Origin of the sequence: Paenibacillus amylolyticus (assembly GCF_050990605.1) — a bacterium.
Lineage (GTDB): Bacteria > Bacillota > Bacilli > Paenibacillales > Paenibacillaceae > Paenibacillus > Paenibacillus amylolyticus_H.
The window spans coordinates 1,153,431-1,268,773 of sequence record NZ_CP158832.1 but is presented as its reverse complement, the minus strand read 5'-3'; the positions used below and the strand labels follow the sequence as shown (position 1 = coordinate 1,268,773).

At 47.2% G+C, this 115,343-nt stretch carries 96 protein-coding genes (2 of these 96 cut by a window edge); 38 read left to right on the top strand and 58 right to left on the bottom strand.

The annotated features are described in order from the left end of the window. The 9 genes from ABTV53_RS05645 to ABTV53_RS05605 all read right to left on the bottom strand — a co-directional run. On the bottom strand, nt 1–237 hold the start of the coding sequence (locus ABTV53_RS05645) for an XkdQ/YqbQ family protein (RefSeq protein WP_433751522.1). 750 nt of this gene lie to the left of the window's left edge; 237 of the gene's 987 nt are visible here — the first part of the coding sequence; its start codon is at nt 235–237; its stop codon lies beyond the left edge, outside the window. Further along, nucleotides 234–866, bottom strand: coding sequence for a LysM peptidoglycan-binding domain-containing protein (locus ABTV53_RS05640; RefSeq protein WP_433754080.1), 633 nt, complete (start codon nt 864–866; stop codon nt 234–236). The genes ABTV53_RS05645 and ABTV53_RS05640 overlap by 4 nt, the downstream gene beginning before the upstream one ends. Nucleotides 867–922: 56 nt before the next feature. Then, nucleotides 923–2,602 (bottom strand): hypothetical protein, encoded by a 1,680-nt coding sequence (locus tag ABTV53_RS05635; protein ID WP_433751520.1) that lies wholly within the window; start codon nt 2,600–2,602, stop codon nt 923–925. A gap of 182 nt (nt 2,603–2,784) precedes the next feature. Then, nucleotides 2,785–3,219: a phage tail assembly chaperone gene (locus ABTV53_RS05630; RefSeq protein WP_017690174.1), complete on the bottom strand. Its 435-nt coding sequence runs from the start codon at nt 3,217–3,219 to the stop codon at nt 2,785–2,787. A gap of 293 nt (nt 3,220–3,512) precedes the next feature. After that, nucleotides 3,513–3,920 carry a phage tail tube protein gene (locus ABTV53_RS05625; RefSeq protein ID WP_105600731.1) on the bottom strand — a complete coding sequence of 136 codons (408 nt, stop codon included), beginning with the start codon at nt 3,918–3,920 and terminating at the stop codon, nt 3,513–3,515. A gap of 222 nt (nt 3,921–4,142) precedes the next feature. After that, nucleotides 4,143–5,606, bottom strand: a complete 1,464-nt coding sequence (locus ABTV53_RS05620; RefSeq protein ID WP_433751519.1) for a phage tail sheath subtilisin-like domain-containing protein — start codon at nt 5,604–5,606, stop codon at nt 4,143–4,145. Continuing rightward, nucleotides 5,606–5,806, bottom strand: a complete 201-nt coding sequence (locus tag ABTV53_RS05615; protein ID WP_433751517.1) for a hypothetical protein — start codon at nt 5,804–5,806, stop codon at nt 5,606–5,608. Before ABTV53_RS05615 ends, ABTV53_RS05620 begins: the two co-directional genes overlap by 1 nt. A 189-nt stretch (nt 5,807–5,995) precedes the next feature. Then, nucleotides 5,996–6,913, bottom strand: a complete 918-nt coding sequence (locus ABTV53_RS05610; protein ID WP_433751516.1) for a hypothetical protein — start codon at nt 6,911–6,913, stop codon at nt 5,996–5,998. Nucleotides 6,914–7,246: 333 nt separating this feature from the next. Then, nucleotides 7,247–9,097 (bottom strand): DUF4127 family protein, encoded by a 1,851-nt coding sequence (locus tag ABTV53_RS05605; protein ID WP_433751514.1) that lies wholly within the window; start codon nt 9,095–9,097, stop codon nt 7,247–7,249. Between the two features lie 345 nt (nt 9,098–9,442). Here ABTV53_RS05605 and ABTV53_RS05600 point away from each other — a divergent pair, with 345 nt between their 5' ends. After that, nucleotides 9,443–9,925, top strand: a complete 483-nt coding sequence (locus ABTV53_RS05600) for a hypothetical protein (RefSeq protein WP_433751513.1) — start codon at nt 9,443–9,445, stop codon at nt 9,923–9,925. 95 nt (nt 9,926–10,020) lie between these two features. Here the strand turns inward: ABTV53_RS05600 and ABTV53_RS05595 are convergent, their stop codons facing one another. From ABTV53_RS05595 to ABTV53_RS05565, 7 genes are all read right to left on the bottom strand, one after another. Further along, nucleotides 10,021–10,980, bottom strand: coding sequence for a hypothetical protein (locus ABTV53_RS05595; RefSeq protein ID WP_433751512.1), 960 nt, complete (start codon nt 10,978–10,980; stop codon nt 10,021–10,023). A 120-nt stretch (nt 10,981–11,100) separates the two neighbouring features. Continuing rightward, the gene (locus ABTV53_RS05590; protein ID WP_433751510.1) at nt 11,101–11,736 is read right to left on the bottom strand and encodes a VOC family protein; all 636 of its coding nucleotides are present in this window, start codon (nt 11,734–11,736) and stop codon (nt 11,101–11,103) included. Further along, entirely contained in the window at nt 11,733–12,194 is a 462-nt protein-coding gene (locus ABTV53_RS05585; RefSeq protein ID WP_433751508.1) for a VOC family protein, read from the bottom strand. The genes ABTV53_RS05590 and ABTV53_RS05585 overlap by 4 nt, the downstream gene beginning before the upstream one ends. A gap of 41 nt (nt 12,195–12,235) precedes the next feature. Continuing rightward, nucleotides 12,236–12,811 carry an NADPH-dependent FMN reductase gene (locus ABTV53_RS05580; protein ID WP_433751506.1) on the bottom strand — a complete coding sequence of 192 codons (576 nt, stop codon included), beginning with the start codon at nt 12,809–12,811 and terminating at the stop codon, nt 12,236–12,238. Between the two features lie 188 nt (nt 12,812–12,999). Next, entirely contained in the window at nt 13,000–13,734 is a 735-nt protein-coding gene (locus tag ABTV53_RS05575; protein WP_433751504.1) for a response regulator, read from the bottom strand. Between the two features lie 18 nt (nt 13,735–13,752). After that, on the bottom strand, nt 13,753–15,420 hold the full coding sequence (locus ABTV53_RS05570) for a GAF domain-containing sensor histidine kinase (protein WP_433751503.1): 1,668 nt from the start codon (nt 15,418–15,420) through the stop codon (nt 13,753–13,755). Between the two features lie 99 nt (nt 15,421–15,519). Next, nucleotides 15,520–16,002 carry an ArpU family phage packaging/lysis transcriptional regulator gene (locus ABTV53_RS05565; RefSeq protein ID WP_145320686.1) on the bottom strand — a complete coding sequence of 161 codons (483 nt, stop codon included), beginning with the start codon at nt 16,000–16,002 and terminating at the stop codon, nt 15,520–15,522. A 700-nt stretch (nt 16,003–16,702) separates the two neighbouring features. On the opposite strand from ABTV53_RS05565, the gene ABTV53_RS05560 reads away from it, so the two are divergent. The 3 genes from ABTV53_RS05560 (at nt 16,703) to ABTV53_RS05550 (ending at nt 19,586) form a co-directional block, all read left to right on the top strand. Continuing rightward, a complete protein-coding gene (locus ABTV53_RS05560) occupies nt 16,703–17,146 on the top strand; it encodes a helix-turn-helix domain-containing protein (RefSeq protein ID WP_076209867.1) in 444 nt (147 codons plus the stop codon). A 42-nt stretch (nt 17,147–17,188) separates the two neighbouring features. Next, nucleotides 17,189–17,605, top strand: a complete 417-nt coding sequence (locus ABTV53_RS05555) for an ImmA/IrrE family metallo-endopeptidase (RefSeq protein ID WP_076209561.1) — start codon at nt 17,189–17,191, stop codon at nt 17,603–17,605. Between the two features lie 181 nt (nt 17,606–17,786). Then, the gene (locus ABTV53_RS05550) at nt 17,787–19,586 is read left to right on the top strand and encodes a 5'-nucleotidase C-terminal domain-containing protein (protein ID WP_433751501.1); all 1,800 of its coding nucleotides are present in this window, start codon (nt 17,787–17,789) and stop codon (nt 19,584–19,586) included. A gap of 600 nt (nt 19,587–20,186) precedes the next feature. Here the strand turns inward: ABTV53_RS05550 and ABTV53_RS05545 are convergent. Both ABTV53_RS05545 and ABTV53_RS05540 read right to left on the bottom strand, forming a co-directional pair. Next, a complete protein-coding gene (locus ABTV53_RS05545) occupies nt 20,187–21,971 on the bottom strand; it encodes a proline--tRNA ligase (protein WP_433751499.1) in 1,785 nt (594 codons plus the stop codon). 366 nt (nt 21,972–22,337) lie between these two features. Continuing rightward, complete coding sequence (locus ABTV53_RS05540) at nt 22,338–24,284, bottom strand: FAD-dependent oxidoreductase (protein ID WP_433751497.1); 1,947 nt, start codon at nt 24,282–24,284, stop codon at nt 22,338–22,340. A 392-nt stretch (nt 24,285–24,676) separates the two neighbouring features. Between ABTV53_RS05540 and ABTV53_RS05535 the strand changes: the two genes are divergently transcribed. Beyond that, nucleotides 24,677–25,348: an exonuclease domain-containing protein gene (locus ABTV53_RS05535; RefSeq protein WP_433751495.1), complete on the top strand. Its 672-nt coding sequence runs from the start codon at nt 24,677–24,679 to the stop codon at nt 25,346–25,348. Between the two features lie 57 nt (nt 25,349–25,405). On the opposite strand, the gene ABTV53_RS05530 is transcribed toward ABTV53_RS05535, so the two are convergent. From ABTV53_RS05530 to ABTV53_RS05520, 3 genes are all read right to left on the bottom strand, one after another. After that, entirely contained in the window at nt 25,406–26,377 is a 972-nt protein-coding gene (locus tag ABTV53_RS05530) for a helix-turn-helix transcriptional regulator (protein ID WP_433751493.1), read from the bottom strand. Between the two features lie 151 nt (nt 26,378–26,528). After that, complete coding sequence (locus ABTV53_RS05525) at nt 26,529–27,233, bottom strand: hypothetical protein (RefSeq protein WP_315938376.1); 705 nt, start codon at nt 27,231–27,233, stop codon at nt 26,529–26,531. 207 nt (nt 27,234–27,440) lie between these two features. After that, nucleotides 27,441–27,608, bottom strand: coding sequence for a hypothetical protein (locus ABTV53_RS05520; protein WP_433751491.1), 168 nt, complete (start codon nt 27,606–27,608; stop codon nt 27,441–27,443). Between the two features lie 328 nt (nt 27,609–27,936). Here ABTV53_RS05520 and ABTV53_RS05515 point away from each other — a divergent pair, with 328 nt between their 5' ends. The 6 genes from ABTV53_RS05515 to queF all read left to right on the top strand — a co-directional run bounded on the left by ABTV53_RS05515 (nt 27,937) and on the right by queF (nt 32,027). Continuing rightward, the gene (locus ABTV53_RS05515) at nt 27,937–28,392 is read left to right on the top strand and encodes a hypothetical protein (RefSeq protein WP_433751490.1); all 456 of its coding nucleotides are present in this window, start codon (nt 27,937–27,939) and stop codon (nt 28,390–28,392) included. Nucleotides 28,393–28,410: 18 nt separating this feature from the next. Continuing rightward, nucleotides 28,411–29,115 carry an AIM24 family protein gene (locus ABTV53_RS05510; RefSeq protein WP_433751489.1) on the top strand — a complete coding sequence of 235 codons (705 nt, stop codon included), beginning with the start codon at nt 28,411–28,413 and terminating at the stop codon, nt 29,113–29,115. Nucleotides 29,116–29,492: 377 nt separating this feature from the next. Next, complete coding sequence (gene queC, locus ABTV53_RS05505; RefSeq protein ID WP_433754078.1) at nt 29,493–30,173, top strand: 7-cyano-7-deazaguanine synthase QueC; 681 nt, start codon at nt 29,493–29,495, stop codon at nt 30,171–30,173. After that, entirely contained in the window at nt 30,170–30,661 is a 492-nt protein-coding gene (gene queD / locus ABTV53_RS05500) for a 6-carboxytetrahydropterin synthase QueD (RefSeq protein WP_036611465.1), read from the top strand. Before queC ends, queD begins: the two co-directional genes overlap by 4 nt. Beyond that, a complete protein-coding gene (gene queE / locus ABTV53_RS05495) occupies nt 30,654–31,427 on the top strand; it encodes a 7-carboxy-7-deazaguanine synthase QueE (protein ID WP_433751488.1) in 774 nt (257 codons plus the stop codon). The genes queD and queE overlap by 8 nt, the downstream gene beginning before the upstream one ends. 108 nt (nt 31,428–31,535) lie before the next feature. After that, nucleotides 31,536–32,027: a preQ(1) synthase gene (queF, locus tag ABTV53_RS05490; protein WP_076319044.1), complete on the top strand. Its 492-nt coding sequence runs from the start codon at nt 31,536–31,538 to the stop codon at nt 32,025–32,027. A 376-nt stretch (nt 32,028–32,403) separates the two neighbouring features. Here queF and ABTV53_RS05485 read toward each other — a convergent pair whose 3' ends face one another. After that, complete coding sequence (locus tag ABTV53_RS05485; RefSeq protein ID WP_433751486.1) at nt 32,404–32,607, bottom strand: hypothetical protein; 204 nt, start codon at nt 32,605–32,607, stop codon at nt 32,404–32,406. A gap of 276 nt (nt 32,608–32,883) precedes the next feature. Here ABTV53_RS05485 and ABTV53_RS05480 point away from each other — a divergent pair, with 276 nt between their 5' ends. After that, complete coding sequence (locus ABTV53_RS05480) at nt 32,884–34,158, top strand: MFS transporter (protein ID WP_421887471.1); 1,275 nt, start codon at nt 32,884–32,886, stop codon at nt 34,156–34,158. A gap of 495 nt (nt 34,159–34,653) precedes the next feature. On the opposite strand, the gene ABTV53_RS05475 is transcribed toward ABTV53_RS05480, so the two are convergent. From ABTV53_RS05475 to ABTV53_RS05445, 7 genes are all read right to left on the bottom strand, one after another. Further along, nucleotides 34,654–35,499 (bottom strand): EcsC family protein, encoded by an 846-nt coding sequence (locus ABTV53_RS05475; protein WP_433751484.1) that lies wholly within the window; start codon nt 35,497–35,499, stop codon nt 34,654–34,656. Nucleotides 35,500–35,695: 196 nt separating this feature from the next. After that, on the bottom strand, nt 35,696–36,676 hold the full coding sequence (locus ABTV53_RS05470) for a glycoside hydrolase family 43 protein (RefSeq protein ID WP_433751482.1): 981 nt from the start codon (nt 36,674–36,676) through the stop codon (nt 35,696–35,698). A 400-nt stretch (nt 36,677–37,076) separates the two neighbouring features. Continuing rightward, nucleotides 37,077–38,498, bottom strand: a complete 1,422-nt coding sequence (locus ABTV53_RS05465; RefSeq protein WP_433754076.1) for an arabinan endo-1,5-alpha-L-arabinosidase — start codon at nt 38,496–38,498, stop codon at nt 37,077–37,079. Between the two features lie 56 nt (nt 38,499–38,554). Continuing rightward, complete coding sequence (locus tag ABTV53_RS05460; RefSeq protein ID WP_278296469.1) at nt 38,555–39,397, bottom strand: carbohydrate ABC transporter permease; 843 nt, start codon at nt 39,395–39,397, stop codon at nt 38,555–38,557. Nucleotides 39,398–39,423: 26 nt separating this feature from the next. Further along, nucleotides 39,424–40,314: a carbohydrate ABC transporter permease gene (locus ABTV53_RS05455; protein ID WP_036611613.1), complete on the bottom strand. Its 891-nt coding sequence runs from the start codon at nt 40,312–40,314 to the stop codon at nt 39,424–39,426. 157 nt (nt 40,315–40,471) lie between these two features. Then, complete coding sequence (locus tag ABTV53_RS05450; protein ID WP_433751480.1) at nt 40,472–41,815, bottom strand: ABC transporter substrate-binding protein; 1,344 nt, start codon at nt 41,813–41,815, stop codon at nt 40,472–40,474. A 132-nt stretch (nt 41,816–41,947) separates the two neighbouring features. Continuing rightward, the gene (locus ABTV53_RS05445) at nt 41,948–42,859 is read right to left on the bottom strand and encodes a glycoside hydrolase family 43 protein (RefSeq protein ID WP_433754074.1); all 912 of its coding nucleotides are present in this window, start codon (nt 42,857–42,859) and stop codon (nt 41,948–41,950) included. A gap of 397 nt (nt 42,860–43,256) precedes the next feature. Here ABTV53_RS05445 and ABTV53_RS05440 point away from each other — a divergent pair, with 397 nt between their 5' ends. The 3 genes from ABTV53_RS05440 (at nt 43,257) to ABTV53_RS05430 (ending at nt 45,887) form a co-directional block, all read left to right on the top strand. Then, complete coding sequence (locus ABTV53_RS05440) at nt 43,257–44,174, top strand: ArsR/SmtB family transcription factor (protein WP_433751479.1); 918 nt, start codon at nt 43,257–43,259, stop codon at nt 44,172–44,174. 203 nt (nt 44,175–44,377) lie between these two features. After that, a complete protein-coding gene (locus ABTV53_RS05435; protein WP_433751478.1) occupies nt 44,378–45,295 on the top strand; it encodes a helix-turn-helix transcriptional regulator in 918 nt (305 codons plus the stop codon). 82 nt (nt 45,296–45,377) lie between these two features. Continuing rightward, a complete protein-coding gene (locus ABTV53_RS05430; RefSeq protein WP_433751476.1) occupies nt 45,378–45,887 on the top strand; it encodes a DinB family protein in 510 nt (169 codons plus the stop codon). 157 nt (nt 45,888–46,044) lie between these two features. Here the strand turns inward: ABTV53_RS05430 and ABTV53_RS05425 are convergent, their stop codons facing one another. Further along, entirely contained in the window at nt 46,045–46,908 is an 864-nt protein-coding gene (locus ABTV53_RS05425) for a helix-turn-helix domain-containing protein (RefSeq protein WP_421887499.1), read from the bottom strand. A gap of 173 nt (nt 46,909–47,081) precedes the next feature. Here ABTV53_RS05425 and ABTV53_RS05420 point away from each other — a divergent pair, with 173 nt between their 5' ends. Continuing rightward, on the top strand, nt 47,082–48,593 hold the full coding sequence (locus tag ABTV53_RS05420; RefSeq protein ID WP_433754072.1) for a glycoside hydrolase family 43 protein: 1,512 nt from the start codon (nt 47,082–47,084) through the stop codon (nt 48,591–48,593). A gap of 305 nt (nt 48,594–48,898) precedes the next feature. Next, nucleotides 48,899–51,196 carry a helix-turn-helix domain-containing protein gene (locus ABTV53_RS05415; RefSeq protein WP_433751474.1) on the top strand — a complete coding sequence of 766 codons (2,298 nt, stop codon included), beginning with the start codon at nt 48,899–48,901 and terminating at the stop codon, nt 51,194–51,196. Between the two features lie 151 nt (nt 51,197–51,347). Here the strand turns inward: ABTV53_RS05415 and ABTV53_RS05410 are convergent, their stop codons facing one another. The 10 genes from ABTV53_RS05410 to ABTV53_RS05365 all read right to left on the bottom strand — a co-directional run bounded on the left by ABTV53_RS05410 (nt 51,348) and on the right by ABTV53_RS05365 (nt 66,121). Further along, nucleotides 51,348–52,400 carry a glycoside hydrolase family 18 protein gene (locus ABTV53_RS05410; protein ID WP_433751472.1) on the bottom strand — a complete coding sequence of 351 codons (1,053 nt, stop codon included), beginning with the start codon at nt 52,398–52,400 and terminating at the stop codon, nt 51,348–51,350. 5 nt (nt 52,401–52,405) lie between these two features. Next, on the bottom strand, nt 52,406–55,039 hold the full coding sequence (locus tag ABTV53_RS05405; RefSeq protein ID WP_433751471.1) for a transglutaminase domain-containing protein: 2,634 nt from the start codon (nt 55,037–55,039) through the stop codon (nt 52,406–52,408). Nucleotides 55,040–55,046: 7 nt separating this feature from the next. Further along, complete coding sequence (locus tag ABTV53_RS05400) at nt 55,047–56,069, bottom strand: sugar-binding protein (RefSeq protein ID WP_433751470.1); 1,023 nt, start codon at nt 56,067–56,069, stop codon at nt 55,047–55,049. A gap of 63 nt (nt 56,070–56,132) precedes the next feature. Continuing rightward, on the bottom strand, nt 56,133–57,419 hold the full coding sequence (locus tag ABTV53_RS05395) for an alpha-L-fucosidase (protein ID WP_433751468.1): 1,287 nt from the start codon (nt 57,417–57,419) through the stop codon (nt 56,133–56,135). Nucleotides 57,420–57,512: 93 nt separating this feature from the next. Then, nucleotides 57,513–59,108, bottom strand: a complete 1,596-nt coding sequence (locus ABTV53_RS05390) for an extracellular solute-binding protein (RefSeq protein ID WP_433751466.1) — start codon at nt 59,106–59,108, stop codon at nt 57,513–57,515. A 41-nt stretch (nt 59,109–59,149) separates the two neighbouring features. Further along, the gene (locus tag ABTV53_RS05385; protein ID WP_433751464.1) at nt 59,150–60,058 is read right to left on the bottom strand and encodes a carbohydrate ABC transporter permease; all 909 of its coding nucleotides are present in this window, start codon (nt 60,056–60,058) and stop codon (nt 59,150–59,152) included. Between the two features lie 14 nt (nt 60,059–60,072). Further along, entirely contained in the window at nt 60,073–61,044 is a 972-nt protein-coding gene (locus ABTV53_RS05380; protein WP_433751462.1) for an ABC transporter permease, read from the bottom strand. Nucleotides 61,045–61,976: 932 nt separating this feature from the next. Next, a complete protein-coding gene (pgmB, locus tag ABTV53_RS05375; RefSeq protein ID WP_433751459.1) occupies nt 61,977–62,651 on the bottom strand; it encodes a beta-phosphoglucomutase in 675 nt (224 codons plus the stop codon). Between the two features lie 25 nt (nt 62,652–62,676). Continuing rightward, nucleotides 62,677–64,959 carry a glycoside hydrolase family 65 protein gene (locus tag ABTV53_RS05370; RefSeq protein ID WP_433751458.1) on the bottom strand — a complete coding sequence of 761 codons (2,283 nt, stop codon included), beginning with the start codon at nt 64,957–64,959 and terminating at the stop codon, nt 62,677–62,679. Nucleotides 64,960–65,098: 139 nt separating this feature from the next. Continuing rightward, nucleotides 65,099–66,121 (bottom strand): LacI family DNA-binding transcriptional regulator, encoded by a 1,023-nt coding sequence (locus ABTV53_RS05365; protein WP_433751456.1) that lies wholly within the window; start codon nt 66,119–66,121, stop codon nt 65,099–65,101. A gap of 243 nt (nt 66,122–66,364) precedes the next feature. On the opposite strand from ABTV53_RS05365, the gene ABTV53_RS05360 reads away from it, so the two are divergent. Both ABTV53_RS05360 and ABTV53_RS05355 read left to right on the top strand, forming a co-directional pair. Beyond that, on the top strand, nt 66,365–68,035 hold the full coding sequence (locus tag ABTV53_RS05360; protein ID WP_433751454.1) for a PTS transporter subunit IIBC: 1,671 nt from the start codon (nt 66,365–66,367) through the stop codon (nt 68,033–68,035). A gap of 5 nt (nt 68,036–68,040) precedes the next feature. After that, nucleotides 68,041–68,880, top strand: coding sequence for an endonuclease/exonuclease/phosphatase family protein (locus tag ABTV53_RS05355; RefSeq protein WP_433751452.1), 840 nt, complete (start codon nt 68,041–68,043; stop codon nt 68,878–68,880). 248 nt (nt 68,881–69,128) lie between these two features. Here ABTV53_RS05355 and ABTV53_RS05350 read toward each other — a convergent pair whose 3' ends face one another. Then, a complete protein-coding gene (locus tag ABTV53_RS05350) occupies nt 69,129–70,052 on the bottom strand; it encodes an S-layer homology domain-containing protein (RefSeq protein ID WP_433751451.1) in 924 nt (307 codons plus the stop codon). 362 nt (nt 70,053–70,414) lie between these two features. Here ABTV53_RS05350 and ABTV53_RS05345 point away from each other — a divergent pair, with 362 nt between their 5' ends. From ABTV53_RS05345 to ABTV53_RS05335, 3 genes are all read left to right on the top strand, one after another. Next, nucleotides 70,415–72,157, top strand: coding sequence for an ABC transporter ATP-binding protein (locus ABTV53_RS05345; RefSeq protein WP_433751449.1), 1,743 nt, complete (start codon nt 70,415–70,417; stop codon nt 72,155–72,157). After that, nucleotides 72,150–73,967, top strand: a complete 1,818-nt coding sequence (locus ABTV53_RS05340) for an ABC transporter ATP-binding protein (RefSeq protein ID WP_433751448.1) — start codon at nt 72,150–72,152, stop codon at nt 73,965–73,967. Before ABTV53_RS05345 ends, ABTV53_RS05340 begins: the two co-directional genes overlap by 8 nt. 104 nt (nt 73,968–74,071) lie before the next feature. Next, complete coding sequence (locus tag ABTV53_RS05335; protein WP_433751447.1) at nt 74,072–74,572, top strand: hypothetical protein; 501 nt, start codon at nt 74,072–74,074, stop codon at nt 74,570–74,572. A 34-nt stretch (nt 74,573–74,606) separates the two neighbouring features. Here ABTV53_RS05335 and ABTV53_RS05330 read toward each other — a convergent pair whose 3' ends face one another. Then, complete coding sequence (locus tag ABTV53_RS05330; RefSeq protein ID WP_433751445.1) at nt 74,607–75,038, bottom strand: Lrp/AsnC family transcriptional regulator; 432 nt, start codon at nt 75,036–75,038, stop codon at nt 74,607–74,609. A 131-nt stretch (nt 75,039–75,169) separates the two neighbouring features. On the opposite strand from ABTV53_RS05330, the gene ABTV53_RS05325 reads away from it, so the two are divergent. Continuing rightward, entirely contained in the window at nt 75,170–75,922 is a 753-nt protein-coding gene (locus ABTV53_RS05325) for an MBL fold metallo-hydrolase (protein ID WP_433751443.1), read from the top strand. Nucleotides 75,923–76,063: 141 nt separating this feature from the next. On the opposite strand, the gene ABTV53_RS05320 is transcribed toward ABTV53_RS05325, so the two are convergent. Then, on the bottom strand, nt 76,064–77,569 hold the full coding sequence (locus ABTV53_RS05320) for an alpha-N-arabinofuranosidase (protein WP_433751441.1): 1,506 nt from the start codon (nt 77,567–77,569) through the stop codon (nt 76,064–76,066). A gap of 182 nt (nt 77,570–77,751) precedes the next feature. Between ABTV53_RS05320 and ABTV53_RS05315 the strand changes: the two genes are divergently transcribed. Beyond that, complete coding sequence (locus ABTV53_RS05315; protein WP_026081248.1) at nt 77,752–78,657, top strand: ArsR/SmtB family transcription factor; 906 nt, start codon at nt 77,752–77,754, stop codon at nt 78,655–78,657. Nucleotides 78,658–78,777: 120 nt separating this feature from the next. Here the strand turns inward: ABTV53_RS05315 and ABTV53_RS05310 are convergent, their stop codons facing one another. From ABTV53_RS05310 to ABTV53_RS05295, 4 genes are all read right to left on the bottom strand, one after another. Then, complete coding sequence (locus ABTV53_RS05310; RefSeq protein ID WP_433751440.1) at nt 78,778–79,572, bottom strand: C40 family peptidase; 795 nt, start codon at nt 79,570–79,572, stop codon at nt 78,778–78,780. 454 nt (nt 79,573–80,026) lie between these two features. Continuing rightward, on the bottom strand, nt 80,027–83,302 hold the full coding sequence (locus tag ABTV53_RS05305) for a glycoside hydrolase family 48 protein (RefSeq protein ID WP_433751438.1): 3,276 nt from the start codon (nt 83,300–83,302) through the stop codon (nt 80,027–80,029). Nucleotides 83,303–83,345: 43 nt separating this feature from the next. Next, the gene (locus ABTV53_RS05300) at nt 83,346–86,339 is read right to left on the bottom strand and encodes a glycoside hydrolase family 9 protein (protein ID WP_433754070.1); all 2,994 of its coding nucleotides are present in this window, start codon (nt 86,337–86,339) and stop codon (nt 83,346–83,348) included. 255 nt (nt 86,340–86,594) lie between these two features. Further along, complete coding sequence (locus ABTV53_RS05295; RefSeq protein ID WP_433751436.1) at nt 86,595–88,334, bottom strand: methyl-accepting chemotaxis protein; 1,740 nt, start codon at nt 88,332–88,334, stop codon at nt 86,595–86,597. 357 nt (nt 88,335–88,691) lie between these two features. Between ABTV53_RS05295 and ABTV53_RS05290 the strand changes: the two genes are divergently transcribed. Both ABTV53_RS05290 and ABTV53_RS05285 read left to right on the top strand, forming a co-directional pair. Beyond that, nucleotides 88,692–89,687, top strand: coding sequence for an LCP family protein (locus ABTV53_RS05290; protein ID WP_433751434.1), 996 nt, complete (start codon nt 88,692–88,694; stop codon nt 89,685–89,687). Between the two features lie 174 nt (nt 89,688–89,861). Continuing rightward, nucleotides 89,862–91,115 (top strand): acyltransferase, encoded by a 1,254-nt coding sequence (locus ABTV53_RS05285; protein WP_433751432.1) that lies wholly within the window; start codon nt 89,862–89,864, stop codon nt 91,113–91,115. Nucleotides 91,116–91,152: 37 nt separating this feature from the next. Here ABTV53_RS05285 and ABTV53_RS05280 read toward each other — a convergent pair whose 3' ends face one another. Beyond that, complete coding sequence (locus tag ABTV53_RS05280; RefSeq protein ID WP_433751431.1) at nt 91,153–91,890, bottom strand: hypothetical protein; 738 nt, start codon at nt 91,888–91,890, stop codon at nt 91,153–91,155. A gap of 219 nt (nt 91,891–92,109) precedes the next feature. On the opposite strand from ABTV53_RS05280, the gene ABTV53_RS05275 reads away from it, so the two are divergent. Beyond that, nucleotides 92,110–93,057 carry a hypothetical protein gene (locus ABTV53_RS05275; RefSeq protein ID WP_433751429.1) on the top strand — a complete coding sequence of 316 codons (948 nt, stop codon included), beginning with the start codon at nt 92,110–92,112 and terminating at the stop codon, nt 93,055–93,057. A gap of 54 nt (nt 93,058–93,111) precedes the next feature. After that, on the top strand, nt 93,112–93,354 hold the full coding sequence (locus ABTV53_RS05270; RefSeq protein WP_017690236.1) for an NHLP leader peptide family RiPP precursor: 243 nt from the start codon (nt 93,112–93,114) through the stop codon (nt 93,352–93,354). Between the two features lie 75 nt (nt 93,355–93,429). Here ABTV53_RS05270 and ABTV53_RS05265 read toward each other — a convergent pair whose 3' ends face one another. Both ABTV53_RS05265 and ABTV53_RS05260 read right to left on the bottom strand, forming a co-directional pair. Further along, nucleotides 93,430–95,328, bottom strand: a complete 1,899-nt coding sequence (locus tag ABTV53_RS05265) for an ATP-binding protein (protein ID WP_433751427.1) — start codon at nt 95,326–95,328, stop codon at nt 93,430–93,432. A 153-nt stretch (nt 95,329–95,481) separates the two neighbouring features. Further along, the gene (locus ABTV53_RS05260; RefSeq protein WP_017690238.1) at nt 95,482–95,763 is read right to left on the bottom strand and encodes a hypothetical protein; all 282 of its coding nucleotides are present in this window, start codon (nt 95,761–95,763) and stop codon (nt 95,482–95,484) included. Between the two features lie 145 nt (nt 95,764–95,908). Here ABTV53_RS05260 and ABTV53_RS05255 point away from each other — a divergent pair, with 145 nt between their 5' ends. The 3 genes from ABTV53_RS05255 to ABTV53_RS05245 all read left to right on the top strand — a co-directional run bounded on the left by ABTV53_RS05255 (nt 95,909) and on the right by ABTV53_RS05245 (nt 96,795). Next, nucleotides 95,909–96,070: a hypothetical protein gene (locus ABTV53_RS05255; protein WP_017690239.1), complete on the top strand. Its 162-nt coding sequence runs from the start codon at nt 95,909–95,911 to the stop codon at nt 96,068–96,070. Between the two features lie 122 nt (nt 96,071–96,192). Further along, on the top strand, nt 96,193–96,564 hold the full coding sequence (locus ABTV53_RS05250; RefSeq protein ID WP_433751425.1) for a hypothetical protein: 372 nt from the start codon (nt 96,193–96,195) through the stop codon (nt 96,562–96,564). A 39-nt stretch (nt 96,565–96,603) separates the two neighbouring features. Then, entirely contained in the window at nt 96,604–96,795 is a 192-nt protein-coding gene (locus ABTV53_RS05245; protein ID WP_036611535.1) for a hypothetical protein, read from the top strand. A 102-nt stretch (nt 96,796–96,897) separates the two neighbouring features. Here the strand turns inward: ABTV53_RS05245 and ABTV53_RS05240 are convergent, their stop codons facing one another. After that, nucleotides 96,898–98,112, bottom strand: coding sequence for an MFS transporter (locus ABTV53_RS05240; RefSeq protein WP_433754068.1), 1,215 nt, complete (start codon nt 98,110–98,112; stop codon nt 96,898–96,900). Nucleotides 98,113–98,367: 255 nt separating this feature from the next. Between ABTV53_RS05240 and ABTV53_RS05235 the strand changes: the two genes are divergently transcribed. The 3 genes from ABTV53_RS05235 to ABTV53_RS05225 all read left to right on the top strand — a co-directional run bounded on the left by ABTV53_RS05235 (nt 98,368) and on the right by ABTV53_RS05225 (nt 100,712). Continuing rightward, entirely contained in the window at nt 98,368–99,018 is a 651-nt protein-coding gene (locus ABTV53_RS05235) for a peptidylprolyl isomerase (protein WP_433751422.1), read from the top strand. A gap of 429 nt (nt 99,019–99,447) precedes the next feature. Then, entirely contained in the window at nt 99,448–99,711 is a 264-nt protein-coding gene (locus ABTV53_RS05230; protein ID WP_433751420.1) for a YqkE family protein, read from the top strand. Between the two features lie 206 nt (nt 99,712–99,917). Then, a complete protein-coding gene (locus tag ABTV53_RS05225) occupies nt 99,918–100,712 on the top strand; it encodes an SDR family oxidoreductase (protein WP_433751418.1) in 795 nt (264 codons plus the stop codon). A gap of 193 nt (nt 100,713–100,905) precedes the next feature. Here ABTV53_RS05225 and ABTV53_RS05220 read toward each other — a convergent pair whose 3' ends face one another. Further along, nucleotides 100,906–101,667, bottom strand: a complete 762-nt coding sequence (locus tag ABTV53_RS05220) for a YwaF family protein (RefSeq protein ID WP_433751416.1) — start codon at nt 101,665–101,667, stop codon at nt 100,906–100,908. 231 nt (nt 101,668–101,898) lie between these two features. Between ABTV53_RS05220 and ABTV53_RS05215 the strand changes: the two genes are divergently transcribed. Continuing rightward, nucleotides 101,899–102,873, top strand: coding sequence for a ring-cleaving dioxygenase (locus ABTV53_RS05215; RefSeq protein ID WP_433751414.1), 975 nt, complete (start codon nt 101,899–101,901; stop codon nt 102,871–102,873). A gap of 98 nt (nt 102,874–102,971) precedes the next feature. Here the strand turns inward: ABTV53_RS05215 and ABTV53_RS05210 are convergent, their stop codons facing one another. The 3 genes from ABTV53_RS05210 to ABTV53_RS05200 form a co-directional block, all read right to left on the bottom strand. Then, nucleotides 102,972–103,211 (bottom strand): hypothetical protein, encoded by a 240-nt coding sequence (locus ABTV53_RS05210; RefSeq protein ID WP_433751413.1) that lies wholly within the window; start codon nt 103,209–103,211, stop codon nt 102,972–102,974. Between the two features lie 202 nt (nt 103,212–103,413). Then, the gene (locus tag ABTV53_RS05205; protein ID WP_433751412.1) at nt 103,414–104,259 is read right to left on the bottom strand and encodes a hypothetical protein; all 846 of its coding nucleotides are present in this window, start codon (nt 104,257–104,259) and stop codon (nt 103,414–103,416) included. A gap of 199 nt (nt 104,260–104,458) precedes the next feature. Continuing rightward, nucleotides 104,459–105,736: a methyl-accepting chemotaxis protein gene (locus ABTV53_RS05200; RefSeq protein WP_433751410.1), complete on the bottom strand. Its 1,278-nt coding sequence runs from the start codon at nt 105,734–105,736 to the stop codon at nt 104,459–104,461. Nucleotides 105,737–106,069: 333 nt separating this feature from the next. On the opposite strand from ABTV53_RS05200, the gene ABTV53_RS05195 reads away from it, so the two are divergent. Further along, a complete protein-coding gene (locus tag ABTV53_RS05195) occupies nt 106,070–107,503 on the top strand; it encodes an aspartate ammonia-lyase (RefSeq protein WP_433751408.1) in 1,434 nt (477 codons plus the stop codon). A gap of 120 nt (nt 107,504–107,623) precedes the next feature. Here ABTV53_RS05195 and rpoN read toward each other — a convergent pair whose 3' ends face one another. Then, the gene (rpoN, locus tag ABTV53_RS05190) at nt 107,624–108,928 is read right to left on the bottom strand and encodes an RNA polymerase factor sigma-54 (RefSeq protein ID WP_433751407.1); all 1,305 of its coding nucleotides are present in this window, start codon (nt 108,926–108,928) and stop codon (nt 107,624–107,626) included. An 86-nt stretch (nt 108,929–109,014) separates the two neighbouring features. Next, complete coding sequence (gene pruA / locus ABTV53_RS05185; protein WP_433751406.1) at nt 109,015–110,562, bottom strand: L-glutamate gamma-semialdehyde dehydrogenase; 1,548 nt, start codon at nt 110,560–110,562, stop codon at nt 109,015–109,017. Nucleotides 110,563–110,854: 292 nt separating this feature from the next. Between pruA and ABTV53_RS05180 the strand changes: the two genes are divergently transcribed. After that, a complete protein-coding gene (locus ABTV53_RS05180) occupies nt 110,855–111,778 on the top strand; it encodes a proline dehydrogenase family protein (RefSeq protein WP_433751404.1) in 924 nt (307 codons plus the stop codon). Nucleotides 111,779–112,195: 417 nt separating this feature from the next. Beyond that, nucleotides 112,196–114,043, top strand: a complete 1,848-nt coding sequence (locus ABTV53_RS05175) for a sigma-54 interaction domain-containing protein (RefSeq protein ID WP_433751403.1) — start codon at nt 112,196–112,198, stop codon at nt 114,041–114,043. 47 nt (nt 114,044–114,090) lie between these two features. Here the strand turns inward: ABTV53_RS05175 and ABTV53_RS05170 are convergent, their stop codons facing one another. After that, nucleotides 114,091–115,343: the 3' portion of a hypothetical protein gene (locus ABTV53_RS05170; RefSeq protein WP_433751402.1), read on the bottom strand. It continues 817 nt past the right edge of the window; the window shows 1,253 of its 2,070 coding nt (coding positions 818–2,070); the start codon falls outside the window, past its right edge; it ends in the stop codon at nt 114,091–114,093.

Sequence of the window (115,343 nt, the reverse complement as noted above, 5' to 3'; positions counted from 1 at the left end):
TTCCACCTCCCAAATTACCGCAGGATGCAGCAAGTGAACCATGGATTTTTCGCCAAAAGGAACCCCGCTAATCCGCACCGCCATACCCGGTGAGATCGAAGGCAGACCCGAAGATGCAGACACCGCCAGCCGGATGTTGGCCTGATACGCAATCTGGTCGAGTGAGTCCTTCAGCGTAATCGTCTCCACCAGCTTGGTGATGTCATATTTGTCGTCGACAATGACCTTGTAGGTCATGGCATCACCAGCTTTTGCCCCGGCTTGATCCGGTTCGGATCAGTGCCGATGATCTTCTTGTTGAGCTTGTAAATCTCGTTCCATTTGGAACTGCTACCGAGCTCAAGCTTTGCTATTTTGGACAGGGAATCGCCGGATTTGACGGTGTAGGTCTTGCTAGACTTTTTCAAATCCGTACGAGAACCTGACTTGCTCCCGGATGCTGCTGAGCCCACCTTCTCCACCTTGGAATCCCGCCATGTGCGCAGGGTCAGGTCGAAATAAATATCCCCTGTCTCCCCCCCACGAAAGCTCGAATTCAGCGAAACAATAAAAATAGGCACGTTCACTCCAGTTTCAGAGATGATGAAACGTAGCGGCTTTTTGGAGATCAGAAACGTGTTCAGCACATTCATCGCCACACGTGGATCTAGAAAAGATTTTTCATCCATGCAATAGGACGGATCAAATCTTTTGGGAAAAAAAGAAGAGAAGGTGATCTCCTTCACCTTCTCCCCCTGCGCAAAATCAAACTCGCCATGCTCCAACATATTGACCGTTTCATATCCCTTAGACCTGGAAATATTAACTTCTTCAGGGTTCACTGGGAATTGAAATCGAGTATTGCCGTCCTTCAATGTAAATGACATTTTGTTAGGACCAACTTTATCTTCAAGTACAGACATAGCTGCGGCCTCCTTTCTGCTTAGGCCATAATCGTTTTGCGATTTTGCATCGCGCGGCGGAACTCATCAGAGATCCGTTGCCCCACCTGATGAGAAACTGCGTCATAATCAATAGCGTTCTCCCGAACGGTCACTTGTACCGTACCCGGTGCAATATTCACAGCAATCTGGTTCGTCGTTTCCGTTTTGAAATCCTTAAGGTAACCTGCCAGACTGCTCATCTGTTCTTCGGAAATACGCACTGTGAGCGGCGAAGCTTTCACATTGGGTTGACTCGCGTTATTCATTGCTACCGCTTGGGATTGCATCACACTTGTTCCCATAAGAGCCGCAGCCGTCGGTGAACCAAATCGATTGTTCATGTAGGCTTCTGGACCGGTGATCGATAGAACTGCCGGCCTGTATGGAGGCGGCATCTGAGGTGCTATCGGTGGAGGGGGTGGCGTCTGCGTTGCTACAGGTGTTGAGGGTGACGTTATGACCGCTGCGGCTGGGGCGGTCTGCTCTTCCTTTTTAGAACCGAAACCAAAAAAACCTGCAACCCCATTGAACAAATTCGTCGTTTTCTCCGCCACGTAACTCGCTCCCTCAGAAGCAAATTTTGCTACTTTTGAGATGTCTTCCGCGTTGTTTTTTAGGAATCCGCCTACCTTGTCACCCAGCCAACCGCCTGCCTTTTCACCCAGCCAACCGCCTATTGAACCGCCCAGCATGTTCCCAACTACCGGAATCGGAATCACACTGCCAAGAATACCACCAATCGTAGTCCCTACTGCATTACCAGCAACAGAACCGATCGCACGAGCACGATCCTCAGGTGGGGCGCTTGCAAGTTCTTTAATATTGTTATACATACGGAGTGGTGCGAACAATTTTCCCGCTCCTTTAACGAGGTTGCCACCAAGCTTGCTTATGATGCCAGACCCACCACTGCCTCCTGCCCCACTTCCGCTTCCACCTCCACCAAAGAGACCTTTTACATCGCCCCACAATCCGTCGAATCCACCGATCAAATCGGACCCTGCGGACGAGAAATCATTCACAAACTTTGCCCCACGTTTTGTGACCTTGAACGCCTTTTTCAATTTATTCCCCGGTGTGGCAGGTGTTGTGATTTCTTTCCATAGCTTCTTCCCACTATTTCTTGCATCAAAGACTTTCCCCACACCAGATGAGATTGATTTCCCACGATCAAACATACCTTTCATCTTCTGCAAAAAAGTTTTCGGTTTCTCCTCTTTTCCTCCTGCTGCCGTTCCAATATTAATGGAGTCTAGCTTGGTACTAAGCATATGAATCGATTGGGTATTTGTATTCAGAGCATCGATTAGTGGCTGTGAATTCACATTAACGGATACACCTGAAATCTGGTGACTGACTTTGAGTTGTACACTAGCTGTGGCATTCAACATCTTGGAACGGAGTTGTTTCATTTTTCTCAACAAACCATTTAATACTGGAGTAGCACGGTCAACCAAATCAACCGCCGGTGTGATTCTCAATCGACTCAAGCGTACAGCGGTACTATATATACTTTCCAATCTGCGTCCAGTGGTTCTCAGCTCATTGTTCACCTTGATCAGACTCTGATAACGAACTCTGCCCAGACGTTCGGTTGAGCGTTGGATCTGATCCAGGTATCGAAGGGTTGTCCGCATTTCCGTATTGGATTTAGACAAACCTACAATCATTTCTGCCATTTTTTCACCTCCTGCCCTATTTCGTTATCGATTCATTTGCGAGGTTATCGCTGACATTTCCTCTTCCGAGAACGCAATCAACAGCGAGCGTTCCCCGCGTGGCAAAGACCAGAACTCTCCGGGCCGGAGATGATGACGTACCCACATGTGATACAGGAACGTGGTCATCCCGCCGGAGTGAATCAGTTTTTTAGGTCTTCAATCTCCACACCAAAGCCGGACAGTTCCAGCACTTTATCACCTACGGCATCCAATTCACCAGCCAGCAGCATACGACGTACTGCCTGTTCGCCACCGGACAACTTCATGCGGCCGGTAATGCGTGTGTCACCCCAGCCTGACAATTCCAGGCTGCGGACTTTTAATTTCACGGTTGCTTCAGAAATGAGCAGCGCGTTAAATGTTTCGGTGTCCACCTTTTCCTCGGTGCGGCCTTTGGTCGTTTTACGAATCGTACAGCGTTCGCGAATGTGATCCACTTTGGAGGACGTCAGTCCACGCAAGGTCAACAGCAGATCCAGACGCTGAATGCGCACATTCTCCTCTGGCAAACGTTCTGCTGCCTCAAACAACTGATCCAAAATCTGTTCTTCGGACATATTTTCATTCATACTCATTGGGCGTTATCTCCTTCTTGTTCACATTTGGCAATCATAATGTTACACTAGCCACTCCGATGACAGAATAACCTTCCGATCGCTGTTATCCCCAGATTTTTTGATTCCCCTCTTCAAGGGAAAATCCGGGGATAGCCTATGCTTCCGATGCAGCTTTCTTTCAGAAAGCTTTTAGGCGAACGCTCCGCTTCTTCACGTTATTTCTGTCCTTTCCGTTATCGTGTAGATACTAAATTTGCTTTAAGTAGACAACAAAGAGACCGAGATCATCTCGGCCTCCATTAATGTCCTTTTTAGTTCGCCACAATCGGATTCAGCAACTCAAATCCTTCAAACGTAAAGCCCGTTTCCTCCGGTACTTCCTCCCCCGCTGTCCAGTTGGCAAGCTGGATTTTGTCCACCATGCAACCTTTCAGCAATACACTCTCATGTCCATAAGATTCAGGGTCGTTCAGCTTCGAGATAATTTCGAATTTCGTGAAGCCGCGCAGGATCATATCGGAAGTGACCTTGTAGCCCGTCATGGTACCTGTTCCTTTTTTCGCGCCATTTTTATGCACTTTCCAGTCGTTACCGACCAGATTCAGCTCACGCTTTTCAATCTCCACACTCGCTTCCAGCTTGTTAATGTTTGTCTGCCACACACCATCGATATGCAGCTGACCATGGGTACCGAGAATTACTCTTGACGCATCCAACATATATTTTCCTCCTTGGGTTGGTTGAACTAATCAATATTACACGGTATAACTCCGCAGTCAGAACAATCTTCCGATCGCTGTTATCCCCAGATTTTTTTGATTCCTTTTCAAAAAGGGAAAATCCGGTGATAAAGGCGAGCGCTTCGCTTCTTCAGATTTTTTCTGCCCTCTCCGTTATCGTGTAAACCATCAGTTCAACATATAGTAATTATTCTAGAAACCTTATTGCACGTAAAATGTACCAAACAACTGCTCCATCACATCCGTCAGCTTCACATTCCATTGCAGGAACACTTGATCCGCTTCCGGTTTGAGAACTGGTGCAGTGCCATAATACGCCGGATCAAGAATGACATCATAACCGTCAGCTTCAATCACATTGCTCTGTGCAAGCAGCGCCAAATAGGCCTTCATGGCACTAATCAGTGCCTGACGACCCTCTTCGGTATTGTTCACTTTACCGATATACGTATCTTCCGCGGAACGTTGCAGATCCGTATTAATCGCATCCAACACACGAATGGAACGGATTTTTTTCCACGCATTATTCTGTCCAGCCGCTGGCGTTACCAGTGTGTTTACACCGCGAAGGGCTTTCACCTGACGTCCATCATGGAAGAAAATAAATACGCCATTCTGCACTGCCTGCTCCTGTTCAGTACGCGTCCAGCGACGTGTCACATCATCAAACGGCGTAGCTGCATAGGTTGTGGATTGGTTCAAACGTTGTCCAGCGATTAGTCCGGCGACATAAGCAGACGTTTCTGCCGAACTGTAGAATGCATCTCCAAGGCGAACGCCTGTACCGACGTTAATCACACCTTCATGGTTGAGCGCAAGCGAACGTGCTGCTGCTTTTTGTGCTGCTGTAGCAGAAGTATCGTCTGCTGCGGAACCGCCAAACACAGCCACCACCGGGTTACCTTCACTACGCACACGTTTCACCCATGCCGCAAAACTCGCAAGCAGAGGTGCATCCGCCGCCTGATCCAAAGCCAAAACGTCGAATTGCTCCCCTTCCAGCGCACCTTGAACAGCAATGTATTCTGCATTAGTCAGGTCATCGTTGCCACTTACGCCGCCTTTGAATGCCGCACCCGCAACAGATGTAACCACACCTGCACCATCGCCAATCGCCTGCGCCGTCACCCAGACGTTTCGTTCATCCGCGTTAATCTCTTTGGCCAGAGAAGCTGCTGAAATGTCCGCTGTCAGGAGTGCATACAACATCCGGTTACCTTCAAAAAGGCGTACTTCATGTTTCGTATTATCAATCACACCTGGCTGGATAGTGACGTAGAATCCATTCGCACGATCCCCCGGATATTTCGCATCCAGTTGCAGCACATTGGCATCACTGCTGTCCTTCAAGGTAAGCGTAGCTGCTTTGGCCGCAGCACTTGCTACCCGATAAGCGAGCAACTTCTTCGGCCCACCCAACAGGGCGAGCTTCAAGGACGTATACGCCGTACCGTTATCCAGCACATTCGCCGCATAGATACGTTCAATCGCCGCTTCGCCCCCTACTTCAACAAAAGTCCCTACAGGACCCCAGTTGGCCTTGATCGGCACAACGACTGTTCCCCGTGTACCCGCTTGAATGGCTGAGGATGCTGCCGCCTGAAAATTCATATATAAGCCCGGAAGGACCGGACGATTTGTTTGCTCCCAAGTTCCACCTGCCATTATCCCTTCACCTTCGCTTTCATAAATTGGTTAATTCGTTCTTGCGTTTCTTCAATGGAAAACGTCTCTTGCGCCGTTTCGTACAGCGCACCGTACAGCACCTCTGCCTTAACGGCAAAGAGGGCTTCTGCATGATTCATCAGTTCTGCCCGTGTATACCGCGGAGCTGTCTGTTTGCTTTTCTTCACTGAGCTCGCCATTGCCATCTCACCTCATTTGTTGGAATACTAATTTCGTGAACATGAACATTAATCTTTAAGCTTGACCTATGAATTTTCGATCCTATGAATCTATGAATTTGAAGCTAAGATCTTGAACCTATATGAATCTACTCCAAGCTATAATCTGGAACCACTCTTATAATAGTGAATGTTCCTCTCGACTAACGTTTACTCCATGCCTTTGCTATGGTGAATCTCACGAATGTAAGGTACATTCGTACCTGGACGACGAATCCGCTGTTGCAACGTCAGTCGAATCTGACCATTTAGATACGCATCCGTCTGCAAATCTGCCGTGACCTCATCCACCGTCACATACCGTGTGTTACCTTGGTGCTCTGCGCTCTCCGTTTCTTTGACGGCAAGGCGAGCTTGCACCGCAAGTTGCCGGACCAAGCTAGTAACCGTATTCCGTGTTAGCACCGAATGATCGGTGAGCACATGTCCAATCCACTGTTGTCGAACCTCCAATGCTGAAGTGCCCGCCACAGACGTGCTGCATCCGGCCATTCTCCATAACACAGACGGCTTCTCGTATCCACCGGGCCATACATCCCCATATACCGACCAGTTCGAGCCAAGCTCCTGCTGTGTCCAGCCTTGAAGCGCAGCTAACCACGCGTCCACTGTTTCAGCAAGGACAGCTCCTTCGGGAACATACACCCCGAACCGCAGACTGCGTGTAAACATGCCAGACCCGCCATCCACCCGATCACTATCTGAAGAACCCAGATAGATGCAGGTGAATGCCCCACCTGATTCGTCCAAAAGCCTTGCCTGGTGCAACCTTTCAATTAGAAGGGCTGACCATGCTTCCACTTGTTCAGCGCCACCATCTTCCAGACGAGCATATGGTGAGATTTTGATAATCCTTCGATATCCCGCCCAAGCAGACTTCGGCACCTCTTCGGCAAACGCAACCACGGCACAAGGCCCGATTAACACTTCGCCTGACGCAGGTACATCCAGCACACGACCGGCCCAATCTGGAACAAGTACCGCGAGCTTCTGTTTCAGCGTTTTTTTAATGAGCGTACTCATTTTACTGGTGCTCATGGCAGTGCTAATTTCATTTCTCATAGACACATTCATTTCGCCCCCTTTGGCTGCAAGTTTGAGATCTGCCCACACCGCGCAGCAACAATGCAGCAGCAGTAGACTCCCCCTTTGAACTCAGAGTCTGTATTGCTATCGAATCCGTACCGGGACTACATTCACCGCATCAAAAAGACCGGCCACCTGGCCGGTCTTTGTACATTAGCGTATGTGCTTTCGGTGTGTCCCTTGTTATTGATCCGATAATACAATCTTACACCCTTTCATCCCTAGCGCGGATGGTGTTCCGTACGACTTCGGTGCGATTAAGGGCGTTGTTCGGGTGGAAAAAAGACGACATAACGCGTCCTACTCTTTCGAGCCTTAGTTCAGCGTAACCTTCGGGTTCAATGTAATCTCAAATGCACGCCCCCAGATGAAATCAGGATTTGCATATTCCAACAGCGCACTGCCATACGTGGCATAGGACAATTCGTCATTACAAATCTGCTTGATCGCGACATTGCCTGTCTGGAAGGCTGTTTTATTCGCAAGCGCCGTCGTGTACGTCTGCATCAGATCACGGAGCAATGTTTGCAAATGGGCATAGTCTTCCTCGGAGTTGAACAGAAACATATTTTGATCCGATAGGGTAGCCACGTTGGTATACAGCGCATGAGCTCGGGAATACGTGCGGATCTCTGCAATTGCAACCGCTTTATAGTAATAATCCTTCAGGAAACGCTTAAACAACAACGATCCATGTGCATTTAGTGCATCCCGCAACTTATGTTCATGCTTCTCTGTGGTGATCAACGCGTACCTGGACTGGCCCATACCTACGGCAATACCGATCTTGTTGCCCGGTGTATTCCACGCACTGTATCCCAACACCCGTCCGGTATATGGACTGCTCAGCAACGCTTCAGCAACGTCGACATTCGCTGGACCTTTTCCCACAAAATCAATCAACACCGAAGGCAGACCTTGCTCCCCATTCAGCGTCAACTGCTCCAACGCAGCCTGCACCTGATCCAGAGCGGTAATCGCAATAATCTCGATGTCGATGCTTGTGTTCTCTCCGGAATTTCCCGGGTGACCCTTGGTCATACGATCCAGTTCGGAAGCCATATCAAATGGAACAACTTGCTCGACCGATACAGCCACCAGCTGTTCATTATCCACACTAGTCATCGGATCCGTCACCACCTCCGGTTCAGGATATGCCGAATCCGCCACAAGCACACCGCCCACAATATCCACATGACGAACCACATTCTCGTGTACGTCCATGTATTCATATGTGTTAATGATCGTATTGCCGTGAGGACCAAAATATTTCACGGCGTAACGTGTCTTCGCCCCGCCTCGGAACAACTGGTTAGCCATGCGAGCAACCAAAGCGTGCCCCAGACCATCCGCATCCGGCAAGATGATGGCACGATCCGGATTTTGTCCATTGGTTCCACTGAGCCATTCATTGATCCGTGCTTCTACATAGTTGATTTCATTAATCTGAACACCCTGCGTGTTGGCATCGTCTACACCCACGGCGAGGAAATCGATATAACCTGAGCGAGCCAGCTGATCCAAAATGTACAGATTTGTTTTGAATTTATGCTGTCTTGTATTGTAATACTGTTCTTTATCAAAATAGGTCGTTGTCCCATATTCCACTCCATCCGGGGACAGGTTATAACCTTGAATAATATCTTCAAATTCGGTGTATGTCTGACGCGGCTGCTGCATCAACGCACGGGACTCATTATATGCATCAAGCGCCAAGCCATCTGCAAACGAGGTTGTAGCCAAACGCATGATGGTATCCATTACGAAGACAGGTTTGCGTGGATATTTCTGCTTGATTACGCGGATCACATCCAGCAAACGCGTGGTTTCCTCATCGTATTCAGGATAGGAACCTCCCCCATCTTCGCGGAGCTGACGACTACCAATCAGACCGCCATAAGCGAGCATATCGGATGAGATAATGAATCCGTCGACTTTGGCAGCATGTTTCAGAATAAAGTCATGAATATTGGATGGTTTTCCATAAACCGGCGTGGAGGTACCGAGCAACGTTGTGCCATCTACGGTTTTCTCCGAGTCCAGTCGATTCTTAAGATCACTCAGGTGCGGTGTTACGATATGGATACCGGCTGCTTTCCCTTGCACAATCACATCATCCAGATTCGCTGGACGATCATCCAGTGGAACATACAATACTGTTTTCATATCACGTAGCCTCCTGTTATCTGTTTAGTCTTTAATACCCGATCAGGGCAAGGATGCAATCACCGAATTAAAAAACCGGCCCCATGGCCGGTCTGTACGTTAGCGTATGAGCTGTCGGTGTATCTTCCTTGCTGCTGATCCGATAATACCATCTTACCGCCTTTTCCCGCTCGCGCTGATGGTAATCGGGATGAATTACGCATGAATGTTGTCGTCTCTATGGCGGTTAAATGCCGATTTCTCGCTAGAAACTCCTATCTATAGTCCAACCAAACCCATTCTGATGATGTTTATATGACATAAGTAGCTTTCAAATCCTACGAACAATAAAGGATGGATATGACGATGAAAAAAAGGTATTTCTTCTATCTTTGGATTGCTGTCACCAGTTATATGGCGGGCCCCGCTATGTATGCATTGGCGATGTACATTTTATATCAGGAAACGGATGTTATAACAACATCTCTCATTGGATGGACCGCGGCAACATTCTTATCCGTTGGTATCCTGTTTATCCTGATCGCAGTCATCATGCTACGAGTGTTCAACATCTATTATTTCTGGCTGCAAACCCTGCTCTTCGAGTTGCTTTTCCTTGTGCTCGTCTATATGACCACAGTTCTTCTTGGGGCTGGCAACAGGGGACTGCCCAAGCTGTCCTTTCCATTTACGCCCGAAGGCATCTCCTTATGGATTTTCTGGGGGAGTATTGCACTTATGAGTTCCTGGGGAATATGGGCGGCTCGTCAGCCCTTACGAAAATCGCCATACATGCTGGTGTCCAGAGTCATGCTGATCCTTTTTATCCTTGAAATTTGGCCCCGTTAAAAAGGTGCAGGATGACCACAATTCGGTAGACCAGAATAATGCCTACAAGGGGTGTCCGTCATGACGGCCACCCCTTCTGAAATGTATGTTCCATCTCACGCGATGATATAACGAAAGTTCTCCCATGTTTCCGGTACGGGTTCCCCGTTCTTGGCATGATGATAGAAGCTGAACGGGAATTTGAACACATGCCCGCCGTACCAGTCACGGGAACGTCTGTCGGTGAGCCAGTATTCCAGTTCATGAGGGAGCGCCACTGATCGTTCCGCCCGTTCTAGTGGCAGCAGGTCTACAGGTGATTGCAATGTCGGCATCGCCTGTTCAATATCCACATCTCGGCTTAAGCGTAGTGCCTTCACCATGGTAAGGAAAGGCGGGATGCCTTTGTGGAATAATGCCGGATAACCCAGTTCATATAATATGTTAAGCGCATGTCCATAGGTCAGCATATGACCAATCAGGTCATGATGCGCTTCCGCGTGATAGATGGTCTGGAACGCACCAAGTTCATCCAGAATCAGGCGTGACAACTGAACTGGATCTGCAATCTCGGGGAAACCATCGCTTTTTTCCGGCTTCAGACTGCGAATTTCTTTCATCGTTGTATTCATCCAGGATCTTCCCGGGATGGTTCGATCGAATGAATCGATCAGTTCAACCAGCCGACCAATATCCGCCGCCGTGCCCCATCCATCCAGTTCACGAATGGCTTTCAAGCTGATTGACCCGTAAATGGCCTGGTGTCCAACCCAGTGCAGCTCTCCAATCGTTCGATCCAATGCGTCCGTAATACGCGCTTCGGCATCTTCCCTGGGCATCATCTCATCAATCGGAGAGGTCTGACCAGGGCTCACTCCATGCTGGCGAAGCATGGCTTTTGCTTCGGCGGTAACACTGCCGGCGGCAAGGGCAGTGAGACGATTTTCCCGTACCCAAAAATATGCCGCAATCGCACCTGCTCCATAGTGGGCGTGCCACAGATCTCCTGTACGTTCCCGACTGGAAACGATAATCGATAGTCCCTCTTCCAACAAACGTCGATCCAAGCCTGCCACCACCCTTCATCATCTGTAAGCCATCACAGGAACTACCCTGTAATTAATAAATAAAGCGTTTACTTCTATAACATGATGGAATTGATCCACATATACCCGTTTTGCCCCGGAATGCAAAGTTTAGCCGATTCGAAGCTTGCCCACGCCACAGATGGATACTTCCAGCGGATAGATCTCTGCTTTTTGCGTAGAGAAAAACCATTTTCGATCCTTCTTCACCACAATAAATAACCCATGTACATCTCCTATAGGAGCAAAGGTATCACTAACCTCACCCCAACGCGTGAGTCCGATACGCTGAAGCTCATTCACCGTAGACAGAACATCCTCCGTCACCAGTCCAACCTCACACACCTGTAATATATCTTGAGTCGAGAAGTCATGGTCACTCTCGTTCTGAATACGATGATGTGCAATCAGCTCGATAATATTACCTGCCGGATCTTCGAAATAGAGAGAATGAGAGTTCCAGTTAGTAGAGTACGTCTCATCCCGATCTCCTTCCCTGCTTAAAACAACACGTGATGCAGCCCACTGCTTCGCTTCCTTGAACCGATTTGTCGGAATCATCCAGGCAACATGATAAAAAGGTGCTCGCGGTGTCTCACACTGTTTGAATATCATCCTAGTCGATCCAACCTGCAGGTGGAAGGTCTGCTCCGTTGCATGAGACACATCCATTCCCAATGTATGGCTATAGAAATGTTCGAGGTCTGCCAGTCTCGTTGTGTAAAGTTGTACTTCTTCGATAATCATACGCTTCGCCCCTGCATCTCCTCCCACCGACTCCATGGCACCATGCCAAGTTCAGGTTTCGCTTCATCCGGAAGCATGGCGATGAATTCAAGCGAATGACCATCCGGGTCGGTAAAATATACAGATACCGCAGGCATCCAGCTGAAGACGTACAGTTCACCGATATCATCATTCAGAAAGTTGTGTGTCTGGATGCCTTTGTTCTCCAAGTGAGCCACCGCATGTTTCATATCCTCGAGAGATACATGAAAAGCAAAGTGCTGACGTTTCACCTCGGAAGGTTGCTTTTGCCATAATCCCAGCATGGCATTGCCTTTTCCACCAATCCAGTAGAAGGAGTTTCCACGTTCTTTCTGCCCATAGGCATGGGGTAAACTCAGGACCGTTTCATAGAAATGATGAGATTTCTCCAGATCCGTCACGTTTAGATGTGTTTCAAATATGCCTGTAATCATCATGCTCAACCTCTTTTCCTTTTCCCATTCATCTTCGTTTGTTCTCAACTCATGGATGAATTCCGCGCATTCGTTAACGTCTGGGCCAGATTCAAAAACGATCCAATAACCCGCTGCACCCGGTCCTCTATATCCTGACTGTCTTCGTACTCTTCGTATCCGTCAAATGTCGCTTCGAATCGTCTGCGCTGCGCACCACCAATGGATATCCACTCCTGGGCATTAATTCCATGCAGATTGCGAACAATCGCTTGCAGTTGTAAAAGCGAACTTACCCCCACCGCTCCGCCAGAGGAGCTGATGGACAGGACGGGCTTGCCACTGAAATGAGCCTGGCTGAGGTGATCCAGTGCATTTTTGAGCACACCGCTAATACTGCCATGGTACTCTGGCGTAGACAGGATGATCGCATCTGCCGCGAGCATACGTGTATTCAGGTCTGCCAGATGTTCATGGTCCGCTTGTTTCTCATCTGGTGCGTAGAATGGAAGCGGTGTCTGATACAGATCAAACAGGCTGGCCTGATGTCCCTGACCCCGAATAATCTCCACCGCATATTCTCCCAAACGTGTACTGGTTGCATTGTTTCGATTGCTGCCTGCCAAAATAACGATATTCATCAAAGTCACCCTCCTTGGATTTTTTATAATTCAAACTCCCATGTTTCAACCGTTCTGTTATTTCTACTCTTATCTTACCTTTCTTTTGCATCCAAATCGTCAGCAGATAGACTTAACTTGAAATACCAAAAAACTCAACCTTTAGGTTGAGTTTATACGACTTAAGTATGAACATATGTCGGAATTGGTCAGACGACCCAGCCGTTTCTTACAGCGTGAAGCGCAGCTTGCGTCCGATCCGCCAGTCCCAGTTTGTCGAGCAGATGACTGACATGGGTTTTGACCGTTTTTTCAGTGATGACCAATTGAACCGCAATTTCCTTGTTGCTCAGCCCTTGAGCAATCAGTCCCAAGACCTCTTGTTCACGGCGAGTAAGCATATCCGGACCACCAAGGGATATTTCAGCTGATTTTCCAGCCTGCTTTGGCTCCTGATTTTGACTCTTTACTGACCGATCTGCCGTTATATGCTGTGGTTGCTGTTCATTGATGGACCAATCGGATGAAGCCATCACATGCATCAATTGACCTGCTGCGGCGGGATGCAATTCTACCTGACCTGCATGCACATTGCGAATGGCCACAGCCAGATCCTCCGGTTCAATATCCTTGAGCAGATACCCCTTCACCCCTGCACGCACAGCAGGAACGACATGATCCTGATCCGAAAACGATGTGAGTACAATAATTCTCGTTTCTGGCATTAATGCACGCAACCGTCTGGCTGTTTCTATTCCGTCCATGACCGGCATATGCAGATCCATTAATACCACGTCAGGTTTTAACAATTCCGCCTGTGCCAGAGCTTCCTGCCCGTTCGACGCTTCACCAACAACCTTCATGTCTTGCTGTGTCGTCAAAAAAACGTGCAGCCCCCGTCTAACCATTGCATGATCATCTGCGAGCAAAATCGTAATCGGCATCTCCTCTTCCCCCTGACTTTATACAGATTCGAACGGAAGTGGAATGACTGCCGTTACCGTTGTTCCCTTGCGGGAAGAACTAACTATTTCTAACCTGCCTCCAAGCGATTCAGCCCGTTCCTTCATAATGGACAGGCCAAGTGAACTTCCAGACGATGCTTTTGGCCTTTTGGCACCGCCTATTCCCTGATCTGTGACGGTAAACACCACTTCATGATCACTTAACTTGAGAGTGACCTCAGCAGAAGGGACATCTGCATGTTTCCGTATATTATTTAGTGCTTCCTGCCCGATTCGCCACAAGGCTTCTTCTATATTACGGGGCAAAGTCTGCATTCCAGTTCGATCCACCACAACTTGTAGACCCTGGCTAGTACCATATTCCTGTAGCGCATGGAGCAGCCCTGCTTCCAATCCCGCAGGACGGAGCTGCATGATCAATGCGCGCATTTCCTTGAGAGCTTCCTGAGACAAAGCCCGAATATCCTTCATCGCTTCCGCTGCCGGGTGCAACCGTTCGGATACGGACAGCATACTTTCCGCACCTTTAGCAGTTAACGATAGTGAAAATAGAATCTGATTAACCGAATCATGCAGATCGCGAGCCAATCGGTTTCTCTCTTCCAGTCGTGCCAGTTCACGGCGATTCTCCGCCAGCTTCAGACTCTCCCATGAGGCCGCAATATGCTCGGCCACTGCCTCCAGCACTTCACGGTCTGCCTGCGCAGGACCTGCTGTTCCTATTCCGATCACCAGAATTCCCGTTTCCCCTGGCGTATGGTAAGGAAGGGGAGCAGCAATTCCCGAGGCAATGGAATGCATAGTCTGTTCAGGCTCACACAGAGTAAAGATCTCAGCCATCTCTATTGTAGACAGAAATGTGGCCCGGTGACTATGGATTACTCGATTCATGTGGTTTGCCGCTTCCGAGGATACCAACGCACTGGATAACGTTCGAACCCTATTGTCTGCATACACTGCCTGCAAAACGAACATTCCGTTTTTCTGCTGAATCATTGCGGCAAAAGGCCAATCATAATGCTGACCAATCAGCTGTACAACTTGTAACGAAAAGGCATCCGAATTGCTGCATCCGTTCACCGCAAGACCCAAAGACGTGCTGAAATCCCCCAGCTTGGCATACAGATCAGCTCGTTGCTGCTCCGCACGATACAATCTCATCCGTTCCATCGCACTACCAATCTGGTACGCCACACCCTGTAACAGTGCCAGTTCACTGTCGCTAAAATGCTCCTTGGCTGGCGCAGCCACGTTAAGCAGGCCCAACATCTTGTCACCTGACCGCAGCGGAACAGTCGCATGGTGGGTAATATTATGGGTATCTCCCCATTGGAATTCCACTGCATCCTCCAACCGTTTACAGTTAATGATGTTGACCGCATAATTCAGACGACCATCCCTGAAGCGGTTCACACACCAGCAAGTACCCGTACGCATGGGCTCTTTATCTTTACGTAGTAATGCCGGAGGCAGATTGTAATCCGAAACACAGGCATAGTCTCCACGTTCATTGATCAGAAACATCCAGCCTGCCGTTAAACCGGTCAACTCCAGTAATTTGCCGACCACGGTATCCAGCATGAGGTTCAGATCATTGGACGTATTGAGCGTTTCCGCGATTGTCTTGAGCGTGACCATTTCCTGCATTCCGACTTCTTCCGACATGACAGACTTCTCTCCTTTGGCGATACCAACTGTGGTTTGTTCAACTATTGTAACCAATCAACCCTGGATATTAAAGGATCAACTTCTCCAATCGCTCACTCAGCCCAGCTTCTGTCGCTCTTTGCGGGACACAGACAAAGGCTCCATATTAATCAGACCTCGATCTGACAGAGCCAGCGCCATTTTATAGAAAGCACGTGTACGAATCTTCGTATACGTATCCTTGCTGACAGGTGGATCAAACACATGGTTATACACTTTATAGTCAAACACATCATCGTCCTTCAGATATCGCTCACAGACGAGTACACGCTCCTTCTCACTCAGCCGGGACACAATAAAATCGATCGTATCGCAGTATGCCTGACGCGCACGCTGCACGTCCACATTGAAGATTGCGGTTCTCGCTGTGGAATCCCCCGTCACATTGGTTGCACCATGGAAACGCTCGGCATAACTTGCCGTCACCATAACCTCTCGTTCTTCAAATGCAATCGTTTTATAGATTCGATATTTCTCCAGCGCAGCTTCAACAGCCGTTTGCGTTTTGCGTCGGTCCAATTCGGGTAGCATCAATTCCATATTTGTCTTCCTCCTTTAATATTTTTGACTAATTCATATCTCTCACTCTATCGTTCACGTCATGTTGTTTTTCCATCATTCTTTGCACGATGGAAAAACGCTCTTATTCATAGAGTTGTCCAGTTTCCTAAATAAATAACGACATGTCTTCAATTTCCCGCTGTTGCCTTTTGGAATCACTCCAAATCGGTATAATCCGGGGAATTACCTTCTTCAAAGAGTCATTTCTAAACTCCAACCTGTGTCATCGTTACATTTTGTTCGCATATTGTTCGTATTTCTATTTGAGGATACCACTTTCTGGAGATCGGAGTAAACCTTCATTTTGGTTCATTTTGACGATAAAATAAAACCTTCGCTCTCATTTCCTATGCCTTTTGGCATAATTGTTTCATATCTCTTTACCTAATGGTATATATACGTTATAGTACTGTTTAATTAATGAACTTCCGTATAAGTCATTTGATTTTTATAAGTTAAGATTTGGATTAGATATGCACGTTAACGGAGAGGACAGAAAGAACCTGAAGAAGCGAAGCGTTCGCCTTTATCACCGAAATTCCACCTATTAAGAAATACATTCAGGAAATTCGGGGATAACAGCGATCGGAAGGTTGTTCTGTCATCGGAGTGATCTGTGCAGCACGAGCTCTCTTAATTTATAATTCAACCACTTGTACGAATCAAAGGAGTTGGCATAATTGTGGAGCACGCTTTTGGTCCTTATATGAAACAACTGCGCGAGCAACAGGGATACAGCATCAATCAGCTCGCCGAAGCAGCCGGAATAAGCAACTCACAGATTTCACGTATTGAGAACGGGGTGCGGGGTGTGCCCAAACCTGCGACCATCCGCAAGATTTCAGATGCACTCTCGGTTCCCTATACAGAGATGATGAAACATGCCGGATATATTGAACCAGGGAGTTCCACTGAACTTCAGAATGTGCCGGAATGGGCTACATACAAAGACCGTCGTGATTTCAAAAAGATGCTGGAAGACGATGATGATCTGATGTTTGACGGCATTCCACTCGATGAAGAGGACAAGAAACGAATCAAGGATGTGCTGACAGGTCTGTTCTGGGAAGCCAAACAGATGAACAAACGCAAAAAGACAGACGAATCGGACAATCGCCCATGAGGCATGACCCACTGAATTTAATGAAGCAGCAGGTGAGATCATATGGATGACATTGTAACAAAACTGATTCGAAAACACCGGACCAACTGCCCTTTCAGCATTGCCCGCTCGGTTGGAATACAGATCCGTTTCGCCAATTTGGGGAAGTCCACCAAGGGACTGTACTTTCGCAAGCTCCGGCGCAGGTTTATCGTCATACACAATGACTTGCCGCCGGAATGGCAACGGTTCGTGTGCGCCCATGAGCTTGGACACGATCGGCTTCATAAAGGGATTAATCGGTTCTTCCTGGAGGAACACTCCTATTTTGCTCCAGGCAAGCTGGAAAGACAGGCCAATCGTTTTGCCATTCAATTGCTAACCTCCGGAGTGATGCCTGAACCGGATGAATCATTGGAGAAATTTTGTTTACGTACCGGACTGCCGCGTGAAGCGCAGCATTTTTTTTACACCCTTTAAGAACATATGTTCTTAAAGAGGATTATTTTATCTCTATTAACCATTAGAAGATTTACATGTCACTTTCAGGTTACTTATTTTTACGTAATTCGCGAGATTTCCTAAAAATAGTCTGTTAAAATACTACGTGAGCTGTGTAAACGCTCAAGTAGATTATTATTTGGGGAGGTTTCGGATTCATATGAAAATCTGGAAGAATTACGTTTCACTTCTGCTAACGGTCTGTTTGCTGTTTGGCAGTGTAGGTATTGCCGCGGCTGCTACGGACACCACTCCGGGCAAAGGCACACACATTACCATTCTACATACGAATGATACGCATGCCCGTGCAGTTGAATCTTCACCTGCTATGGGTTTTGCCAAGGTAGCTGGAATCGCTGACAAATATCGCAGCGAAAACCCGAACACACTCTTGCTTGATGCTGGAGATGCTGTACATGGTACAACGTTTGCCACTCTCGTGAACGGTGAGAGTATCGTGAAACTGATGAATGAAATGGGCTACCAAGCCATCGTACCGGGTAACCACGAATTCAACTATGGTTCGGATCGCTTGATCGAACTGGCAGACATGATGAAATTCCCAATGATTAGTGCCAACGTGAAGAAAAAAGACGGAACTCGTCTCTTCGATCCTTACCTGATTGAAGAAATTGATGGTGTAAAGGTTGGAATCATTGCCCTGTCCACACCTGAAACGATGTACAAAACGAATCCGAAAAATGTAGAAGGTCTTGATATTACAGACCCATCTGCGGAAGCTAAAGTTTTGGTAAACGAGATCCGCAGCAAAGTAGATGTTGTTGTGGTATTGGGACACCTTGGACAAGACGCTTCCAGCACGGATACTAGTTTAAAAGTAGTTAAAGAAGTGCCTGGCATCGATGTATTCATTGATGGTCACAGCCACACAATACTGCAGGACGGTCTTGTATCCGATAACGGAACATTGATCGCAAGTGCAGGAGAATACACTAACTACGTAGGTGTCATAGACCTGTGGGTAGACGGTGGTAAAGTAACGAAGAAACAAGCAACTTTGATTGATGAAACTGAAGCAAAAGACATCAAACCGAATGAGAAAGTCGCAGCTCTCGTGAACTCCATTCAAAAAGAACAAGAGCCTATTTTGAAAGAAGAAGTAGCCAATACAGCCATTCTGCTGGATGGTAAACGTGAACAGGTACGTGCAGGTGAAACCAACCTGGGTGACCTGCTTGCAGATGCAATTCGTGATGTCAGCAACGCCGATATCGCACTGACTAACGGTGGTGGTATCCGTGCTTCCATTGAAAAAGGTATCGTAACCAAAGGTGATGTTATCACTGTGCTTCCATTTGGTAATCAAGTGGTAACCCTTGAAGTGAAAGGGTCCGATATTCTGGCAGCCCTTGAAGTCGGTGTAGGTTCCTACCCTGAACCAAGCGGTGGATTCCCGCAAGTATCTGGAATCAAGTTCAAAATCGATACTTCCGCTGCAGAAGGTAGCCGTGTACACTCCGTAACCGTTGGCGATAAAGCCCTTGATCCAGAAGCAACATACACACTGGCAACCAATGATTTCACTGCTGTTGGCGGTGACGAGTACACCATGTTCACCAAATATGCTACAACTGGTATGTACGGCGCGTTGGATGAAGCCTTGATTAACTACATGCAGAAGCTTGGCGCTGTTGACATCAAAACAGATGGTCGGATCAGTGAAGCGAAAAAACCTGCAGTAGAGCCAGAAACTCCGGCAACCGAAACACCAGCTCCAACCAAGCCAAAACCAGAAACACCGAAACCGGAAAAACCGTCTAAACCGACGCCAAGCAAACCAGCCCCAGCCAAACTGCACGTTGTGAAATCCGGAGACTCCCTGTACTCTATCTCCAAACAATACGGCACAACTTGGCAGGCCTTACAAAAGCTGAACAACATCAAAAATCCACACTGGATTTATCCAGGTCAACAATTGAAATTGCCTGCTGCTTCTTAAGCTCAGCAAAGCAAAGTGCATATAGGCATGATCGCTTATATGGCGCAACAACATAACGAATCTATCTTGTCATACCAAAAGGGTGTCCCCCAAGCCAGATTACTGGTTAAGGGGACACCCTTTTGTATCACAGTTCTTACACATCAATCCACATCAGATACTTCAACATTTCTTGTGGACATATCCTGCTAAAATTCACAATCATCTGAGGCAAAAATAAATCCCTGCCCGGCCTTTATGGAACAACCTCATCATATGCCTTCGAAACCGAACTATATAAAAAGTCTCCGGAATTACCGTGTTCATGCAGTTATTGTACATTTAATATCGACATCTCTGTCTACTCAAAATTGCATACTTGCACATAAATCTGTCTGAGTAAGATCATCTTCAATCCTTTAATCATAAAATCATTTGTATACTGAATACAACTACCCGAATGTAGTTATTTCGTATGATACGATACCTAAAATTCTTCCTTTTTAATATGCCTATAGCCCTCTTTTTATTGCTCTCATTGGAATTTCAGCAATAAATATCATCTACCACATTATAATCGGTACTATTATATGAACTCATATATTCAGCCCATCCCTGAATTTAGGAAGTGAGCTGTTCCTTCACATAAAGCACAGCCTCCTGTGCCGTCAAAGCGATTCGTTTCGATTCACCTGATGCCGCAAGTGCGTGTGATCCCAGTTCGACCTGCCCTTCAGCTGCACCTCTGCCAATGACGATCTGCACGGGCAATCCGATTAGCTCCGCATCCTTGAATTTCACACCTGGTCGTTCATCCCGGTCATCGACCAATACAGTGAAACCACCCTCGACCAATTGTTGTTCCAGTTCCAGCGTGAGTTGACGCTGCTGCTCATCCTTCCAGCTTACCGGAATCAGATGTACATCATATGGCGCCACAGCGGCAGGCCATCTTATACCTTCATCTCCAGCATACTGCTCAGCTATAGCGGCCATTAGACGGGATACGCCAATACCGTAACATCCCATGACTGGCGCGCATTGGCGACCATTACGATCCAGGAATGAAGCGCCCATGGCGTCACTATATTTCGTTCCCAATTTGAAAATGTGTCCAACCTCAATACCTTTGGTGAAACCAAGTGGTGAGGCACATGTGGGACAAGCGTCCCCTTCAGCAGCAAAGCGAATTCGTGCTACTCGCTCCAATGCAAAATCAATGCCTGGCCGTACACCGGAAACATGCACATCCACTTCATTGGCTCCTGTAATTGCACTCATCATCACTGCCACATCAGCGTCCACCACCATCGGCAGATTCAGTCCAATCGGACCCAGAAAACCGACCTTCAGACTCGGATGTGCCGCAATGGCTGCATCGTGTGCAAGGATCAGTTCCTCTGCACCCAATACCTGCTTCAATGCGATATCATTCAGTTCATGATCTCCACGTACAAGGGCAGCAACGAGCTGACCATCTGCCAGATACAGCAGTGTTTTGATCATAAGTTCAGTACCTTTGCCCACAAAAGTGCTTAACTCTGCGATCGTACGAACGCCTGGTGTCGAGATGCGTACTATGTTTTCCGCTCCTGAATGCTCATCCGTTTGAACTGCGGAGTCTGCATTCGCGGAGACAGCAGAAACTTCCGATCTCTCTTTTTGTTCATCTATATCTTCTGAAGTCTGATAATCAGCTTTCTCCAGATTTGCAGCATATCCACAATGTTTGCAGGTTACAATCGTGTCCTCACCTACATCAGCAAGAGCCATGAATTCATGCGTTTCCCCTTGACCGCCAATCGTTCCCGCGTCCGCCTCAACACGGATATAGTCCAGACCGCAACGCTCCAGAATACGACTATACGCTGTGTTCATCGCCTGATAGGTATGATCAAGCTCTTCCCAGTCCGAAGCAAAAGAGTACGCATCTTTCATAATAAATTCACGGCCGCGTAGCAATCCAAATCGAGGACGGCGTTCATCCCGGAATTTGGTTCCGATCTGGTACAGCGTGAATGGCAGCTTACGATACGAGTTCACCTCATCCCGTGCTAACGCAGTTACAACTTCTTCATGTGTTGGTCCAAGAGCAAATTCCCGTGCATGACGATCCTTCAGACGCATTAATTCAGGACCGTATTGTGTGTACCTCCCGGACTCTTCCCACAGTTCGGCTGGTTGCATAATGGGCAGCAATACTTCCTGACACCCGGCACGATCCATCTCTTCTCGAACGATTCGTTCAACGTTCAACAATATACGGCGTCCAAGAGGCAGGTAACTATAGATCCCTGCTGCCAGTTGGCGAATCATACCGGAACGCAGTAACCAGCGATGTCCCGCAGCATCTGCCTCCGCTGGCGCTTCACGTAAGGTTGGAACAAGCATTTCACTTTGACGCATCTGGACACACTCCAATCTTCCTTTTTGTTATCAAAATACGGTGTATAAACAGCAAAAAGACACATCCGTCAAGGGACGAATGTGTCGTGGTACCACCCTTATTTAACTGCAAATTATCCGTTCGCAAACTATGCGATCTGTGACATGCAGTCCTGCGGGGCATAACGGGCCCTGCCGGCGGAGGTTGCAACCCTGGATGGGCACTCTCTTCCGCAGCTCGCGAGGTAGGAATTATGAAGCAGCTACAGGAACCTTGCACCACACTGTCCCCTCTCTGTTGAAGCTGGCTTTCACAATCATGTCCTCGTTATAACGCTGTTATCATTTTTGAACACATTAGTGCATTTACAAGCAATTGTCAACCAATTAGTCGAATACAACTCCAGAATAATACTCCACTACATCACGAATGAGCATAAACGCATCCCCATTTGTAAGATTGTTCTTGTCAGTAATGCCAGCAAGCGTGTCGTCACTTATCCAGTTTTGCGTTTGCAATTGAGCAAGTGCCTTTTCAAGTGAAGTTTCAGTTTCTGAAGATCCCATTGCCAGACATAACATATACGCAGCCTGATCCAACGTTAAAGGTAGGGTTAAGGCATTCTCCATATTTGCTAGAGCTTGGTCGGCACTGCCTGTGTAAGCTTCTGGAAACATCGCTTGCATTCTTTTCAATTTACTTAAAAATCGTTCCGGGTTCATCCCTTTATCCAGTTCCCAACCATCATTATTATAATTGCCTGAAGTCATATACATACTCGCAGCAGCCAGCAATCCTTTATAATCCTTATGTTCCATATACTTAGGTTGTTCGAAATGATGTACCTTTAGATCCATACCCTGTTTTTCCAGCATGTTGCGTAATTCAGATGCTCGCTCTTCAGAAGCTGAGAGTTCTCGGAAGGACTCTTTATGGATGTAGGCCAGTTTGACTGCAGCTCCTGCTGCTTCTCCCTCTGCCATTCCAAGCGGTACAACTCTCGCACTACCATGTGGGATTGTATCATAACTTGCTGCACGTCCGACGACAAGCAGACCATCAACCTTTAACGGTACAAGAGAACGAAAAGGTATACCATATTGAATCGGACTCAACATAATCGTGCCGGCATTTCCAACACTTGTACTCTGAATATCGATATCATATGAACCGTATGCAATCGCATCCCAGTGATCGCGATTTTCCATGACATCTGCTAATGTTAAACGATACTCGCCATAGATATGACGTGACTCCCTTACGTAAAGCTCGTCCGCTGTTCCGGCATATTGTAGCCCTGCAAATTCATCATAATTTTTCTTCAGAAAATCAACAATTCGTGGGGCTTCTTTACGGCCGATTTCCAGACCCTTTTTCACAGATATCGGATCTAACGGATCTACCCCAAAGATCTGCATCGTATTGATCAAGATTGTATTATCATTTTGTCTTCCGATATTCAGACTGCGGATCTTAATACGTTGTGGATTGGAAGATTCATATTGCCTTGCATCACCGTACCCCCAAGCACTCATCTTATCAACCCCGGTACCCTCTCTTTCCCTGAATTTTTGCCATACCTCATCTGTAACACCACTTAGCTTGAATACGAGCGTAGAGACCATTTTGGATTTACCATCTCCAATATCTTGCCTGCCTATGGAATATGGAACTCCTGCAGCGGCTGCAATATCCGCATCTTGCGTTGCATCAATGATGGAGCGGGTTGATATCTGAACCGTTGTTCCATCTTCTTTCGTTATGCTCATACCCGTTATTGTCACGTGATCTCCCGTAGATTTTTCAGTAAGGGGAACTAATTCCTTAACATTCATCAACAGGTCAATATTAGGTTCAGAACGAACCATCTGATAGAAAACGTTAGCTGCTGTATGGGTATCAAATGAGCTGCCCTCGATCTGGTCAAACCATTCCTGGAAAATGCCTTTGTTCAAGAAGTCAGGCTGCCGCAAACTGCTCAATAACTGCGGTTGTTCAGGGGAATAATTTAGATCCAGCGTATTAAGGCCTCCTTCGGTCAACAATCCGCCCAACATGTTGCGATCTCTTGCTTCCACCAGCAATACACGCATCCCATTACGAGCAGCTGATAAGGCAGCAGTAATACCTTCCGGATCCGTTCCAGCTACAATAACGTTATAGGAATCTTTCAGGTTTAGTGTAGATTGCACGTCCTCCAAAGGTTGCCATACGTAATTATTATTAAATTTATAATTCTTGTTCCAAATATAGAATGCACCATATGCAACACACATCAAAGCAATAAACACACTAGCTGTAATTGCTGTTATTTTCAATTTTCTATTAATCAAAGAAACAAACCTCCATATGTACTTTAAATTCAACAATACTAACTCGTGAAGTAGTTTTCCTGTGTTATGCCAAAATAATAAAAAACTCCCCAACACTTCAAACTGTGTTAGGAAGTTCTGATAATAAAACGGAAAATTCTACTTTTATGTTGCTATACATATAAACAAATTATAGGAAAGTCCCTAACTTTCCTCATTATAACGATCACTTTTTGCGAAGTAAAGACTTACCAAAACCGGAAATGCATCAGAACGATAATTAAACACTCAGACTGTTCGTTCATCCTGACTATAATGAATTGTCTAGCGATGGCTGACATGGCCGCACGTTCCCTGTAATATAGAGAAATAGAAATCTATCACAGGTATTAATCGATAAAGGAGCTTGTCCTATGCCATATATCATATATGATCTTGAATTCACGGTAAGCCGCAATACTCGCTATTCTTCTGAAATTATTGATATCGGTGCCGTCAAAGTTACGGAAAGTGCGGATGGATTGGCCGTAACAGATACGTTCCATACGTATGTTCGTCCTTCCAATAAGTCTGTTCTGTCCACTGACACGATTCAATTTACAGGTATCACGCAGAAAGATATTGATGCAGCCCCACTTTTTCCGGAAGCATTGAACCAATTCATTGCCTGGATGGGAAGTGACTCCTATTACATGTGTTCCTGGGGACCCGATGACCGCAGCAAATTGATCTCTCATTGTCGCACCCATCAACTTGATGTGGCCTGGATCACCAATCATAACGATCTCCAGCAACAATGGTCCCGTACCATTCGCAAAGAAGGTAAGTTCCGTCAACTCGGACTCGCTCAGGCTCTTGAAATCTGTGGCATCGAATTCGATGGTACCCAGCACCGCGCCTTGGATGACGCCATCAATACAGCCAAGGTGTTTATGCATCAATTTGACCGATTCACTCTGGAAAACAACTGTGCAGCTGATGATGAGGGCATTACATCCAAGGTTGTCTATTCCAGCTCCACAGAAGATGAAGAGAAAGAATCACCATTTGGCAATCTGGCAAGCCTTTTCAAAACCAAAGAGTAACCGTCCACAGCACGGTACTTCATCGTGTTTTGCCTTAGGATAGATGACATTCTAATCTCAACTTTTATTGTACATTTGTTGCCAATAGTCTAGGCGTTCTTTCATCTTGATGCGGCAGATCTCAGGTTCGAGGATCTCCGCATCAGGTCCATATTTAGATATCCATGCGAGAAATTCCTCAATATCACTTAATATGGATTCAAATAACAGGCTACCTTCCGGTTCTATGGTTAAGATGGGGCGTATATAGAATTGCTCCTGCATCACACGCTCTACAGCATGGGGTGCAAATCGAATTTTGAACGCAGTCCACTCCGTACTCCCCTCGTATGCCCAAGGAATGCGGAAGTGGGATTGTATCAGATAATCCTCTTTGCGAAACGTGCGTGGTAATATCCGTATCCTTTGCAGCCGGTTCACCTGAAATATTCGAAGTTTCTCCGACAGGTGACAATACCCTAAGAGCTCAAATCTGTATTCACGAGGGATAAGACAATAAGGGTCTATGCGTACGATCCCTTTTTCACCCTGAGACAGGTACTCCCCTTCAATGGTGTTCTGTGAAATGCCAGCCTGAAGCAGCGCAATCAGAGATTGATTCTGCGAATCGTTGTTTTCATATTGCCATACAGGCAATCCCACTTTGAATAATCCACTAATCTGCTCCGACCATTCCACGCGTTCTGTTTTGTTTTTCTGACTCGAAGCAACCACTTTCTCATAGGCGCTCTCAAAAGCAGGTTTCAGCAAAGGACGAATATTCTCCATAACTTCAGCAAGATGCATGAAAGCTTGGGCTTCTTCATCAGACCAATTTAGCGGATACATGGCAAAATGGCTGATAAACATGTACCCTTGTCCGTGTCCCATATTGGCGATCGGGATATGCATTGCACTGAGGGCCTCCATGTCGCGATATATCGTCCTTTCCGTTGTCTCGCATCGCTGGGCAAGCTCACGTGCCAGAATGCCCGGCTTGGCTTGCACTAGCGTGATAATGCGCATTAATCGGATTAGTCGGTCTGTCATTTTGCCGGACCCTCCACGATGTTGTTTCAATAAATTTGATACAACTCCATCCATAGTTTAATATGATATTGATACATAGATTCGACCTTCTCCTAAACTTCACCTTCAAATATGTAGACTCTCTCTATACCGTTACCATCTGAAATCAACCCTATTCCCCTAATATCTTTTTTTCACGATCATGATATCCTGTTGTAAAGGTGATCCCGTAGTGATAACGCAGCTTTTCAACGATCTCGGCTTCCGCGTAATAGTCCAGATCCTGCTTCCGCGCAGCTTCAATTAACAATGCATCAGCATGGCGACGCAACATATTACTTCCCTCCTGAACCCGGCCTCTTTCGTAGGCGCGCAGGGCTTGTTTGATCAGGGGTACGGTTTCACTTAATTTGATCGTCTTCTCCACCTTGGGATCTTCCGGCTGTCGCAACATGCCCAGATGACTGGTGTACTGAATATACAACTGTTCTCTTCGTAACAATACACGTTGACTTTGCTTCAACTTCCTTGTGCTCCAGTAGGCTGAACATACGGCAGCTTTTCCTGATGCACGGGGTCCCATGACGAATTCAAGCAAAATTTGTTTACTCTCTCCCTTGTACATATCCCCAAGCCTCAATAACCAGCCAATATCCGTTTCTTTGGAACGACATCCATAGATGCCTTTTAGCTGTACTCCATATTCCGGTTTGAGCAAAAGTTCCAAATCTCTTGATACAATTTTGGGTGCTATTTTCCTAAGTCTTTTGGCAGGGGCACCGTTACGCCACTCTACCATCATATATACGGGGTCGGCTCCCCCTGTCGGTATGGCCTCTTTATTCCACGAATAAGATACTTCAAAGACTGAGTTCACTGGTAGTCTCTCCCCCGATTTATATGTATTATCTTCTAAGTTATCAGGGTGAATGGACACTATATTGTCACGGAACACATGTTCTCATTAAATTTTTCCAATATATTAGTTTTATATCCCTAAATCCGTCTCGATACGACAATAAACGACGAAAAAGCTTGGCGCTATGCCAAGCTTTTCAATCACTTATCCATGACAAGTCCCAAATTAAACGGTAGGATGATTGATTCCCATTTTGTGTAAATATTGTGCACCATCCACTTTGGTTATCGGTGCATAGGTGACACTGTCGATGACCAGCTTACGCCCTACTGGCTCTCCGTTAACAGTGATCATGATTGTTTTGGTTGATGTGTTCTGATCTGTTGTGTACATATATTTCTACTCCTTCATGTTCACGATCTCATATTCAATCGGGTATATTGGTATCATTCATTAAATTGCGTATTTGTGAATAGCATGCACCCGGAACTGAAGTAAAAGATCTGTTAAAACGGTCCGGTGTGCTTGCCTATCGTTTTATTACCCCACAGATTTATATGCTAAACAGCTCTGTTCTTAAATAATTTTTAAATATTTCGGGTAATAAAACGATATCATCTTGAACCCATCGTCCCGGTTTTGACGTATAATGTAAGAGCCGTATTTCAACAATAGACGACGAAATCGGCGATCGAACTAACCGAAGAAAGAGGTGTTAACGATGCCAAAATCCATTCAGGGTTATTTCATTCGGGTGTTATTCACCACATGCATTCTATTTACCGTCTCGATCACTTCGACAGTAAGTGCAGCCAGTGCCAATATTTTTACGGATATATACAGCGGCTGGGAGCGAGTCTCCGAACTGCCTGGAGAAGTGAACGCCCTGCAGGAAAGTTATAAGCAAACGATGGAGCAATTAAATCAAACGTCCGCTCAGTTGGGACAAGCCCAGGCCAATGTCGAAGCATTTAAGACCCAGAATGAACAGCTACTGGCTCAGAACCAGAAACTCACTGAAATGGTAAGTAAATTACAGGACGACCAGAATGCCAAAGCGGCTGCCAGCAAACGAATTCAGACGATGATCATCACTGTCATTTCTCTCATATTGGGTTACTTTGTTCTGATTCGTGTGATGCGCTGGGGAATGCGTCGCCGTTCGGGCCGAGTATAAAAGAACAGGAGCAGCTGCATGAACATATACCTGAACAATGCTGAAGCAGGCGGAGCTGGACAAGTCGTCACATTCTCGCTGATTAAAGATGACCGCCTTCATATTTTGCATCCGCAGCAAATTGTGGCGTTCCGCGGTCCAAGTGGGAGCCGCAATGATAAATTCATGAATATCACGGGCATATATCGCAAAAAAAAGCTGATTAAATCCGAAATTACCGGTCCTTGCCAATTTGTGGCTGCCCTGCCTCCCGGATTCACGATGAAGGAAGTGGAGCTCACGGAGGACAGTGATCTGCTCTATGACTTCCGCCACCTGTTCTTCTACTCTGATGGTGTAACCATGCATACCAAAATTCAGAAAATCAAAAATATGCTCATCACCCGTGATGCAGTAAAAATGAAATTTTCCGGCAAAGGCAAAATTGGCTTGCTCACTCAAGGCCAGGTCTGCCAACAGGAATTACACCCAACAGCACCGCTGTACGTGGATGCCGGCAGCATCATTGCTTATCCCGAAAATGCACATCTGGAACTCACGGTATATGGTAACAACCTTGCCAGTCAGCATATGAATTATCATTGGAAGATGACAGGACATGGATCTGTACTCTTTCAGGCTGGACGTGAGAATCACCGCTTGGAACAGGATCTTAACGATGAGGGACTGTTCAAACGAATTCTGAAAGAAGTGATCCCTTTCGGAAATGTACTGATCAAATAAATTGAGCTGTTAGTTGATGAATCTGACCGATTATCTGCCACTATGCTCCAGTGGGGTGGTCACCACGCGGTTTCATGTTATAATGTACAGACAATTGAAGAAGAAAATCCATGCCGACGGCATGGGAGAGGTTCGCGAACTCCCTCTATAAGACTTGACCCTGTGATGGTCAGTATAAGTCTTGCGTACGCGTTGCAGTTACATGCAATCCTGTACGTAAAAAACTAAGGACACTTACTCTTGCCTGCTTTTTTTGAAGCGGTTATCGAGAAGGTGTGTTTTTTGATGGATGCCAGTTCATGAACTTCTCTGTTCTTCCGACACTCTGTGCCTACGTGCATGGTTTGATCTCAAGAAGATAGAGAGGTTTTTTTATGTTGAACGAAGAAAAAGCAGTCGTTGTATTCAGCGGCGGTCAGGATAGTACCACGTGTCTGTTCTGGGCCAAACAACAGTTTGCCGAAGTCGAAGTCGTTACGTTTGATTACGGTCAGCGCCACAAGCTGGAGATTGAATGTGCAGCCGAGATCGCTCGTGATCTGAGCGTACAGCAAACGGTTCTGGATATGAGCCTGTTAAACCAGCTCGCACCTAATGCGCTTACTCGCACGGATGTGGAGATAACACATGAAGAAGGCGAACTGCCAAGTACATTTGTGGATGGGCGGAATCTGCTGTTCCTCAGTTTTGCGGCCATTATGGCAAAGCAAAAAGGAGCACGTCACCTGGTTACAGGTGTATGTGAGACGGATTTCAGCGGATACCCGGATTGCCGGGATTCCTTTGTGAAGTCGATGAATGTGACACTTAACCTGTCGATGGACTATCCATTTGTCATTCACACCCCGCTCATGTGGCTGGACAAAGCCCAAACGTGGAAGATGGCCGATGATCTCGGTGCTTTTGATTATGTACGCGAGCGTACCCTGACCTGTTATAACGGCGTGATCGGCGATGGATGCGGAGAATGCCCTGCTTGCAAACTGCGCAAAGCCGGACTGGATCGCTATGTGGAGCAGCGTACTGCTGCCGAATCAGCGGGAGTGGATGTGCGATGAGAGAGCCTGGAACATTCCGCATTGTTGAGCATCTGCAACGCATCGGAGAAGATATTTTACCTACCCAGCTACGCTATCACCGCAAACGTGTGCTTGTAAGCAAAGAATTCACCTTTGACGCGGCACATCATCTGCATTGTTATGAAGGCAAGTGCAAGAACCTGCACGGTCATACGTATAAAGTTATTTTTGGTATCAGCGGTTATCCGGGTGAAACCGGGCTGACGGTTGATTTTGGACATATCAAGGATATATGGAAAACACAGATTGAAGGATATCTGGATCATCAGTACCTCAACGAGACACTTCCTTTAATGAATACAACGGCTGAAAATATGGTCGTTTGGCTGTTCGAACAGATGGAACATGCGCTCCAGACGGAGCCTTATGCCGGGCTAACCGATGGTGGGCGGACGGAGTTTGTCCGACTCTTTGAGACACCAACCAGTTACGCGGAAGCCAGACGGGAGTGGATGATCGATGAGTAGTGTTGGAGAACAGGGACAGTCACGCGAACGCAACCAAGAGGCTCGCATTCCTGTGATGGAGATTTTTGGCCCGACGGTTCAAGGCGAAGGCATGGTGATCGGGCAAAAAACGATGTTTGTTCGTACCGCGGGCTGCGATTATCGCTGCTCCTGGTGCGACTCGGCCTTTACCTGGGACGGCAGTGGCAAGGACCAGATTCGGATGATTACGCCGGAGGGCGTATGGGAAGAATTGCGCCGCGTTGGCGGCACGCGTTTCTCCCATGTCACCATCTCCGGCGGTAATCCCGCCCTGCTCGCTTCGCTGGGCGGGTTGGTTGCCCTGCTGCGGGAGAACGGCATCCGCACCGCGGTCGAGACGCAGGGCTCCCGCTGGCAGCCTTGGCTGGCGGACATTGACGAAGTCACGGTATCGCCCAAGCCACCCAGCTCCGGCATGGACACCGATTGGGCCGTGCTGGATGATCTGATCGAACGGCTGGCCGCTGGCCCGGTAGACCGAAGTCACAGTCTGAAGATCGTGATCTTCGATGAGACAGACTTGGACTATGCCCGCCGTGTGCATGCACGATATCCGGGCACGGATCTATTTTTACAAACCGGGAACCCGGATGTGACTTCCGCCGATACGCCAGATCTGGCGTCCTCGCTGCTTGCTCGTTATGAGTGGCTGATCGACCAAGTCAGTGCATCCGATGACCTGAATGATGTTCGTGTGCTTCCACAGCTTCATACGTTGGTATGGGGTAACAAACGCGGCGTTTGATGGGCAGTATGGGTGGAGACAATAAGAGAATTAACCAGGCAAATTTGCCTATTCATATATACCGCGAGGCTTTGGGCTTTTGCGGAAACAAGGAGCGTTTAATAACCGATGAGACAACCTGATGAGATGCAAGATGTGACGTTGCTGGGCAACCAGAACGTAAAATATACGTTTGAATATGATCCGGGAATCCTGGAGAGCTTTGATAACAAACATCCGTACCGTGATTATTTTGTAAAATTCAACTGCCCGGAGTTCACCAGCCTCTGCCCGATTACAGGCCAACCAGACTTTGCGACGATTTATATCAGCTATATTCCGGATGTGAAAATGGTGGAGAGCAAATCGCTCAAGCTGTACCTGTTCAGCTTCCGCAACCACGGTGATTTCCACGAGGATTGTGTGAACATCATCATGAACGACCTGATCAAGCTGATGGACCCGCGCTACATCGAAGTATGGGGCAAATTCACACCGCGCGGCGGCATTTCCATTGACCCGTATACGAACTACGGTAAGCCGGGAACGAAGTACGAGCAGATGGCCGACCATCGCATGATGAATCATGATATGTATCCGGAGACGATTGATAATCGTTAATTCTTCAGGTTCATCCATTTTGTAAAAAATAGAATCATAGAATGTCAAAAGCCGAACTTTACTATATAAGTTGAACTAAAGATTATTTACACTGACACTACGATGACAGAACAACCTTCCAATCGCTGTTATCCCCAGATTTTTTTCCATTCCCTTTTCTAAAGGGGAAAATCCGGGGATAGCGTATGCTTCCGATGCAGCTTTCTTTCAGAAAGCTTTTAGGCGAACGCTTCGCTTTTTCAGGTTTTTTCTGTCCTCTCCGTTATCGTGTAAATGATTAATTCAGCTTATATAGCTTAAGAAGTTCGGCTTTTTAGTATAAACCTTTAGAAACTCAGTCTCTCAATACAATGGGATCGCAGTGCATTCAAGTAAACTAATCTTCCTTGAGTGCTTTGATTTTTCTAATGTAATGTCTCAACATCAACACACCAATCGATTGAAAAATGACAAATATGACGATGGCAGTAGTTAGAGATGTCGGTGCAACATAGATTGCCTGAAACGTGATTACAGCCATACATACAATGCTCATTACCAGTTCACGTTTGGCAGCAGCATAAGGTGGCAGTGGTTTCATTTCCATCCCTCCTCCTGCTTTCTCGCACTGAAATATGGATCTTCTTACACTAAAAGCTAAAGTAATACGTTTCTTTTGTAAATGCAATCACAACAAAAAGACTCTTCAGTATAGATATTTAATAGAAAAAAAATTTCCTCATCCACGTTATTCTATTTCTCTTGTTCCCCTTGTCGGTCCAATCAATCTGTCCTATTATGTAACAATATGCTTACACGCATAGAATACAACATCAGGCGCTGATCCCTCGTGACCGCGACCAAAGGAGAATTGTACATGTCTACACAAACCTCATTACCCAAAGACGCCGCAGCGCGTTCGAAAGCCCCACCCGGATTGGATGCCCAAAGCACCGTTTACCGGATACTTATTGCGATTAGTCTGGTTCATCTATTCAATGATTCGATCCAGTCGGTGATTCCCGCCATTTTCCCGATTCTGAAAGACTCCATGCATCTCACGTATACTCAGATCGGATGGATTTCTTTTGCCATCAACTTTACTGCTTCGATAATGCAGCCTGTCGTAGGCTGGTTTGCTGATAAAAAACCGACACCATCCATTCTGCCCATTGGCATGGGTTTTACATTTACCGGCATGTTGCTGCTGGCCTTCGCTGACAGTTATATGACTGTCCTGATCTCCGTGATCTTTGTCGGTCTGGGTTCAGCGGCTTTCCATCCGGAAGGTTCACGGGTATCGCATATGGCTGCTGGTCAGCGCCGTGGGCTGGCACAGTCCATCTTCCAGGTCGGTGGTAATGCCGGGCAATCGCTTGCCCCTTTGCTTACCCGCTGGATCTTTATCCCGTTTGGACTATTCGGTGCGATTGGATTTACAGGCATTGCTGCCATGGGAATTGCTGTTCAGATCTACATCGCCCGTTGGTATGGCCGCATGCTGCAATCGGGTGGATACCTGCGCAGACAGGCTGCTGCCCGTCGTGCACCCAATCCTGCTTTACGTAAAAAGATTACTGCCGCCATTACGCTATTGATTTTGCTCGTCTTTGTTCGTTCCTGGTATATCGCTTCCATCGGCAGCTTCTATGCGTTTAATCTGAAAGATACCTTTGGATTGTCCACAGAGGACGCACAGATCTATATCTTCCTGTTCCTGGCTGCGGGAGCACTGGGTACGTTCTTCGGAGGGCCCTTGGCGGATCGATTCGGCAAACGTAATCTGATCTTCCTGTCCATGGCCGGAGCTGCTCCACTTGCTCTGTTGCTGCCCTACGCGAATCTGTTTTGGACAGGTGTACTCTTAACCATTATTGGTTTTATCATGTTATCCAGCTTCTCGGTTACGGTGGTCTATGCACAAATGCTGATTCCAGGCAAAATCGGAACGGTTTCCGGCCTAATTACGGGTCTGGCATTCGGTATGGGGGGTCTGGGTGCACTCGTGCTGGGCAACTGGATTGACGTCTTCGGCGTATCACCCGTGATGCAAATGTGCAGCTTCCTGCCTCTGCTCGGGATCTTCACGTTCCTGCTTCCATCCGATAAATTGCTGAATATCTGGGCGAAAGAAAACGGTAGTGAAGAGTAAGCAATACATTAACAGGTGTCCACTTTTTATTCTATATTGGAGCCAATCCTTACGTGGCAACTTTGCCCTTGTAAGACGTTAGCTGTGCTAACGAACGTGACAGCTCTTATTTGAACGAATATCACATGTTTCGCAATCTAAGGAATCTGAGCAACGCTATTCCCGAGAAAAAGGCCGATAACCGTGGGATGTGCGTGTGAAATGCAGAAATAACGTGTCTGAGATTCTTTAGAAATCGGAATGAGTGAAATATCGCCAAATAGCGTCTGCTGAGTTCGTTAGATTTTACTTTAGTCACCTACACTCGCTACCTGAATAAAAAGTTTGAACCCCCCACAACAAAAGGGTTTCCGCCATCTGTATGTACAGATCGGCAGGAACCCTTTTTGTTATATTTGTTCTTCTCTCAATTAGCCTTAACCGTATTACTCCACGTCACACATCACAACGCTGCGGTTTTTAACAATATGTTCTGTAATATTACGTTTCTCTAAATTACTTCAAACGCTGAAGGATCAGCCTTTTTTTGTACAGCATTTTGCCTGCTTCCGCTACATCCCGGATCGTATTTTTGTTGCTCACCGAACCAAACACCATGCCGGCTACTGGAATGAGCTGGAACAACTTTTTCCAACCAAAGGATTCACTATAGGAATTAAAAACTTCCCGCCAGCCCTGCATCTGCGATACTACTTCCATAGGCTTGTCCGGGTCATCGTAAGCTGCGAGTTCTTCGATAATCGCTTTCTTGCCCACAATATCGGCAGAAGAAAATTGCAGACATTTGACGATAAAGATACGCTCCAGCGGTTCATCGGGATCATACCCGTAACATAGCGCCATCTCCTGAAGTACCTTCAGAGAAAGCCCCATCACCAACGGAATATCTGCTGCAATGGTTACAATGCCACCAAAACCTGTAGCTGCTCCCTGAGCCGCCGCAAACTTGGTTCGGCTCTCGGTAATGTTATCAGCCACCTGGTCAAGCACCTGCAGTGGCAGATTCTCCACACTATGAATCCTCGCTGTCCCCTCCGCTTCAGCTTCCTGCTCCAGACGATAGGTCGTGCCCATCATGGAATAACCGGACTTCTCGGCTTCCTCTTGCAACAGCTTGGCTACTTTTTTCTTCTGTACGAGGAATTTGCCCCCATGCTGGACATACTGCCCGACGTCGTTCAGGGAATCTCCGATTTTCTGTTTCAGCACTTTAGGCATCACTTTATCCAACATCGCAAAGGGCAAACGCCCGATTTTATCCCATATAAACAAGTCCTTCTGTTGTTTCTCCCATTTCAAAATCTGTTCAAGTTCCATGTCCAATGTCTCGCGTGAATCCATATGTGATCCTCCTAACAGGTTCTGCATCGTAATCTGTATCTTTCTCATACGCAGAGATCATGGTTGTGGTTGCTTTGTTTTATATCCAACATATCGACACCCCTACCGCTCTTTCCTATCGTTTACATACAAAAGAGCCCTTAATCAGCATCACTCGCTAACCAAGGGCTCTCATATTGAAAAGTCATACTACATCTTATTTCGTTTCTGCTACTGCTCTTCCATCTGGCACGGGAACACCGAAATCAGGCGTGCCATCTTCACGCCAATGAATCACTTGAGCACGGGCGTGACGGTTCGGATCGTACAAGGGATCTCCCTCGATATCTTTGTAATTACGTGCATGATAGATCAGAATATCGGTCTTGCCATCCGGTGATACGGTAAAGCTGTTATGCCCCGGACCATATTGACCGTTCGCTTCACAAGTCTGGAACACCGGCTTGGGTGACTTCACCCAACTCGCCGGATCAAGCAAGTCGGCATTTTCATCTGCGGTGAGCAGACCCATACAATAGTTGTAATCGGTCGCGCTCGCCGAGTAGCCGATAAACAACCGCCCATTCCGATGCATCACGGCTGGTCCTTCATTCACCTTAAAGCCGATAATTTCCCAATCATATTCCGGTGTAGAGATCATGACCTGTTCGCCGCGTAGCGTCCATGGGTTTTCCATTTCGGCAATGTACAGGTTCGAGTTACCTATAATATCAGGATCTTTCTGTGCCCAGACCAGATAACGGATCCCTTTATGTTCAAAGGTCGTTGCATCCAGCGCGAATGATTCCCACCGTGTGTAAATCTGTCCCTTTTCTACCCACTCTCCTTCGAGTGGATTCGCGGAATCGTTCTCCAGCACATACATCCGATGATCGAACAGGCCTTCGTTGGTCTCACTGGTGTGAGCCGCAGCGTAATGTATGTACCATTTGCCATCGATAAAATGAATCTCCGGTGCCCAGATGTTGGCACTCATCGGCCCCGTGTCACGCTTGGTCCAAGCCGTTACCGGCTCGGCATCTCTTAACTCTTCCAACGTCTCTGCTCGCCGGATCTCAATCCGGTCAAAGGCTGGTACGGAAGCGGAGAAATAATAGTAGCCGTCTGTATGACGGTAGACCCACGGATCAGCACGCTGCTCCAGAATGGGATTAGTAAAGGTAATGGAATCAGTCATGGGAATGCTCCCCTTTCAAATGTTGTTTGGCTCGAAGTTGGGGAATGTAACCCAATTCCGAAAAAAGCGAAAACCTTTTTTGGGTGGTGCACAGCGGGCGTTCGGGGGTGGCAGGGCCTGGGTGCTCTCTTGTCCTCCGATTTCTTTTTCCACCGCTCCTGGCGGTTGAAATCGGATGCCAAACTCGCTCCTGCGGCTCCTCCCTCCCCCTCACTGCTTGTGCACACTTGGCGCAGCTGCTCGCTCTTTTCGCGCTCGCTGGGTTACAACCTCACTTCGAGCCTTATATTGGCTCGGTCTAATGGGGTCGACTGCTTTGCCTTTGAGCCGACTCTCCCTACCAAGTGTACGGCTGGTCACAAGATTATCGGCCAGAGCCGTGCAACCTCTGAGTAGCGCCTTACTCCTCAGCTGCGCTGATTTGCTTGCCCCAGACCGCGATGCCGCGGTCATCAAGGCCTGTCACCACCAGCGCGGGCTGGCTTCGCTCCCAGTCCCAGGACGGGAGCAGCTTCAGTTCTTCCGTAGAGGCTCCGCCCCATGGGCTTTCTTTCCACTTCAGTTTCAGTGTTTGTTTGCCATCAAATGTCCAGGTTCCTGAACCTTTTTCGCTTTTAATTTTACCGTGGCTTGTTAGGGTATAAGGCACGGCTTGAATCTGCCCATCTACGGACGGATCAAGTGCCATACCTTCCCACTCCCCGGCAATCATGGACTTCGGAATATCCTGCGCTGTCTCACCGGCGTAACGCTCTGGTGAAACCACAGGCCAGCCGTCCTTCGTCCATACCATTTTACGTACATGCAGATATGGCCAGTTTTTATCCGTCTCGCCCCGTGCATGATGCACGATGTAATAATCGTCTCCGTCCTTCAGAATGGAGTTATGTCCGGGTGCAACCCAGCCCTCGCCTTCTGTGAAGCGATAACCGCCGAGAATTTTGGTGCCGATCTCATATTGCGGCAGATGCTCCGTATCCAGCATGTTATTGCCGTTTATGTCCGTGTACGGTCCTGTGATTGAATCAGCACGCGCAACCCGCACGTTGTAATCTTCAAATAAGGAGTCATAGGAGACGAACAGATAATACTTTTTGAACTCCGGGTTATACACAATGTATGGACCTTCCACTGCGCCCTCTTCAGTTGCACGATCCCGTGCGGCAATGCGGGTACCATATCCCTCATCCTTGAATTTCCCGGTATCCGGATCAAGCGGCGCAATATAGATACCATCAAAAAACGAACCGTATACCATCCATGTATTGCCCTCAGCATCCACAATGGGATTGGCATCAATGGCATTTAATTTGTCCTGTTCATTCGCAGAAGTTTTCACAACCAGTCCTTCATCTGTCCATGGACCTTCGGGAGATGACGATGTCTGAAGACCGATAGCCGACTGGGTACTGCCAAAAGTAGAAGCCGAATAATACATCCGATAGGTATCACCAGCCTGAATCACATCCGGTGCCCACAGATTGACCGCACCTGTCCAGTCCAACGCTTCTTGCGGAATGCCCGGCAGAGCCTGACCTACCCATGTCCAGTTAATCAGATCATCTGATTTGCGTACCATGACACCGGGTTTCGCTTCTCCTGCTACACGAACGTCTGTGGAATAGACGTAGTATCCCTGGTCTGTTTTAATAATGGCCGGATCATGCGCATTGTTTACCGTCCAACGAGATTCATCATCCAATATGGAGGTGTCATACAGCTGGGTATCTTGAGGAGCTTCAGGAAAGACCGGACGGGACACCGTTTCTCCAGCCCCTTCTCCAGCACATCCCGTAGCCCCGCTAATCAACAACAGCAACATGGAAGCAACAACCCCTCTCTTCGAAAATGTCCACCCTTGGAAGTTCTTCCACTGGTTCATCCCTTGACTCCCGAAATGGCAACCGATTCAATAATCTGTTTCTGGAAGATGAGGAAGATGATTAATACCGGTAACAGAGCTACGATGGACGCCGCCATAATAAGCGGATAATCGGTTTGAATCGCATACGTGGCATTGAAGTTTGCTATAACGAGCTGTAACGTCTGCTTCTCCGGTGAATTCAGATAGATAATCGGTGCCAGATAATCGTTCCAGATGCCCATGAACCAGAGAATCAACTGAGCGGCTACCGCCGGTTTGATGAGCGGGAACGTAATGCTGGAGTACAGCCGGAAATAGGAGCTTCCATCGATTTTGGCCGCCTCAATAATTGCATCAGGTACACTAAGCAGGTACTGGCGCAGGAAGAAGATCATGATCACGTTACCGAACAGGCCTGGAACAATCAGCGGAAGCAGCGTATCCACCCAGCCCAGCTTGGCGAACATGATGAATTGCGGGATCATGACGGTTGGATAAGGAATCATCATGGATGCCAGCAACGCGAGAAACAGTTTGTTTTTGTGCGGGAATCTTAATTTGGCAAAAGCAAAGGCAGCGATACTGGACGTAAACGTACCTACCACCGTTACACTCACTGCAACAATGAGGCTGTTTTTGATCCCGCTGAGCAGCGGTCCTGCTTCCCAGATTTCTTTATACTTTCCAAATTGGAACACTTCAGGTATCCATACAGGCGGAAGCGCGAACACATCCTGCTTCTCCTTCAATGACGTGGACAACATCCAGATCAGAGGTGCAATCATCGCAATTGCCCCAATCGCCAGTACGATAAAAATGATCGAGTTTGTTAATTTCCTCTTTTGACTGTAAGACATCTCCGGTTCACTCCTTTCCTTGATAATCAATCCCCATCATAGGCTGATTTTTCGTTCATTTTGAATTGCACCAGGGTAATGACAAAAATAAAAATACCAAGAATCATGGCCATCGCCGAGGCATAACCCATCTGCAAGTTACTGAAGGCTTTCTGCCAGATGTAGAAAACGATCGATGCCGAAGAGTATTCAGGACCACCCGTTGGTGTCATAATGTTCATCTCGGTGAAGATCTGAGAACCGCCAATGATATTTGTAACAATGAGGAAAAAGGTAACCGGCTTCACCATAGGCCAGGTGATATTGCGGAAGATCTGGAATCCATTCGCTCCATCCAGCTCAGCCGCCTCGTAATATGTACGTGATACACTTTGCAGTGCTGCCAGGTACAATAACATCGTGTATCCCAAGCCTTTCCACACCGTCATAATAATCAGAGCAGGTTTAACCGTGTCTTTGTTGGCAAGCCAGTTAGGCCCTTTAATCCCGAACAGGTCAAGGAATTGGTTTACCAGACCGTAATCCCCGTTGTACGCCCAGTTCCACATGATGGATACCGCAGCGAGGGAAGAAATGACCGGGATGTAATAGATCACACGAAATGTCGTTGTGCCCGGAATTTTACGATTCAAACCCATTGCCAGCAACAATGCGAGCAACAATCCAATCGGAATACCAAGCATCAGGAAAAATGTGTTAAACATCGCTTTGTAAAAGAGGTCATCCGTGAGCAAATCCTTGAAGTTGGCCAATCCGATAAAGTTCATCTGTCCCAGTCCGTCCCAATCCGTAAAGGAACCATAGAGGGAGTAGAGGAACGGGAACATAACAAAGATCAGCAACCCAAGAATCGGAGGTAAAATAAACAGATATCCGTACAGCATCTCTTTGCGATACAAACTCGATTTCGTAATCACGGCGTTCACCCCTGTTTCTAGTATCAGCATGTGGCATTCTTCGATTGAACCTTGCCGATCAACGAATGCCACATGCCCGTATGGAATCCCACAATTTCCAACACGAATGATGCCAGCAGCATGATTGCACTCTGCCGGCATCGCCCTTTCCTATCTACTATTTCTGAGATTTCTTTTCTTGTTCAACCGCTTTGTCGAGCAGTTTTTGCATTTTCGGCTGTTGCTGCTTCACATAGTCTGCGGCTGTAATCTTGCCATCCAATACCGGCTGGATGTCTGTGAAGAACAGGTCATACCATTCCGCATTGTACGTGTAGTTACCTGGCAGAGCCCGGCCGTAATCCTCAACGATATCAATAAATTCCTGTTTGTTGGCTGGTTTCGTGGATGTATCTTTGGCCCACTCATCTGCCATATCAAGCAAGTTCGGGATCTGTACCTTGGCATCCACCAGTTGCTGCATGCCTTCCTTCGAAGCTGTAAGGTAATTCACCAATGCAGCAGCTTCTTCCGGATGTTTTGTCTTCGCCGATACTCCGATTCCCAGAGATCCAATCCACGTTGCCGATTTGCCAGTAGATCCCGCAGGGAAAGGCAGCAAATCATAATCGAAAGGCAGTTTCTCAAATGTACTCATATCCCATGGCCCTACAGGGAAGAAAGCCATTTCACCTTTCATCCAGCGTTGATACGTATCCAATGTTTGCGCTTCCTCAATGGAAGGTGTGATTTTGTATTTGTTTTGCATATCCGCGAAGAACTGCAGTGCTTCCGCAAATTTCGGATCATCAATCGTTACCTTAGTTTTGGTCTCATCCAACCAGTCCCCACCATTGCTCCATACAAAGGATTGCAGTGCCCACTGTACGTTGAATCCGGTACCGTACACATCAGGTTTACCGTCCCCATTGGTATCTTTGGTCGCTTGCTGATTCACCTTGATGAACTCTTCCCATGTATATGGTTTATCCTTGTCAGGGAATGGAATGCCCTCTTTTTCAAACAAAGTTTTGTTGTAGCCCAGTGCAAATGGCCCCAGATCCTTAGGCATACCGTAGATATCGCCCTGTCCTGCCATTTTTCCATCATAACGATACAGGTCCACGCCGTATTTCCAGATATTATCGAGATCGACATCCGGATTGTTTTCAATATACGAAGTGAGGTTCATCAGCACATTGCTGTTCACATACGCTTTCACGTCGCCCGGATTGATATAAAATACGTCAGGCAAGCTGTTGCCTGTAATTGCCGCTCTCAGCTTGGTTGCATATTGATCCGCAGCCGTTACAATGATTTTGACTTTCACACCCGGATGATCTTCTTCGAACTTCTTGACCACCGCCTGGTATGCTTTCTGCTCATCTGTCCCCCCGCGGAACATGAACGTTAACTCCTTATCCCCACTCGCACCGCTGCTTCCTCCTCCGCAGCCCGCAAGTACCAGTGCACTTACCAGCATAAGAAGCATAAATGTGACCCAATTCTTTTTCTTTACCATCTGAACCCCTCCTGATCTGGATTTGTAACCGTATTCAATTGGATGAAATAAGATTTCTGTTGTTAAATTTATCAAATCCAGATCCCTTTAGTCAATACTTTTATAAAACATTTTATATTTTTATAAAATAAATTAATATTTGGGCCACCCATTCGAGTCCCATAACAAGTCATTAATCAGCAATTTCGGATTGCCATTATCCTCTGCATCATAGGCATGTCTTGCAATGACATTGCCGTTGTACACATCCTGACCACCTGGACCTTTCCATTTCACATTGCCTGTATCCAGTATTGTTCCGCCACCATTCAGCATATTGACTCCGTTTTTGTCCACATAAGGACCTGTTATGCTGGTGGAACGTCCATAGACCATTTTGTAGGTACTGTTCACCCCTTGGCAGCAAGAATCGATGGAAGCAAACAGGTAATAGTAGCCGCCACGATATACAATACTTGGTCCTTCAATAGCACCTCCGTTATTCGGGCGCGCAGCAATGGATGTTATATTTCCCGTCGGTTTCATCGTATTTTTGTCCAACTTGACAATCTTCAGACCGCTCCAGAAAGAACCGAAGGCCAGCCAGGGATTGCCTGAAGCATCGATGACCAGATTCGGATCAATGGCATTATAATTATTGGCGGTCGTGGTCTGAAGCACCAACCCTTCGTCCTTCCATTGCCCTGCTCCAATGCTGTTGGCAGACGCAAGACCAATTGCAGACCGATTGGAACCAAAGGTGGAAATCGAATAATAGAGCCATACTTTTCCGTTATACTGTTCTACATCCGGTGCCCATACATCCATCCCGCTTTGTCCCGGAACGGCAGAAGCCCACCAAGATGGCTTAGTTAAGAAGATTTGTGGAACACGATACCAGGACGATCCATTATCTGATTTCAATACTTGAATGCCCGGGCCGGTTGAAAAGGTGTACCAGGAACTGCCCTCTTTGATAATCGACGGATCATGAACAGCGGTATCTCCGGTTAGATTCCAGAACGCCGCCAAAGCTTTTGACTGACCTGCCAGCAGTAATACCATCACAAGTAATGCCGGTAACGCCAACCGTTTCCACTTAAACCTCTTCACATTGTTTACCTTTTCCAAACCGAACTCCACCTTTCCTGATCAAATGGTTAATTAGGTTCATGAAGTAATGAATCATTTTAGGTATAATAGGATTATAAAAGCGGTTACATTACATTTCAATGGTATATTTCAAATATGTGTGAACTGATTAACACTTATTTTAACGGGAATAACGAACAAAATGTAGATTATATTGTCGTATTTACGCTATACACAAGGGTTTTGACTTCTATTTCTCCACCCTTCCCTTCCATGAGGGAATGATTTATAATTATCTGAAATAAAACATATAAATGTGCAAATGTCTGTGTCGAAGACTTTGTTCAGAACGGGGAAAGGAAATCCACCTATGATTTATATTAAAGATCTGATGTCGGGTGTGAATATCTTCAAAGCGCTCAGTTCGGAAATCCGGATTCAGATCATTGAGCTGCTCGCCAAGAACCAGAGTCTTAATCTCAATGATCTCGCAACCAAGCTGGGACTGAGCAATGGTGCCATCACAATGCATATCAAGAAGCTTGAAGAGAGCGGATTGATCGAGATCAACACCGCCGTTGGCAAACATGGAATTCAGAAGATATGTTATCTCAATGAGGAAAAATTGATGGTTGATCTGCGTTCACAGGAGATTAACAATCGTTATGAGGTGGAAATTCAGGTCGGTCATTACAGCGATTATCATGCTGCACCTACTTGTGGTCTCGCTACCCGGGACAGTATTGTTGGAGAGTTCGACGATCCGCGTTACTTTGCTGATCCACTGCGAATTGATGCGGAGATGATCTGGCTGGCTGAAGGTTATCTGGAGTATCGGATTCCCAACTATCTCAAACCTAATCAGTCCTTTAGCGAAATTCAGTTGTCGATGGAACTGGGGTCGGAGGCACCTGGCTTTTGTGACAATTACCCTTCGGATATTTATTTCTACATCAACGGTATTGAGATTGGCTGCTGGACGAGTCCGGGGGATTTTGGCAATACACGTGGTACCTTCAACCCGGAATGGTGGCCTCCGCATTTGAATCAGTACGGCATGCTGAAGCTGATCCGAATTACTCAGGAAGGCAGCTATATCGACGGATGCCGCATCTCGGACGTAACGCTGGATCAGATTGGACTGGATTACAAAAGCGATATTCACTTCCGCATTGCGGTTACGGATGAACCTTTGAACAAAAGGGGCTTAACGATCTTTGGTAAAAACTTTGGCAACTATGGACAGAATCTGCTCGCTCGGGTTCTATATAACGTGCAAGAAGAGTAGAGCCAGCTCTGACTAAACGCCGAGATAAAAGCTCAACAGAACTGCTGAAATGCCTAAAACACCTGTTCATCTGCACAACAATTAAAGAGTGCGATCCAGCACTCTTTTTTTGTTGTTTCATCCCGTTCCACCTTCTTATTCGCTATGTCATGATATACTAATGGCCTGTAATGACAAAATGGAATAACGGGCGGGGATACCTTTTGAAATTAGAGCGATTAATCTCAATCATATACAAACTGCTGAACCATGAAGTATTGTCTGCTTCCACCTTGGCGGAAGAGTTTCAAGTCTCCCCAAGAACGATCTACCGGGACATTGATGTGATCTGTGCCGCCGGCTTCCCGGTCGTCTCCCATCAGGGACTGAAAGGCGGCTACGGCATGATGGACGGATACAAGATGGATAAAAGCTTGCTTGGTTCTTATGATGTGGATTCCCTGATCACGGTCCTCAGCAGTCTATCCACAGTATTCGAAGATGCACGTGCACAAGGCACGATTGAACGTCTGCAAACGATTGGACCAGAGCATCAAACCTCAAGTCTATCGGTGGATCTGGAGACTCGCCGAACAGAACCTGATGCCCTTCCTCATCTGCGTAAAGGTATTACGGATCATCAGGTTGTCCGCTTTGACTACATCAATACGAAAAATGAACATACCCCCCGCAATCTGGAACCGGTAAGACTGCATTTTAAATATCGCAATTGGTATGTTTATGGATTTTGCCAGACTCGGCAGGATTATCGCGAGTTCCGACTGTCCCGGATGATGAACGTGCAACTGACATCGGAGCACTTCCAACCCCACCTTGAGCTTCCCCAAGAGACGGTTGTGTCAGATCCGTCATGGCAAGATCAGGTAAGTAATGTGGTATTTCGGGTGAACCGGGAAGCGCTCGCGGAAGCCATGGATCATTTTCAACAGGCTGATAAGCAATTTCATGAGGATGGAAGTATGACAATGCGTATCTCGGTTCATCAACCGTTACAGGCCAGATGGCTTTGGTCGTTTCTACTCAGTTTGGGCAGTGGCGCCGAGGTGCTTGAACCGATTGAATTACGAGGTATTCTGAAAGAACAACTTCGAAACGCACTTAAGCTCTATGAAGAAGTATGACACGCTGTTGTCATACTTCTTTTTTTATAATCATCTCAGTAAGTAACCCAATCTATCGCCAAATTAAAGGAGACGATCATCAATGAATCATCCGGAACAAATGTATAACTACCACACATGGGCCACTCAAACCATCCTGGGCAGAATCAAGGAACTGCCCTCGTCTGTACTGAGTCAGGAAGTGAACAGTTCATTTCCAACCATCGCTCACGCACTCAGCCATATCTATGCAGTAGATAAAATGTGGTACTTGGTATTAAATGGCACGGGTATGCCCGAGGCACTGCAAGCATGCATACCTCTAAATAGTGAAATTCACGGTTCAGTGGATGAATATATCCAACATTTTAACGACCTATCAGCACAATATAGCGAATGGCTCCAAGGCCAGGCTGATCTGGACAAAACCGTTCTGCTCGATAACCCATTTGCCGGAGTCCGCGAAACCAGCTTATCCGAAATGGTATTTCATCTGGTCAATCACGGGACCTACCACCGGGGCAATGTATCTACCATGCTGCGTCAATTGGGGCACGCCTCCATCATGAACGACTATTCTCTCTTCTGGTATCAAGAACCGGCTCAAGTATAGACAAGGATTCGATGGAAAATGTACATTGTATCCCCGTGACATCAAGGGATGAATTGAGAATTTGGTTGCGATATCATGGAAAATTCGAGAAATATTGGCAACAGACAGGACCTCCATATGAGGAGGCCCTGTCTGTTGTCTTATATTCGGTCAGGTATTAATGATTCTGCCTGTATGCTTTGGGAGACTTGCCAAAGGCTTTCTTAAACTGGCGGGTGAAATAATTACTGTCGTTAAATCCACATTCATACGAAATTTCCGTGATGGACATATTCCCGTTTTTCAGCAAATGACATGCCTTCTCCAGACGCAGCTTCTGCAGATAAGAGATCGGGGTCATCTGATAATAGGATCGAAAAATCCGATTCAGATGCCTTATGGAGATGTCTGACTTCCCCGCAATATCCTCCAACGACAGCGGCTCAAGATAATGATCTTCGATAAATGAAATGGCATTGGCCAGATGCATCAGATTATTACCCTCGATCCCTTTCTCCTGCGTATCATATTGTCTCGACAAATAAACCACCATCTCCGTAAGACGTGAGATCAACATCGTCTGGTACCCTTGCTGTTTACTCTGATATTCCTCAATCATGAACGATATCAGCGATTCTACATACTCCAGACTGGAAATGGATAACGCCAATTTACTCGGAAACGAGTGAATATTACGATAAAACGGTTCCAACACAAACAGCGCCTGGAATCCGTTAGATTTTCTCAGATCAGGCCCAGCCGAAGCAAGCATCTCAGGACTGAACATAATGTTACAGATCCTAAAATCATGAGGGTCTTTATACGCATGATGGGTGTCGCCATTAATCACAAATACATTCCCTTTTTTAATAAAAAATTCCTCGGTGTTCACCACATGGGTTGCATGACCACTCAGAACAATGACAAGTTCCGTAAAGTCCACATGATTATGAAGCTCCATGTCTTGGTCGTGTCCACCATACTGAATAAAAAATGGAAATTGCTGATCCGAAGTAAACCATCTCAAATATGCATGACTCAAAAGCAATCCCCTCCGCAAACCATGTTGGGTTGAATGTCTATATCATGCTATTCGAGGACCGAAAAATCAAGGTTGGAAATGATTGAGAACGATATAATTCCCCTTATAGCAACAATACCTCTGCTACGTTTAGGTTCATATTAAACTCTCAAAATGAATAGGAGCATCACATGATGAAATATACCAATCCGGTGATTCCGGGGTTTTATCCAGATCCGAGTATCTGCCGTGTAGATGAAGACTATTATCTGGTAACAAGTACCTTTGAATATTTCCCTGGTGTGCCCATCTTCCACAGCAAAGACCTTGTGAACTGGCGACAGATCGGCCATGTCCTCACAACCAATGAGCAACTCCCTCTAGCAAACGCGGGCAGCTCTGGCGGCATTTTTGCCCCAACTCTTAGGTACCATGATGGCTCGTTCTATATGACAACAACCAATGTCAGCGGCGGCGGAAATTTCTATGTACGCAGTGCCCAGCCCGAGGGACCATGGTCTGCTCCAATTTTTGTTGATCAGGGCGGTATCGATCCCTCTTTTCTCTTCGATGAAGATGGACGTGTGTATTTTCAAACGGCCTGTAACGGCGATGAGGGCGAGGGCATCTATCAGTGCGAGATAGATATAAAGACCGGAATGAGAATGACGGATAGCCGACTAATCTGGACCGGAACCGGAGGAGCAGCCCCCGAAGCTCCCCACATGTATAAAATAAACGGCCTCTACTATCTGATGATCGCCGAAGGTGGAACCGAGTATGGTCATATGGAGACCATTGCTCGGAGTAGAGAGCCATACGGTCCATTTGATCCATGTCCACATAATCCGATTCTGTCCAATCGGAGCATGAAATCCAGCATCCACGCAACCGGTCATGCAGACCTTGTCCAGATCCAGGATGGAAGCTGGTGGGCTGTCTCTCTTGGCATTCGTCCAGCAGGTTACCCTATGCGGCACCATCTGGGACGCGAAACGTTCCTGGCGCCTGTCACCTGGACGGATAACGGTTGGCCCGTGATTGGTGTGGACGGACATATCGAGCAGGAGATGAATGGGCCTTTGTTGGCTGAGTACCCTTGGTCACCTCAGGTTGTTCGGGATGATTTTGATGACGAATCATTGGGAATGAACTGGATCTTCTTACGTAACCCGGCTCCGGATAGTTGGACGCTCACAGAAATTCCTGGGCAACTCATCCTCCGTGGTCATTCCGTTTCACTCGATGATGGTAGGAATCCAGCCTTTGTTGGACGTCGATTGAGCCATTTCTTATGTAATATGGAAACCGAGCTGCGTTATGAGCCACATGCGAGCGGTGAGGAAGCTGGATTGACCTTATTTATGAATGAAAAATATCATTACGATTTGGCTGTAACACAGGTCAACGAGCAGAAAAAAATCGTATTGCGCCGAACTGTCGGCTCCCTGCGAACCGAACAAGTGCTTGACTGTGACAAAGGACCTGTTGTATTACAAATCAAAGCTGATCGTAATCACTTCACGTTCCTCTATCAGCAAGGTTCATCCGATGCCATTGAAGTGGGTTCAGGAGAAACACATCTGTTATCTACGGAAGTGGCGAGTGGTTTCACAGGTGTGATGATCGCCATGTATGCCTACGCCCCATCGGGGGAGTGTACGCCTGCACGTTTTGATTGGTTTGACTACGAACCTCTGGATTAACTAATAGTTTCAACTCCTGAATTTAATATGTACTAGAAGATAATTATCCCCTTAAAGTAGATACTCTTACCAAAGCCTTGTGTGGTAGCATAAGGAAATGAGTGAACTTTGAGGGGATTTTGCTATCTTTATATTTTTCTCAAATGATTGCACTGGAATCTATAAAAGAACCATTGCTTTATTGGAGAAGTTCTCCTAGTATTTTTAGAAGGAACACCCCAGTAGCTCCCATCTTGACAATAGCATCACCGTCCATATGAGAGCGCTATCGCTGCAGCACAAAAGAAAAACGGGAGGTTGCAGATATGAAATGGAATCACTTCAAGTCCAAGCTTCTGTTTAAGTACACACTATCCTATATCTCCATTTTTCTTATCCCTCTTGTTATTTTAACCATCATTATTTATCACAACGCTGTGGACACGCTCCGTTCCGAGATTGAACAGACCAATGTCAATCAGCTCACTCAAGCCAAAACGGTCATTGATGATCGCATGAAGGAACTACAGGACATCGCGTTTCGCATCGCCTACGATGAGCAGTTAACGCGGTATTGGACCCATCATCCCTACTATAGTCGGGAATCCATTAGCGCATTAGTCAAATACAAAGCCACCAGTTCCATTATCGATGAGTTATTCCTGTTCTTCCGCGGAGATGATAACATCTACTCTTCTCAAGGCTCTGAGAACCTGAATGTGTTCACTGGCCGCTACAAATTTAATACTTGGAACCAAACCGACATGATCCGGGATTTGAATAACGTCCCGTTTCCCACGATACGACCAGCCGAGCAGGTCGTCCAAGGAACCCGAATTCCCAATTCCATGCTAGCCTACCTTGTACCGATTGCACCTAATAATACGCCTGCCCACGGAACCGTGATGTACCTGATCCACGAGTCTAATCTGACCGGTTTGATTGATTCGATCCTCAGTGACTATCACGGGATGACTTATATTTTCGATAATTACGGGCAAGTACTGGCAGCCAATTACAAGGGAGAAGTCATATCCGAACAGGAAGTCAACGCTCTGTTTACACTTGAACCTGGAACGCACAGCATCTCCTTAAATCAAGAACCACATTCGGTTGTATCTGTTAAATCGGATACGGGTTGGACTTATGTAACCGCTATGCCAAGCAACCAGTTTTTCAGCCGAATTGTCCATATTCGAACCTTTATTATCCTTGTATTCTCCTTTGTGGTGACGATGGGCACCATCCTTGCTATCATGTTGGCGCGAAGACAATACCATCCCATTTCAGACTTAATGGAGTTCATTCGGTTGAAGAATGATCCGGATACGTCCTCAACCACCAACGAGCTGGAATGGATTAAGAAAACACTGCATGATTATAGTCAGCGTGTGGATCTTCAGGAACCCTATGCCCGCAATCATATTTTGCTCATGTTGCTGAAGCACGGTCACACCGGAGATTTCCCCTCTGAGTTTACGGATAAGCTTGGTATACGGTTTAACCGATCCCATTATTTTGTCATGATTATGGGCTGGGAAATGCATGCTTTTCCCATCGGTGATAACTCCGAGCAACCTACTGTCATGCAGCTGATGAACGATGTGGAGCTGCCGGATTTGTCTGCATATGCTTACGGCGTGGAGCTTCCACAGGCAGACCAATTGGCCCTTATCGTGGGATTTGATGCCGAAATTGGACATGAAGGTAGCCTCAATGCCCGTATGGGGCCTATTGTTGAAAAGCTGCAATGGATGGTGGTAGAACACACCGGGGTCGCGCCCGCAATCGGGATAGGCAATCGATACACTTATCCAAAACAGCTGAATCAGTCCTACATCGAGGCCTCAACCGCTCTGGAAGCATCGATGCTGCACGGACAGGGCAGCAGTACATACTTTAACGACCTTTCCGGCTCCGGTGTGCAGGATTCTTCCTTCTGGGTCCCCAAGGATGTGTTATTAAAGCTGGTCCAGAGCTTAAAACAAGGGAGCTATGATGTGGCGGTTCAGATGGTATCAACCGCGTTGAACAATTTGAAAACTGAAATGCCCTCTGTACCGCTGCTGCGTTGCATCTGCTTTGATATTCTGAATACAATGCTCAAAACCGCCTCGGAGCTTGGCATCCATCATGTCGTTGATCAACTTCCAAGGATCACTTCCTATGACTCGCTGGAGGATCTGGAGAAAAAGCTGACAGGCCTTGCCGCCGAAATCTGTGCCCATGTCGAGGCAAAAAGTGAGACGGAAGAAAGCTCCCTGATGGATGAAATCGTTGCTTATATTGACGCCAATTTCTCGGATTATGACCTCAGTCTAGGCACGATTTCATCGAAGTTTACGATCTCTTCATCGTATTTCAGTCGTTCTTTCAAAGAAAAGATCGGCATGAATTTTACCCAATATATCTGGCAGAAACGGGTGGATGAGGTCATTCGACTACTGTTGCATACAACCGATCCGTTAAAGGATATCATCACCCGCGTCGGTTATCTGGACACACCAAACTTCATCCGCAAATTCAAGAAAGAAACAGGTTATACCCCAGGACAATACCGTAAAATGCACCGTCCCAACGGCTCTGCCGATTCCCCTGATGATGATGAGGAATGTATTGGATAAATGGACAGAGCGAATAACATGTGCCTGATTCATTAGACCAAAATAACGCAAACAAGGGGCCGTCCTATACGTCATGCTCATGACGTATAGGACGGCCCCTTCGTATGTTTTTAGTCCGTAGACATAATCTGATTCGTCGCGGCCGACGGCCTTATCCGATTTTCCCAGCCGGAATATCCTGCAGCCCTTGATGTATCGCACCCAGCAGACGGTGGGTCGGATCACAGCCGTACTCCCAGAACATGATCCCGGCCAGACCATGCTCCTTTACGTAAGCACATTTGCATTGGATCGATTCTTCGTCATCATATGATATGAGGCTGGACCCATCAAACAGAAACGGTGCACAGGCTTCTTCATCCCAATAACGGGTGTAACCATCCTTGTTGATGTACTGCGCTACCAGCTCTGCAAATGATGGTCCATATCCGCCTGTACTGCCGGCTATTTGGTGGAGTCCGCGGTTTCGGTCAGGAACCTCAGTCCAGATCCGGGAATAGAATGCGGCACCAATCACTATTTTCTCCTTCGGAACGCCGGCGTGAACAAACAGGTTCACGGAAGCATCCGTACTGATTCGAAACAGATCTCCTGTTGGTGTGTACAGATTCGTATGATGTCCGGTCAGAACCTGAAAACCGCCGCGCATATCATAGGTCATCAACTGCACGTAGTCCAGGTACTGCTGCACCTCAGCCATCTCTGTACCATCAACGTAGTATTGATCTGCCCCTGCCGCAATGGTGAGCAGATAATGACGGCCATCCTCTTCTCCCTTGGCACTCAGTGCCTCCCGGATCGTCTTGAGAAGCAAGGTGAAATTCCCTTTATCATCAGGACTGGATACAATACCTGCTTCACCGTAACAAGGATACTCCCAATCCAGATCGATCCCGTCAAAAGGATATTCCTCCAGCGCCCGAACTGCCGATGCAGCCATGCTCTCCCTCCCCGCCTGGGTTGAGGCGGCTTCGGAAAAACCGCCAGCACTCCATCCGCCTACAGACAGCAACACTGTAAGATTCGGATGCTCCCGCTTGATGTTCCGGATCACATAGCCGTTTTTTAAATGCTCGGTGGTAATTTCATCATTCTTGACATGACCGAAGGCTACGTTCAGATGTGTTAACTTCAACAGATCCTCATGTGTCATGTCAGGAAGAGCAGAATCAACGACATACCCCACTGCAACATATTTCGTCACTCTCTTCACTCCGATCCGTTCGATGATTGAGATATCGCAGCAGCAATCTGCAAGGCTTCCTTCCCGGTACCAATCTTGTACCCGGAAGCCGAATAACGAACTTGATGCTGAGTATCCAGCACGAACAGATGTGGATAACCCGCTTCCTGAGCTGTAGGCTTCGAATTGAAGCCGGATAAGGAAGCATAACTGGAATCTCGTACAAAAACCGTGCGTACAGGGAACTTTGGATAACCAACAGGGTCAAAGGAAGCATTCCATTCCGTGTCTCCGATCATGAGTACGATGGGGATGCCCAGCTTATTCAACGGCTCTGCCAGCTCGCATAGTTCACGAATCAGATGTTTCGTCGGTTCACGCTCAGGTTCAATCCAGGCAGCTATGGCGCCCTCCGATCCCAGAAGTTCTTCCAGCTCCACCTCTGAACCATTCAGATGGGTCAGTATACTTCCTGGTGCAAGTTTACCCAGTACAGGAATATCAACCTCAATCTCGCGATAAGTTAACACAACCTCAGTTGTATCTCCGGCATTCACGGTAAAGTATACGAAGCGTACGTTTACCGTTCCATCTTTCAGACGAATGCCTGTCGTTAAGCGATAAGCGCCTGATTCAACTTCATATGGCTCGCTATAGACATCCGTACTGCCATAAGGATATATCAGTGTCTTGTAGACGCCATCTTCCAGACGGGCTAACGAGAAGTTCTCAAAATAGGATGCTGCAGGTGTATCCTGCGGAGCTTTTAGATCCCTATGGAGTTGGAGCATTCCCCAGGTTGTACTTACCTGAGTTGGAGGTAAGGTGAGACCAAACACTGCATCCTCCCAGCCTTTATCACTTAGATACTGTGGTTTCTGTGCACTCGGATGTAATCGGGCCGGAATACCCAAACTGCGACATACAGCCACAAACAAAATATCCAGCGACTGAGCGTCCCCCTTCATTAGACTAAACGTTCCAATCGGATTCCCTTTGCCTTTTAGATTAGGAAGATCGTCATAGCATTCATATTGCTGTTCCAGCATTCGGGCAAGTGTCGAGGGATTCTCCCTGAACACTGCTGCCTCATCTGCCGAAAATGCATTCTGGAATACACTTCGATAAGGGACCAGCATCTCATAGGAGATCCGCGGACACAGGATGTATCTCATAAACGTATCTTCCGCCCATGATTCTTGCTGTGAGAGCGCACCAATCAGATGATCGTGCAGCGTCTGGCGAGAGATATCAATTAAATCTTTTTCATTCAACGATTCAAGTAACCGGAGCGGCCACTCCCCGCATGAATTTGAGCACTCCTCTAGGAAAGCTGCAATTTCACGACTGTTCCCTCGTGCCTTCTTGAGAATCTCCCACACACGCATCTGGGGCAGTCCAACCGAATGAGCCAGTGAGACAGCCGCCTCTTGCCTCAAGAAAGTATCCTCATACTCGCTCCGGGTCTGCGCCCCTTCCTCCAGACGACGATTATGAATCTCAATCTTCTCTTCCGGTAATGCAACCACAACCTCTCCCTCCCTTTCCGGAGGAGGAACCATATCGAAATGTACAATCCCTGTGGGCTGCTCTGACGAGTCCAGCACAAGCTCTATAGCCTTGTTTTCCTGAGCCTTGAATAGGATCTCACTCCACTTGCCGCCACTGACCGCACGAATCAAAAGGTCGCCATAGCCTGTCTTAAAGGTCGCCTCCCCTTGTGCATCTGTCCTGATTTCGGCAATCGGATAGAATTCAGCCGTATTGTACAGCTCAAAACGGACACTCGCGCCGGGTACAGGCTCTCCCTGTTCATTTTTCACCTTCACATAGATGTTGCGTGTGGGCGCATAGTTCTCAAGCAAATTAATTTCCGTATATCCCTTTTCGGAGAGCGTAATATCCTCTGGTCCGGGATAGTCGGCATAGATTCTCGTATTAATCAGCATAGCCCTGCGGGCTGGCGGACTGAACCACCCTTGGTTGAGACGGGCTTCAGGCTCGCATGCCCCGATGTAGTACCATTGACCATCTGCCCAGGCTTCTACCCAAGCATGGTTACTGTCACAGTGAGCCCAGCGAGGTGTATAGACCTGACGGGCAGGAATGCCGATGCTGCGAAGAGCGGCCACAGCCAGCGTGGATTCTTCGCCGCATCGACCCCGAGCATTTCGGATCATCGTCAGCGGTGATATCGTACGCAAATCACTGCCAATATAAGTCGCTTTCTCATGACACCAGTAATTGGTCTCCAGAATGGCATCTGCCATGGATAACTTCGCTGTCCGCTCAGCTAATTCGTCATAGATCAAACCGCGATAATCTTCAATATTCTCCGTATTTATCCGATAAGGCAGCACAAAATGAAGGAACAGATGATCCGGAACGCGATCTCCCCAAGGCACACGTATGCGGGTGTCCAAAGCCCGCCGTACATGGCTCAAGAACAGGTCCCCGTTATAATCAGCCATGTCGTTTACCGGCATATAGGCATAGACATATTTCAACGCCCATGTCTCTTCTTCCGTTAGCTCCTGCTGAAAAATATCAAACAACTCCGATTTGCGGGCCTCTGCAAAACGTACCTTCTCCTGGAACTTCTGCTCGATCCTCTCCAAAGACTGTGCATCAAGGGAAAATACCAAGGTTTGGCTGGTCATTATGTTCTCACTCCTTCCACAGCTTTCCGTCTTCCCGAATACAGATTAAGGCCGTGCCGTCCGAAGAAGGCGCAGTAATCTGAAACAGGCTGCGCGTCGTTTCGATTACAGGCTTACAACTCCACGAATCCTCACCCATAAGCAACTTCATATCTTGGGTAAATTCGCCATGGGTTTCATAATAATTGCGTTCACGGTAATAGAGCTTGCGAAGCTCCCATTTGATTCGTTCATCTTCCGGCAACGCAAACGACTCATCCGTTCCGTCATCCGAGAATACAACATAACCCCATAACTCCGGGTAGTGCATGTTAATAATGCCCATAGGTGACCACACCCAGTTGTCCTCCGGATAAGGTTTTCCAGTCTCCGGATTCAGCACCTTACGGTACTCACCGCCCTGTACCTCGGTCTGCCACTCCACACGTGAGAAGTTGACACGCCAGAACTCACCTGGTGCAGGTGGACGGTTTCCTTCGGCGCATTCCTTTAGACTGGTCCAGGGAATCGCCACTTCCACACTCCATTTCCGATTATCAGCTCCAGGTCTGTTCAGTTCTCCATCGATATATACGGCCGTCTTGAGTCCGCTGATATCCCAACCGTTAACCGGAGGCCCACCATCCCGATACGGCTTCACTAATAAAAGGTCCCATACCGTATTGAGCGCATTGATCTCGAACTCATAATATTGATGGGAATCCCCGTCGGGATCGATAAAAATCTCAAAGTCATTGTCATAAAAAATAACGGAATCACGCTCAGTCAGGGTTGCCCAGATCTGATCTTCAATCAGCTCGGCAGCAAAATAGAAATAATCGTCATCCCACAGCATTTTTACACGTGTCTGTTTCTCTGGCTTCGGACGAAGATCACCTTCGATATCAACGAAATCATCCGTCCAATGAGCCGCATTCCAAAATGCCTTATCCAAACGACCATCTAACACCAACGGTTCTTGCGCACGCTTGCATATATAATGTTTGGGAGCATACTCAATCCTGGGTTCTGGCACTCCACTTCTGTTCATGTCGCTCTCTCCAATTCGTAAGGGAGGGCATGCATCTGTCGGCACACGCCCTCCCCGTAATGGTTAGTTATGGGTGACAACGGCTCCAGCGCCGCCGTACATTTCCAGCTCCTCATCGAATTCGAGCTTAAGAACGGTCACCTGTTCATGTGTGTCTTCCTGGGTCATCTTGATCCACGTTGTTCCCGGGATATTGAACCAAGGTACGCCTCCATGAATCTCATGATGAAGCTCTTTGCCCGAATGCAGTACGGTAATCCTTTTGATCTGATTGCAGAGACCTTTGATGCATACATTCTCTTTTGGATCGTCATACACAAACAGGTACAGTGTCTTTTGATCCTCGGACACAGTGCTTCCCCCCAGATAATAGCGAGGCATAATGCCTTCACCCGTTCCGAAGACAGCCTCTTCATGGGTTCGGATCCAGGCTCCCAGCCCAAGCAGAATATCCTCCTGCCTCTGATCGATGGTGCCATCTTCACGCGGACCGATATCCAGCAACATATTACCGCCCATGGATATACAATCACAGAACATCCGAATGATCTGATTCAAGGATTTATATTTATGATCGGTTGGCACATAACCCCAAGATGTGTTGATCGTGGTGCAGAACTCCCAGGGTCCCTCCGGTCTTGTAATCGGAATGCCCTGCTCAGGCGTTTTGTAATCCCCATAACCCTGCAGGCGGGAGTTGATGATGATATCCGGGTTAAAAGATTGCAGGTATTGTTTGAACTCCGGCAGATTCCACTGCTGGGCACTCCGTTCCCAATCTCCATCAAACCATAACAGATCGACCTTTCCGTAATTGGTTAAAATCTCTCCCAGTTGATGGTTATTAAATTGCAGGAACTTCTGCCACTTCTCCTGATCTTGAACGCCGTCCACAGGACTTGAATACCGATTGACACTGCTGAGATCCTCCGGTACTTTTCCACCTTCATATACACTATGATAATCCGGGTGTGACCAGTCAATGAGCGAGAAATACATGCCCAGATGGATGCCCTTCTCCCGAATCGCTTCCGCATATTCCCTCACAATGTCCCGATTCGCTGGTGTCTGTTTGACCACATTGAGATCACTATATTGCGTATCCCATAACGCAACGCCATCATGATGCTTTGTTGTTAATACGGCATACCGGGCACCAGACTTCTCAATCAAGTTCGCCCACTTCTCTGCGTTGAATTCCGATGCTGTAAAACCATCCAACTGCTTCATATATTCTTCATAGGATATCCTGCCATTATAGAAGGACCAGGATTCCGCTACCCCGTCCACCGCATAGATGCCATAGTGGATGAATATCCCCAGTTTGGCTTCTTCAAACCATTTCTGCATAACGACACACACCCCCTCCGAGAATTCTTATATGCGCAAAATGAGTGAAGCTAACTGTTGTCTTTCTGGATGGGATGACATCGATAGACTTTTTTATTGCCCGGAATTCCAGCGATCATAAGCCCCTTGATATAGTTCGATGATACGGTCACTGCCCATTTTCTTCATCTGTGCAATGTACTTATCCCAGTTCTCAAGTGGTTCCTGACCCGTCACAAACTTGGCTTCCATTTGCTTAACATACGTATCCAGGTCAGACAATAGAGCGGTTGCTTCGCTTTGCTCTTCATTTGTCAAATAAACGTTAGGAAATGGTGCTTTTCCGATAGGTACCAACTTCTCTTGATTCTGCTGGTCAATCCACTCATCAAAATCGGTGCGAAGACCCTTCGCTACTTCCGGATCATTAATGCCCGGTGTCAAGATACCAAAGTTCGGCGTGATCTTCCCGCGGTATTCTTCACGATCCCCGCCGCCAGGAACGGGCAGCCACTCTTTTACGTGATTTTCCTTGTCTTTGAATTGCCATAACACACCTTCGGGACCTTGATTAAACAGAGTCGCACCTTCATAGCTGTACAAGTAATCGATCCATCGCATCGTCGCCTCGGGTGACGGGTTGCTGCTCGTAATAGCAAAGGTACCGCGAGCCGACATACCTGGGTGCTTGCCGTATACCGGAGAGTCTGCCACCTCACTCTTCACCGGTGTCATCAGTGGATGATCCGTGCTGGGCTCACCGCCGAGTGTGAAGTATGGATGGTAATCGTTGAACAGTGCAAGTTTGTTGCTTACACCTTTTGCTTTTTTCTGATCTCCCGTCTGAGAGAAGGTCTCATGATCCAGCAAGTCTTCCTTCCACAAGCGATTCAAGAATGTAAGATAACCTTTGTAACCTTCTTCTTGATAAGGATAATGAACCTTTCCATCTTTATCAGAATAGATGCCTTCGTTGTACATTCCCCAGAAGCCGAAGAAAAACATGCGAAGATCATCCAGTTTTACGGAAGTAAGCGGAATTTCATCTTGCTGGCCATTGCCATTAGGATCTTCTTCTTTTACACGCTTGAGATAGGTATACAATTCTTCCGTGGTCTTGGGCTCTTCTACCTTAAGTGCCTTTAGGAATTCACCGTTGTACCACATCGGGCCTCTATACCATACAGCCGCTTTATCGATGAATGGGAGTGCATACATATGTCCATCTGGTGTTGTAAATGATTTGCGGACATCCGGGTTCTCATCGAGAATCTTTTTGATATTCGGTGCGTAACCTTCGTCAATGTATTTCTCCAACGGGATCAGGATGCCCTGGCTGCCATAAGTCACCTGTTCGGCTGGCTTGAGGTCCGCAGCATAGAACATATCCGGCAAGTCTCCGCTGGCAAATACCAGATTTTTTTTCGTTTCAAAGCTGTCGATCGGTGAAAGCTGGTATTCCAGCTTGATGCCCGACAGTTTCTCCATTTCTTGCAGCACAGGCATCGTGCTCCAGTCGGCTACGCCCGCATCCTGGGACATGACCTTCAACGTTAGCGTTTTGTCGACAATGGGAAATCCTTCTTTTTTGACCCCCTCTACTTTGGAGGTCGCACTTCCGTCTTCAGTGGTTGAACCACAAGCTGCAAGCAATGTTGCGAATAAGGTGAGACAGAGTGTAATGGATGAAGCCTTGCGAAGCTTTTTCATGACAACAACTCCCCTTGTTTAATGTGGTATATGGATTAAGATCATCCCTTAACGGAACCGATCATAACACCCTGTACAAAGTAACGCTGGAGGAATGGATACACTGCAATGACCGGTAGGGTAGCAACAATAATGACGGCATATTTGACCAGTGCAGCAATCTCCGCTTTGGTATTCATCGCCGTTGCTGAAGATGTATCGATAGCGCCTCCCCCCTGTGCCGCCATTTCCTGAAGCACCAGAATCTGGCGCAGAAAGAGCTGCAGCGGGTACTTGGAGGAATCATTCAGATAGATCATGGCGCTGAAATAGCTGTTCCAGTGTCCGACTCCATAGAAGAGTGCCATCACTGCAATGATTGGCATCGAAAGCGGGAGCACAATCTTGATGAACAACCGGGTGTTGGTACACCCATCAATATGCGCCGCTTCCTGCAGCTCCTTGGGAATGGTCGATTGGAAGAACGTACGGCATACGATAATATTCCAGATGGATGCAGCGCCAGGCAGAATAAGTGCCCACATGCTGTTCACCATACCAAGATCCTTTACCAATAGGTAACTCGGGACAAGCCCTCCACCGAAGAACATCGTTACCATAAACATCGCCATGAAGAACCCGCGTCCGACAAAGTCCGAGCGGCTGAGCGCATAGGCTGCGGGTAGTGTAACCATCAGGTTAACGATGGTACCTACAACCGTATAGATGATCGTATTTTTGTACCCAATCCAGATGTTGGTGTTCTCAAACACCCGAGCATAACCTTCGTACGTAATTCCTTTGGGAAGCAGCCACATCTCACCGGAGCTCACATATTTGGGATCACTGATTGAAGCACTAATGATGTATAACAGCGGGTACAGCACGATGACGAGCGCAACCGTCAGATAGATGTAATTGCATAATAAAAACAACTTATCACTTCTGCTTTCTTTCACAGCGGATGACATGTGTATTCCCTCCTTTACCACAGGCTGTTTTCACTGGTGCGGCGTGCAATCTGATTCACGGTAATGAGCAGAATCGCATTAACTACGGAGTTGAACAATCCCACGGCCGTAGAGAAACTGTACTGCGCATCAACCAGACCGGACCGATAGACGAAGGTGGAGATGACATCGGACGAGCCCATGTTCAGCGGATTTTGCAGCAGCAGGATTTTCTCGAATCCGACGCCCAAAATACTGCCCATATTCAGAATTAACAAGATCGTGATCGTAGGGATGATGGCTGGTATGTTAATATGTAAAATCCGTTTAAACCGGCTCGCACCATCCACCACAGCCGCTTCATGCAGTTGCGGGTCCACGCCAGATAGCGCGGCAAGGTATATGATGGTGCCCCAGCCTGCACTTTGCCAGACTCCTGACAGTACGTACACTGTTTTGAACCACGCAGGGTCCGTCAGGAATTGAGGCGCCTGAAATCCAAGAGCCTCCACCAAATTGACAATCATGCCTGACGAGGGAGACAAAAAGGTAATGATCATGCCCGACATCACAACAACCGAAATAAAATGCGGTGCATACGTGACGGTCTGCACGGTACGCTTGAAAAAGGAATCCTTCACTTCATTGAACGCTAACGCCAGAATGATCGGCAGCGGAAAACCTATGGCCAACTCATACAAGCTGATGCTTAGGGTATTCCATAGCAAATCCCAGAAATAATAAGAATTGAAGAAACGGATGAAATGATCGAATCCGACCCATGGGCTTCCCGTGACACCAAGTGTCGGGATAAAGTTTTTGAATGCAATTTGTATGCCATACATCGGACCGTAATGGAAGATCAGAAAGTATAAAAAGGCTGGTGCGATAAACAGATACAACTCCCAGTTGCGAATCATCCTTCTCCATAATTTATTTTTCTTACTGCTCGGATTCGTGTATACCGATAGGTTTTGCGACAAGGTGTGCTTCCCATCTGGTTGCATCAGTTGTTTCCTCCTTTTTTGATAACGCTTACATACCGAGTTTATGGTTCAATGTTGAATCCGTAAATATGCCATTTCTACCTTTCCATCTAAAATCACTGAATAACCTGTTACCACGGCGGTTTACACTTTGGTCGGCAGCTTGTCATTGTCATTTCGGGGAAGTAAAACATGTAGAATTTGACTCATTATCCTCCTGTAGTTGTCATTGAGCGTTTCATCACATGAACTTGAAAGATAGTCTGATCTGAACGGAGGTTAGAAAACAGACCTTAAAGTCAAAACCCACATATGTTAGGAAAGAGGTATTCCACGTATGCAGGTCGCATCCTGGATTCAAACCGGTCATACAGGTCGCAAGATCTTAGCATGTATAGCGCATTGCGATCCTGCTTCCGTAATGGGCGAGGCAGGTCTTTTCTCTCTTTATGCTTAGAAAAAGTAATAAGGATAGATTTAATACAATCACATAAATGTAATATTATCTATCATATATTTACCACCCGTTTCAAGCTCCCTAATTGCTTGGCTTTATTCTATGAGTTCCTTCCTGGCTCCGTAAATATGTCGTTTTTACCCTTGATTACAATCCACACAAACACGCATAAACACTGGGAATATTCAGTCATATATGTTGATTTTGCACATGACATGGGATGTAGAATCATTAAATTTTTCGGGATAAGGTCAGAAATAAGCCACTCCGTTAACACGAAGTGGCTTTATCAGCTATGTGGATTATCGATTCCACATCTTATAAACGACAATTTTATGTAATATAATATAACATAGATAACCGTATAAACTTCATATCAAGTAGAGCTTGCAATTCATCTCGGCTGCCTTGCTCCACAATACGTCCCTTTTCGCCTGTATCAAAGACGAAAAAAACTGGTGGATCAGTCCACCAGTCAATGTCAATCCATTCATTTTTATAAAGAATCCGTTTTTACAAACGCATTAAAACCATCCTCCAGCATCCTCAAAGACAGATCGGCGGTCGAAGCCACCACGATATCGGCATCCTGCATTTGCGATGGCGTTCCTACACCGACTGCGAACATCCCGGCACTCTTGATCGCCTGGATTCCGGCCTGCGCATCCTCTATACCGATACAGTCGGCAGGCTGAACGCCCAGATTGGCCGCTCCGGTGAGGAAAATTTCCGGGTCAGGCTTGCCATGTCGAATGGCGGTAACATCTACCACGTTGTCAAAATAATGCGTCAGCTCCAACCGTTCCAGTATAAAAGCTGCATTTTTACTCGCGGAGGCCAACGCAATCCCGATCCCGGCTTGGCGTAACTCCACCAGAAGTGCATGAATACCTGGCAATATATCTGCCGGAGTCACGGCCGAGATCAGCCGCTGGTACTCGGTGTTTTTTCGCGTAGCCAATTCCAATTTCTGCTCGGCAGTATATGCGCCCGCTTCACTCTGCGCCAAAATTTTATCGAGCGACTCCGTACGGCTGATCCCTTTTAACTGCTCATTAAATTCCCGGTCAAAAGGAATACCCAGCGTCGCCGCCAAGCTGCCCCATGCCTGAAAATGATATTCGGCGGTATCTGTAATCACACCGTCCAAGTCAAAAATCACTGCCTTCATTTGCTTCCCACCTTGTCTTCCCATATTATGAGACACTGTTCGTCATTAACGGCTGCCCATTAGCAATGTGCGTTGGCTGTCCATATAGCTCCAGCGTCAGGGGTTCTCCGTCCAACAGCGTAATCATCACTTCATTTACCTGTACGAGAATATTTAGCAAGCGACCACGATAGTTGATTTTAAACGTATATTTGCTCCAGCCCTGTGGCAGGAAGGGGGAAAAGCTCAACGTTTCGTTATACGTTCTCATTCCGGCAAAGCCCTGCACAATCGCCAGCCAGCTTCCCGTCATGGAGGTAATATGCAGTCCGTCCTCGGTGTCGTTATTATAATTATCCAGATCCAGCCGGGCTGTCCGTTTATACATCTCGACTGCCTTTTCCTCCATTTTGAGCTCGGCAGCAAGCACAGCGTGAACCGATGGGGACAGACTGGATTCATGAACGGTCATCGGCTCGTAAAATGCAAAATGACGAGCTTTTTCCTCCAGAGTGAACTGATCTCCGAAGAAATACAGACCCTGTAGCACATCCGCCTGCTTGATGAAGCAAGAACGGAGGATTTTATCCCATGACCAATTCTGATTTAGTGGCAAATGACTTGGATCAAGGGAGGATACAGGCTGTAAATCCTTATCCAGAAAAGTATCATGCTGTACTAATATGCCCCGTTCCTCATCGTAAGGATAGTACATGCGGTTGGTGATATCCTGCCAATGCGCAAGCTCATCCCCGGTAACAGCCAGCCTCTCCGATTTCTCTGAAGAAATTTGAGGCAAGACCGATAACGTATATTTTAAAACCCATGCAGCCAGCATGTTGGTATACCAGTTGTTATTGACGTTATTCTCATACTCGTTCGGTCCGGTAACCCCGTGGATCATATACTGCTGATGACGATGGGAGAAATGAACTCGGTCCGCCCAAAAGCGGCTAATTTCGACCAGTACATCTATTCCATATTCCCGTAAATAGGTCGTGTCGCCCGTATAGTTTGTATAATTGTAAATAGCATACGCGATGGCTCCGTTACGGTGGATCTCCTCAAAAGTAATTTCCCATTCGTTATGGCACTCCACACCCGTAAAGGTGACCATCGGATACAGTGCTCCACGAAGACCTTGTTGCGCCGCGTTATGCTTGGCACCCTCCAGTTGATGGTAGCGGTATAACAGCAGGTTTTTAGTTACATCAGGATCTGCCAAAGCCAAATACATCGGTACAGCGTACGCTTCCGTATCCCAATACGTGGCACCGCCATATTTCTCACCTGTAAAGCCTTTCGGCCCGATGTTCAGACGGGCGTCTTCACCGTAGTACGTAGAGAATAGCTGGAAAATGTTAAAACGTATTCCCTGCTGAGCCTCCGTATCCCCTTCGATTTCGACGTCGGCTTTGTCCCAACGTCCGGCCCACGCCGCGATGTGCTCCTGCTTCAGCAAAGCATATCCTTTGTTCATGGCTTCCACGGCGAGACGTTCAGCTTGAGGAATCAACGCATCCTTTTCTATGTCACGTGAGGTGGTGACAGCCACAATTTTTTGCATATGAGCACTCTCACCCGGGGCGACGGTATATAGATAATGGCGTGCAGCATACAAAAAACCCTCTTCCGTCGTCTGCTGATCCTGTCCCTCGGTCACAATACCCATGGTAGCGTTTACTGTAAAACGCGGAACATCAAATGGATTATCTATCGTCGTTGTGGATAAGCTGATGAACGGTTCCTGAACCTCGCGTGCTTCCTCTAGCCAGAATACCTCATCATAGTTGGTGTCCTCATTTCTCGTATTACCATCCAGATAAGGAACAAGCTCGATCGTCAGAGGCTGCTCGCTTATATTGGTTGCCTTGTAATCAATCAGGCATAATTCACGAGTGGTTATGCTTAGAAATCGTTCCGTGGTGATACGAACCTGATCGTTCACGGTACAGGCACGTCGCAGAATGCCCTGCTTCATGTCCAGTTCCTGCACAAAATCAGTGATCTGAGCCGTAAATAAGTCCACTTCCTGCCGGTTCACAAGCAGACCGATCCCGATAAAATTCATGGCATTGATAACTTTTCCAAAATATTCAGGATAACCGTTCTTCCACCAGCCGACTTTTGTTTTGTCGGGGAACCAGACACCGGAGATGTAGGTTCCTTGATGATGATCACCTGAATAGGCCTCTTCAAAATTACCACGCATGCCCATGTAACCATTACCTATGGACATGATGCTTTCTTGTAATCGCATGTGTGTTGTATGTAGCGTGTGGGTTGTCAGTTTCCAGTTATCCACGTCAAATAATCGGTTATAAACCATAATTACGTTCCCCTCTCGGAAAATGAAATCTTTAATATACGAAATTAGTATATGAGCGAGTTCAGTATATAGTGCAACCGATTGCCCTGTCAACGCAAAAAAAACTGATTTTATGGATGTCCACAAAATCAGTTTCTGTTCATTTCCCGGAAGACAGTAACATCTGGCTGGATTCGCGTTCTACGATCCGGTGAGGAACAATGATATGTTTGGTCAGTTCCTTGGGATCTTCTATCTTCTCGATCAGACTTTTGGCCGCCTGATAACCAAGGGTGAAGATATCAATATCTACGGAAGTAAGAGGCGGATTCATCAACTCAGCCAGCATCAGATTATTAAAGCTCACCATGGAAAGCTGTTCCGGCATGGACACGCCCAATTGGGACAGAAATTTCTGTGCAGCCATCGCTACAAGGTCGTCATTGACGATCATAGCGGTAGGCGGCGGGGAAACTTGCAATAGCGTCCGCATATCCTCCAGGGTAAAAGGCTCCCTGACAACGTACTCGGCCGGCAGAAGCAAATGGGCCTCCCGCAGTGCATCCTGATAGCCCCTGACTCTTTCGGTATTTACGGTCCGTTCATGATCTCCGCCAACATAAGCAATGCGCTGATGATTCAGACCGATTAAATACGTGACTACGTCCCTGGCGGCTTGATAGTTATCGTTGTCCACATGAGTGGTTTCACTGATAAACTGCCGGGGTTTGCCGATTACAGTGTATGGTATTTTTTCACTATGAAAATACTCCACAATTTTATCCTCTTGCTTGGAATACAGGATGATATAGCCGTCAACCCGTCCGGTGCGCGTCGTCCGCTTCACTCGGGACAGCAATTCATCGCTCGTTTTCCCCGTGACAATCGACAGTGTATAGTTACGCTCATTCACCCATTCACTAATCCCGCGCAGGCTTTCCGGAAAGAACGGGTTTTGAAAAATTTCCACATCCGATTCTGGCATAATAATGCCAATCGACTGTGTCACACGGTTAGCCAGACTTTGTGCTGAGTAATTGGGCTCATAGCCAAGCGCCTTCATCTCTTTACGGACACGCGCCTTGGTGGCCTCGCTGATTTTGGGACTGTCTTGAATGACACGGGACACCGTGGAAGTAGCAACATTGGCACGCTTTGCCACATCTTTGATGGTTACAGCCATCGTCTTCTTCTCCTTTTGCTATCTCAAGCAGGAAATATTATGTTCTATCATACGATATTGGTTTAAAATCAACAAATTCGCGATTGTTTAATAGAAGGCCTCCGCTCACTCTCAAGATATTTCCATTCAGGGTATTGCCAATTGAAAGCGATATTATTATAATTATTGTGCAACCGATTGCATTAATTTGCAAGACAAATAAACAACGTTGTACATACTACATGGATGGAGATTGATCGAGAAATGAAAAAGCTTCTATCATTTGATTTTTGGCAAAAGCTTGGGAAAGCACTGCTTGTGGTAGTCGCCGTCATGCCAGCGGCGGGAATTATGATTTCGCTCGGTAAAGTGGTAGCCATGCTCGCTGGTGATGTTCAGATCTGGTTGACCATCGGCGGGGTCATGGAGAATCTGGGTTGGGGCATCATTAACAATTTACACATTCTGTTTGCGGTGGCCATCGGCGGTTCCTGGGCCAAGGAACGGGCTGGCGGGGCTTTTGCCGCCTTAATTGCTTTTATCCTAATCAATACTTCAACAGGAACGATCTTGGGCGTATCCTCGAAGATGCTAACGGAGGAAGGGGCAACCGTCCATACTCTCTTTGGTGCCTCCATTCCGGTCAGTGGTTATTTTACTTCTGTCCTAGGAGCCCCCGCACTCAATATGGGCGTGTTTATCGGTATCATCTCCGGATTTGTCGGGGCTGTAATATTTAATAAATATTATAATTACCGCAAGCTGCCGGATGCTTTAGCCTTTTTTAACGGCAAACGTTTTGTTCCTTTTGTTGTGATTCTATGGTCTGTCATCATTAGTTTGATCATGTCTGCCATTTGGCCATTTATCCAGGGTGGGATAAACCAGTTTGGTATTTGGCTGGCAACCTCTGGGGAATCAGCTCCATTCGTAGCACCATTTGTCTATGGTACATTGGAAAGACTGTTAATTCCTTTCGGGCTTCACCATATGCTGACGGTTCCTATTAACTATACTCAACTCGGTGGCGTTTACACGACGCTTACAGGTTCCGGGGCTGGCAGCGTTGTTGCTGGACAGGACCCGCTGTGGCTGGCTTGGGCAAGTGATCTGAGTGCGCTTCGTGGTACCGATCAGGCAGCCTACAATAGCTTATTGGGAGACGTGACGCCTGCCCGCTTTAAGGTAGGTCAAATGATCGGCGGAGCGGGAATCCTGATGGGACTTGCGTTTGCTATGTATCGCCGTGTAGACAAGGATAAACGAGTCAAGTACAAGTCGATGATTTTTTCAGCCGCTGCTGCTGTCTTTCTGACAGGGGTAACGGAACCGCTGGAATTTATGTTTATGTTCGTAGCACCCGTGCTATACGTGGTTTACGCTGTTCTTACCGGCATTGCGTTTGGCTTGGCGGACATCATCCATTTGCGATTACATTCGTTTGGTATGATTGAACTGCTGACCCGACTGCCGTTGTCCATAAACGCGGGATTGGTGCAGGATATTATCAATTTCGTGCTGACTTGTGTTGTATTTGCAGTGGTGACTTACTTTATCGCTTATGTCATGATCGGCAAATTCCAGATGGCTACACCGGGTCGGCTGGGGAATTATACAGATGAGGAACCTCAGGAGAATTCCGGGGCGGGTAGTGCAGACCTGGATACAGGTCATGTGGCGGCTCTTTCCCCTCAGAATCAACTGGCGGCAGATATCATTCAAACGCTTGGAGGAGAACAGAACATTGTCGAGGTCGATGCCTGTATGACCCGTCTGCGTGTGACGGTGAAGGATACGGAAGCCGTCGGGGACGAAAAGACATGGAAAGCGCTTGGCGCTCTGGGCCTAATTAAAGTCGATAACGGAGTACAGGCTGTTTACGGACCGAAGGCCGATGTAATCAAATCAGATATACAAGACATACTCAACAGGTGATGGCTTTGAAATTGCTAACCTTAAACGTACATGCTTGGATGGAAGAAAATCAGCTCGAAAAGCTAAAACAACTCGCAGCTTTTATTCATGAGCAGCAGTTCGATATCATTGCTTTGCAGGAAGTGAACCAGTCTATGGACGAAGCTCCTTTATCGCCGGACGATTTGCACGCTTACTATAGCGCTGATCCTGAGTTAATCATTAAGCGGGATAATTACGCTTATGTGCTGAACGGGTTATTGTCAGATACCTATTACTGGACGTGGGCCCCTGCACATATTGGCTTTGGCAAATACGATGAGGGCTTGGCGGTTTTGTCCAAAACGCCGATTATAGACATGTTGAACCAATATGTTTCTTCGCTGCGGGACTATGACAACTACCGCTCACGTAAAATTATGGGCGTGCAGACTGTGGTGGGTGAAGTGTCGGCATGGTTTGTGAGTGGGCACTACAACTGGTGGAACGATGAGGAATCCTTCCGTGAACTATGGGACCGTACAACGGAAATACTGAACCCTTTTGCACCGACGCCTGTTTTTATAATGGGGGATTTCAACAATGCGTCCAAAGTACGCGGGGAAGGATATGACTATGTCATGCAATCAGGCTGGTCGGATACCTATACGAACGCAACGACACGCGATGAAGGCCACACCGTCATTAAAGCCATTGCAGGCTGGGAAAGTAACGCCGAACCGCTGCGGATTGACTATATTTTTTCCAACAAGCCCTTACAGGTTCAATCTTCAACGGTTGTGCTGAACGGAAAAACGGGGGCTGTCGTTTCCGATCATTTTGGGGTTGCAGTTGAATTGCGGATGATCAAGGAAAGCACCGTTTAACGAGCCTCAGACCTGTGCAAATGGGAGCAAATAGCGTGTGCTCGATTCATTAGAATAAAAATCATGCTAACCAGGGGTGTCCTCCGTCATGCTTATGACTTATGGGACGCCCCTTTTCGTCAATTATTAGCGGTTTATTAGCCACTTATTCAACTTCAGTGCAAAGCCCACCCTTCATGCGTGCATGGAGGGTGGGCTTGTTCAGGTTACCTTGTCTCTTCTATGTTGGCAGGTCGTTTGCAGTGAATTTACTTGCCAGAAGGTTGAACTTCTGCCGTATACCCTGTTGGGATATCCGTTTCTGCAGTCACATTCGTGATGACCATCGGATACATCATATCCGGATCGGGTTGAATAATGGAATAGAGCACGATCGCGCGTCCATCCTTCTCCAATTTCACATCATCAATCTTCAATCCATAACCAGGGTGTGGCATTTCAGCAGTGAGTTTAACTTTGGTCGTTTTGTCATCAACCTTCGTTGTTGTCACTTCAGGTACGATCGCTTGTTGGCCTTCACCTGGATTGGTTGGAGCTGGCTCTGCTGAGCCGCCATTGCCGTGTTTATCCACAAATTCGAGTGCATTGAAGATCATGCTTGCAGCCTCCATACGGGTAAGCGACTGATCTGGACGGAAATTCCCGTCCTTATCCAGTTCAATGATGTTCATGTTCAGCAGGTTCTGGACTGCAGATATGGCGTCCTTACCGATTTTATTTTCGTCCTTTACAAGATTATACTTCATGATGACCGGATAATTCCCGGTTGTGTTAATCCCTTCATGTAGCAAAATGACAAACAGTTCACGCGTCATCTTGCCCTGCGGGTTCACTTCAACCGGAATGGACAGTCCGTTTTGCGTAGCCGCTTGAACAGCATCAGCATACCAAGTGTCCGGACTAATTTTAGTCTGAGCGGATGCTTCCGCAAATTCATTTTTCAGACCAAATGCATTCACAATCAGTTGAACACCTTGTGGCTCGGACAATGCGAGATCCGGACGGAACAGATCCGCCGTTACTCCGTTAACAATACCTTTTGATTTCAATGAATCCACAATCGACTTCTGACCCTCATCCTTCACATCTGAAAAAGCGAGTACCGATGCACCTCCTGCTGTCAAAGAAACGCAGAGTGCAAGCGTTGCAGCCAATCCTTTTTTATGTTTCATTTCCTGGCACCTCCATATATTAGTAAAGCCTATTTTTCAACTCTTCATTCCTACAGACGGGACACCCCTGGAAAATGTTTCAGTCATTTCGACATCTGGTGAATACATCACAGGAAAACGGCATACCACTCTTATCCAACGCCGATAATTTAATTCATCTACTTTTTTTGCTAAGTGACTTCGTTGACATCGATTCGGATTAGCGCAAAAATAAGAATAGAGAAATCCATCGGATGACGGATAAACAACGAACTAGATCGCATACAGTAAGAGGGCACGACGCGCTAATAACAGGTGTCGGCCCTTTTCTTGACTCCACCTGCTGAACTGACTTCACCTATAACAAAAGGAGAACAACGCTTATGTCCAAGAAAGGATTACTTCGCGGTTATGTTGTGTCGAACTGGCCTGTTTATCTGGCTGCTGTTCTTCTGATTATTGCCTCCAATGTCGGGCAAGCATCCTTGCCCCGCATACTCGGTAGCTTTACGGATCAGTTGATGCAGAATTCTCTTCAGATGCAGACGGTCGTAAGGTACAGCCTGTCCCTTCTGGCTATTGCCATCGGGTATAATCTGCTGTTCGGTACCGGGCAATTCATGATTATGAAGCTGGGTCGACGTTTCGAATACATGACGCGTGAGCGTATATTCAGTAAGTTTTCCGAACTTAGCGAACATTATTTCTCCAAACAGGGGAACGGAAAGCTGCTCAGTTATGTCATGAATGACGTTACTTCCGTTCGTGAAGCGATATCCAACGGCGTGACGCTCATGACCAATGCCACCTTCCTGCTGTTGTCCTGCATTGTCATGATGCTGCTTAGCGGGATTCCGTTGACACTCATTCTAATCAGTGTTGTTCCTTTGCTGGCGATTCCATTTCTGGTCGTATTTTTCGGTCCGCGGATTCGCAAGCGCTCTCGCGACGTGCAGGAAGCTCTTGCAACCATGACGGAATCCGCAGAAGAGCAGCTGGGTGGCATTCGCGTCACCAAGACGTTTGCCATCGAAGACAGTGCTCGTGCACGGTTTGGAACTACTGTCGATGCAATCAAGAGCAGACAGCTTCGACTCGTTCGTCTGTCTTCCTTGTTTCAAGCCTTGCTCCCGCTGCTGGGAGCCATCTCATTGGTTGTTTCTCTGCTTGTTGGAGGTATCATGACCATGCAGAACTCCATTACACTCGGGAGTTTTGTCGCCTTAACCTTATATCTGCGCATAATCATGGGACCGCTTCAACAGATCGGCAATGTTATTAATACCGTTCAGCGCTCAGGCGCATCATTGGAGCGGGTGAATGACCTGCTCAGCGAAGTAGCGGATGTGCGTGAACTTCCCGAAGCCACATCGCTCCAAACCGTCCAAGATATCACCATGGAGAATCTAACCTTTTCCTATCCTGGCAGTTCATCTCCTGCTCTCCAAAACATTCAACTCTATATCCGTGCCGGGCGAACGGTAGGTATTGTAGGCAAGACCGGCTCAGGTAAAAGCACCCTCGTTAAGCTATTGCTGCGTACATATGAACCACCTGAAGGAACGATTCGCATCAATGGTACCGATATTCGGCAGCTGTCGCTGGAAAGTCTGAGATCGCGCATCGCCTATGTCCCTCAGGATGGTTTCCTGTTTAGTACCACCATCCGGGATAACATCGCATTCAGCGACCGGGAAGTATCACTGGATACAGTGGAACATAGTGCACGACAAGCCATGATTTATGACAATATTGTCCGTTTTCCCGATCGCTTCGATACACTGCTTGGTGAACGTGGACTTACTCTGTCTGGTGGACAACGTCAGCGAACCAGCCTTGCAAGAGGACTGATCAAGCAAGCACAGTTACTTATTCTGGATGACAGCATGAGCGCGGTTGATGCTGTCACCGAGAGTGGTATTCTGCGCAGTTTGCGCGAGATCGGCAAGGGCAAGACCGCATTGATCATCTCTCATCGCATCAGCGCGGTCCGTCATGCAGACGATATTATCGTTCTGGATGAAGGGCGAGTCGCTGAGCAGGGAACACATGCTCAGCTGATGGCTGCCAAGGGGTTATATGCGGCCACCTACCGTTTGCAGGAGGAGGGATTACATCATGTCTAACCCTAACACTGAGCTTCGCCCAGATGTAGAAGACGATCAGAGTAAACGAACTTCGTTTAAAGCGATGATGGCATACGCCAAACCGCATAAATGGGCTTTTGCAGGTATCTTCCTCTGCTCACTGCTTGGCATATCGGCTGATCTGCTGCAACCCTATCTGGTGAAGATCGCCATCGATGATCATCTGGCCGTGGGCCAGACCAGTGTGGGCTTTCTCGTTCAGCTCGCAGCCATCTTTCTTGGGCTGGCTGTCATCAGTTTTATTTTTACCTATATCCAGAATAATCTGTTGCAGCATGTGGGACAGAACATTGTATCCCGGATCCGAAAGGACCTGTTCAAGCATATCTCCAAGATGTCCATGTCCTTCTTTGACCGTTTTCATATCGGCAGTCTGGTCACGAACGTATCCAGTGATACGGAGACCATCAGCAGTTTTTTCACGCAAGTACTGCTCAGTCTGATTCGGGATGGCATGATGCTGGTGCTCATTATCGTCTTTATGTTCCAGCTTGACCCTGTGCTGGCGAGTTATTCTCTGATCGTGTTGCCAGTCATCGCCGTCGTCGCGGTATTATTCCGTAGTCGACTGCGCAAAGCTTATCAGAATGCCCGTACGCGTCTTTCCCGCTTGATCGCATTTACGGCAGAGAACTTGTCCGGCATGTTCCTGATTCAGGCTTTTCACCAGGAAGAAGAACAGAAGAAACGTTTCTCGGAACAAAATGCGCTTCATCTGAAAGCCAACATTGCTCAAGCCCGCTCCAATGTCATATTCAACCGGACGTTTGATATCCTTGGCAATGCGGCACTGGTCATGATGGTCTGGCTTGGAGGTCGCGCCGTACTGGGTGAGTCCCTGCAAGTCGGGGTATTGTATGCATTTATCAGCTATATCCGTCAGTTCTTTCAACCGATTAACCAGATTACGATGCAATGGAATACATTCCAGTCCACCACCGTGTCGATGGATCGCATCTGGAACATCCTGAATACGCGGCCTGAAGTTGCCGATCCTGAGCCTAGGATGGCCTCTTCACTGGAACCTCGGAACGTGATGGGCCAGATTGACTTTAATGATGTGTCGTTTGGTTATCGGGCAGATCGGCCCCTGATCCAGCAAATGAACCTGCACCTCTATCCGGGTGAAATGGTAGGTATTGTGGGTACAACAGGCGCTGGAAAAAGTACACTCATCTCCCTGCTCAATCGCTTCTATGATGTAGACCAGGGCAGTATTGAGATTGATGGTACCGATATTCGGCAGCTGCCGCAGGGTACGCTTCATCGGATCGTGGGACTGATTCAACAGGAACCCTTCCTGTTCTCCGGCTCCATTATTGATAATGTGAGAATGTTTCGTGAGGATATTACGCGAGAGCAGGCGATTGAGGCCTGTCGGTTTGTCGGAGCACATGCGATGATCTCACGTCTGCCGCAAGGGTATGATACGCATCTATCCGAACGCGGAAGCGGACTGTCCGCAGGGGAGCGGCAGTTGATCTCATTTGCCCGCATCGTTGTATTCCAGCCGCGAGTACTCATCCTGGATGAAGCAACCGCCAATCTGGACTCCCACACCGAACAGCTTGTTCAGCAGGCGCTCGAGTCGGTATCTCAAGGACGCACAACCATTGTTATTGCCCATCGCCTGTCCACGGTGATGCATGCAGATCGGATACTGGTGATGGAGAATGGCGAGATTGTGGAGGAAGGCTCGCATCAGGAGCTGATTGAAGCTCAAGGTGTATATGCCGATCTGTACACGCATGCGCGTGATGCAGGTAAAAATTCAGCGATATCAGGATAATGGACCTGAATTATAGTAAATACAGAACGTTGAACATGCCGCTCTGCTCATGCAGGCGGCACGTTTGGCATATCGATCAGCATTGTTCATTAGGAGGAGCGTCTATGCAACAACCTGAAACAACCAAGCGTGACCATCAGCAGATTCGTTACCGACGCAGCACGGCTCTATGGAAAGGAAGTCTATGCTTCCTGTTCCTTCTCTTGTGCGTGAGTCTGTTATGGATCATCGTGGAAGGACAAGCCGAAAGACTGGAGACGATATATTATTCCATCGCAGCCGTACTGGGTATGTGGTTGATCGGGCCGTTGTTCTTCATGTTCCTGTCTCGACTAACCAGAAACCCCGCTGTTTTGTTGTCTTGGGATGATGATTCTGTACGTACTGGCAAGCGGAAGATTCCATGGAGCCGGATTCGCAAGATCGAACTCGCCTCACCTGCCCGCAGCAAGTGGCTCCTGTCTGCTTCACCCATGTTCGTCCTGTACTTGAAGGACGGCACCCGGTCTCATATTCAGACCGATCATCTGCTGAGCAAAAAAGAGCTGAACCAGGCTGTGACTTTGCTTCAGGAGACTTTGCAGGAACAGAAGCAGGATCGTTGAGTACCAGAGTGGATGAGGACAAACTCCCCACACATCACTGTGATTTCTCAACACCTAAGGACAGGCTGACTTTGTAATTCCCGTAAGGCAGCAACGCTTCCAGCAGTTGACCCACCTGCTCTGTGTTACTGGTCTGCACTCTCATCAGATAACAGCCTTCTCCGCTGACGCGATGGACTTCAACGATGTCCTCACGTTCAGCAATGAATGTACGAAAGGCAGCATGTCTGTCGCCGGAGTTCAAGAAAACCGTGACAAATGCCTGAAGGCCACAGCCAAGGCGTTCCGGGTTCCATTTTACCGTGTACCCTTCAATTACACCCAGATCTTGCAACTTGCGCACTCTTGCACCGACGGCCTGTCCTGTGAGATGAACCTCTTCACCGATCCCTTTGTGAGAACGTTTGGCATCCCGGATCAGGATCTGCAAAATACGTATATCTGTGTTATCTATCGTTTCATTCATCTTGCTTCAGCAATCCTTTCACGGTGAAATTAGCGTAGCCTGATTCCATTCATCATGTTATGTACGCCGTTAAACGGGTTGTATACCATATAGGGTAATACTATTCAACAACCCGAAGGAGTGCAAATATAATGAAAATTCAATTGATTCGCAATGCAACACTGTGGCTGGAATACGGAGGGCTGAACATTCTTGTTGATCCGATGCTGATGGACGCCGAAGTCATGCCTGCATTCCCTAATACACCCAATGAGTTACGTAATCCAAGGGTGGCTCTGCCTGAAACCGAAACGGATTATCTGAATCCAGATCTGTTGATTGTGACACATACCCATCCGGATCACTGGGATGAAGCAGCGGCAGAACAACTTGGCAAAGACATTCCCCTGATCTGCCAGCCTGGGGATGAGCATGTATTTCTGGGTGCCGGATTCACGAATGTAACCACTGTAGATGAAAAACATGAGCATCACTCTGTCCGATTGGCCCGTACATCCGGGCATCATGGCACAGGAGAAATCGGCGAACGTATGGGCAACGTGTCCGGTTTCGTACTTGAAGCAGATGCAGAACCTGTCACGTACATTGCCGGCGATACCATCTGGTGTGATGAACCTGCTGAGGCCATTCGTCAATATGCCCCGGAAGTCATTGTCGTGAATGCCGGAGGTGCACGATTCGTGGAGGGTGATCCCATTACAATGGACGGGCCTGACGTTGTCGCCGTGAAACGCCATGCGCCATCTGCTCATGTCATCGCTGTGCACATGGATGCGATTAATCATTGTGTGATGTCCCGTACGGATCTTGCCACTTATCTGACATTCGAACAATTCGACGGTCAGGTGCTCATTCCGCGTGATGGCGAAAGTTTTGAGTTTTAAAAAACACAACGAAAAAAGCTGGATGCGATGAACTCGCACCCAGCTCTTTTAATTGAGGAACACGCTAAGCCGCTGGCTTCCTTCTCGGGCATCATGCCTGCAATTGCGCTCTCACGTGTCCCATCCCTTTATGCTAATCCCCTACTGCACTTTCAAACGGATTACGTTCCATGATGCTTTCGCCAAGCTTGCCGTAATCAGGGTATCGGATACAACTGCACCCCCGCGATTATGAGGAGCGACGCGGTTCGGTTGTGCGGCCGTATTCGATGCTTTGAGGTCATCACTTTCCAGCACGATATGCTCGATCAAGCTGCACTTCCCGAAACTGCGCAGATCCACTTCGAGCGGAAGCGCTTCTTCCAGATGACGGTTGACTGCGAACACAGTCACTTCACCCTGCTCTTCGTTATGAACTGCAATGCCTTCCAGATAAGGAACATCTGTGATTTGTTTGGTATCGTATTTCGGAGATTGGATCAATGGCACCAACGCTGTTCCACGTCCGAACAGGGATGTATGCATGAATGGATAGAAGATCGTCTGTCTCCATGAACCACCACCCGTCTCTGTCATGATCGGCGCAATAACATTAACGAGTTGTGCCAAACATGCCATTTTAACCCGATCCGCATGTTTGAGCATACTGATTAACATACAACCAACAAGGAGTGCATCCTCATGGTTGTAGATATCCTCAAGCTGTGGCGGAGCAATCTGCCATGGATCCATCTTCGAATCACTTTCCATGGAGTGATACCATACGTTCCACTCGTCAAAGGACAGATACATCGTCTTTTTGCTACGTTTCTTCGCTTTAATATAATCACAAGTCGCCTTCACGGTATCGATAAAACGATCCATTTCAAGCGAGCGTGCCAGGAACGTTGGCGTATCTTGCTCCTTATTGCCGTAGTACTGATGCAGGGAGAGATACTCGACGTGATCATACGTATGATCCAGCACCGTTGCTTCCCATTCCGGGAATGATGGCATATTCAGGTTCGAACTTCCGCAGGCTACCAGTTCAATAGTCGGGTCCGTCCATTTCATGACTTTAGCCGCTTCAACGGCTGCACGTCCATACTCTTCTGCTGTTTTGTGACCGATCTGCCAAGGGCCATCCATCTCGTTGCCCAGACACCATGTTTTGATCGCATGCGGCTGCTTGTATCCATGTTTGATGCGAAGATCACTATAATACGAACCTTCCGGATGGTTGCTGTACTCTACGATGTTACGTGCTGCATCGGTGCCCCGTGTTCCCAGATTGACGGCCATCATGACTTCGGAATTCGCCTGTTTCGCCCAGTCCACGAATTCGTTGAAACCAAATTCATTGGTCTCAATCGTTCTCCACGCCAGTTCCAGTCTGCGTTTGCGTTCAGACACCGGTCCAACCGAATCTTCCCAATTGTAACCGGATACAAAATTACCTCCTGGATAACGTACAATCGGTACATTTAACTCCTTGACCATCTCCAGCACATCCGTGCGGAAACCCTGTTCATTCGCAGATGGATGCCCTGGCTCGTAAATCCCGCCATAGACCGCACGTCCGAGATGCTCAATAAATGATCCGTACAAGCGCTTATCCACTACACCAATAGTAAAATCTTTATCTACCGTCATTTTTGCTTTTTCCATAATGAATTTCAACTCCCTTAGATTAATATAAAAATTAATTGATATTCTATGGATCAACGTTCATATTTATATTAAAATCGATTATAGCCTTAATTTCAACCCGAATTTTGCAAAATGTTATTCTTTTTACTGAATTTATGTTTAACTTAATTCTATAAAGAAAAAATGGAGGAACAATTGTGATCAGAGCAAATACCGATGCCGAATGGCTGCCCCTATATGAAGCACTTGCCAGTGAAGTCCGTCTACAGATCATCCGCCTTGTTGCAGAGACACCCATGAATGTGAAAGACCTCGCTGCTTCATTGGGTCTGAGTAGTGCCATCGTGACCATGCATGTCCGCAAACTTCAGGACGTGGGCATTATTCAGTCCAAAATGATACGCAAAGACGGTGGCACACATAAAATGAACAGCCTTGCTGTAGACTGGATTGGCATCTCCATGCCGCAGGAAAGCGGCACAGCCCGCAAGCTGCACGAGGTTTCTGTACCTGTGGGACACTACACTCACTTTGATGTCTATCCGACATGTGGCCTGGCTACGTCCACTCAGGTCATTGGACAGTACGATGACCCTCGCTATTTCCTCGACCCCGAGCGGATGCATGCGCATATTCTGTGGTTTGGCCGTGGATTTGTGGAGTACAAAATTCCAAACTATATCTTATCCGGACAGCAGATCAATGCCATTGAATTGTCACTCGAGATCGGATCAGAAGCACCTTCGGTTAATCCGAATTGGCCCTCGGATATTACATTCATGCTTAATGGCATCCGATTAGGAGAATGGACAAGCCCTGGAGATTCAGGCAACGGACGAGGCATGTTCACCCCGGAATGGTGGAGTGACAGTGTCAATCAGTACGGCATGCTCAAGGTACTGCGAATTACCAATGAGGGTACGTTTATTGATGGACAGCATCTATCCGACATTACACTCGCAGATATCCCAGTCGAACGCAACCAATGGACCCTTCGTCTTTCGGTGGAGGAAGATGCCCAGCATGTGGGCGGTCTTACTTTGTACGGTGAAGGATTCGGTAACTACAACCAGGATATCCTGTTCCGACTGTACTATCACGATTGAGTTCTTCGGATTAATAAATAACACAAAAATACCTTCCACTCGCCTCTCAAAGCCAGAATGGAAGGTATTTTGTATGCATATGAACATGCGTGGATTATTTAAGAAGGTTCTTGTTCTAACCTACAGCGCACTGCCACCAAACAGGAAGCGGTACTCCCAATGTTTGCCGGAGATATCACTAGTTGTTACACCACCGCCAGCGTTGGAATATGTGTGTAATACTTTGCCGTCACCCAGGTAAATCCCTGTGTGAGTAATCGTTGCGGTAGATTTATTCACGCCCGAATATGATGATGCAGAACTGCCTTTATACGACATGAAATACATCAGATCTCCGCGTTTCAGGTTTTTCCAGTTCGTCTGAACCGAACCTTTTGCTTTCACATAGGCTCCCTGTTTGCGGGAATCGGCTGGAAGCTTGATGCCAAGTGCATCAATGAAGGCCTGACGTACAAAGCTGGAACAGTCAAAAGTCGCTGTGCTGTTACGACTGGCTCCGAACTCATAAGGTGTTCCCAAATATTTCATTCCCGCCGCAATCACTTTTTCCACAGATGCATTGCCGGTCACCGATGTACCACTATCTGAGCCCGATCCGCTTGTGCCGCCATTAATCGCTTGTGTGTATTTGGATGAAGAAGATATGTAGCCTGTCCGGTTAGCAGAATCCTTAATCTTATACCAATCCGAACCGGATTGCTGAAGCACCGTTACCGTTTCCCCTTTAGCGACCATGCGAACAATCTTCGCAGAAGAAGAAGGTGTTGTGCGTAGGTTTACGCCCCAGATTACTTTTACTTGTGAATTGTCAACAGCAGCTGCCGATACCTGTGCCGTTAGTGCTCCTGTCGTCAGACTTCCCATCAGCATCGTTGCTGTGACACTTGCCGTAATAATCGTTTTTTTCCAGTTCATGATGTCGAGTTCCCCCTGATGTTACAGAATTTTAACCTGGCTTGGTTCTCCCGGGCTTGCCCCATTGTAAACGGGCTATCCATAACGTTCATCAGTCAAAAGTCCTGTATTGATATAGGCGAACTTGAGCACTAAGTATCAGGGTGTGTCCATAATCTGCTGGAAAAATTCACTGTTGATCCCTTCTTTTTGAAAGGTTAAATTATTGTAACTATTTGATATGCTTGATTTTTCCGCGATACAAGAGCTAGGTCAATTATCATTCAAGACATATGCCATATGACCTAGATTTTAATGTTTAAAATCGCAAATATGGTAAACATTACTATGATTCATTTGCCGATTACCGTTCCCCGAATTCACATTTTGCTAAAAAAAAGAAAAGCCAGGGATTTCCCCCCGGCTTAACCTGTATGATTAGTAACATCACTCTACAGCTGGTTGATCAACTCATTTAAGGTTCAATTCCCCATACCTTGGCACCATCCTGATAAGCTGTCACTTTTGTCCAGGCACTGAAGGCCGTTTGGGTAGAATCAAAGGAATAATCATTCGTTAGATCAAAATTCGTCCAGTTGTTTTTCGAGAAACGCACCTGGATAATTCCGGTCTCGGCACCCGCAGCCAAGCTGCCCGCACCCGATTTGAATCCAATCTCCAGATAGGTATCTGCCGTGCCCTTGGCCGGATCTATCGAAACAAAATGCCCTTCCACGTTACCGCTTCCAATCTGTGCATAATCACACCAGAAACTCAGATCAGCGGCACTGTCCTTCGTGAAATAATACCGGAGCTTCACTTTGCTCAAGTCCACAGCAGTTGTGCCCGTATTCTTCACATTGAACTGCGGAGTAATCGCATTGCCTGAAGTTCCTGAACCACCATTGCGATATTGTACTTCAAGCGTTCCCGTTGTGACTGGAGGTGCCAATGGGGTCAACACCAATACATTCGAATTCGTCTGACCACTCGTATTCACGGCTACAACTTTATAATTATAAGCCGTACCATTCACCGCTGTAGCGTCGGTATACGTCAGTGCGGTCAAACCTGTTGCCAGATCAGCATATGCCCCGGTGCCTACCGAACGTTGTACCTTATAACTTGCTGCTCCATTTGATGCAGTCCATGTCAGTACCGCCTGGGCATCGCCAGCCATTCCAGTGAGGTTGAATACGCCTGGCACAACGGTGCCTGCGAGTGGTGTTGCAGATGCCTGTGTCGACGGTGCAGACTCACCTACGGCATTCACCGCAGTGATGACATAATAATACGTTGTGCCGTTGGTCAAGCCTGTATCCGCGAATGTTGATCCTGTAACCCCTGTCGCTACAGACGTATAAGGACCACCGTTCACTTCTGCACGTTTCACAGTATACGTGGCTGCACCAGCGGCTGCGTTCCAATTCAGAACAACTTGCTCGCTTCCTCCGGTTGCTGTTACGCCAGCAGGAGCAGCGGGTACTTCCACTTCCGGACTATCGGAATCTCCGAGGAGACGATCATACTCTCCATACGCTGTAGCCATATCAACCTGTGACCAGAAGCGGTGATACGTAAAGGTTGGTGCACCATTTTCCCACGTTTTCGTTGTCGGATTGTAGGATGTTTTGTACAGATTATCTAGATAGGCCCATGCCGGATCTTGCTTGATGGCCGGACGCAGGTCGGAGTATCCAATGTATACGCCATTTCCGCCTTTCGCCGGATCGGAAGGTACACCTGCTGTACCTGGAATCGTGTTGCCTTGACCAAAGGTTCCAGACCAGTTCGCCGGGATATAGATTTCTTTGGCAAAGAAGCGGAAGTAGTCTTTACGCTCTTCTTCCGTAACAATCCCCACACCATCATTGTAATCCCAAGCTGTATCCAGCAAAGCCTCAGCCAAATCCTTGGCTTCTTGGCCTTCCGCACTAAGTGTGCCGTTCTCTGCCTGTGTTCCCGCTGCGAAGAAGGTCAGAGCTTTAACGTAACTTCCCAGAACGCCTGTGTCCTGCACTGGATCTTTGGTCGTTACACGGAAGTTCGGATTTTCCGTAAACGAACTGAATCCGTTCCACTTGTCCGGTTGACCCTGCCATTCCTGACCGCCCGGAATCCAGAACTCTCCCGGAGCCGGCGTTGTCGCTACCTGAACATTCGTTCCACCCAAAATGCGTTGTCCAGCAGCATTCAGATAATAGCCTTGCGCATCCGTCACCGGACGCTCACCTACAAATACATAATCCTTACTCCAGTCAATCCACTTCGTGATCACTTTTTTGGCCATCTGGAAGTTCTCAGATGTCAAATCACCGCTCTCCGCAAGAATATAATACATCTCGGCTACACGCTCCAGCGGCCATGCCTGGAATCCAAACCAGGTGTTGGAATCCGGATCACGATACACTGGTGCTTCTTGATAGGCCATATCATAGAATGTACTTGTTCCAGCCGGATAAGCCCCATAGGAACCGCCGATACTGTTGGTTGCTCCCCCGCCGATCGCTCCTTCATGGGATTGTAGCCAAGTGTAGAATTCCAACTGACGTTTCAACGTAGCATTCCAATCTGCCTTCGCTGTTGCAGATTTCGGAATCAAGCCGCCAGCCGGGTCAGACAATGCATACGCTGCAACCGGGTTTTGATAAGCCTGATGGGTATGGCTCGCTCCAATGCGCCAAGCCCAATCCCCACCTTGACCCAAACCACCGCCCCATGACGTATACCAAGCCATGAGATACATGTTGGAATCCTTACCTGTACCCGGAGTCGGTGTACCGTTCTTTGCACTTCCAATTTTCTGGAAGTATTTATCGTACATACCATAGCGCAGATAGTCCCCCATCTTCTTCGCTTTATCCAGATATTCGGGATTGTTGTATCCCATCTCCTTCGCCCAATACAGCACCTGTACAGCACGTGCATCGGCATCCGTAGCGTTGGTGTAACGCCATTGCGCTGACGGCACCTGAGTTTCCTTGGTGAACAAACTCATGAAGCCTTCGTTTGCCTTACCAAAAGATTTATCATCCTGGGATGGATGCGGTATGGCTTCCCACACAGACTCCTGCTCCCCACGCTGGAACGTGTTCACATAGGTAGCCGTATGTGATGGATTCAACAGGTTGCCATATCCATACCAGTCATCCACATCGACCAGCCAGTGCATGAGATAGGTCTGGTTGTCACCATAGGTCGCCTTAAGTTCGGCATCAATCGGGTCTTTACCTGCTGCATATTGACCATTAAGTTGCGATGGATATTGATCAGGGAAAGGTTTTTCCGCTGCATACGTAGCAGGGCTGTTCGGGTTGTATGAGCTCATCGTTGGCTGCTCTTCCTTGCCGTCACCTTCGTTGACCGGGATAATGTACTTTTCCATACTGTCCCATGCCGCTTCCAGTTGGGACCAATCTCCCGTGTAGTGACCATACATCGTTTCCAACCACAGCCAGTAACTGTATGCCTCGGATGTCGTCATATGACCATAATCCGGAGCCTCACTCAGCAGGGTCTCAATGGAATGATAAGGTAGACCCTCTGGTGAAAAATATCCGTTTGCCGGATCTTTCAACTGTTCATACAATTGCAAAAACCGGGCTTCATTGATGCTGTCTGCCTGAATCTCGATGGCCTGATCTGCGGCATGTGCTGTTTGCGGCCCTTCCCAGAGTCCGGTGTATCCGGTCAACATGACAGTTCCAGCCAGCATGGCTGTTAAACTTTTTTTCGCAGCTGATTTTAACATTAATATATACCTCCCCAAAATAGTGGAATTGACATTCAGTCAGTTACGGCTCCAAGCCCCATACTTTGGTGTTTCCCTGATACCCGGTTACCTTGCTCCATGCGGCAAAAGCCGTCTTGGAAGCATCATAGGAATAGTCATTGCTTTGATCGAAATTGCTCCAGTTATTTTTGGAAAAGCGTGTCTGAATCACGCCCGTCTCTGCTCCAGCGGCCAAACTGCCTGCTCCGGACTTGAAGCTGATCTCCAGATACGTATCCGCGGTACCCTTGGCCGGGTCCACTGCGACAAATGTACCTTCAACATTGGCTGTGCCCATCTGGGCATAATCACACCAGAACGTCATATCATCGGTACCATCCTTGGTAAAATAATATCGGATCTTCACGCCACTGAGATCAATCGCCTGTGTTCCGGTATTTTTCACATTGAACTGCGGGGTCACCGCATTGCTCGAATTCCCGGACCCTCCGCTGCGGTACTGCACTTCGAGCGTACCGGTCGTCACCGGAGGTGCAGAAGGCGTCAGTGCCAAGACATTCGACAGCGTCTGCCCGTTCGCATTCATGGCTGCAATCCGGTAATTGTACGTGGTGCCATTCAGCGCCGTCGTATCGGTGTAAGTCAACACGGACAAATTGGTTGCCACATCCTCATATGTCCCTCCTGCCACCGAACGCTGTACCTTATAGCTAGTAGCGCCCGAGGCTGCTGTCCAGGTCAGGACCGATTGTGCATCGCCAGCTATCCCACTCAAAGTCAGTGCTCCTGGCACTGTCGAAGCTGCTTGCGGTGTAGCTGACACCTGTATAGAACCCGATGATTCCCCTGCCGAATTCACAGCAGTCACTACATAATAATAGGTGGTCCCGTTTGTCAGTCCCGTGTTTGTGTAGGTCAATCCACTAACACCCGTCGCGACAGTTGTATATGGTCCTCCACTTACCTCGGAACGCTTCACCGTATACGATTCGGCTCCGGATACAGCTGCCCAAGTCAGGTTAACCTGACTGCTTCCTGCCACAGCCTGCACGCCAGCAGGTGCACCTGGAACCGTACCAGGCGTAACACCAGGCTCCAGTCCGTACACCTTCACTCCTGCATCATAGACTGGAAGGTATATACTCTTCACAGGAGTGCCTGTGGTGAGCGTCTGGAACGAATGATCATTACTTGCATCCCATGCACCCTGCGGGCCTGTAATGCGGAACTGGACTTCTTTGCGATAATTCCCCTCCCCACCTGGATAGATCTTCGTGTTGCTGAAGTTCGCCGTAATGGCATAGATATGCTGGGCTGCATTCACCACAATGGGTTGGGATACCGTCGCTCCCTCCGTATAGGAGGTTGTTACTTGAACGTCCGATACCGTACGTCCGGCAGCATACACTTCACTCAAATCCAGGAAATATTTAAAAGACAGCTGATCTCCCATTCTCGCAGGCCAAGCGGAACGATTATTCAGCTGTGCCCGGATTTCCGTATAATTGCTACCGGATGATTTGATGGCAGCCTCTACAAAGAACTCATCTCCCTTCACCTCAGGTGCAGGAAAGTTCGCAAGGGGCTGATGATTCTGACCAAATAGCAAATTCATCTTTGCCAGTGCGCCGGTGAAACCGGCATTGTAATCGGTTGCAACCTCATTACTCACGTAATCCCCGATATCATCGGTATATCCATCCGATGCATCCGGTCCACCGACCATGGCACCATACAGCATGTGGCGATGGTTAGCCGGGATATCTTCGTTATTCAGCCATGAACCGTGAGCAGTCCGATGATGCGGATGTTGAGGTGCATTCTGCCCATATCCGACCACATAACTGCTCTGACGCGGATTATCGCCCAGAATATAATTCATCTGTGAGACAGCGAAATCCTGATATCTTGCTTTTTTCACAGGATCGCTGACCCAGTCGGAGTATACAAAAGAAATAAAGGAAGCATTCGCTGCATATCGGAGCGAGCCCCACTGATCCAGCCACGCCAGACCTCCTGGCGTATACTTGACTCGTGTCCCATTGACTCCAACCGTCCAATAATCCAGATTGCGTTCTGTCGACTGAATAAATCTCGTCGCCTCCGGCATGTTCAAACTGGACGTAATTCGGGCAAGCAGGATCTGTGCACCATAATGTTTACTGTCCCAACCTTGTGTCCAAGTATATGGCCAATTGGCTGAGCCTCCGCTAGAAGACCACCGGTCCGTAGCTGCAATGGCTTTGGACAAGTAAGCGTTATCATTAGTAGCTAAATACAACCATGCTCCGCCCCATGCCAGCTCGTCTTCGTATCCTGTCCACGAATTATAAAACGCTGCGGCATCCGTGATACAATCGGTGTATTCCCCCCGATATGTATCTGCGAAGTTATACAGCTCTTTTGCATGTTGGAGCAGTCTGGCCGAATATGCCGGATCATCATCTGCAAATACAATCGATGACGCTGCCAGTGCTGCAGCCGTTTCTGCCGCCAGATCACTGCCCGGGCATGAAGCATCAATCTTGAACGAAGGACGGCTCATCTGCATAACTTCTGCAGGACCCCACCATGCATGGTCGGTATTGCCAGCCCCGACTTGTCCCCACAATTCATTTGGTTTCGTATGCGCTTTCATAAAATAGTCGGTCGCCCATCGGATGTTATCCTTGATCTCCTCCAGTTGTCCGGCCTGTTCATATCCGTCGCTGTATTCCACGACAGACCAGGCGAGCATCGTTGCGGAAGCAGCCATAGGAAAACCAAACTTCACGTGATCTCCGGCATCATACCATCCTCCGGTCAGATCAACGCCTACATCAGCCCCATCCTGCATGCCCGAATTACCACGCCATTCGACCCGATTACTCGCTGGCAACGGGCCTGAACGCTGTGCTTCATAGAAGTAAATGGCCTTTTGCAGTGCTTCAGCATAGTTCTGATTTCCGGCGGCCGCATCCGCCTTACGAATTCCTGTGCCCATCGATAAACTCCCTGCCAGCAGTCCTGCCGATAACGCAATCATGGCGACTCGTCTCCACCAGCTCCCTTTCATGTTCAACTATTCATCTCCTCTTCATGAATGTTCCGTATGCATTACTCTGGACCGCAAGTTTATATCGCTCCTCCCCATGGTGTATTTCAGTGTAAGTTCCACCATTAATTACCATTATATCTGTTTGTTTCACTAGCTATATAAGCGTTGGTGACTTCTGAAATAACATTGTTGTGACCTACTCTGCGTCATGCGACAAAAAAAGCTGTTTCTCTAACGCATATGCGCGTTAGAGAAACAGCTTCTCGCCCTTAGTTACACTTTGAACTTGTTAATTTGCTCCTGCAGTTCTTCCGCCATTTTGGATAATGAGCCTGCGGATGATGCAATCTCTTCCATGGAAGCCAACTGTTGCTGAGTTGCGGCAGATACATTATGAACCCCGCCCGCTGCCTCTCCGGCAATATTGGAGATCTGACTTACATATCCTACAACCTCAGTTGTACTCGCCGACATTTCCTCTGAACCTGCAGATACTTCCTGGATTTCACCCGCTACTTTGTTGACCGCATCCGAGATCTGCTCGAACGCTTGTCCTGCCGCAGTAACCATCTCGATTCCTGCTTCCGTCTCACTGCTGTTCACTTTGACTGCCTGAACAGCATGATCCGTATCTTTCTGAATCAATTGAACGAGATCCGTAATTTTTTGCGCAGATGTGGAAGATTCCTCAGCGAGCTTCCGCACTTCTCCCGCAACTACCGCGAAACCACGTCCATGCTCTCCTGCTCGCGCGGCTTCAATGGCTGCATTCAGTGCAAGCAGATTGGTCTGCCGGGCAATGTTGTTGATTACCTCGGTAATGGTACCAATCTCTGCTGAACGTTCCCCCAGCCCTGTAACCAATTCTGTCAGCGAAGCAATGGAATTGCGAACAGAACCCATCTGTTCGACAGCTTGTTGAATGATCATGTTTCCTTCAGAAGATTGATTCGCCGCATCTACAGCAGACACCGATACACTCTGAGCAAGCTCGGCAATCTGCTCTGATCCGAGAGCCATCTCATTCATGGCCTGTGAAGAGCGCTTCACAATATCAACTTGATCAGACGTACCTACAGCCAGTTCTTCGACCGTTTGGGAAATCTGTTCCGAGGCTTGGGTATTCTGCTCCGCACTCGCAAGAAGCTCCTCCGATGAAGCGGCCACCTGTTCGGAAGTCATCGATACCGATTCAATCATGGAGCGCAAATTGCCACTCATGGTATTGAAGGAAGCCGCGAGCGTTCCCAATTCGTCTTTGTTCTTGAGCATAATCGTCTCACCCGTCAGATCACCATTGGCAATAGCCATGGCCGCTTCATTCATCTTTTTGATTGGACGTGAAATGATGCTTGCAATGAAGAAGGCAATAAATACAGCTACCAGGAATGCAAAAATCGTCACTGCCAAAATCACATTAAATGTATTTTCCGCCATCTCAACAGATTCATTCGTTGCCGCGTCTGATCCTTCATTCCCCAAGTCAATTAACTTAACAAGCGCGTCATTTGCTGTATACCACAAGGTATACGCCTCCGTATGTAGACGACTGGAATCTTCAAAATTGTTCTTCAAACCAAATTCGATAAATGCTGGCATTTTCGCCACATAAGCATCATAATTCGTACTGAAATCCTCATTGTAAATCTTAAGCGCTGCTTCGTTGCCTGCAATGTACGTTAGCAACTGTTTACGCTCATCCTCCATCTTGGTGAGGAGCAACTGTAACGCTTCATTCAACTTGGCTGTTTCATCTTCATTCTGCTCAACGATGATGGCCAGTGCCAAGCGCTCTACATCAGAAATATCACCGTTCATCTTACCCAGCAGACTTACACTCGGCATCCAGGTCTGATCCACGTCATTGGCTTTGTCTGACATTTCATGGATCTGAATTAGTGCATAGCTGCTTACAATAATTAACAAAGCCACAACTATCAGAAAACCAGTCAGTAACTTGCCTCGAATCGTTAACTTCAATTTCCCCATCATATTCCCCCGCGTGTCTTCCATGTGTCCCACTCCTCAAAATAGTACATATTTATAATATATCGTCACCTGTAGTCATGAATTGTAGATGTTAGAATTCAATCTCTATAAATTTCATGTAACTTCGCCACACATTGCTTTCAATTGCTATCGAAAAACATGTCGGTGTATGTTAATGATAAAGTTGGGAACCGACTTGGTATAATTGCGGGTTGTAATGCTGTTTCGACGGATTAATTTTTACATAATAAATATACACCAACTATTTGTCGAACAATCCTCACATTGACCGAATTTACGAAATCAAAGAGGACATTTCGCTTTCTTTTTGTTAAACTAGTTTGGGTTACATATCAGTTCAATCATAGAAAGGTGAAGATTATGCTTAAAAAATGGTTATGGGGTACAGCCCTGACCCTGGCAATTGCTGTTACAGGTGTCGTTGTATATTACGGATATTCGATTGTTCATTTTGCCAATAGCATCTCAACCGCTTCCGGGACTTCATCCAACTCGTCCTCCTCCGGCACAGACAACGATTCAGACACACCCACTACGACGATTCCCAGATGGGAGGGCCAGGAACGGGTGAACATTCTGTTGCTTGGTGGAGACTCAAGAGGTGATGATGCAGGACGCTCAGATTCGGTCATGGTCGCTTCCATTGATCCGGTCACCAAGAAAGCCCATCTATTCTCCATATTGCGAGATACCTATGTAGCCATTCCAGGGCATGGCAAAAGCAGACTTAATGCAGCCTTTTCCTACGGGGGTGCGGAGCTGACCAAACAAACCGTCAGTGATCTGCTCGGTATTCCCATTCAGCATTATGTCTACACAGACTTTACAGGTTTCATGGCTCTCGTTGATGCGGTAGGTGGTATTGAGATTGATGTGGAGAAAGACATGTATTACACCAGTAAAGCAGATAAACATATGTACGACATTGACTTGAAAAAAGGATTGCAGCATATGGACGGCAAGACCGCCCTGCAATATGTTCGATTCCGGCATGATGCCACCTCGGATTTTACCCGTACCGAACGACAGCGGATCTTCATGACCGAGCTGGCCAAGAAAATGCAGAGCACCACGTCGCTCTTCAAAATCCCGGATATCCTGGAAGCGATCGCTCCCTATATTGAGACAGACCTTAGCCCAACCCAGATGTTAAAACTCGCATCACTTGGCTTCGATATCCATGTGAACGATATCGATCAGCAGCAGATTCCACCGAACAAGCTGCTCACCAATGTACTGGTCGGCTCAGCTCAGGTGCTGGGTGTCGATGTAACCAAACTCCAGTCCTACATCCAGAAACTGTTTGAAGAAGATGCCGCGTCCTCGGAGTCTCCATCATCAGACGAACAGAACTGAAAATAACAGGCATGAAAATACAGCGATATTGAACAACGTATGTCTCAGTGTTATATCAAGAAAGACGGCCCAAGCCGTCTTTTTTTGTACCTATTTTCTCCATTTAATGCAGCCTTAATGTTCAACAGGTACCCTTATATGATGAACTCTGGTTCTTGGAGGGAGGATTACAATGTGAAGAAACCGCGAATAGCGGAATGGACCGAGCTGCGGGGCATGGCCTTTCTGGCAATTGTCATGCAGCATAATATCGCTGAGTATATCTATCGCGCCGATATTGAACAACCGGATTCCATTATGCTGACCATGATTTATCATCTGACTCGATTTGGTACGCCAACGTTTGTATTTTTATCGGGTGTAATGTTGTTTTACCATCACCGGAACACCAAACCGGACTATCCTCGCTTCATTCGAAAGCGATTTGGCGATATCTATATGCCGTTTGTCGTATGGACACTGATCTATTGGCTTTCTGTCCGTATCTTCAACCCCGCATTCTGGCTTGCAGGCATACCGGATTTTCGCAGTCTGATTCGTGAACTGTTTGTCCCGCAGACAGGATATCATCTCTGGTTTGTCATTATGGTGTTTCAGTTCTATATTCTGTTCCCCCTGTTTTTGGCGGGAGCGAAAGCCATTCAGAGACGTATCCAGAACGCCTCACGTTTCACGCCCATGCAAGTCATTATTGGGCTAATTCTCTTTGCAGCGGCACTATATGCCCTGCTTATGAAATGGTCCTACTATAATATGGGGGGCTTGACAGAATCCATATCTGAGCCTTGGTCAACGTTGCTGCAATATCGCTCCTATTCATGGGTGATGTACTGGTTCTACTTTTTACTGGGTGCCGTATGTGCTTGGTCAGTGGATAGCTGGAGGAGTTGGACCACGAAGATACTGCCATGGACGATCTGTCTGTTTGCAGGGATGTATATTTGGCTTGGTTACGATGTACTGCGTGGGTCCGGGGATGTTGTGAATCTGAATATCTCCACCTATCTGAAACCAACCACATTCCTGATCATTATGGCTCAGATGTTGATGATGTATGGTTTCCTTGTACTGATGCGGAGCAAAGATACACGGTTTCAGCGGCTCTTAGCCTGGATTGGCCGTTATTCATTTGGTGGATATCTGGTTCATGCACTGGTGATCTACGGGATCGCTTACGTAACCAGACCACTGCAACTCAGTGGATGGCATCTGCCTATAACGTTGCTATCGTTCCTTGCAACAGTTGGTATTGCGCTTGCAATCAGTTGGGCATTATCCAAGCTTCCTGGCTCCCGCTTCACGGTAGGGTTAATGCGCAAACCACGTTCAACCCCCCATCCATCAGTTGCTGTGGACAAAAGAATTACACCTGAGCGAACTCCGTCACCCGGCCACACCCGTAGTCCGGGAACGAGTGAGCCGTTTTAAAATAAAGAAAAGCGTCCCCTCACGGAGACGCTTTTCTTTATTTCACTTCGCTCGAAGTTGATCGTCCAGGAACAGGTTCCTGGGGACCCGGGGCTGGATGCACGTTGCCCTTCTGATTCACAAACCTCTTCAGGTCACCCGTTAATTGTTCCTTCAGCTTGTCCACCAGCTGCGTTTCGCTAATGCCTTTTGCCTGAGCAATCTCAGCCAGGGATTTCCCTCCCTGAAGCTGCTCGTGCAGTTGAGCAGGGGTGACTCCAATAAACCGGGCAATTTCTCCCTTATCTACCATGGAACGTTTGCCATGGTGGGCAAATTCACGCCGCAAGTCACGCAGTGGGGTATTAATGACCTTTTTTAACTTGTTATCCATGTCCGCCTTCGTGGCCGCAGCTTGTTCCTTGGTGAGGCACCCCTCATCTACAGCTTGATCCAGACGCTGTGCAAGTGTAGGCTTCAACTTCTGCAATAACTGCTCCTCACTAAGACCCTTACGCTCTTTGGCAATCTGGGACAACGTCTTGCCAAGTTCCATCTGTTCTTTCAGATCCCGAAGTCCAATCCCAAGCAAGTCTGCTGTTTCACCAATCATGAACAGACCGTGTCCTGCCTGCATGCATGGCTTCGCTGGTTTGGCGGAGGAAGAAACTTTTGACGCATCGTCATGTTCCTCAGCACGAACCGTTGAATCAGCGAAAGCTACATGTCCTGTTGCTGCTGTTATGACTACGGCTGCCAATCCGGCTGCCATCCATGTTTTCCATTTCAAATTCATTTTTCTGCCGCCTTTCCCTTGTGGAAATCCTGTGCCTTCCTAGTTTGAGCCTAAAATCCACTTTTTTATGCCATAAAATACAAAAAGTCATCATTTTTCTCACAATTGATCACAAAAAATCCTATTTTTTTCAGTTTATTTCCGCTATACTGAATATAACTTCATGATCTAGTTGAACAGTCCTGAATCACCTTATCGCAGGAAGGACGAGATGTAACGATGCGAAGAGATTGGTTAGATCCGTTTAGATCCGATCTGGAGGTTGTGTTTGCTTCAGCGGAACAACTCGTACGGGAATATCCCGAACCCTTGTCAGGACATGCATTAGAGCAGCTTCATTCGGTTAATCCACTGTTACGAGATTCGGGACACAGCTACATCGGGTACATCATTCCACTTTGGATGCAACACTCAGATAAACTACCCCCAGAGAAAGCACACCAATTAAGTACAGCCTGCCTCATCCATATGTTATATTTTCTGAATCAGGACGACGTGATGGATGAACAACCCGAGAATGCCACATTGAAGTTATCCCTGGGTAATCTATATTACATGGATGCGCTTCAATCTTACTCGGAATTATTCGATCCTTCCTCCACGTTCTGGATTTATTTCAGACAATATGTAGTGGAATGGGCCGTGAGTGTTACGGGTGAGCACTCCATTGATTATTTCCAACAGAATCCCTTGTTGATTGCGCAAAAGGCTGCCCCTCTGCTCATTGGAGCTACTGGTGCACTCCTTCTGCTGAATCATTCCGACCGGATTATTTCGGTGTGTTCTGCCATCAACATCACACTCATGACACTCCAGATGACCGATGACTTCACAGACATGCAACAAGATGCTGTGCATGGAAACTACAACAGCTACCTCTCCCACATATCCGCAGCACTGAATCACAACTATCCAGTTCATCCTCTAAGCGAACGTATACATGACAATGTATGCAATACACAACTCATGAACTCTTACGTAGACATTGCTTATCACTATAATCGTACAATAACATCGTCTAACTTAGGAATATCGCATCTTGAGGCGTTTAATTCTTACTTATGCAGCACTTTAGTACAAGCTATTCAGGACATTACACAACGGAAGAAACGGCTCCTCCAAGGCGGGTTTCATCACTGGATTAGCGAGCAACAGTTGGGATTCTGAACATAAGAACCAAGCTGATTCAGTTTAATTTTAAATATGAAGGGAATGTTGACGATGATGGTATCAGAGAAAACGTTGCATGAGGATATTATTGAAAAGGCTTGGACTGACGAGCACTTCAGACAACAATTGCACTCCAATCCGAAGCAGGCGCTTCGTGAAGCTTTCGGTATCATAATCCCGGAGCACATTCAGGTGCGTACCGTTGAGGAGCAACAGAATGACTATGTGCTTGTCATACCTCCCAATCCTTCCAAAGTAAACTATGATGTGAATTGCGGACCTTGGAGAAGTTAAACCGGGTGAGTTATTGGTAATGTAAGAAATTAGGGGTAGGAACAAAAAAAGCTGCTGTATCCTTCTGTGAGTTCGTCAATCGACGAACTCGGCAAAAGATACAACCGCTTCTGTTCCTACCCCTTTGGTGCTTGTAAAGATGATCTGTCCTTGCATGGCTTCAACAATTCGGAATGTCACCATCATGCCTAGGCCTGTGCCTTTGATTTTATTGGAGAAATAGGGCTCGCCTAACCGGGACAGTGCTTCCTCGTCCATTCCTTCTCCGTTATCCCTCACATGCACCTTGATCATTCCATCCTGCTTGTACGCCCAGATATCAATCTGGCCTTGTCCCTGCAGAGCTTCAATACTGTTCTTGATAATGTTGATAAAAGCCTGCTTGAACTTCGAGGAATTGCCTCGAATATATAGATCTGGCGGAATGTCAGTGGTGATTTTACCACCTTCCAGATTAGCCATCGGTACAAGAATACCTTCAATATGATTGAATTCATCCGAGATATTGAGCGAGATAATATGGTCAAACTCAGGTTTGGCAAAGGTAAGAAAATCCGTTATGATGCCCGAAGCCCGATCAAGTTCTTCCAGTGCAATTCGCACATACCCCTTATTTTTGTTGTCTTCCTGTTCCGTCATAAGTTGCAGGAACCCTCTTGTCACCTGAAGTGGATTACGTACTTCATGGGCAACGGAAGCGGCCAATTCACTAATAATCTCCATCTTTTCGGATCGCTGCAACTCATTGTTGAATAGCTCCAGTTCCTTGGAATACTCTAGAACTTTGGTATGTTTTTCGGCAAAACGACTTCCGAGAATGGCAATCAACGAGATCACAAATGCAACCATGGACCATTTCCACCATAACAGATGATACGTCCCACTCCGCTGATAATACCACAACAGTTCAGCCACACTGATCAAGGCAAATGTACCGAATCCCGTCGCAAGCAGCATAGCTTCCCGATTTCGTTGCAGCGCTTTGGCGATGGTACCCACCAACAGGATTGTCAGCAGAATGACCAACACAATGCCAACCACACGCTGTACGAGCAGATTGTAGAGGATCTCCCATTGCCCACCTGAAGTAACATAGATAAATAGAGAGAACACAGCGATAACAGAATATATGAATAGTATTTTTCGCAGTTTGGTGAAGATTCCATGTAGTCCTGGTCCAATGATCTGTTCAAAAAAATAACATAGCGCTGGCATACCCAGCAGCATCGCCAGATCAAAGACTACGGAATACAGGTCACCATATACCTGATAGAACGTATACAAAAATTGCGAGTACGTGATGATCATCGTGCCGATGGAACCCATCACGATACATAACGAGATCCATAATCCCTTATGGAACTTGCCAAGGAAGAACGTACAACTCAGCATCGTAATCGCTGTGAAAACAAAGGTCGCGCCCAAAATGACATCAATAAGTCCGTTATGAATATATTTCTCCTGTAACGCGGCATAAGGTCCAACCTGAACCGTACCTTGTATCCCCAAACGACCTTTCTCATTTTGCGACCATACATAGAGCGTGTCACCTGAATTTTCGCTGGATAAGGGCAGCAACACAGCATTATTATCATAATTGTAATGGTAGTTCTCGTAGACCTTGCGGTCTTCCAAATAGATAACAATATGATTGCCTTTAATGTTCTCAAATCGAATGGCTGAACTTTCCTCACTCAATTCAGGGATGGTCAGGCGCGTCCATAAGGAATTAGATCGATCCATATTGCTATACTCTAACTTATCGCTGCCCTGCTTTTCCCATATCTCGTCTGCTCCCTTAACCTCACTGATGAAACCTTGATCGTCGACGTTCCCCCATTTTACTTCCCATCCTGTAATGGATACAGGTTGCTGAACCACTCCTGTAGTTGCAAAGACTATCCCATGTGGCATGCCTAGAATAATCAATACACTCATCCATAAGATGACGATAGCTTTGGGCACATTTTTCATTCACAGCACCTCAAAGTTCTAATTTTCCCTATCTTAGATTCTCTCATTTATCATTCGCCACCGTTTGTCACGTCACCTTCTTGAGATAAAATGAAATTTCACATTTAAGTCGATTTATAGTCTTATTTCCATTTTATTGTTAAAGTTATCCGATTAATCACGCAAGTCTTCGAACTGGTTCACTATCATTTCCCGTTCTTTCTGTTCAACTTGACTGCGAAATTCAAGCCACTGCTCTGTCTCCTCATCATCATAGATGGTCCATATGTCGGAAAAAAGGAAATCCCGCAACTGGACAACTTGCCCGGACCATATACCGCCTACCCAAAACAAACCATCCGGACGACGGATGACGGTACGGGAGAACCCGGGTGTGGACGCCTTTTGCCCGATACGGATGCGTGTGATCATATTGCCCAGTGTGAACCAGTCCACATGAAATCCCTCCCTTACATATTCAAGCTTCATCATAACATAGGCAAAACAGGAAAAGCTGTAAAAACGGTGGCTGAGATTCAATCCTTTGCTCCAGGTGTAATGGTTTCTCAAAGCAAACAAACACGCTAAGGAGATGATTACAATGAATGAGCCACATCGTACGGTTGAGGTGGAACATAAGGATGTTCAGCATAAATCGGATTCAAGTATGGTCGCTTCCACATTTATTAAATATGCCGCATATATCATTATCTTTTTCGGATTCTTATACTTCTTGGTTAAATATGTATTCCCCAAATTCTAAAGCATTCATATCGTAGCGAACACCCGGAGATAATAACCTGTGCAAGATTACAACACTAGCGCTTGGGGTAAATACGGGGTAAGAAGCTTTGGACAACCGACAATGAAAGGAAGTGTTACTTCATGTCTGACAAGCCAATTAGTAACGAAGAGAGCGACCGCTATTATGACCGTTATCAGAGGTCCCGCGATATTCCGCCAGAGACGGAAGTCCCGGAAGGCGATATGGATACCTTTGATGAAGTTTCCGGCAGACGGATTGTAACGGAAAATTCGGATCTGGCACCCGTAGCCGCAACCGCTGTGGACGAGCCGGAATTGGATTCACGTTTGGCTGAGACACCGCTGGAATCTGTACCGGATGCAGATCTTCTGCAACCAAACAGTCCGGTTGATCCTGCTGCACCCGATCCGGATGCGCTGCATGGTACCGATCTGCTTAATGGTGCTGGTGCGGATGCCAAACCAGAGAATGACATTCCACCGCGACATTAACGGCTGTTATGACATCCTGAATGAGGAGGTGCATACACGATGAAGGAAGATCGCCAAAAGCATGTGCATGAACCAGATAATCTCGTGACCGAACGGGATATTGACCCGGACTTCGGACTGTTCACTGAGGACTCCTTCCCCGAAGCGCTTGAGGATGAGGATCAACGTGATGCGGTCGAGCATGCCATTCCTAAAGAGAAGGCTTCTCGTAAGCCCTCTTCGGATGACTAACTTATATAGATCCGTAGTAGACTTAAAAAAGATGACGTCTGTAATTTCACAGCGTCATCTTTTTTGTTACCTGTAAGTTCACTTTCTCTTTGCAATTCGGCATCACCGCTTAGCGGAAACCTTACTTGCCACGGGCAGTTTGTGATCCAATCCTGACCATTTCGCTACAATCGCAGTGATGATCAATGCCACTCCATTAATAATAAATATCCAGCGTATCGGCAGCCAGCCACCGAGAGCACCACCAATGATCGGCCCCGCCATCGTCCCAATTTGGGCAGCAGACTGATTCAAGCTAAATGCCCTTCCCCTGAAATTCGATGCGGTAGTCTGCACAATCATGGCGTTAATTGCCGGAAATACAGCTGCAAAGAATAAACCATACACAAACCGCAATATGCCAAATCCGATATACCCTGTTGTGAAGAACTGCAGAAGGTTCCCTACAGCCCCACCAACCAGTCCAATGATCAACACTTTACCGTATCCAATCCTTGAACCAATCTTGCCCCAGCGCGGTGCCATGATGACTGTTGCTACACCTACCGCCGAGAAAATAATACCCGAGCTGAGTGAGGCACGATCCGGCTGAACGCCCATTTCCATCACATAGACCGTTAATAGTGGCTCCAGAATCATGACGGAGAATGTACATATGCCCATCATGCCAAGCACCGTCATAAACAAACGATTTGCTCTCGCTTCACGAATATCATCCATGACGTGGGAACGAGCTTTATTCCGGTTGAAGTTCTCTTCTTTTACCCAGAAGGTTGCGATGATTGCTGAGACTAATACAACAATAGCCGAAAACAAAAATGCATTCCGGTTGCCATAATAATGACTCACCACGCCACCAATTAACGGTCCAATAATACCACCAGTGGCTCCTGCAGTAGACATAATACCTAGTGCATAACCGGTCTTCTCTTCAGGTGTATTCGTGCCTACCAGGGCAATCGCTGCTGGAACAAATCCTGCAAGCAAACCCTGAAACAATCGAACAACAATCAGCGAATAGGGGTCCTGCACGAAATAATTGATGAAATACAAGACGGCAAGGCTGTATCCTGACCGGATGAGCATGGGTTTTCTCCCGTATTTATCAGCCAGTGATCCCCAGAACGGAGACACGAGCGCACTCGCGAGAAACGTAATGCCGAAGGCCAGTCCTGACCATAACTCCAGGTGATCACGAACCCCCAAGTCAGCACTTAGAAACAAGGGCAGAAATGGAATCGAGATCGAATACGCCGTGCTGCAAAAAAATACACCAATCCACAATATGACCAGATTTCGCTTCCACGAGAAGTCCATATACCCGCACGCCCTTTCCGTTACTGACGTCGGGACTGCCGTGTATTGGAGCGGACGGAACAGACCCGTACGTCCCCGATGCGGAAGCATTTTCCTTATTTTACACCCATCATTCCATGAAGGCCATCCCTTGTTCACCATAACCACACGTATTACATTGCCATTCTGTCCACAAAAACGGTATGATAGTTGGGTAAATATCCAAATATGATTGGAGAAAATATATGATGCAGAGATGCAAGGAGGAACGTTTTCATGTCTTTACGGTGGAAAAAAACAACCGCAATATCGCTCGTTCTTGCGATGCTGCTTATCGTCATTAGTGGTTGCGGGCGCCCTGCGTCCAGTTCCGAGCAAACGCCGGTTCCAGCCGCACCTGAAGGTCCGAACCCCGTGGCTACCATTGAAATGGCCAATGGACAGAAGATTATCATTGAGCTCTATCCCGAGATTGCGCCCAATACGGTGTATAATTTTATCTCCCTTGCAAATAAAGGGTTCTATGATGGCCTAATCTTTCACCGGGTCATTCCGGGCTTCATGATTCAGGGTGGCGATCCAAATGGCAACGGCTCAGGTGGGCCAGGTTATACGATCAAAGGGGAGTTTACATCCAACGGTCACAAAAACCACCTGAATCATACACGGGGAATCATATCGATGGCACGTAAGTCGGATAATCTTGATTCCGCAGGCTCCCAATTCTTCATCATGTTAGCAGATGCGGATTATTTGGATAATGCATATGCTACTTTTGGTAAAGTGACCGAAGGTATGGACGTTGTTGATGGTATCGCTGCTCAGGAAATTGGTGAAGGTGACAAACCGGTTACGGATCAAGTTATGAAAAAAGTTACGGTAGACACCCATGGTCTGGAATATCCAGAACCGGTAAAAATGCCTTAATGAACAAACAAAAGCTCTGTCCTGTGCGAAATTCGCAAGGCAGAGCTTTATTTATTGATTTTAATGATAGCGGTTACATTTCTGACTTTATATAAAATGACCTCTTCCGGCATCATCCTCAATACATCCATCCCATCAAACGTAACCAGCCGATAATCGCAATCCATAACGGGCAGCTAAAGGCAACACCCCATGCAAGCCCTTTCAGTAAACCACGGTTTACTTCCACGAACAACGACTCCTTTCTCCAGGGAATAGTCGCAGTATCGGTAATAGTATATGATTTTATACCCGAATTCATTCGCCACGCATCCCTCGTATTCCTGCTTTTGTTCCGCAGTTTCATGGAATGCATTACGGGAACCTGATATACTATGACTACTGTACGATAAATGGAACCTGATTCATGTTTGGAAAGGAGATTTTCCTATGGCAAAATCCAAAAAACGCCCCCCTGCTCCCAAAGCAGCAGTAGCACAGGATAAACCCACAACACTGAAGGATCTGCTTAGCAGTGATGTGCTGGAGAAGCTGAAAGCTCAGGCGGATGAGGCAAAGGCTGCCGAGGCAGCACTTAAAGAGCAGGAACGTCAGCGAGCAGAAGAAGCTCGCCAAGCGGAGCAGAAGCGCCGGGATAACGACTTCGAATATTTGCTCAATAACAGCGCTATGGACTGGAAGAAACATAAGTAAACCAAGGCATGACCTAAGGGCGTCTCCTATCACACATGCCAAAATAATATTACAGCAGACAGATCATGAAGATGATCTGCTCACTGAACAGGGCCGCATTGCGGTCCTGTTCTTTTTGATATAGACACATATGATTCACCAGTCTTGAGCCGGGTATGTTAGAAGTAGAGCGTACAACGATAATCTAACTCATGGAGGGATCAGAGATGACTGAACTACGTTTGGAAGGCAAAGTGGCGATTGTAACAGGAGGTGGATCGGGAATTGGTCAGGCTACCGCTATTCGTTTCGCTGAGCATGGAGCCAAAGTGTACATGCTGGATCGTACACCCGAAAATGCAGAGGAAACAAAACAGACGATTGAAAAGGCTGGCGGAGAAGCGTATGTGATCGAGTGTGATATCTCCAAACCGGATAATGTGCAAAAGGCAATCGATCAGGCTGCGGCTGAAGCGGGTAAACTGGATATCATATTTGCGAATGCTGGCATTAACGGAACGATGGCCCCGATTGAAACGATGGAAATTGAAGACTGGGACCAGACGATGGAGATCAATATGCGCGGAACCTTCGCAACTGTCAAATATGCCATCCCCCATCTGAAAGAACATGGTGGCAGCATCATAATCACCAGTTCCATCAACGGTAACCGGGTCTTCTCAGGAATCGGATTCTCTGCATACGCTTCCAGCAAAGCGGGACAAACTGCGTTTACGAAGATGGCTGCACTGGAGCTGGCTCGTTATAATATCCGTGTTAACGCGGTCTGCCCAGGAGCCATCGATACCAACATTGATGATAACACCTACCCGTCGGATGATCTGAAAGAAGTACAGATTCCTGTTGAATTCCCTGAGGGTCATGAGCATCCGCTTAAGGGCGAACCTGGAACGTCGAAACAAGTGGCGAACCTTGTTCTGTTCCTCGCTTCCGATGAAGCCTCTCATGTTACAGGTACACGAATCTATGTGGATGGTGCGGAATCTCTGCTCCGTGGATAAAAATATTAATATACATTGGCCCCGTTCAGGGACAACGCCCAAACATCCCGCAAGCGATCTGATCCGGTCAGATTACTGCGGGATGTTTTATATATAGTGAAGAGCATTTCGCATAAATCCCGTGAGCGGCAGGATTCGAGTTATGCAAAATGCTGAGAATTATAATACGGGCGGGCGCATGCAAGGATTACCGCTAAACTGCATTGCTTTTACCTTTTTTCACACCATGGTTCAACCTGTCCGGAATGGCAAAGAGCAATACGTACATCAGCGAGAACAAAACTAACGCAAGTATCTCTTCCCCAAGAATATACATGGGATACGGACCTAGCATATCAAGCACCGAGGGTGTATTTGGTTTATATCTCAAAAACATGTAATTCGCGTCCAGCAAAACATCTACAACATATACGATTAGTGCTGCCACATTCACAAATATCATGGAACCTGCTACAGATCTCCAGCTAGGTCGCAGCTGTTCCACCCAGGTCATGTAGAGCAAAGCCAAAATGATACAGGCATGAGCGACGAAAAATTGAATGAATCGAAAATGTGCATAACCATAACCCAGATTGGGAGTCAGGATCGCCATTAGAGCTCCAGCAATTCCTGCAAATAATAGTGCAGAATGTAACAGTCGACTGCGTGTCAGTAGTAACAACGCCGATAATAGCAGAGACAGACTGCATAATTCGAGTGGTAGTGACGTCTGCAGGCTCCATATGTCTCCGTACACATACCAGAGTTGCAGCACGATTTCGCAGGCAAACATGATACAGGCCAGAACAATCCGCAGTATGCGGCGGGCCCTCTCTGACCATGATCGAAGATGGTGTCGAAGCAAAAACATCATTACGATCAATGCTGTAATTACGCTAATTGAAACGATATGTGAAGTGGAGAACAGGATAAACAGCTCTGCGTCATAAGGGTCCAGCCATGGTGGATACGCCATGCATCTCTTCTCTCCTTTGCAAGAATGTCACCAACATTATCTCTCTTTAATGTTAACTTTTTCATTTTGCCATTGAATGAAAATGCTGTCCAGTTGGAATTCTAAATAAGCATTGTAATTTAAATATCTTTATGTTAAGATAAATCCAGAACCAAAACAAACGAAAAGTTAGTAACTTTCTTAAACGAAATAAAATATACCGTACTCAAAACCTAATTAGGAGGAATTATTATGCAAATCAAAGGACTTCACCACGTATCTGCTCTAACAGCACATGCTGATCAGAACTATCGTTTCTACACCAATATCATGGGTCTGCGCCTGATTAAAAAAACGGTCAACCAGGATGACGTGTCCGTTTACCATCTCTTCTATGGCGATGAGAAAGGTAATCCAGGAACAGAGCTTACCTTCTTCGAGATTCCGATGGCCGGACAGACTCGTGAAGGTGTGAACAGCATATCTGGAACGTCACTGCGCGTTCCAAGTGATGCGGCACTTAATTACTGGCAGCAACGTTTTGACGAATTCGAGGTCCCGCATGGAGAGATTGTTGAACGCGGTGGTCGTGCCACGCTCTCGTTCACAGACTTTGAAGGACAACGTCTGATTCTCGTCTCGGATGAGAACAATGCAGGTGTCGCTGGGGGTAAACCCTGGGATCAGAGCCCGGTGCCTGCCGAGTATGGCATAGTAGGTCTTGGCCCCATACATCTTACGGTAAAAGATGCTTCCCTTACTGCTCCGGTTCTTACCGAACTGCTTGGTTTCAGAGCGAAAGGAAGTTACCCTGCCTTTACTCTAGGTCAACCTGATGTACTCGTGTTTGAATCCGGTGAGGGTGGCAGCGGTTCCGAGGTGCATGTTGAGGAACGAAATGACCTTGCCCAAGAACGTCCTGGACGTGGCAGTGTACACCATGTTGCATTCCGGGTGGATAATGAGGAAGAACTGAAACAATGGGTGGAACGGGTCCATCACTTCCAATTCCCTAACTCTGGCTTTGTAGACCGTTTCTACTTCCGCTCCCTCTACTTCCGTGAAGCGAACGGTATTCTGTTCGAGCTTGCAACCGATGGTCCGGGATTTGATACAGACGAAGAATTGGAGCATCTTGGAGAATCGCTTGCCTTGCCTCCATTCCTTGAAGGTCGCCGCGCCGAGATTGAAGCGAATCTCAAACCGCTGGATACCGTCATTCGTTAAACATAAAAACGTTAAACCTAAAAACGATTATCACCATGTGTATTCTGGACTCGTTCCAGCAATCTCATCGTTGATAATCGTTTTTACGTCTATTTTATTTAACAAGGTATGATGTTGTAAGAGGCACAAACAGCCTCCGTGCCTGATACATCCACGTCCAGGCTTACCAAACCGCTTTCTGGCCATATACTCAGCTTTTTGACAACCGTATTGTCCTGATTGATAACCTGTATCTCCTGGTAAGTAGTCTCCGAAGTATCTTTGGTATGCCATGCGGTAGATCCCAACACCGTTGTTCCCAGTGTACTTAGTGTTACTTTATCGTTTACCATTGGCATCTTTGGCTGTCTCATTTTTAGTACACAGTTCCTATCTGTGGGCAGCACAAAACGAGGCTGTGTGTCCCGATTTTTTTCAGCCTCGTCCTGTTTACCTGCTGCCCGTCAAGGCAGAAAGGTAGATATTCTTTTCAGATGCTTACTGACTCAACACTCTAGAACTTCCTATTCCCGCTGCACTACGATATCAATTAGGATGATATTAATCAAAGGATTCATAATATTCTTCTTCATACTCTTCCATGCTGTACTGCAAATCTACGGCCTTCCACTCGCCATCTTGATACTTATAAGCAAACGTCAGATCACCCGCATATAAAGCCGCACCGTAAGATGCTGCTGCTGATACGACAAGCTGACCATCTTCTACACTGTAATAGGTTACTCCACCGAATCCCAACTCTTCGTTATATACGCCGCCACTCGTATCTTCCTCGATCCGTAAAGGTTCTGCTTGAACGCCATCAACAGCGACATCCACATCCACACGGTCTGAGCTAACCGTAACTTTCGACTTCACATGCTGTTTCGCAATCTCGTCCAGAGATTGCATCTTCATCTCTTCCAGCGTTACCGGATTAATAATACGTGCTTGTCCCAAATAAATTCCTGTTCCATGACCTTCCGTGTACAAAACAACGATCTCTTTCTGGCCGTCTCCATTCAGATCCAGCTCGTGCACTTCGGGTTTGTACGACCCGCCTTCTCCCTGCCAATCACTAAATTCTCGCGTTTTGCCGTCCACTTCCAAAATCATTCCGTTATATATATATCCTGAACCCTCCACTTTCATAGGGTATAATCTGACGTTCTCATTCTCTGGAGCTACCGAAACGTATTCCTCTTTCACGGGGATGGATTCCTGTGTTGTCTTCGCTGTGTCATGCAGTTTATCTATATTGGAAGCCTCGACCACTGCGGTCTGGCTGGATGGATCATCTATATTAAGCTGTTTTTGCGATTCATTCATGGTTCTGGCAGCCGAAGTTGTACTAATCGTAGCTACCGCCAAAATAATCATCAGCAGGATACCTGTCCAAGTTTTCAATATACTGGGCTCCTTTATCTGTTGTGATAATCCTATTATATCTTCATTTATCGCCCGCAAGTTGCGAATTTGTTAATCTTTCATAAAATAATCTTTACAAATTTCCGTTTTCACGAAAGAACGTTCGGCTTTAACCAGAATAAGCAAATTCTCATGCCAAAATAGTCTTCAAAAAAGCAAAAAAAATCCCGAACACAGCTTAAGGCTGCATTCGGAATGCTTTGGTTTTGTCCAATAACCGATCCGTTAATTGTCTCAGTTCTTCAGCCGAGGATGAAATCTCCTCCATGATGGCTGTCTCTTCGTGCGCGGCATCCATAATTCGTCTCGCCTCATCCGAGAACGATCCGGCTTTCCCTTGGATTTTCTTCACATGACCGTGCGTTTGCTCCACGCGACCGGTCTGTTCTGCAATTTTGGAACCGATATCATGCGCACCCTTCATAAATACTTCCACCGTGCCTGTCAGTTCATGCAACGTCTGATCCACAGAGATGGTCCGCTCCGATTCATTAACCACGAGACCATGCTGCTCATGAGAAAGTTGGGCTGTCTCCCTGATCCGCTCTTGCACACGACTAATCAGCTCATTAATACGATGTACCGATTCCTTACTCTCGTCTGCCAGCTTACGAATCTGCTGGGCCACGACTGCAAAACCAGAACCTTCTTCGCCAGCTCGTGCAGCCTCAATCGAGGCATTCAGGGCAAGTAACCCTGTTTCCTCAGCGATGTTTTTGACAGACTGGGTAATTACCTCGATATCGGAGGCTTCCTTCTCCAGCAATAGCATAATGTCGCGGGAACGATTGTGCGACTCGGCCAGCTCGTCCATGCCTTTCATCAACGATGAGAAAGTCTGTTTGGTATGATCCACCGATCGTTCCATCTGACCGGACATCTCTGTCATGTCCATGGACTGGCTATGCATACGCTGGAAATCGTTCAGCATCTCATCCGCAGTGAGCAGAGATTGATGGGAAGTGACCTTCTGCTCTTCTACACCTACCGCAATATGATCCACCGCATCTGACATCATCTCGATCTGTTCGGCCGCCTGGGTAATCGCTTCACTCAGAGACTGTGCGTTCTGTGAAGTCGTTCTTGTACTGTCTGCAATATCATTTACAATGCCTCGAAGGTTAGAAACCATTGTGCGAAAAGCATCATATAATACGGTAAGTTCATCCTGCGTGCGTCGCTGCGGAATTTCGGTTGTCAGGTCACCCGCTGAAACCTGCTGTGCAGCCCGGGACAAGTGAACGATTGGACGAGTCAGCCATCGTGAGGCAAACCATCCCAGAATCCCGTTCCAGCATACTCCCATGATCAGGATAATCGATATGTATACCCAATTCGGAATATCTAACGCAATCCAGTCTTTGACAAAAAATATAAAAAAGCCGCTAGTTCCGTAGGTAATAATCGAAATCAGTACCAAACCTGCGACAGTCTTTGCTCCTAAAGTCCATTTCATGTGCGCACCCCGTAGTCCTTTTTTCCTATTTTACCAATCAAGTACCAAATTTCATGTGATATACATCACTGAAAACGTTCTATCCGCCCATAGTTACCGTTCATGCATGACTTCTCTACCATAAAGCGCATAATGTATAAGACAAGCTAGGACACCCCTCCCTTTCTTATAAATTGAATAATATTCCATTTAATATCCCTAATTTTATTTATTATCGGCACAAGAGGCCAAATGATTTAGATTGGCATCCATTTTGCTTAAATGATATACTGAGTGCGCTTCAGCAACGCTGGAGCTGAACTATTTTTAATGATGCCACTGGAGGCGAACGAGATGTCTACTATGTCCACACGGACGGAGAAAGATTTTATCGGTGAAAAAGAAATCCCTGCTTATGCCTATTACGGCATTCAGACGGTGCGGGCCGTGGAGAACTTCCCGATTACCGGCGTTCCGGTACACCGGGAGCTGATCACGGCTCTGGCTGCGGTGAAAAAAGCAGCGGCAATTACGAATATGGAACTGAAAATGCTACCAAGCAAGATTGGCGATGTGATTGTCATGGCAGCTGAAGAAATGATGAAAGGCCATCATCTGGATCATTTTATTGTAGACTCCATTCAGGGCGGTGCAGGCACCTCCATGAATATGAATATGAACGAAATTTTGGCCAACCGCGGGCTGGAACTGTTAACCAAAAGCAAGGGAGACTACTTCCATTGCAATCCGAATAATCATGTGAACATGTCCCAGTCAACCAATGACGTGGTACCTACAGCACTGCGTATTGCGGCATACCAACTGTCGGAGACATTACTCGCTACCATGAGAAGACTACAGGATGCGTTCCGTAAAAAAGAAGTGGAATTCAACGATGTGGTCAAGGTTGGCCGTACTCATCTTCAGGATGCCGTGCCTATTCGCCTTGGACAAGAATTTGGAGCTTATGCCCGTGTAATCGGACGGGATATCGAGCGTCTTGAATTCGCCAATCGCCGCTTGCTTACCATTAACATGGGTGCAACCGCGGTAGGTACTGGACTTAATGCCAAACCCGAATATATCGTCAAGGTTACGGAGCACCTGTCTGATGTTACCGGATTCCCCCTACAAACCGCTGAGGATCTCGTGGATGCAACGCAGAACACGGATGCCTATCTGGAACTTTCAGCCGCGCTGAAGGTATGTGCGGTCAGCCTGTCCAAAATCTGTAATGACATTCGCATGATGGCTTCAGGTCCGCGTGCAGGATTCAATGAATTGCGTCTGCCACCGCGTCAGCCAGGTTCGTCCATTATGCCGGGCAAAGTCAACCCCGTTATGGCGGAAGTCATTAACCAGGTATCCTTCCAGGTAATGGGGAACGACCATACGATCTGTATGGCTTGTGAAGCTGGTCAATTCGAGCTGAATGTCATGGGCCCAGTTATTGCATTCAACTTGCTGCAATCCCTGAAAATCATGAATAATGGCATCGATGTCTTCACACGTTATGCCGTAGAAGAGATGGAAGCCAACCGCGAACGCTGTGAAATGATCATGAACCAAAGTTTCAGTGTGGTTACGGCGTTGAACCCGCACTTAGGTTATAATGTGGCAGCTTCCATCGTGAAGGAAGCGCTCAAGACTGGACTTTCCTTGCAAGAGATTATTTTGGAACGCGGACTGCTGACACCGGAAGAACTGGAAGAGATTCTTCATCCGGAGCAGATGACCACACCAGGCATTGCCGGAGAACACTTCCTGAGAAATATGGAACGCTTGTAGAAACTCAGGCAATCTAATACAGCAACCTAAACACCAATATGTAACAAGAACCCCCGCAGACCGTTCATCCGGTTGGCGGGGGTTCTTGTATTCAGAGATGATAAGAAGTCAGCTATTCGATTAAGCCCACCGTTTACGCTCAAGGGACGGCAGAATCTGAAGTTCCTCCCTGTACTTGGCAACCGTTCTGCGGGAGATGACAATCCCCTCCTCGGCGAGTAGTGTAGTCAAATGACTATCAGAGTATGGACGCTGAGTCTGTTCCGTGCGAATGATTTCTTTTAATCTGCGTTTCACCGCTGATGCTGCTGTTTTATCCCCTGACGTTGTACTGATTCCCGAGGCAAAAAAAGCCCTGAGTTCATATACACCATATGGAGTCTCAATGTATTTACCGTTCACCGCACGACTTACCGTTGATTCATGCATGCCAATCTTCTCTGCAATAATAGCCAGATTAAGCGGTTTAAGCGCGGACGGTCCTTTGACCAAAAAGTCCTTCTGTTCTTCCATCACGGCCGCCAGCACACGCACTAAAGTCCTGCGCCGCAATTGTATACTCCGAATAATAGCCCTCGCCTCTGCCACACGGGTAGACCAGATTGCGTCCGGAGCCTCTTCCCTAATCCAGCGGAAGCATGCTTCATGCATGGATACACGAGGGTTACCTGCTGTATGCAGACTATAATGGACCTCACCATTACGCAACCCGACAATGGCATCCGGAATAATGTAATGTGGCCGTTCTGTACATCCGATGGATCGACAGGGCTTGGGATCCAAACGTGTAATATAGTCATAGGCAATCTGAGCTTCCTGTGAAGTCATACCCAATCTACGTCCTGTTCTACCTGGGTGAAAAGGAACTAGTGCCTCCAACCCGGCTTCCACCATACGTTCAGCGTACTGAACAGCCAATGGATCGCGTCTGATCTGGAGCAACAGACATTCTTGCAGATTTCGCGCCCCTACACCAGCAGGGTCCAGTGATTGGAGAAGCTCGAGTCCCGCTGCAATCTTGCTCACCGGAAGCTCAAGTGTTGCTTGCACCTCTGCCAGTTCAACCGTCAGATAACCATGATCATTGACGCAACCTGCCAAATATACTGCGATATTTTCCAATTCGTCTGGAATTGTCATCACTCGAATTTGCGCAATCAGCAATTGTTCCAGTGTAGCTTCGGCACCCTTGGCCTGAAGCAGCGGATCGTAGGAATCATATCTGCGCTGATCCATTCGCCGCGGAATCCGGGCGAGGGGCGTAACTTGTTCTTCCAGTTCAAGTACTGGATTTTCCTCCGCCGCATCCAGCAAGTAACGAGTCAGATCCTGACCAGACAAGGTTAGCAAATGAAAGGATTGTTTCATCTCCGGCGTGATGGACAGCCGAATACGTTGTTCCTGTACCAACTGAACACCTAACATCCGTTTCCCTCCTTATGCGTTGCTGGGATAATAGCACACTATTCAAGCGATTGTAAGCACTCTTTAGCTGAATTATAATAATCCTTCTAGTATTTCTCCGATACCAGCTTCGCTTGTGTAAAGAGCAGCAGATAGTCTCTGCCCCCTGCCTTGGAATCCGTGCCTGACATGTTAAATCCGCCAAATGGATGTGTGCCTACCAGTGCTCCGGTACATTTCCGGTTGAAATACAGATTACCCGCGAAGTACTCGCGTCTTGCCTGTTCCAGATGTTCACGATTACGTGAGATCACCGCGCCCGTCAGGCCATAATCCGTATTATTGGCAATATCCAGTGCATCCTGGAAGGATTCTGCTTTGATGAATGCAAGCACAGGTCCAAAAATCTCATCTTGAGCAATCCGGGCTTTGGGGTCCACATCGGCAATGATGGTTGGTTCAATGAAATAACCTTCAACGTTCCCTGTACCGCCACCATGCACAAGACGCCCCTCACCCTTGCCGATCTCAATATATTCCGTGATCTTTGCATATGCCTTGTCATCGATAACGGGCCCGACTTGACTGCCTACTTCAAGCGGACTGCCCATCGTCAGCTTCTGTGTCCGTTCAATCACCTTTTGCAATACTTCATCATATACATCCTTATGAATAATGGCACGGGAACACGCTGAACATTTCTGTCCCGAGAAACCAAATGCCGAAGCGGTAATGGACTCTGCCGCGAGTTCCAGATCACTGTCACTGTCTACGACGATGGAATCTTTACCACCCATCTCTGCAATAACCCGTTTGATCCACTTCTGACCTGGAGCTGTACGTGCTGCACGTTCATTAATTCGCAGGCCTACATCCCTGGAACCAGTGAAACTGATAAACCGGGTAAGGGCATGATCCACCAGATAATCGCCCACTTCACTGCCTGGTCCTGGTAAAAAGTTCACCACGCCATCCGGCAGGCCAACTTCTGCGAGCAGTTCCATAAACTTTGCGGCAATCACCGGAGTTGTGCTGGCGGGCTTTAATACTACCGTGTTGCCGGATACCAGTGCAGCCGAAGTCATACCTGCCATAATGGCCAGCGGAAAGTTCCAAGGTGGAATGACAACACCCACGCCCAGTGGGATATAACTCAGTTCATTATCTTCCCCTGCAATCCGTACCAGAGGTTGCGGTTCACTCAGTCGCTGCATATCCCGTGCATAGAATTCCATAAAATCAATGGCTTCCGCTGTATCCGCATCGGCTTCAGGCCAAGTCTTGCCGGCTTCATAGACCATCCATGCGGAGAATTCATGCTTGCGACGGCGCATGATGGCAGCGGCTTTGTATAGATAACGAGCCCGTTCATTCGGATCAGTATGTTTCCATGTGTGGAATGTCTCCGCCGCCGTCTGAATGGCCTTTTCGGCCAGTTCCTGATCTGCCTGGTGGATCGTTCCAACAATCTGATTCTTGGCTGCGGGGTTCACGGACGTTAACGTGCGGCTGCTTGTTATTTTTTGCCCACCAATAATAATCGGGTATTCCTGCCCAAGTTCAGCTTCAACCTGACGAAGTGCGTCTTCAAATGCTTCCTGGTTCGCCTGGACTGCAAAGGGTGTGAATGGTTCGTTAACAAAAGGGATATTCATGAATGATTCCTCCTTCAGGATGTGGGATTCGCTGGCTGCTCGCCTGAATTATTTTGCATAGTACTCATCACCAAATATATGTAGCAAAATCCGTGCCAACTCCGGTTGGAACTGAAATATTTTTCTTGTTAAATTTAACTAAAATTAATTCACACTGCCCACTCCGATGACAGAACAACCTTCCAAGTTCAATTTAAATAGATAATTTCCATGAAAAATAGTAGAGCCTCGCCAAATCTGGCACGCTTCTTGCTTCTATTAAGGATGTACAACGCTGAAGGAGGAAACGAAAATGAGTGTGGGAACGGAAATATATCGCAAAACCTTATTGACCGTGGCAGGCAACAAAGCCGTAGAGAACCTGTCCATCAAATATGGCAAGAAGCTTGCAGGCAAGTTTATTGCAGGAAACACTTTGGAAGAAGCGCTCGAAGAGATCCGCATACTCAATAATAAAGGCATCATGGCAACGCTTGATCATCTGGGCGAAGGCATCACTCGCCTGAGCGAAGCGGCATTATACAGGGATGAGTATGTACGACTGGTAGAAGGCATTGCACGTGAGAAAGCAGACTCCAACGTCTCGCTGAAACCAACCCAGATGGGCCTCGCACTTGACCCCGAAGAGGGTTATCGAAATATCCGTACCGTTGCCGCACAAGCCAAATTGCATGATCTATTTGTCCGAATTGATATGGAGGATAGCCCGTTTACTCAAGCGACGCTGGATATTGTCCGAAGACTGCACTCGGAAGGACTGCATAATACAGGCACCGTATTGCAAGCCTACCTGCATCGCACCGAAGAAGATACACGCGATATGATTCGGGAAGGCATTCGGCTTCGGCTGGTGAAAGGGGCATATAAAGAACCCGGATCAGTCGCCTATCAGAATGCTGCTGAAGTCATTCATCAATTCAAAACGATGATTCGCAATCACCTCGATCAGGGTGTATACACTGCGGTTGCCTCGCATGATGATCACATCATTAACTGGACGAAACAATACGCCAAAGACCGTGGAATATCGCCGGATGCCTTTGAATTTCAGATGTTATATGGTCTACGCATGAGTGAACAGGAACGTCTCGCCAAAGAGGGTTATCGCATTCGCTGTTACGTACCTTATGGCACCATGTGGTATCCATACTATACCCGCCGTTTGGCCGAAAAACCGGCTAATCTCTGGATGGTCGTTAAGAACATGTTTAGATGATTGAACTCATCATATTTTGTTTAAAAGTACTCCCCCCAACTCAGAAAGGTTTTCTCTATAACCATGCTGTCCTGTTTTTTTTGGAAAGCATGGTTATTTGAGCTACAGGTTTTTTTGAAGATATACGACTGTATTCTCCTTCCTTAACATGCTACAAATTGATATGTCTAAAAAATAAGAAACTCCAAATTGAAATGTCCAATATAATAGACACAGTCGTGCTTCTTCAGGTCCTTAAATAACCTACGCTTCCTTTTCCCCTCGGTTTTTGCTCCATTAGACAGGAACTTTTACGTTAAACTAAACTAAACACATGATGTCAAAAAATATATACACACCTTCATCCGAACGTTATAATATACATAATTTCACATTATTCATTTTGCCTAAGTATATGTTGCAACCGAGGTGATGCTGATGAGACATTTACTACCTGAGCTGAATGCTTTGTTACGAACCGATATGTGTATTCTAGATGAAGCCCTGTATGACGAACATCCATTTCAGTCTATACCGTCAGAACTCCATATAGGTGCTGACAAACCTGTCTTTATGCGCTGTAATACAGAATACACCTGGTTGTACAGTCAACCCAATAGAACAGTACCATACGGCCGTCTTCCTGTGCCTGTCGTCTCTGCTTTGATCGAACTTGCGGACGTGATCCCCTTATTTGCTACGAGCCCTCTTTTATTAATAAAGAATGATCAAGGCGAATATGAGGGATATATCTCCGTATCCGATGTAATGCATGCCCTGATGCAGGCGCATCGCCTAATAGAAGCTTATTTTGAGACCACACTGGAGACAGCGGGGTCAGCTCTGACATTAATTAATGAAGACGCCAAGGTGGCCTACTGGACAACTGGTGCGGAGCATGTTTTTTCGATCAGCAAAAAAGACATCATCGGACAACCCGCAGCGGACTTTTTTCCCCCAGATCGGCTCCAGTCTCTCAAGACGTTGTATACCGGCGAAACGGTCTATCGCAAACAGCACCAGCCCCGGCCCGACCTGTTCGCCCTGATTAATGCTCGTCCAGTCCAACTGGATGGACATATTGTGGGTGCAGTAGCTGCTGAAGTGGATATTACAACGGAGATTCGATTGCATCAGGAACTCTTACATATGACTTCCAAAGTCCAGCATCTGGAGAAAGCCGTTGCTCGGCTAAGGCCCGAATCAGATCCGTTTGCCAGAATCAAGGGCAGCAGCACGGTCATCAAGCAATGCCTGGAGACCATCCGCAAGATCAGTACCACCTCAGCAACCGTACTTATTCTGGGAGAGAGCGGCACAGGCAAGGAGTTATTCGCCAAAGCCATTCATGATCTTCGTGAATTGCAGACTGCACCGTTTATCGCTATTAACTGTGGGGCCATCCCTGCTTCATTGTTTGAAAGTGAATTATTCGGCTATGAGAAAGGCGCGTTCTCCGGCGCGGATCCCAAAGGCAAAAAAGGCAAGATTGAGCTTGCCGAAGGGGGTACTCTTTTTCTGGATGAGATCGGTGAGATGCCATTGGAATTGCAAGTGAAGCTGCTTCGGGTGTTGCAGGAGAAAAGTTACTTTCCTGTGGGGGGAACGCGTATGAAACAGGCCGACTGCCGGATTATCGCTGCAACCAACCAGAACCTGCTTAGCATGATTACCCGCAACCAATTCCGGGAAGATCTCTACTACCGGCTGAATGTCATTAACCTTGTCATCCCTCCTTTGCGCATGCGCAAGGAAGATATATATGAATTAACCCAGACGTTCCTGCAAGAGTTCTCATTGCTGTATAACCGTCACATTGAGTTGGTTCCACCTGAAGTGTTCAAGTTACTGTTCCAATATGATTGGCCAGGCAATGTACGTGAATTACGAAATGTGATCGAACGTCTGACCATTCTGACCACAGATGGGGAGGTCAAGTCGGAATACCTGCCTGATACCCTCACTTCCATCGACCTGCAAGAACAGCCTGAAGTGCAGTTGACATCGGGAATTCATTTACATTCCAACAGCGAACACGAGGAACGCGAATATTCAACGGATACGGAACAAAAACCTCGAACTGCTGCGAATGTGCGGGATTCGGATATTTCGGATGATACCACACTTGTCACCAATGATACCTACCAGCAAAAAATGGACACCTATGAAGCGCAACTTCTAATTCAATATCTGAAAGCAGCAGGTGGCAACAAACGAACACTCGCCAAGCAACTAGGCATCTCCAGAGCAACACTCTATAATCGCATGAAGAGGCTCGGTCTATGACCAGCCTCTTCTTGTCGTTATGATCGGTATGATGAATGAATAGAACCCTACAAAATACGCGCCAAGCGAGTCAATGCTGTTCTGAGATGGCGATAGAACGTCGCCCGACTCATGGAACACATCTGGGCTGCGGCAGTTGGGTTGCCAGCATGCGTCCAGTAGGCCGCGTGTAATAGCATCTGATCCTGCGGGGACAGTCCATGCACTCTGCCTTCCAACAAATCCATGACATACAGCTGTAATTGGACACCGTCCCTTACTCCTGTAACTCTGCCAGCGTATTCCTGCAATTCTCCAGGAGATCGAAGATATCCCAACATCTTGCGAACATCCTGTTCAGTCCAGACTACGTCATCTGCTTCCGTTGTTTCCGGCTGTATCCGATTCTCTGTTGCTTCCGGATCAAGCAGAGACATGACCCACTCTCCGAATTGTCCACTACGCAAATCCAAATCAAGTACGTCCGCCTGGTCTTCATATCTGTCACAGACACGAGTGCGGGTTCTTCGCATCCGGAATCCAATACTTTGCAAAAATAGTTTCAGGTGAGGGTTCGTTGCAACGAGCATGGCTCGCGCACCATCACCCAGCAGAGACAACCGGTCCAGTGCCATGTATCCTACCAGTTCTTCTCGTGTATAACCAGGCACATCATCTCTTGCCGCCGCCAGCAAAGCAAAGTGCGTATCACTCTGATCCGGATCACTCTCAAGCTCCTGTGCTGTGAAGCATTCCTGCATCTCATTCGGAAAATATTTCAGCAGCAGCTCACTACTATCCCTATGTACAAGTACTGTGATAAACATGGCGATTGTCTCGCCGAGCTTGTCACGCATCAATACGATCCCTTCGGGATAACGATGTGCCAGTTCATCCAGGAAGGGGCCATAGGATACGGCCTGCCATGGTTCCACACTGTATTCGCACCATTGCTGTAAAAGGCTGTGCAGAACAGGCAGATCCTCGCTTCTCATTGTTTCAAGAGGTGAGAACAAGGAATCACGGGACACGTCCGCATACTTGCGATGTTGAAGCATGGATTCCTGACAGAGCAGCAGCATCTTCCGGGCGATCTGGCGACGCACATGTGGCCCCGCCTGCTCATGCAGCGGTCTCAGCAACTTCACGATCTTGATACGCATGGTCTGCAACCGATGTGGCTCACGCTGGCGAAAATCTCGTAGTAGATGTACTCTGGCCATATCATGCAGGGCAAGACCATCCGGGCCGGAACGGATAAACGACATCTGTCTTAGCATATGGTACTCTTCTTTTGTCACGGTCATGTCGAGTACGGATG

Coding starts and splice junctions, on each gene's coding strand:
- ABTV53_RS05385 (WP_433751464.1), bottom strand. CDS start 60,058: ATGTCATCCGCTGTGAAAGAAAGCAGAAGTGATAAGTTGTTTTTATTA.
- ABTV53_RS05510 (WP_433751489.1), top strand. CDS start 28,411: ATGAACATATACCTGAACAATGCTGAAGCAGGCGGAGCTGGACAAGTC.
- ABTV53_RS05605 (WP_433751514.1), bottom strand. CDS start 9,097: ATGAAAACAGTATTGTATGTTCCACTGGATGATCGTCCAGCGAATCTG.
- ABTV53_RS05295 (WP_433751436.1), bottom strand. CDS start 88,334: ATGGAAGACACGCGGGGGAATATGATGGGGAAATTGAAGTTAACGATT.
- ABTV53_RS05370 (WP_433751458.1), bottom strand. CDS start 64,959: ATGGTTTATAACCGATTATTTGACGTGGATAACTGGAAACTGACAACC.
- queF (WP_076319044.1), top strand. CDS start 31,536: ATGAGACAACCTGATGAGATGCAAGATGTGACGTTGCTGGGCAACCAG.
- ABTV53_RS05520 (WP_433751491.1), bottom strand. CDS start 27,608: ATGTACACAACAGATCAGAACACATCAACCAAAACAATCATGATCACT.
- ABTV53_RS05485 (WP_433751486.1), bottom strand. CDS start 32,607: ATGAAACCACTGCCACCTTATGCTGCTGCCAAACGTGAACTGGTAATG.
- ABTV53_RS05200 (WP_433751410.1), bottom strand. CDS start 105,736: ATGAAATGGACTTTAGGAGCAAAGACTGTCGCAGGTTTGGTACTGATT.
- ABTV53_RS05225 (WP_433751418.1), top strand. CDS start 99,918: ATGACTGAACTACGTTTGGAAGGCAAAGTGGCGATTGTAACAGGAGGT.
- ABTV53_RS05325 (WP_433751443.1), top strand. CDS start 75,170: ATGAAAATTCAATTGATTCGCAATGCAACACTGTGGCTGGAATACGGA.
- ABTV53_RS05555 (WP_076209561.1), top strand. CDS start 17,189: ATGGATGACATTGTAACAAAACTGATTCGAAAACACCGGACCAACTGC.
- ABTV53_RS05265 (WP_433751427.1), bottom strand. CDS start 95,328: ATGAAAAATGTGCCCAAAGCTATCGTCATCTTATGGATGAGTGTATTG.
- ABTV53_RS05220 (WP_433751416.1), bottom strand. CDS start 101,667: ATGGCGTATCCACCATGGCTGGACCCTTATGACGCAGAGCTGTTTATC.
- ABTV53_RS05345 (WP_433751449.1), top strand. CDS start 70,415: ATGTCCAAGAAAGGATTACTTCGCGGTTATGTTGTGTCGAACTGGCCT.
- ABTV53_RS05530 (WP_433751493.1), bottom strand. CDS start 26,377: ATGACAGACCGACTAATCCGATTAATGCGCATTATCACGCTAGTGCAA.
- ABTV53_RS05420 (WP_433754072.1), top strand. CDS start 47,082: ATGAAATATACCAATCCGGTGATTCCGGGGTTTTATCCAGATCCGAGT.
- ABTV53_RS05250 (WP_433751425.1), top strand. CDS start 96,193: ATGTCTGACAAGCCAATTAGTAACGAAGAGAGCGACCGCTATTATGAC.
- ABTV53_RS05405 (WP_433751471.1), bottom strand. CDS start 55,039: ATGACCAGCCAAACCTTGGTATTTTCCCTTGATGCACAGTCTTTGGAG.
- ABTV53_RS05390 (WP_433751466.1), bottom strand. CDS start 59,108: ATGAAAAAGCTTCGCAAGGCTTCATCCATTACACTCTGTCTCACCTTA.
- ABTV53_RS05440 (WP_433751479.1), top strand. CDS start 43,257: ATGATTTATATTAAAGATCTGATGTCGGGTGTGAATATCTTCAAAGCG.
- ABTV53_RS05580 (WP_433751506.1), bottom strand. CDS start 12,811: ATGAATATCGTTATTTTGGCAGGCAGCAATCGAAACAATGCAACCAGT.
- ABTV53_RS05365 (WP_433751456.1), bottom strand. CDS start 66,121: ATGGCTGTAACCATCAAAGATGTGGCAAAGCGTGCCAATGTTGCTACT.
- ABTV53_RS05475 (WP_433751484.1), bottom strand. CDS start 35,499: ATGGATTCACGCGAGACATTGGACATGGAACTTGAACAGATTTTGAAA.
- queE (WP_433751488.1), top strand. CDS start 30,654: ATGAGTAGTGTTGGAGAACAGGGACAGTCACGCGAACGCAACCAAGAG.
- ABTV53_RS05480 (WP_421887471.1), top strand. CDS start 32,884: ATGTCTACACAAACCTCATTACCCAAAGACGCCGCAGCGCGTTCGAAA.
- ABTV53_RS05625 (WP_105600731.1), bottom strand. CDS start 3,920: ATGTTGGATGCGTCAAGAGTAATTCTCGGTACCCATGGTCAGCTGCAT.
- ABTV53_RS05640 (WP_433754080.1), bottom strand. CDS start 866: ATGTCATTTACATTGAAGGACGGCAATACTCGATTTCAATTCCCAGTG.
- ABTV53_RS05620 (WP_433751519.1), bottom strand. CDS start 5,606: ATGGCAGGTGGAACTTGGGAGCAAACAAATCGTCCGGTCCTTCCGGGC.
- ABTV53_RS05350 (WP_433751451.1), bottom strand. CDS start 70,052: ATGAAACATAAAAAAGGATTGGCTGCAACGCTTGCACTCTGCGTTTCT.
- ABTV53_RS05395 (WP_433751468.1), bottom strand. CDS start 57,419: ATGCAGAAATGGTTTGAAGAAGCCAAACTGGGGATATTCATCCACTAT.
- ABTV53_RS05230 (WP_433751420.1), top strand. CDS start 99,448: ATGGCAAAATCCAAAAAACGCCCCCCTGCTCCCAAAGCAGCAGTAGCA.
- ABTV53_RS05430 (WP_433751476.1), top strand. CDS start 45,378: ATGAATCATCCGGAACAAATGTATAACTACCACACATGGGCCACTCAA.
- ABTV53_RS05340 (WP_433751448.1), top strand. CDS start 72,150: ATGTCTAACCCTAACACTGAGCTTCGCCCAGATGTAGAAGACGATCAG.
- ABTV53_RS05575 (WP_433751504.1), bottom strand. CDS start 13,734: ATGCCGATTACGATTTTGCTCGCAGATGATCATGCAATGGTTAGACGG.
- ABTV53_RS05310 (WP_433751440.1), bottom strand. CDS start 79,572: ATGAACTGGAAAAAAACGATTATTACGGCAAGTGTCACAGCAACGATG.
- ABTV53_RS05470 (WP_433751482.1), bottom strand. CDS start 36,676: ATGACTGATTCCATTACCTTTACTAATCCCATTCTGGAGCAGCGTGCT.
- ABTV53_RS05215 (WP_433751414.1), top strand. CDS start 101,899: ATGCAAATCAAAGGACTTCACCACGTATCTGCTCTAACAGCACATGCT.
- ABTV53_RS05515 (WP_433751490.1), top strand. CDS start 27,937: ATGCCAAAATCCATTCAGGGTTATTTCATTCGGGTGTTATTCACCACA.
- ABTV53_RS05585 (WP_433751508.1), bottom strand. CDS start 12,194: ATGATGATTACAGGCATATTTGAAACACATCTAAACGTGACGGATCTG.
- ABTV53_RS05300 (WP_433754070.1), bottom strand. CDS start 86,339: ATGAAAGGGAGCTGGTGGAGACGAGTCGCCATGATTGCGTTATCGGCA.
- pruA (WP_433751406.1), bottom strand. CDS start 110,562: ATGAATATCCCTTTTGTTAACGAACCATTCACACCCTTTGCAGTCCAG.
- ABTV53_RS05245 (WP_036611535.1), top strand. CDS start 96,604: ATGAAGGAAGATCGCCAAAAGCATGTGCATGAACCAGATAATCTCGTG.
- ABTV53_RS05195 (WP_433751408.1), top strand. CDS start 106,070: ATGTCTACTATGTCCACACGGACGGAGAAAGATTTTATCGGTGAAAAA.
- ABTV53_RS05335 (WP_433751447.1), top strand. CDS start 74,072: ATGCAACAACCTGAAACAACCAAGCGTGACCATCAGCAGATTCGTTAC.
- ABTV53_RS05590 (WP_433751510.1), bottom strand. CDS start 11,736: ATGATTATCGAAGAAGTACAACTTTACACAACGAGACTGGCAGACCTC.
- ABTV53_RS05565 (WP_145320686.1), bottom strand. CDS start 16,002: ATGGAATTGATGCTACCCGAATTGGACCGACGCAAAACGCAAACGGCT.
- ABTV53_RS05360 (WP_433751454.1), top strand. CDS start 66,365: ATGAAAAAGCTTCTATCATTTGATTTTTGGCAAAAGCTTGGGAAAGCA.
- ABTV53_RS05415 (WP_433751474.1), top strand. CDS start 48,899: ATGAAATGGAATCACTTCAAGTCCAAGCTTCTGTTTAAGTACACACTA.
- ABTV53_RS05635 (WP_433751520.1), bottom strand. CDS start 2,602: ATGGCAGAAATGATTGTAGGTTTGTCTAAATCCAATACGGAAATGCGG.
- queD (WP_036611465.1), top strand. CDS start 30,170: ATGAGAGAGCCTGGAACATTCCGCATTGTTGAGCATCTGCAACGCATC.
- ABTV53_RS05445 (WP_433754074.1), bottom strand. CDS start 42,859: ATGGTATTACTGCTGGCAGGTCAGTCAAAAGCTTTGGCGGCGTTCTGG.
- ABTV53_RS05290 (WP_433751434.1), top strand. CDS start 88,692: ATGCTTAAAAAATGGTTATGGGGTACAGCCCTGACCCTGGCAATTGCT.
- ABTV53_RS05280 (WP_433751431.1), bottom strand. CDS start 91,890: ATGAATTTGAAATGGAAAACATGGATGGCAGCCGGATTGGCAGCCGTA.
- ABTV53_RS05180 (WP_433751404.1), top strand. CDS start 110,855: ATGAGTGTGGGAACGGAAATATATCGCAAAACCTTATTGACCGTGGCA.
- ABTV53_RS05400 (WP_433751470.1), bottom strand. CDS start 56,069: ATGAACAGAAGTGGAGTGCCAGAACCCAGGATTGAGTATGCTCCCAAA.
- ABTV53_RS05600 (WP_433751513.1), top strand. CDS start 9,443: ATGAAAAAAAGGTATTTCTTCTATCTTTGGATTGCTGTCACCAGTTAT.
- ABTV53_RS05305 (WP_433751438.1), bottom strand. CDS start 83,302: ATGTTAAAATCAGCTGCGAAAAAAAGTTTAACAGCCATGCTGGCTGGA.
- ABTV53_RS05235 (WP_433751422.1), top strand. CDS start 98,368: ATGTCTTTACGGTGGAAAAAAACAACCGCAATATCGCTCGTTCTTGCG.
- rpoN (WP_433751407.1), bottom strand. CDS start 108,928: ATGTTAGGTGTTCAGTTGGTACAGGAACAACGTATTCGGCTGTCCATC.
- ABTV53_RS05545 (WP_433751499.1), bottom strand. CDS start 21,971: ATGCGTCAAAGTGAAATGCTTGTTCCAACCTTACGTGAAGCGCCAGCG.
- ABTV53_RS05255 (WP_017690239.1), top strand. CDS start 95,909: ATGAATGAGCCACATCGTACGGTTGAGGTGGAACATAAGGATGTTCAG.
- ABTV53_RS05630 (WP_017690174.1), bottom strand. CDS start 3,219: ATGAGTATGAATGAAAATATGTCCGAAGAACAGATTTTGGATCAGTTG.
- ABTV53_RS05615 (WP_433751517.1), bottom strand. CDS start 5,806: ATGGCGAGCTCAGTGAAGAAAAGCAAACAGACAGCTCCGCGGTATACA.
- ABTV53_RS05175 (WP_433751403.1), top strand. CDS start 112,196: ATGAGACATTTACTACCTGAGCTGAATGCTTTGTTACGAACCGATATG.
- ABTV53_RS05320 (WP_433751441.1), bottom strand. CDS start 77,569: ATGGAAAAAGCAAAAATGACGGTAGATAAAGATTTTACTATTGGTGTA.
- ABTV53_RS05330 (WP_433751445.1), bottom strand. CDS start 75,038: ATGAATGAAACGATAGATAACACAGATATACGTATTTTGCAGATCCTG.
- ABTV53_RS05380 (WP_433751462.1), bottom strand. CDS start 61,044: ATGCAACCAGATGGGAAGCACACCTTGTCGCAAAACCTATCGGTATAC.
- ABTV53_RS05270 (WP_017690236.1), top strand. CDS start 93,112: ATGATGGTATCAGAGAAAACGTTGCATGAGGATATTATTGAAAAGGCT.
- ABTV53_RS05570 (WP_433751503.1), bottom strand. CDS start 15,420: ATGTCGGAAGAAGTCGGAATGCAGGAAATGGTCACGCTCAAGACAATC.
- ABTV53_RS05535 (WP_433751495.1), top strand. CDS start 24,677: ATGCCATATATCATATATGATCTTGAATTCACGGTAAGCCGCAATACT.
- ABTV53_RS05240 (WP_433754068.1), bottom strand. CDS start 98,112: ATGGACTTCTCGTGGAAGCGAAATCTGGTCATATTGTGGATTGGTGTA.
- ABTV53_RS05210 (WP_433751413.1), bottom strand. CDS start 103,211: ATGCCAATGGTAAACGATAAAGTAACACTAAGTACACTGGGAACAACG.
- ABTV53_RS05465 (WP_433754076.1), bottom strand. CDS start 38,498: ATGTTGCTGTTGTTGATTAGCGGGGCTACGGGATGTGCTGGAGAAGGG.
- pgmB (WP_433751459.1), bottom strand. CDS start 62,651: ATGAAGGCAGTGATTTTTGACTTGGACGGTGTGATTACAGATACCGCC.
- ABTV53_RS05460 (WP_278296469.1), bottom strand. CDS start 39,397: ATGTCTTACAGTCAAAAGAGGAAATTAACAAACTCGATCATTTTTATC.
- ABTV53_RS05275 (WP_433751429.1), top strand. CDS start 92,110: ATGCGAAGAGATTGGTTAGATCCGTTTAGATCCGATCTGGAGGTTGTG.
- ABTV53_RS05450 (WP_433751480.1), bottom strand. CDS start 41,815: ATGGTAAAGAAAAAGAATTGGGTCACATTTATGCTTCTTATGCTGGTA.
- ABTV53_RS05550 (WP_433751501.1), top strand. CDS start 17,787: ATGAAAATCTGGAAGAATTACGTTTCACTTCTGCTAACGGTCTGTTTG.